This is a genomic window from Pedobacter africanus (genome assembly GCF_040548825.1).
GTDB lineage: Bacteria > Bacteroidota > Bacteroidia > Sphingobacteriales > Sphingobacteriaceae > Pedobacter > Pedobacter africanus_A.
Map to the genome: position 1 here is coordinate 1 of NZ_JBEPSL010000007.1, position 115,343 is coordinate 115,343.

Genomic DNA, 115,343 nt, shown 5'->3' on the forward strand with positions numbered 1-115,343 from the left:
AATGTATAATTGATCTGATCACCAACGTTTACCTTTCCATCGCTATTGCTATCTGCATAAGTACCCGTCTTGGTCAGACGCATTGATGGCGATGAAGGAATATTAGTAAATACGACGTTGGTATTATTTAAAATATTATTACAGGCTACACCTAAACCATTGTTGGCACATTCTACATATGGATCGGTTGGTGGTACAATAGGTGTTATATTACTTGTCGCATCAGGATCTGTTACATCATTAGGTCGCAATATAGTAGCAGTTACCTGTTGATTACCTGCAACGGCGGTATTGGTTACTGATACAGTAACGTTATAGGTAATCTCACAACCATTAGGAAGATCTAAACGAGATGAATATGTTCTGGTCGCAGCATCATAGCTGAGTGCCAATGCTTCAGTGCCACAACCATTTCCCGAAAATGTAAATGATTGCGGATTGAAACCTGTTGGTATTACGAAAGTAAACGGGGCACCTTCTACATTACTTGGCCCATCATTTTTAACTTTTACAGTATAAGTTATATTATCACCGGGAACAATGGCTGTTTTATTAGGAGTGATTTCCGATATCTTCAGATCTGCAATTTTTACAACTAGAGTAGATACGATTTCGGCATTAGCTCCCTTAATAAAAGTCCATGTATCAATTGACCTGTTATCACCAAACAGACCTCCAGTTCCGCTACCACCTACACCCCATATATGCCCATTGCTGTTACTAGAAATCCCCGTGCTGTTACCCGGCGCCAACTGACTGTTATTAATTGGAGTAGGACTGCTTCCGCTGCTTGGAGCAGAAATACCTGTATCGTTCCAATATACGAGATCTGAAACTACATTATTTAGGTTGTTATGGTCCAAAAGTTCAATTATGGTACCTAACCTATTATATTCCATATCAAAAAATGGGAAATGGACTTCAGCGCCTTGCAAAGATATTGTGACTTTAGCCGGAACATTTCCTGCGGGCATTGAAACGCCCAGACCATCTTTCCCATCCCACAAAACATTATTAACACCTGAGATGGCAAACCCCGTAATTGTGCGGGGAGCAAATGCTACAGGGTTGTCGGTACTTTCTATTAAAATTGCAACATTACCTTGTGTTCCTGCTGAGAATCTTATATACCCACCTCTGTTACTCACTTGTCCTACCGTTCCATCAACACCTACCAACTTTACATCAGTTACCTCTGGTAAAACTATTGTATTCTTCAGCCATGTGTTATTGCCGGGTACTGCTCCACTCGCGGTTGTAGGTAAATCATTTGCCGGTAATGCATAAAACAATTTTTGTGTGATCTGTTTTGAATTATCAGCAGTATTAGGATCATGAATTTGTCCACTTAAACCCGTTGTGGTATTCAAACTTTTATAAATAGGTTCTTGTGTACTCGGATTTAAAAAACCATTGTTATTCACCAAAAAAGTGAAATACAGGCCATTGTTACCATTATTGTTTACACGGTAAGTATATCCATCCTTTGTTAGAATATGTAGTATGCCCTCAAAGCCAGTAGAATTTGGAGAAGTAAGTCCATTGGTCAGGTTTAATACATTCACATAAGTTCTTCCGGAAATGAAATCATCATTTGTAGTATTAATTACGGACACATCCCAGGCGCGGATACCAGCATCATTTGCTTCTGTCCAGTTTGCATCAGCATTATAAGAGGTTCCAGGATCAGTAGTTCCTCTTGCCACAAATTCTACCCGATAAATCCCTTCAGTGGTAACCGTATGATATATTGGTAAATATCTATTCCCTCCGGCCCCCTGCCCAACAAATCTGGGGCCAGCCAATTCTGCTGCCCTGTTAGCGATCTGACCATCTGTAGTGTTGTTTATCACCTGAATGCCAGAAGGGGCAAATAATCGAATCCGAGAATTTCCCCCTGTATTTTGTGCACTAGAGGCTAGTGTAATGACTTCACCAACTTTGGCATACACATAATGTATTCCATCGTTGGCAAACGGCCAGTTGCCGCTAAGAGACGTATATGCCCGTAAATAAGCCCGTCTTCCTGTTTTTCCGCCTGGATAAAGGTCCTTTGAACCGTCAGCATAACTGAATTGAGCTGCGAAGAGCAGGCAGATCAATAGGTAACTAACATAATAGAATTTAGTAGAGTGTCTCATATGATGATTTAGTAGAATATTACCATGTTATAATTTTGTCTTGTATGTTATCCTGCAGGCTTTAAAAAAGTGACTTGATATTTTTCATAGATAGATGATTTCAAACTTCAATCAGGATTAGATTTTTTATAAATTCCTTAAACTCCTGCTCCCCTCTTATCTGTTTTAATGAGTTAACCAAAAGAGATCAGATTATAAATACAGCCAGTGGTCAAATATTTTTTCTTTATTTAGCTTAATCGTAAAATTGAAAACCCACGGAGAGGATTTATTTCCATAAGTAAATACAGATTTAAAGACTTTTGAAAGCGCTTAATTTTATCTGCTAAAGGATATAGCTTTTTTAGCTTTGTGTGTGTTGTGCTGAGCGATTTGATCATTCTACGTATTAAATAGTTTGCGCAAAACTACCTAATCTCAACACCTTTGCTTAAAATAAATAATACACACTAAATACACATTAATGTACATCAAGTGTGTATTAATGTGTATTTAGTGTGTATTATTTAAACCGTATAGATTACAACTACATGAAGATGTAGTGATTTATTTTGCAGAAATATTGCATCAACAATTTTGAATCTTCTCTACTCCAGTTTTGTTAGAATTTATAGCAAAGAAACAAACTTCAAGTGGTAACCGAGGCGCTCAATCATCAACCGTATAGACTTATTTCTGCCTATAATAGGAATAAAAAGAATTGAAGTCTATTTAGTTGAGGACTAGTTTTTTTACTTTTTTAGTAGATTTTCTTTGAGCGTGCATCATCCTAATTTTCCCTTCAAGGTATAATTTATAGGGGGGTGAGCCATTTTCGTTCTCCCAGGATGTGGGCTCAAATAAACGTAGCATGTCAATTCTGAAAAACCTCGCTATTTCATAAATTTTCATCAAATCAGGCTGATTAATATTTCTACACCACCTGCTCACTGTATTAGTGCTAACTTGTAGAAATATTGCCAAGTCTTTTTGTGAAAAATTGAATTCATCCAGTATTATGCTAATTCTATTTAACCGCTGCTTTACTATCATATAAGGTTTAACCGTTCTATTTAATTCAGTGAAAGATAAAAAACAAATATCACCTAATTGAGATTTTTTTTAACAGATTATATTTGATGTAAAATATATTTACTCATATCTAATCTCCCATTATTAATTTTTATTAAATCGATAACTTTTACTCTACCAGGGATATAAGATATTTCTAGTTCATCACTAGTAGCGATTAAATTCATCATTTTTAAAGCACTTTGAACATTAAGATGGTTATTAATTTAAGTTGCGATATTCATTTGGGCTGTAACCTACATTTTGCTGAAATGATCTGCTGAAATGTTGAGGGTATTTAAACCCCAGTTCGTATGAGTGATAAGTACCTGAGCAAAAATGGCTCGCGTTTTGATCGTAGCAAAAACAGCGCAGTCGAAGATGAATTCAGGTTCCAGGACAGAAAATCATCAGCTGAAAATGAAAGACTAAAAATGGACAAGAAGGACAAAAATGGGGGTAACAAATTGTGCAACCAATGGATATAAAAAAGAGCAGCCTTATAAATTTCAATAGAATGAAGATCGAGTTTCTGAAAAAAATACCCGCAATTGTTTTACTGTCTACAGTTATCATCTCCTGTGAGCAAAAAGTAAAGACCACAAGCCTAAGTGATCCCAAACCGGTAAAAGAACCTGTTGCAGTTCAGGCAGCTCCCCCTGTTAATTCCATTCCCCATCCTGCCACTATAACAATAGAAAAAATAAACGCAGCTCAATTTAACACTGCCACACAACAAGCAAAAGTTAGCAAGCCGCCAGAGAAAATCACAGATTTTAAAACCGTACAAAAGCGGCTGGCAGGAGTTGTTGAGTTTAAAGAAATGGGCGGTCATTTAAGGGTCAGTAAGATCAATTTCTCCAACGGCACTTCTACCGGAAATGAGGATCAATTAGAAGACTGCAGTTTCGTAGCCTATTTTCCGACCGAAGACATTTTACTGTTGGAAGGAGGCCATACCATTGATGTAAGCTTTGATCTGAAAACCGGACAAAAGACCTATGATACCGGCAATCCGGATCTGGTCAGCAGCTCTCCCAGTGGAAAATACAGATTGAACAAAGTTTTTGAAGGACAGGAATGCTTTTATCATTTCATCCAGGAAAAGAAAAATGGTAAATTCCAGAAAGTATTTGAGCTTGATAAAATTTTTAAAAAGAAAACCGGTAAATGGCTTTGTGTAATTGAAAAAGGATTCTGGACAGAGGATGACACCTTTTACTTTAGAGAAGTCATCCAATACAAAGAAACAGGCAATAGGTATGAATATTACAAAGTCAGGATCATTGACGACCATAATTAACGACAAACATGATTAAAACCATACCACTTTTTATATTTCTGGTAATTGCTATCACCGGATGTAACGGCTGTCAAACAAATGTCCAAAGTTCAAACGAGCATAAAATCATTTACAAAATCCACAACAAAACAGGTTTGAAGGATACCGATACCCTATGGGTTTCACAAAACGATACCACGATTTTTAAAGCAGAAGAAGGACTGCAGCGCAACCCCGGCCAAATGGCCAAACTGGTAACACGCTATGAATTGAAAAATCCCAAAGATGGCGCCTATTATTTCATTTACAATGACAGAGGGCAGCTTATACAGGAAGGAAAATACACCTCACAGTATGTTTACGAGGGTAATACTATTGAAGATGGCAATTTTTACAATTCAAAAAGCTATTACTATAAAGACAACGGCAACCTAAGTTCAATTCATTACCAGGTAGATGGCAGAAATTTTAAAACAGAGCTGTACAACAGAAAAAGGGCATTGACGGAGATCATTTATTTCAATAAAAAAACGGGTGATAAGGAAAAAGTAGAGATTTACAAAAACGGAACACTAAAAGAAACCCGCATCTATACTGCTTTTGACGTGTACCATACCATAGAAGCAGACGAGTAATATACAATGAAGATTTAGACTAACCTAACAGCAGATATGACCATTACATCGCATGATATGATTAGCGAGAACTACCTTCGGCTTAACATTGAGTCGAGCAACAGCCCCTGCGGATCAATTGATTTCATTTCGGAAAAGGTCAATTTCAATATTATTGGTTCATCCTTTTTTAAAGGTATGGTAGCCATAAAAGACATCGAATTGGAATATAAGGATGGAAAATTAATTTTTATATTCAAGAACAAAAAGAATTTAGAGTTCAATTGCAATTCAAAAGAATATGAAAAAGCGAAGACGCATTTTAAGGTTTATGGATATGGAAAAGCACATTAAAAACATTCATACGATATGGAAATAACCATTAACAGATTTTGGAGCATTGACGATGAAGAAGGCCTGTCAAGAGCCTCCATTTTATTGAAACGGCCAAGGGTAAACGGACAAATAGCCAAATTGGTTTTCGATTTTATCTGGACAAATCTGCCGGTGCCAAAGAAGCTGATGCAGAAAGGAAATTTTCGCTTCACATTGTACTTTGATACCATCAGGAGCACACATAAATATTTTTACGACTCTGTTTACAATACCGATACGGTCAAATTTAAGCCAGCCTTTCGAGATCGCAAATACAAAGGATTAACCACAAAAGAAGTGTCTATTTTCTGCGATTCGAATGCTTTCAACGAATCGATAACACCAACTGAATATGCAAATATCGTGTACGATATGTTTGGTTGCTATTTGGTAGAAAGCTCTAAGAAAATAACCAAAGAAGAGCTTGACAGCATCAAACCGCAAATGGACTTTGAAGCCATCAATCAGTTTCCATTCCCCGCATCCTTCGATGCGCAAAAGTATAGTGGCGATAATGGAAGTGTGGAAAAACGAATAGTGAATTTCGTTGTTGATGAAAGTTCAGAAGCCTTTGTGTTCAGAGATAAGTATCTGGAGCATTATGAGGCTTAGTCCAATGAGATGAAAATCAATTCAATGCAGACATTATTAATTAAAAACATGGAGAACAAGTTATTTATAAGTTTTCAAAGAGGTTACTTGAAAATGGAGGGTGTTCCCTTATCGGACGATATTGTTTTGTTTGATTCATTTGATGGATCGAAAAGGGCAAAGTTTTTTTCATTATCAGAATGGAGAGCATTGGACTATAAAGACATTCCATTTCCGCCTGTAGAAGAAAAATATAAATTTCCTGAGCATCTGTTCTTAACATTCAAGAAGAAGCAAAAAAATATAGATTTTCATTATTTAGAATACGGTTCAGATGTAAAAATATTATCAGCAGATTTTTTTAACTTCTTATTAGAAAACGGTCTGAACAAAAACCAATTTGAACTTGCCGATATAAAGATCGTGGACGTAGATGGCAATTCATTGACCGAGAAAAAATATGTTGCACTCCGCTTTGGTCTGTTTGACGATAATCTCTTTGATTTTAATAAACAGACGAGTATACGAACAAAAGTAAACGGCAGTACAAACTATTTATTCCCGGATATAAAGCTCCGGGATGGTGGTGCGAGAAAAGTCTTCGTTTTAAAGGATTTTGCTTATCGTGCATCAATAGTTTTTTCAAAGCAGTCTGTTATCTCTGAAATCCTGAAAACGTTTAATGGAATAGATATCTATTCTATTGAAGATTTCCCGTTTGTGTATTCCAATCAATATGATGAAGAAATCCTGCCCTTGAATAATCATCTAAAAAAAATGAAAGTACAATCAGAATGATCTTACCCAGTGGATCCGACCAAATAAAAGATAAAAAGATAGCGAATGACAATTTATAAAATCGAAGCTGACCATACGTATAAGCATATCTCCGCTAAAGAGGAAACAACTATTCATCAATTCAGGGATTTTAAAGGGCAACCCTTGACTGGAATATGGAAGACACCGAGGTTCCAACTGTTAGAAAATGTTACTCCCGTTAAAAGTGAGAAAAATAGCGAACAAGCTAAAAGTAACGGATTCGATGCCAGAAACTATGGAAACATGCTGTTTATAAAAAAAGAGTTTGATCATCTTTTCTCCCTACCGAATGTAGAGCTACTACCTGTTGCAATAGAGTCGGGTGAGCCAAACTTTTCCTTTTTAAATGTCTTAAATGCTATTGAGGCAATAGATTTTTCAAATTTAGATTATCAGCAATCTATGAAAATGCTGAAAAGCAACAACATCAGATTTATCAGCGAAAATATAGGGGAACTAGAAATATTCAGAGATAAAAAGCTCATCAATTTTTACTATTGTACCGATGCCTTTAAGACCTTATTTGAAATAAATGATATAAAAGGGCTAAAATTTGAAGAGGTGGGTAAAACGCTGTAACTAATTGTGACTAAACAAAAACAAATGCACTATGAATTATTTTTTAGAGGTAAAGAGTAAACCAAATCTACCGCTTAAATACAGCTTAGAAAACCAGATCAATGGCTCATATCTAGCTGTCGGTAATTTTATCCGTGAAGCAGAAGGGATAAAACTCGTTTATGAAGATGCAGAAAACAGTAAAGTCGCTTATGAAAGCCTGATAACGCTCGATGTGCTGACTACCGTGGGCGGAGGCATTTTGATCAGCGAACGCTTTAAAAAACTTATTGAAGCACATTGTAAAACCGATGTGCAGCTGTTTGAAACAGCATTTACCTATCAAGGGCAGAAAAATAACAGCTATTTTGCACTCAACGTATTCAATAAAATAGATTGTTACGACCTTGATCTATCTGTTTATAGCAAACACCCTGTTGACGGTTCCTATAAATTCTCCAAAACTGTTCTAAAAACAGGGCCTTTGGAGGAATACGGTTACCAGTACCATATCGTCCGTTCCGCGGAAAACAATAAAATTATTGTGTCCGGACAGCTCAAAAAAACATTGGAGGATGATAAAATAAACAGCATTGGTTTTAAGAAAGGATAAGAAAAAGTTCACACCAAAACATTATTGATAATGAATTTTTATTTAATAAGGAATAGAAAAGCTCCATGGGGAGATTACGGAAATATTCTTTTGTATGGATTTATTTCCAAAGAAAGTGATCAAATAAATATTGAAAGGATAGGGCCATTTTTACCGGCTGCTTATTCCTACAATAAATATATTGCTGTTGTTGATTCCGTAAAACAAGCATTGGAAAAATATGAGCTTAAAGGCTTGAATTTATCAAAGGGTAAAAAGAAAAAAATAATACCTCTTGACTGGCAGGATTGGGCAATAGCAGAACCAATACCTCATAAGCCAAAATCTGGTGAACCCGAGGACTTTATATTGAAAGGAAAGCATGACGAACTACTTGCCAATGAAATGGATGAAATTTGGATTATTTCTCCAACAGACACGGCAAAAGGAGTCATTGATAAAGCCAAAAAAGTTCCTGATGAATATAACCATATCACTTTAGATCTGACCAGCTGGAATGGGAATGATGTATTCAGAACACCACAATTAGGACATATTTTTTGTACAGAAAATTTTAAAGTTGCTGTTGAGCATACACCTGATTCACATTTGACCTTTGTTCCAATTATTTCAGTTTAGTTGTATAGTAAAAATATTCCTTTCACAGCATATCCAGTACCCGATATCAAACGCATTTGAAATCCAGTTTTGAATCATATGCATTGATAAAAAAGGAGATTTTAAAGAGAAATTTATGTTTAATCATTAAGTAGTTTCGAAAATAGAATAACAATGAGAAATTTAATCATCTTACTTTTGGCAATAGCCTTTCTTTTTCAATCCTGCACAAGTAAGGATAAGCATCCTGATATTTTAACCCTGGAAAAACTAATTGAAAACGGCGAGGTTATTTTCATTGAGAAGAAAGATTCAGTCTCACTATTTCCTTTCATCACTTTTTTAAGCGACTCGGTCTATTTAACGCAAACGCCTCATCATAATTACTCCGAAACTAAAACCCCAGGCAGTAATGAAAAAACGGCGACTGAGGTGAGCATAAAAAACAGCTTTGCGCTTAAAAATGTATTTAACGGCAAAACGTATCATTCAGAAACCTTAGATTCAAAATCATCGGTGTTCATAAACGAAAAAAATGATCTCATCATCAAGGATATCATGTTTTTAGCACCTGATTACAACTCAAAAATAAAAGCTGACACTACTGCAGCCAGGAACATTGCGGATGTAAAAATGGATGAAAAATTAAAGAAACTGAATGAGTTTGATGAAAGCATAATTTACAAATGGACAAATACCGGCAGGCTTGGAACCATGCACGAAATGTTTTACTACCAGTTTGGTGGAAAGAAGTTTAAGTCTACATCGGAATGCTACTTAATTACAGAAAACGGAAATTATTTCTATAATGGGAAGTTGGGAATACTTCAAATAAAATAAATAATACAACCCTTATTTAATTCGATAAGATGAATACACGATCCATATTAATTTTGATAACCGTATTTCTTTTCACGGCTTGCAACAGCCAGAATGAAAAGGAAACTACAAAAACATCACTAACAACGACAGGCACTGCGAAAGACAGTAGTCATACACAAACAGACAAAGAAATTTCCAATGTTGAGACAAACTTACCGGGAAGTCTTGTTGAACGGAATCTTCCAATAACAGACAGTACCAACTTCGACAATTTTGAAAAATTTGGGATGCGTGACAAGGGTTTTCTGAAAAGGATCAAGTTCGACCCCAGACGTAAGGATGCAACAAATTTCAGGTTAAACTACAAAATACCTTTCTCCGAAAACTTTACCTCGGTTGTGATTACTTATAAGGGCGGTGAAAACGAACTGTTCACAATATTGCTTACTGTAGACAAGAACGACAAAATAATTGATAAACTGGAAATTGCCTACGATGAAATTGCGGAATCCGCATTCGGGAAAACGAGCAAAATAGAGAAAGACAAAATAGTGGTAACCAGTTCAAATTGGATGAATGCAGAAAAGCCAATTTTTAAAGACGAAACCTACGTTTTAGACAAAACCGGGAAGTTTGAAAAAATGAAAAACTAATTTTATGACAGAACTCACTAACGACATTGAACTAGAATTATTAAAACATACAGCAAAAGAATTGGCAATATTAAACAGTGTCGAGCTGAACAATAATGTACAAGAACTTAAGAATATCCGATAGTGCGGACTTTTAATAGATAAAGCCACGGAAGGCAAATCTGCGACATCCGGGAATTTTATAAACAACTAAAAGCAAAAAGCCATCATTAATATTATGGAATATATTGAATTCAATAAAACAAGTGAGAGCAACTCACTTTTACCAAGAATTGGAGGCAAATCATTTATTTCTAGTGATTATTGGCCAAAAGACGGTTCAGAGAATCCTATGACATTAATATTGAGTCTACCATCAGAGATTATATCTAAAGTCTTGAAAATTGATTTGGAGAAAAATACTTTTTTTTCCGTTTTTAGTACATACAGTAAAGAAAAAGGAGATTATTTTTTAGATAAGGTTATTTATAATGTTGATGATGCAGATGAATTAGATATTATAAAAGAAAATACAAAAATTATTTTTCATAGAAAGGAAAATGATTCCATAAACCTCTCAAAGTACGAAATACCAGCTTACGAAATTACAGTTGCTGATGGTACAGATAAAGAAACTTTTTTGGGAGGAGAACCCAAGTTTTTACAGGAAGAACTAGCTTTTGAAGAATTTGATTTTTTTATGCAATTCTATGGAGGCAATTTCCCAAGCGGGTATAAAAATATACTTTTTTTGGCAGATGCCATAGGGTATATTTTTATCGAAAAAAATATACAAATTAATAAATCTTGTGGATTATATTTTGGGCAATCCACATAATTTTCATAGTGGTGCGTGTCTTTCGCCGTTGTTGGTGTTATCACCAATTAGCTGTTCGCAATGTTCCGTTAGGCATCCCAAATCCCGATGGCGCAGGTGTGTAGTTCCTACAAAATGCAAATCCGCGACATCGGGGATAAAGTAGTCCGTGTTAATGTTGGAAGATTAGCACACCATCAATTAAATTTAAATATGGGATTTTTAGATAATTTATTTGGACAAAAGATCATCTTGACACCTGAAATAAAAATAATGGCTGAAAAAATGATTGGAAATAATTGGTTTGAAAACTGTGGTGTCAGCTCAGCTTTCGATACACAATATAGAATAGAATTAGTACATACTATAGACGAGGCTGAAAAGAAACTTGCATATAAAAGGGATGTTAGAGGTTTTGTAACTTTAGACAATCTGCTCATAGAAGCAGGGCGTCGCAAAGAACTTTTCCTTTCTTTAAATCATAGGAGCGAACTTGAAAATACCTGGAATAAATTGACCGATACAATTGTTAAAGCCTATATTTCAAATTATAAGTTTGATTTTGATAAAATACAGCAAAACTTTAATTCTAAATTTGGAGTACAGGTGGATTTGTACTTGAGAAGAATTTTTGTTGAGACTTTAAACGAATTGTACTTTAAAAGCCGTATAGAAAATTTTCCAATCTTTTTTTCAGATGTAATTGACATTTATTTAAAAGGAAATGTAGTGGTAGGCTGGTTGGGCAAGTTTGGTTCGCATGAAATCCAGGTAAAAGAAATCTTCCCAATTTCCCCCAATGATGGTATTTTGAATGTTTGGTAACCACAACTTACCTTATATCCTCGAGAACCAGGCAAGTTTTTTGGGGGTAAGTGAAATTAAAAAAAATGAGCTCATAACGCCTATTATATGTCAAGAATTTTAGCACTTTTTATGGTATTGGTATTGCTTTCATGCCAGGGCCCTTCTAATCATCAATCGCAAACATCCGGTACTGCCGACAACACAAAAACAGCTATTACCAGGGATGGCCAAGAAATATCCTGCGACGGGCTCCTGTCAGCAATCGTAAAATCCAGCAATGCTGTTGCACTGAAACATTTTAGCGATACCCTTGTAAAAGTCCGCCTTGAATACCTTACAGCTGAAAAAGCAAAGATTAAATTGTATGTACTCAGTGATATTTCGGAAGATCCGGCCCATAAAAAGCTCACAGAAAATGCTGTAGGCTGGTTAGAATTCCACAGGCAAACCAAGCGCTTGACAGACATTACCAATGACCCCGATAAACCATTGGTTTTAAAATATGATACCACCCTTTTGCAAAAGCATGATCTATATACATTGTGTGGCACTCAAACAGCTATTGCCAAACCCGGATCCGGTTATGAGCAAAGAGATGTGATGCAGGAAGCAGATATAAGATTTAATGGTAAGCTGAAACGTTTTTTTACCATGGCTGAGTTTGAAAAAGTATTTGGCAAGCCCGACAGTATACAATTTCTGAAAGATGAAACACCTTGTGTCACCATTTTTGATACTGAAGCCTCCGACGATAAATACCTGTACAAGGATGGTTCCCGCTTTGAAACCAGTAAAGATAGCGTAGCTGTAGATGAATTTCGGTTCCAGGATGGAAATTTTATCACCTATAAAGGTATCCGTATAGATGCCAATACGACCATGAATGATATCAAACAGCTGTTTCCTACAGCTGTAAGCGGGAGGCTGGGTATGGACAAAGAAGGAAAACTGTGGGTTATTCAGTTAAGAGAGGATAGCGAGGGAATTTCTGACGGGCATATCAAAATATTTTTCAGGGATGGGAAAGTATCTTTTATGCACTGGTGGCTTCCCTGCTAGAAACTATTCGTTATAAATCTTCTAAAAAAACAAAAATGATAGATATTGTAAAGCATATTAAAAAACTCACGGAAAACTTACAAAAAGGTTTTAAAGATCTCTCCGTGGAACAAGTGAAGCAATTAAAGCTAATGGCGCTGGTTTTCTATTTTAAATTACCTCGATGGCAAATGGTGATCGAGCAGTATATAAAATCTCCTATTGACAAAGAAAAGTTGATAGCCGATATTATTAGAGAATCCACAACCAGCTATCAGGAAATTATGGAAAAAAGTACTGCTGAAGTAGACGAATATGCGGATGACTTTGAAGAACTGGAGCAGATACCAATTTTTATATTGGATGCTTTTGATAATGCTGTGGCTGACAACAATAAAAAAGAAAGTGTAGTTGCGCTGTTTCTTGGTATTATAGACACGCTGGACCATTACGAAAATTTCTCAGAGGAACCGGAGTATTGGAATCAATTGTTAGAAAAGGAAGTTGCTTTTCAATCAGAATTGTTGATACAATTACAGTCAAAAGTTCAACTAAATATTTCGATTTATGAAGATCGATACAAAATGGTTGAATTCCCTGATCTGGAAGCATAAACCTATAATATAGGAATATTTAAGGTTCATCACTAATTAAGCATATGTATTGAAATGAAACCTGCATAAGCTTACCGCTTAAAACATAATGAATAGGCTTTGCAAGCTTCATAACCATTAAAAAATCAAATTATATACTGATGAAAAAGCAAAATATTCAAAACTCAGACTATTTAAAAAGAGAGAAGAATTTTCTTAACACCATTACTTCTGAGGACACTTTCCAGGTAATAGTTGGCAATGACGGCAGTAATAACTTGCTATTATGGCAAGATGAGTATTATATGGAAGCTTACTTAAATTCTTGTGAAACGCCAATAAGATTGAATAAGGTCGATACCGTGGTTTTTCTAAAATGGATAAAAGAAAGTCATCCGGGAATGAATTATACTATTCACCCGGTATTTGGACAAGCATCTCTTAAGTTGACTCCAAAAGAACTGAGCAAAAAAATTATAGATCAGATGGAAAGTGATGGCGATTTTGATGACACATTAAGAGCAAACAATTTATTATGAGCACGATGGAAAGTAATAAGATAGCTTCAAATCTCTTTCAAGAGGATATAAGAAACAAAGATTTCAAAAAGGATTTCGAAAAAATATTTGAAATCAAAATTGAAGATTTTTTGTCTGAGTATGAATATGACGAAATTGATGAATTCCCAATTGAAATCGAGCACAGAGGTATTATGATTGGCTTTATTGCCCAGACCATTAAGGTCCCGGCACAAATAGCATACATTGATTTAGATGTTTTTAACTATCCTCAAAATATTGGTTATTTGGCTAAAAAAATTCCTGTTCAATCAGCTATTAAAAATACCGCTGATATACAAGCGCATTTAACTCCTTTTATAAACCTTCGAATTTATTATGCGCTTTATAACCAAGAACAAATAGATAGGATCATTTTTCAGTATGAAGACTTGCGGTATGAATTGTCATTAACCAAAGATTCGGCTATTACCAGAATAAGGGTGTGTATGGCCGAAATTGAATCCAATATAAACATGAGCACATACTATCTTTTTGATAATTGATTATAAACTGCTATTTTAATAGTTTAACTAACCTATTCTACAAAGAACAGATCTGAACAATATTTTGATGATAGCGGCAGCCAGGCTTTGAACGATCTGGTAAATTGGTCGACAGATACCTGCCGGACTAATTCCATTTTTAAAGAGATATTAATTCTAATGATTGAATAATGATTCCCGAAGGAAATGAACCATATAAAAGATTAATGAATACTATCCATAAAACCGATGAAAGGCTAAATGCTGATAGGTGGATTTTGGACGAGAAAATTGACCTCAATGATTCCGACTGGCGGAAGCTTGCCATGCAAAAATATGACGTCTTTTTTCAGCGAAACAAATCGCTTATCATTGATTGCACCCGGCTTTTGGTTCAGGAATTTCCCCTCATCAGCGATGCGTATCGAAAAAATGTTCTCCATCAAATCCGGCAGACAGTAACCCTTAAAGACCATCTCACCTTATTAACCGAATGTGATACTGATACAGATTTCAGGAATAATATTATCCTGCACATCCTATTAGATCTGGGTCCAGATAGCAGGGACTGGATACTATCGCTAAGGGATTGCGTGGAAAAAGGATTTCAGCATAAGATAGCTGTCGCAAAGCACCTGAAAGACCTGCTAATCTTGGCAAACGACGTAGATCATCATGGCATGGGCTCAGCCAGGAAATTAATCGAGGATACACTAAAAAATACGTTTAACATGAATCGGGCAAAAGCATTATAATCAACCACACTAGATAAATATTATGGGAAGTTTTTTAGAAGATCAAATGAACAGTGAAAATGTACATCGGGTTACTGACCATGCAGGGAACCAATATGGTATACGTGTTCTATTCAGAGGTGATAATCTACTATTTATGGAAAACGAAAAGGGACTGATCTGTACCATCGACGCAGCACATGGTGCTATCTTTACAAGATCAATAAAACAGTGGGACAGTACCGGCAAGAAGATGAGTCGGAAAGAACGCATAAGAGTAACTGGTTTGATCGAGAAATATTACAGGGAATTTTACAATCCTACTGTTGTTTTAATAGATGATTATTAGTCACTCCTAACCTATTGCTAAATTATGAACAAAGTAATTGTGAGATTAAAAACCAGCTCCATAAAAGATTCGGAAAGATTTTATTGTAAAGAACTGGGGCTTTTTGAGTTTTACCAGGATTACGGTATGGAAACCATTTCATTAATTGCCAAAGACAATTCCAGCTTTATACTTTTGTTGACAACAGGTACCATTACTGACACAGATGAATACTTATTTGAACTGGAAGTAGCCAACTGTACTGCTACATTCGATAAATTAAAACAAAAAGAATTTGAAACTACAGGACGCTTAATAAGCGCAGCAGTCTTTGAATATCCACTGGGCAAAAGCATTGCATTTAAAGACCCTTCAAATAATAAGTTTTTATTATTTGAAGCATATAACCCTAACCTATCAGACTATGAATAAGCTTGAACAATATTTTGACAGCAACGGAAGCCAGGCTTGGGATACATTGGTAAATTTGGCAACGGAAACTTACTGGACGAATTCAGAAAGTCAAAAAATTTTGGAACAATCATTGAAGAACCATACCGATATAGCCAAAGTGATGTATGCAAGGTTAGGAGAAGCGAGCCTGCAATGGATACACCGCAAAGTGCCAGCTCTTGATGGCCTGAGCCCTTTGGAGTGTCTTGAAACACCCGAACTCATCAAAAGACTGAAAGAAGGACTTTCCAGAATGGATATTTAATAAAATATCGACAATAAAACAGGTTTAATTAATAGAAGTGCAAACATAAAGTGTAACCATGGAATTTACTGATCTAATAAAACTTATATACGAAAACGACATTATGAGTTTGGAAAACTTCAAAGCAAATGGTACTGATTTTTGCAAAACTGACAATTACGATAAAAACAATCTGCTAATTGCGTACGCAGGTTATGGCTACGATAACAAATATCAACCCCAAGAGCTAATTGACTTCCTGTTAAATTGTGGAATAGCAATCAATCACAAAAAAAATAAACGGGGAAATGAGCTTTCTGCACTTCATAAAGCTGTTGCAATGAAAAATTATAAAATAGTTGAACACCTGTTGAAAAAGGGAGCCCAGATTGATATTCAGGAAATAAATGGAAACACACCTTTATGGACGGCAGTAATGAATTATCGCGGTGAAGAAAAACAATTGAAAATCATTAATTTACTATTAGCAAATCATGCTTCATTTGACATTAAAAATCATCACAATATTTCTGCCCGTGATGTAATACATACCATTGGCGGTGGAATAGATGCCGGGCATAACAAAAAAGAATGGGATTTGAGACATTTATTGACAAATTAGCTATATAATAATGAAACAGCTTGTTATAGTTTTGATGGTGCTGGTAGCCAAAGTCGCTATTGCACAAACACGCCCAATCCCGGAAAACATCAGATCAGCCTTTGAAGGAACCTGGCAATACAAGGAAAAATATTTCACCAACACTATCAAAATACATTTTGAACCAGGGAAAACCTATGCCCTGTTTACCGACATTGGTACGGGTGTTGCTCCCTCGAAAACATTTAAAGTACCCCTAAAAGGAAACCTATTGGTTCTGCAAGCAGTCAGAAATCAAAATGACCATTTAGAAATGGAGATCATCAAAGGAAAGCTGTACTTAAGAAGTAAACCGGCCCACTGGGATGAAAAAGGAAATAGGATAAGCTCAAATCATGACCAGCAGGAACAAAGGATTTTTAAACGTGTAAAAGAGTAAAACAACAAATATGACCATCCCGGAATTTAAAGAAAAGCTACAAACCATACACCAGGACACTCTTCCTATTCTTCTTATAATTGGCTAGTATCCTATCCCAATCAAATTTGCAAGTCATTTAATATAAACTGAATGTCACACCGTATTTATTTATACAATATCAATACCCCATCAGTTGCTGAAAACTCCGATAAGATGATGATGGAATGGGGTTACGAAATGCCACTAATGCTGCAGCCATTGTTAATCGAAGGAGGCTTCGTTTCAGGCAACAATTATAACAATCACGTGGAATTTAATGATTCGGGACTATATTATGATTCCGAGCCTGGAATTGAAAACCTGAAACGGTTTTATAAATTTCTGGAAGACCAGCCTGGTCTGATCACAGATATGGAAAAGTTTAAAGAGGCCCGTGACAAGCTGCTCAATTACCTGGATAAGCTTACCGGAAACTACTTTCATCTGGACATCTGGGATGTTTTAAACATGGATGATACCCCCCACGCAGAACAGGCTAGGCTTTGGCTGGCCAACATTGCACATAACAACCTGATCATTACGCAGGCTATGGACACGGGAGATGTTAGTCTGCTGAATTATAAAAATCTTAAAGATGTCAGCCCCGGTTTTACTGCATTCCCTGATTTGTTAAACTATGAAGGCTACGATTATGGCTGGTCCTGTATCTGGGTAAGTGCTGAAGAAGATCTTCCTTATGAAATATTTGAAGAAAATAAGCTCTGGGGACTAAAGGATAAAGATGGCCGGATTTTACTGCAAGCTCAGTTTGATGAATTTTATGGCTTTGGGCCACAAAACCTGGCCGTGGTATCCAAAGATGGTAAGTACGGATATGCGGATACCACTGGAAGAGTAGCCATTCCCCTGGTTTGGGATGACGCTTATGATTTCGAATATTCTGGTGTTGCAATAGCTACATTGCAACAAAAATCAGGGTTGATCAATACAAAGGGCGGGCAGATTATTCCATGTGTTTATGATGAATTAGAAGCCATTGGAAACGGAGATCATTTCAATGCAAAAAAAGATTCCTTGTGGGGTGTTATTGACTTCTCGGGACAGCTTGTTATTGGTTTTGAACATGCAGATGTAATTGAAGCCGGATACGGTTTCTATTATACCAAGGTCAGCGGACAGAAAAACCAGAAGATTTATAATGCATTTTTTAAGTACCTGGGTGAATTCCCGGTTGATTCCATAGAAAACCTGGATAATGGCCTACTACTCATCAAGCCTCATAAAGGTGTTCATTCTGGTTTACTATACAAAAAAGATGGAACCCTGCTGGATAGCGGATTTGAAAAAATAAACAGACAAACAAATTTCAACGACCTGCTGATTATCAGAAAAGATAAGAAACATGGTGCCATCAGCAGAAAAAAGGAGTGTTATGTTTTACCCTGTCAGTACGATACGATTTTGGATATCCGTGCCACAATTAATGATGAAATAAGTGACATTGCACTGATCCAGCAGGCAGACAAAAAAGGAATTTATGATGGTAATCCGGATAAACCATCCTGGCTAATCCCTCTTGATGACTACCAGCAAATTCATTGGCTTCATGATACAGTTTTTGCCCTGCAAAGAAACCAGTTGTGGAGCATCGCGAATGCAACAAACCATAGCTTTAGTGATTTTGAGTTTGATCTGGTGGTACAAAAGCCCAATGAGGACGGTTTTGCTTATGCATTTAAAGCAGACCAGGTTTATTCTGTTAGCAAGGCTGCAATCGCCCCTACCCCTAAATCAGTTGCACTGGAGCATGCCGGCGAGGATTATGCTTATTACTTTGAGTATGAAACCAGGAAGAGGCTTTTAGCCTATGGAAAAGGGATAAACAAGAATGAAGAACAAATAGCAATTGAACTGAACTCTGCCTACGACCTGTGCATCATGGCTACAGAAGCTTACAACGCCAAAGATTATGTAAAATCTATTTACTACGATACCCTTGCATCTGAAAAAGGATATGCCCTTTCCATGAATAACCTTGCTCATATTTACTATAATATAGAAGGACTTCTGGATGATGATAAAGCATTTTATTGGTACTATAAAAGTGCTATGGCTGGCAATGAAAACGGAATGAATGGATTGGGCATGTGCTATAAACATGGAGTAGGCACTCCAGTGGATGTAGAAAAAGCTTTATTCTGGTTAAATAAATCAACTGAATTCTCACTAGCAATAGCCAATAACAATCTTGGCGATCTGTACACCGAAGAGCTGCTACTCCCCTCCGATCACGATAAGGCCCTTCAATACTATCAAACTGCAGCAGACCTGGGTGAACCTAAGCACAACTGGTTAGGCTATCTCTATGACTTGAAAGGTGACTACGAAAAGGCATTGAAGTATTATCAGCTCGGTGCAGACGAAGGTATTGATGTCTCCGCCTACAATCTTGGCATTTTTTATTTAAATGGATTAGGAACCAGCAAAAATGTAATCAAAGCAATAGATAGCTTTAAACTTTCATTAGATCTTGGGTACCAGCAGGCACATATAGAACTTGCCCGGATTTATCAGAATGAGGCAGGCTTTAAGGACAAACAAAAAGTACAGCAGCACCTCGACGCGGCCAAAGCTACAGGTTTAGAAATACCGGAAGATCTTCAGATCAAAAAGAAAGGTTGGTTTGGTTTTTAGATCTCAAAATTTGATCAGCATGGTGGGATACAATTAGGTTTAAATCATCGTTTTTCACTCAGGGGTGGCGTCAAATTGAGTAAAAACGAAAAACCCTCTCTACTTGCTGTAAAGAGGGTTCGTGCACTGGTAGGGATTCGAACCCCAAACCTTCTCATCCGTAGTGAGATGCTCTATCCAGTTGAGCTACAAGTGCATTTTTAACGTTCTTCCGTTTCGTTAACGGACTGCAAAAGTAATGCTTGAAATTGAATTTCACAATTTTTTTTGAAATAATTCTGCCCAGAACATTAAAAAAAGCATACTTATGCTTCTATAGCTTTTTTAATTGCATCAAAATCAGGCATGTTACCTGCATCTTCCAATACTTCTGCATGAATAATTTTTCCTGCCTCGTCTATCACAAAAGCTGCCCTTTTCGAAACTCCCTTTAAATTAAAGACGAAATCTTCATAAAATGCACCATATGCTTTTGATATTTCTTTGTTAAAATCTGAAAGCAGGGGAAACTGGTAAGCCTGCTCTTCTTTAAATTTTGCAAGTGTAAACGGAGAATCCACTGAAATACCCACCACATCAGCATTCATTCCTTCATAATAGCCAAAACTGTCTCTCATGGTACACAACTGCGCTGTACAAACTCCAGTAAATGCCATTGGAAAAAAGTGTACTACTAACTTTCTGCCTTTATAATCTGAAAGCGATACTTCTTTCAGATCAGAACTGAATAACTTAAAATCAGGGGCCTGATTGCCGATTTGTAATGTCATATTGAATTTTCTTTATGTGATTAATGTTGTTTTAATTGTTCGTCTATTATGGCTAAACCCTCTTCAAAGCTACGTGGCCGATAGCCCAGGTCCTTAATGGTTTTATCCAGGATAAAACCGGTCCGCACCGGTCTTTTTGCTACCTGGTTTAAAGTAGCGCTGCCAACCTCGCTGATCAGGCTTTCATCCAGGTTCCAGAAAGCGGCAACCCTTCTAACCAGCTCAACAATACTCATCATATCTTTACCCGATGCACTGTAAACACCACGGGCATCTTTTTCTACGGCAAGCAGGCAACAATCTGCCAGGTCTTCGGCCAAGGTAGGCATGCGCCACTGGTCGTTCACCACGTTTATAGGGCTTCCTTTTTCAAGGGCGCCTTTTGCCCAGAGTACAATATTGCTTCTGCTCATATCGCTTACGATACCATATACAATAATGGTACGCAGAATTGCCCAGCGGCAGGCAGAGCCTTTGATCACTTCCTCGGCCTCCAGCTTTGTAATGCCATAATAACTTAAGGGGTTTGGTGCAGCCAGTTCATCATAAGGCCCATGCGCACCATCAAAAATGAAATCTGTAGACAAATGTACCAATTGTATATTGTGCAGTTCGCACAAAGCTACCAGGGTTTTAACAGCAACTACATTTAACTGGTATGCCAGTTCCTGCGCTGTTTCACAAGTATCTACATTGGTCATTGCAGCGGTATGGATAATGGCATCGGGCTGATATTTTTCCACAACTGCTTTTACATTATCCGGATCAAGTATATCCATTTCGGCATACTGATACCCAGCTTTTGATGGGTACCGGTTAGGGCCTTTGGAGGTTGCTACCAGGTTAAACTGATTTGTAGCCAGCAGTCTTTCTGTAATTTTCTGCCCTAAAAGGCCGTTGCTTCCTGTTACCAGTACTGTTTTCATTAGCGTCTAATTTATTTATAAACAGCTGTTTTGATGAGCTAAAACCAAAGAAATCAAGCTGCTTTACCTTCTGCGAAAATACCATTTTAAAAACTGTTGAAAAACTTTTTATTTATGTGTGTAATTCTTGTATAAAAATTTTAACTTTGCAAACCAAATTGTGAGCTCATAAAAGGGCCTTTAACAAATTGATATTTATAATTTTACCCAAAACAATATATGCCTAACATTGGAAAAATAGCGCAGATTATAGGACCGGTAGTTGACGTGAGTTTTGCCGACGATGCTCATTTACCTCAAATCTTCTCTGCATTAGAGATTGAAAAAGAAAACGGACAGAAGATCGTTTTAGAAGTTCAACAACATCTTGGTGAAGACCGTGTGCGTGCAATTGCAATGGACTCAACCGACGGTTTAGTTCGTGGAATGAAAGCACTGGATACTGGCGCTCCTATCAAAATGCCGGTTGGTGATCAGATTAAAGGTCGCTTGTTCAATGTTGTTGGTGAAGCTATCGACGGTATCAACGCTGTTGATAAAACCGGTGGCCGCCCAATTCACAATGCTCCTCCTAAGTTTGACGACCTGTCAACTGAAACCGAAGTATTGTTTACCGGTATCAAAGTTATCGACTTACTGGAGCCTTATGCTAAAGGTGGTAAAATCGGTTTGTTTGGTGGTGCGGGTGTAGGTAAAACGGTATTGATTATGGAACTGGTAAACAACATTGCGAAAGCATATGCTGGTTTATCTGTATTCGCCGGTGTGGGTGAGCGTACACGTGAAGGTAATGACCTTTTACGTGAGTTCATCGAATCGGGCGTAATCAACTATGGAGATGAGTTCCTTCACTCCATGGAAAAAGGCGGATGGGATTTAAAAACTGTAGATACTGAGAAATTAAAAGATTCTAAAGCAACATTGGTATTCGGTCAGATGAACGAGCCTCCTGGTGCACGTGCCCGTGTAGCACTATCAGGATTAACAGTTGCTGAATATTTCCGTGACGGTGATGGCGAAGGCGCTGGAAAAGATATCCTTTTCTTCGTTGACAACATCTTCCGTTTTACCCAGGCAGGTTCTGAGGTATCGGCACTATTAGGCCGTATGCCTTCTGCGGTAGGTTACCAGCCAACACTGGCAACTGAGATGGGTTTAATGCAGGAGCGTATTACTTCAACAAAACGTGGATCAATCACTTCTGTACAGGCGGTTTATGTGCCTGCGGATGACTTAACTGACCCTGCTCCGGCTACAACATTTGCCCACCTTGATGCTACAACCGTATTGTCTCGTAAAATTGCTGAGTTAGGTATCTATCCTGCGGTGGATCCATTGGATTCTACTTCACGTATTCTTTCTCCTGCCATCTTAGGTGATGACCATTACAATACAGCTCAACGCGTAAAAGAAACTTTGCAACGTTATAAAGAACTTCAGGATATCATCGCCATCCTTGGTATGGACGAGTTATCTGAGGAAGATAAACTGGTTGTATCACGCGCGCGTCGTGTTCAGCGTTTCTTGTCTCAGCCTTTCCACGTAGCTGAGCAGTTCACAGGATTAAAAGGCGTACTGGTTGACATCAAAGACACCATCAAAGGATTTAATATGATCATGGACGGTGAAGTTGACGAGTACCCTGAAGCAGCATTTAACCTTGTAGGCAGCATCGAAGAGGCTATTGAAAAAGGTAAAAAATTATTAGCTGAAGCCAACGCTTAATTTTAAAGCGTATATACTATATATATGACACTAGAAATATTAACACCAGACAAAAAAGTTTTTGAAGGCGAAGTAACAGCAGTTACTGTACCAGGAACAATGGGTTCTTTCCAGATTTTGAAAGACCATGCTCCTATTATTTCTACTTTGGAAGATGGCCCGGTGATTATTAAAAGCAAAACCGGCGAAGATACCTTTATTATTAAAGGTGGTGTCGTTGAGGTCCTGAAAAACAAAATTATTGTTTTGGCCGAAGGGGTTGCTTAATATTTAATCATACAATATTGAAAAGCCCTTTGAGATTTCAAAGGGCTTTTTTTATGAGCAAAAAAAGATCCCTCGCTTTGCTCTGGATGACAGACGCAAACAGGTAAAAAAATTAAACTTTTTGTGTCGCTTACAGGGTTTTAGGAAGAAAATGACAAAAAATACAATGCAGGCATAACAACTATACCGAATACCGAAATCATAATTGGTATAACAACAACCAATTTACATACCAAAAACAGAATAAATAACAAATAAAATAACGAAATAACAAAAAACAAAAGAATTATATTTTTTTTCAATTATTTTTACCCAGCTATTGATAGTTTAAATAGCAAGCACTAAATTGGATTTATAAAGCAACAACAGATAAAAAGTAAAATGAACCATTCAGTTACAACCTTATTTAACGTCATTATTAACGGAATTCTTCTTCTGATTATTCAGAAGGATAAGGCGCTGTAAATGAATATTTAATAAAAAAATATACGCAAGCGCCCCCCAAAAGTGGCGCTTTTTTAATGAAACATCTAAAACAAAACATACCTGGAACCAAATGCAATACTTCAACTCAAATACCGTGCTTTACTTAAACGGAAAGTTTCAGAAAGCCAATAACACGACTGCCGATATATACGGACAGTCATTACATTATGGCTATGCTGTATTTGAAGGAATAAGAGCATACAATACGCATAATGGCACCCGGGTATTTAAAGCCAGACAGCATTTTGAACGCTTAAAACGCTCGGCGGAACTGGTCCATATGCCTTTTTCATGGGATATTAATGACCTGATCAAACAGACCTACAAACTGCTTGAGCTCAACAATTTAAAAAACGCGTATATCAGACCTTTAATTTACTGTGCCCCTAATATGTCGCTCGTTGCCGGTACCAAAACATCCATCATGATCTGTGCCTGGGAATGGGGAGCTTACCTTGGCCACGAACAGTTAAAAGTTTGCATCAGCAGCTATGAACGGCCAAACCCAAAATCTACTCCTATGGAAGCCAAAGTAAGCGGAAACTATGTAAATTCTATACTGGCTACTACAGAAGCAAAGAGCAAAGGTTTTGATGAGGCCTTGTTGCTGGACATGAACCAGAACATTGCCGAAGCGCCGGGAGCAAATATCTTTATTGAAAAGAACGGCCGGTTATACACCCCACCTAAAGGCCATATTTTACCAGGAATTACCCGTGCTACCGTAATAGAACTATGCCATATACTGGATATTGAAATTATAGAAAAACACCTGACAGCAAGGGATTTGAAACATGCCGACAGTGCATTTTTCTGCGGTACTGCTACTGAAATAGCAGGTATCGCTTCGGTAGACGAATACAAGTTCCCGCTCAGGTGGACAGACAGCCTGGGGGCAACAATACAGCGCACCTATAAATCGCTGGTCCTGGAAAAACAGAATTACGAAGTTATTATATAAAGAACCAAAGCATATAAATTTAAACACAACGCCTAATCACCAAAACAGAATATGTCACAAACACCAGAAATTAACCGATACAGCAAGACATTTACCCAAGATCCTACACAACCTGCAGCACAGGCCATGCTTTACGGAATCGGATTAACCAAAGAAGATATGGACAAAGCCCAGGTTGGTATTGCCAGCATGGGATACGACGGAAATACCTGCAATATGCACCTGAACGGACTTGCACAGATCGTTAAAGAAAGTGTCTGGAAAAATGATATGGTGGGCCTTACTTTTGGCACGATTGGCGTGAGCGACGGGATGTCTAACGGAACCGACGGCATGCGTTATTCACTGGTATCCAGGGATGTAATTGCCGATTCCATAGAAACCATTTGCGGTGGTCAGTATTATGACGCCCTGATCACTGTGCCGGGCTGCGATAAAAATATGCCGGGCTCGGTTATGGCAATGGGTCGTTTAAACCGTCCATCCATTATGGTGTATGGCGGAAGTATCCACTCTGGAAAATATAAAGGCAATTCTTTAAATATAGTTTCTGCTTTTGAAGCTTTAGGCCAGAAACTTGCCGGAAATTTAGATGAAGAAGATTTTCAGGGCGTAATTAAAAATGCTTGCCCGGGTGCCGGTGCATGTGGTGGTATGTATACCGCCAACACCATGGCTTCTGCTATAGAAGCTTTAGGAATGAGCTTGCCTTATAGCTCCTCCTACCCTGCCACCAGCGAAGAGAAAAAGAATGAATGTATAGCCGCCGGTAAAGCCATCCGGGTTTTACTGGAGAAAAACATATTGCCTTCAGACATCATGACCGAAAAAGCATTTCACAATGCAATTGTAACGGTAATGGTGTTGGGCGGATCTACAAATGCAGTATTGCACCTGATTGCGGTAGCTAAATCTGTAGGGTTGAACCTGACGCTGGATGATTTCCAGAAAGTAAGCGATAGCACCCCTGTTCTGGGCGATCTGAAACCAAGCGGGACTTACCTGATGGAAGACCTGCATGAAATTGGCGGTGTACCTGCAGTATTGAAATATTTATTAAAAGTAGGTCTGGTACATGGCGACTGTATGACCGTTACCGGAAAAACGCTTGCCGAAAACGTTGCTGATGCAACGGATCTTGATTTTGATAAACAAAAGATCATTTTCCCGGTTGAACAGCCGATCAAAGAAACCGGTCACCTGCAGATGCTGTACGGCAACCTGGCCACCAAAGGTGCAGTAGCCAAGATCAGCGGAAAAGAAGGCGAGAAATTTACTGGTCCGGCCCGTGTGTTTGACGGTGAACAGAACCTGATTGCCGGTATCCAAAGCGGAAAAGTAAAAAGCGGTGACGTAGTGGTCATCAGGCAGGTTGGCCCTAAAGGCGCACCTGGTATGCCTGAAATGCTGAAACCTACTTCTGTAATTATTGGAGCAGGGTTAGGCAAATCGGTTGCATTGATTACAGATGGCCGTTTCTCTGGCGGAACACACGGCTTCGTTGTGGGCCACATTACACCGGAAGCCTGGGATGGCGGAAACATCGCCCTGGTACATGACGATGACGTCATCACCATCGATGCAGTAAACAACAGTATTGATGTTCACCTTACGGAGGAACAGCTGGCTACCCGCAGGGCGGTCTGGAAACAGCTTCCACCGCCCGTCACCAAAGGCGTACTCTATAAATACATTAAACAAGTGAGTAACGCCAGCGAAGGTTGTGTTACAGATGCCTATACCGAATAAATAAAAATTAGAAACCCCAATACCTAAATATATAACAATGGATACAGCACAAGAGGAAGCAAACACCTTAACAGCGCCAAAAAAGACAACAAATGTTTCTGGCTCTGTGGCTTTATTGGAAGGATTAATAGCCGAAGGTACAGACACCGTTTTTGGCTACCCTGGAGGCGCGATCATGCCGATATATGACGCCCTATATGATTACAACGATAAATTAAAACACATACTGGTACGCCATGAGCAGGGTGCAACCCATGCGGCCCAGGGCTATGCCAGAACATCAGGCAAAGTTGGTGTTGCGTTTGCAACCAGCGGTCCGGGTGCCACCAACCTGGTTACCGGCCTGGCAGATGCACAGATAGACAGCACACCTATGGTTTGCATTACCGGACAGGTATTTGCACACCTGCTGGGTACCGATGCATTTCAGGAAACAGATGTGATCAACATCACCACCCCGGTTACCAAATGGAACTACCAAATTACTGATGCTTCGGAAATCCCGTCTGTCCTTGCAAAAGCATTTTACATTGCCCGCAGCGGCAGGCCAGGCCCGGTACTGATAGACATTACCAAAAATGCGCAGCTGCAAATGTTCGATTATGAAGGCTACACGCCATGCGAACACATCCGCAGCTACCGTCCTAAACCGGTAATCAGAAAAGAATACATAGAACAGGCCGCAGCGATGATCAACAGCGCCAAAAAACCTTTTGTACTTTTCGGACAGGGTGTGTTATTGGGCGGAGCTGAGCAGGAGTTTAAGGCGTTTGTAGAGAAAAGTGGTATCCCTTCGGCATGGACTATTATGGGTGCCGGCGCCATTCCTACCGATCATCCTTTAAATGTTGGGATGCTGGGTATGCACGGCAATTATGGCCCTAACGTACAGACCAATGCCTGCGATGTTTTGATAGCCATAGGAATGCGTTTTGACGACCGTGTAACCGGCAGGCTTGATAAATATGCAAAACAGGCCAAAGTAATTCATCTGGATATAGATCCGGCAGAGATTGATAAGAACGTAAAAGCAGATGTTCCGGTTTGGGGAGATTGTAAAGAAACACTACCGTTATTGACCGCATTAATTGAAGAAAAACAGCACACCGAGTGGCTGGCCGAATTCAGAGCTTTTGATAAAATTGAACAGGATACCCTGATCCAGAAGGAACTGAACCCTTCGGAAGGTGAAATGACCATGGGCGAAGTGATCCATCAGTTAAATGTACTGACCAAAGGGGATGCTGTTATTGTAACAGACGTAGGCCAGCACCAGATGGTGGCCTGTCGCTATGCCAGGTTCAACAATACCAGGAGCAACATCACCAGCGGCGGATTAGGCACCATGGGTTTTGGCTTACCGGCGGCAATAGGCGCCAAGTTTGGTACACCAGACAAAACGGTAGTTGCTGTAATAGGCGACGGTGGTTTCCAGATGACCCTGCAGGAGCTGGGTACCATTATGCAGAGCGATGTAAATGTAAAGATCCTGATCCTGAACAACAGGTTCCTGGGTATGGTACGCCAGTGGCAGCAGCTGTTCCACGAAAAACGTTATTCATTCGTAAACATTACCAGTCCTGATTTTGTAAAACTGGCCGACTCTTATTACATCGCCGGTAAACGGATTTCAGAACGCGAACAATTGAGTTCCGCGCTGGAAGAAATGCTGAACCATCCAGGCTCTTTCCTTTTGGAAGTAATGGTAGCAAAAGAACACAACGTATTCCCAATGGTACCACAAGGCATGAGTGTAGCCGAAATCAGACTTAAATAATTAGATCATGAGCAATTCCAACGAAATAGAAAACGGAAAGCAGGAGTTTACGATTACCGCCTATACCGAGAACAGGATAGGTATACTGAACCGTATCGCCATCATCTTTTCCAGAAGAAAAATAAATATAGAAAGCTTAAACACCTCTCCGTCAGAGATTGAGCATATCCACAGGTTCAACATCCTGATCCACGAAACTGAAGAAGTGGTACGTAAGCTTTGCCGCCAGATAGAAAAACAGGTAGAAGTACTTAAAGTATATTACAATACCAACGAGGACATCATCTGGCAGGAACTGGCCCTTTACAAAGTACCCACCGATACCATTGCCGAGAAAGTTTCCGTTGAGCGTTTACTCCGCGAATTTGGTGCCCGTGCCGTAGTGATCCGTAAAGATTATACCGTGTTTGAAACTACCGGGCACAGAGAAGAAACCGATAAGCTGATAGAAGTTTTACAACCATACGGATTGATTGAATTTGTACGCAGTGCAAGGGTGGCTATCATTAAAGACAGCGACGGATTTAACCGCAAGCTGAGAGAATTTGAACGCAGGGAGCCAGGTGAAGATGTAATAGAAAACGAATTCCTGGATAAGGAAAAGAATGTATTCAGCATGTAATTCAGGCATATGGAATATCTTATAAATGTAACCAGAAAAACCAGGGAAAATTTCATCAGGCTTGTTGAAAGTCTGACAGTTGAAGAACTGAATGAAATTCCTGCGGGTTTCAACAACAATATCATCTGGAACTTCGGGCACATTATTGCCAGTCAGCAAGGCTTGTGCTACAGGCTGGCCAACGTTCAGCCGGTGATAGACAAAAGGTACATATTGCCCTATACAAAAGGTACAAAGCCGGAAAGCTTTGTAAGTGCTGAAGAAGTGGGAATTCTGAAAGGGTTCATGCACAGCACAATTAACCAGCTGGAAGAAGACCTGAAGCAAGGTAAGTTTACAGACTACCATGCATTTACCACCGACTATGGTGTAACCGTAAAAAGTGAAGCCGAGGCCGTACAATTTTTTGTTGTACACGATGCCCTGCATTATGGCATGGCCTCATCCATTAAAAAAGTAATAACAAACAAATAAGTATAAAACCAACCTTAATAATCAAAACAAAAAAAGATGTCAAATTATTTCAACACATTACCTCTTAGAGAACAACTAAACCAATTGGGCGTTTGCGATTTCATGGACAATTCAGAATTTCTGGATGGTGTAAATGCACTAAAAGGGAAAAAACTGGTAATTGTGGGTTGCGGTGCCCAGGGCCTTAACCAGGGTTTAAATTTAAGAGATAGCGGCCTGGATGTTTCTTATGCCCTGCGCAAAGAAGCCATTGAAGGTAAAAGGGATTCATGGAAAAATGCTACAGACAACAACTTTAAAGTAGGCACCTATGAAGAGCTGATCCCTTCGGCCGATGTGGTGATTAACTTAACGCCTGACAAACAACATACCTCGGTAGTAGCTGCAGTAATGCCATTGATGAAACAAGGTGCTACCTTATCTTACTCGCACGGTTTTAACATCGTTGAAGAAGGTACCCAGATCCGTAAAGACATTACCGTGATTATGGTTGCGCCTAAGTGCCCTGGAAGTGAAGTTAGGGCTGAATATGTAAGAGGCTTCGGCGTACCTACGCTGATTGCGGTACACCCCGAGAACGATCCTGAAGGAAAAGGTCTGGCACAGGCTAAAGCTTACTGCGTAGGTACAGGTGGCCACAGGGCTGGTGTATTGAAATCATCTTTCGTAGCTGAAGTAAAATCGGATTTAATGGGCGAGCAAACCATCCTTTGTGGTTTATTGCAAACAGGTTCTATCCTTTCATTCGACAAAATGATTGAAAAAGGTATTGATGCAGGTTATGCTTCAAAACTGGTTCAGTATGGTGTGGAAGTAATTACTGAAGCCTTAAAACATGGCGGTGTTACCGGTATGATGGACCGCTTAAGCAATCCGGCAAAAATCAAAGCTTTCGAAATTTCTGAAGAACTGAAAAACATCATGCGCCCATTGTTCCAGAAACACCAGGATGACATCATGAGCGGTGAGTTCAGCCGCGTAATGATGGAAGACTGGGCCAACGGCGACAAAAACTTATTGGCATGGCGTGCAGAAACCGGCGAAACTGCTTTTGAAAAAACACCTGCAGGTGATGTTAAAATTGCTGAGCAGGAATATTTCGATAACTATACCTTAATGGTAGCTTTTGTAAGGGCCGGTGTTGAGCTCGCTTTCGAAACTATGGTTCAGGCAGGTATCAAACCAGAATCTGCTTACTATGAGTCACTGCACGAAACCCCGCTGATTGCAAATACCATTGCACGTAAGAAACTTTTCGAAATGAACCGTGTGATCTCTGATACTGCAGAATATGGCTGTTACCTGTTTGACCAGGCTTGTAAACCTTTACTGGCAGATTTTATGAAAAAAGTAGATACCGATTTAGTAGGTAAAAACTTTAATGAGGGTAAAGATGGTGGTGTTGACAACAGAACACTGAATGCAGTAAACGAAGCTTTACGTACACATGAAGTAGAGATCATCGGTGCAAAGCTTAGAAAAGCTATGACTGCCATGAAATCTATCAAAACAGCTTAATTTATTATGATACAACCCGTCGTCCATATCACAAACCTGAATTTAAAGTACCGGCATAAACCGGTACTGGAGGATTTGTGCTGGACCATAAACCGCGGGGAGAACTGGTTGCTTTGCGGAGCAAGCGGAACAGGAAAAACATCATTAGCTAAGGCCATTGCCGGTCTTACGCACAGCTACGGGAATATAGCCCTCAGCTTTGACCCCGAAAGCAGTTTACCGGCAATGGTTTATTATGTGGCCAACTGGTTCCAGTTCAAGGACCTGGAGGGCCAGTCCAATTTCTACTATCAGCAACGCTACAACAAACAGGCTGTAGAAACTACGGCTACTGTACAGGCGGAGCTGGAAAGCTTTGGCAAAAAACATGATCTTCAGTTTGATGAAGCTGAAGGCATTTTAGCTGCCCTTGGTTTTTCCGGACTTAAAAACGCTACACTGATCCAGTTGTCTAGCGGGGAACATAAAAAACTGCAGCTGGTTAAAGCGCTATGGCTTAAACCCCAGCTGCTGATACTGGACCTCCCCTACAATGGTCTGGATACGCTTTCGCGTCAAAACCTCAATACCCTGCTTGAAGAAATTACCGAATCCGGCACACAGCTGATCCTGATCAGCAATGAGCCCGAACTTCCTGTATGCATAGACCGTGCAGCGGTAATTGAGGCAGGTAAGCTGGTCGAAATTTCTGCTGATCAGCGTGACCATAATGAGCCCGAGCATTTGATGAAACCCGTTCCGGCCTTTCTGAATGATGTTCCCGTTCCTTTTTCATCAGAACAGGTTGTAAAAATGGTAGATGTCAATATCAGTTATGGCGACAAACAGGTATTGAAGAATATCAACTGGGAAGTTAAGGCTGGCGAAAAGTGGGTGTTGCATGGCCATAACGGTTCGGGAAAATCTACTTTGCTGAGTTTAATCTGCGGCGATCACCCACAGGCCTACACCAATGATTTTCATCTGTTTGGAAATAAGAGGGGCAGCGGCGAGAGTATCTGGGAAATTAAAGAACGTATTGGCCTGATATCGCCTGAGCTGCACTGGTATTTTGATCCCTCGGCAACGGTATGGCAAAGCATCGTCTCTGGCTTTTACAACAGTTCTGGTTTGTTCTGCGATCCGGGCTATACCAAGAAAGCACAGGCAGATGAGTTGATCCATTATTTCGGACTTGAAGAATATAAAGACGCCCTGATGAACGAGCTTCCTCTGGGTAAACAGCGACTGGCCTTATTGGCCCGTACGATTGTAAAAAACCCGGAACTGTTGATACTGGATGAACCCTGCCAGGGCTTAGACCAGCAGCAGACCAGGCATTTTAACAGGCTGGTAGATGACCTGTGCAAGAATGGGACGACATTGATCTATGTTGGCCATTTTGAAGCCCAGGTACCAGAATGTATTGAGAAAAGAATATTATTAGAGAACGGCGAGGTAAAATCCGTCAAAACTATTGCACAAAAAACCTATACTAACTAAAATTACAACATTATGTTACACGATCCGAATAGAGTTTATGTGTTTGACACCACCCTTCGTGATGGTGAACAAGTACCAGGTTGCCAGCTGACAACCCCAGAAAAAATTGAGATTGCCAAAGAGCTTGAAGCCCTTGGTGTGGATATCATTGAAGCCGGCTTCCCTATTTCGAGCCCGGGCGACTTCCAAAGTGTGGTAGAGCTTTCAAAAGCGGTATCTGAGCCGATCATTTGTGCACTTACCCGTGCCAACAAGGGCGATATTGATGCTGCCGTTGCTGCATTGAAATATGCCAAACGCCCAAGGATCCATACAGGTATTGGTTCGTCTGACATGCACATCAAACACAAGTTCAACAGCACCCGAGAAGAGATCCTTGCCCGCGCAGTTGAAGCTGTGAAATATGCAAAACAGTTTGTAGAAGACATTGAGTTTTATGCCGAAGATGCCGGCCGTGCCGATGTAAACTTCCTGGCGCAAATGGTTGAAGCCGTTATTGGTGCAGGTGCTACCGTGGTAAACATTCCAGATACCAATGGCTACTGCCTTCCGGACCAATATGGCAGCAAAATCAAATTCCTGAAAGAAAACGTAAAAAATATCGATCAGGCCATTATTTCTGTGCATTGTCATAATGACCTGGGATTGGCCACTGCAAACTCTATTGCCGGTCTGCAAAACGGTGCCCGCCAGATAGAAGGTACCATTAACGGTATTGGTGAGCGTGCAGGAAATACATCCATCGAGGAAGTCGTCATGATCCTGAAAACACACCAGACCTTAGGCCTGCATACCAATATCAACACTAAGAACTTTTATGAATTGAGCCGCATGGTAAGCTCACAGATGCGGATGCCGGTACAGCCCAACAAAGCTATTGTAGGCAGCAATGCGTTTGCCCACAGTTCTGGTATCCACCAGGATGGTTTCCTTAAAAACCGGGAAAACTATGAAATCATACGTCCGGAAGATGTAGGTTTCCCTGATGCCAGCATTGTACTTACCGCACGTAGCGGCAGACACGCTTTAAAGTTTCACCTGGAGCGCCTGGGCTTTAGCCTGAGCAAAGAGGAACTGGCAGATGCTTATCACCGCTTTCTTACTGTGGCAGACAGTAAATTAGATATTAACGACCAGGACTTATTGCTGATGATGAACAAGCAGCAATTGGCGTAAGGGTCATCTTTTATAAACGAATTGATAATAAATAAAGAAATGAGCAAGACATTATTTGATAAGGTGTGGGACACACACGTAGTACGTAAGATAGAAGGTGGCCCCGATGTGCTTTTTATAGACCGTCACCTTATTCACGAAGTTACCAGTCCTGTTGCCTTTTTAGGTTTAAAGAACAGGGGCATAAAAGTGTTGTACCCGGAGCGTACTTTTGCTACTGCCGATCACAATACCCCAACCATTAACCAGCACCTGCCGGTTGCAGATCCGCTTTCTGCCAACCAGTTAAAAGCACTGGAATCGAACTCCAAAGAATACGGCATCAGCCACTGGGGTCTGGGCCATCAGAAAAACGGTATTGTACACGTTGTAGGTCCGGAGTACGGCATTACACAACCAGGTGCTACCATTGTTTGCGGTGACTCGCATACTTCTACACACGGGGCTTTTGGTGCCATTGCTTTTGGTATCGGTACTTCGGAAGTAGAGATGGTGCTTTCTACGCAGTGCATCATGCAGCCTAAGCCTAAAAAAATGCGCATCAATGTAAATGGTAAACTAAGCGTTGGTGTTACCCCTAAGGATGTGGCTTTGTTTATCATTTCCCAGCTTACCACCTCGGGTGCAACAGGCTATTTTGTTGAATATGCAGGTGAGGTTTTTGAGAACATGAGCATGGAAGGCCGGATGACCGTTTGTAATTTAAGTATTGAAATGGGTGCCCGAGGCGGTATGATTGCTCCTGACGAAACCACCATCAACTATGTAAAAGGCCGTGAGTTTAGCCCTAAAGGCGAAGCATGGGACAAAGCCCTGGCGTATTACAAAACTTTAAAAACCGATCCGGATGCTGTATTTGATAAGGAGCTGACTTTTGATGGCGCTAAAATAGAGCCTATGATCACCTACGGTACCAACCCCGGCATGGGAATGGGCATTTCTCAGGAAATCCCAGACGCTGCCCAGGTAGAAGGAGGCGTAGAGACCTATAACAAATCATTGAACTACATGGGCTTCCATGAAGGCGATGCTATGATTGGCAAAAAAGTGGATTTTGTTTTTGTGGGCAGTTGTACCAATGGTCGTATTGAAGACTTCAGGGCCTTTACCTCTATTGTAAAAGGCAGGCACAAGGCCGATGATGTAACCGTTTGGCTGGTACCTGGTTCGCACATTGTGGAATCGCAGATCAAAGAAGAAGGACTGCTGGACATTTTAACCGAAGCTGGTTTTACCTTACGTCAGCCCGGCTGCTCGGCTTGCTTAGCCATGAACGACGATAAGATCCCTGCAGGCAAATATGCAGTAAGTACTTCCAACAGGAATTTTGAAGGCCGCCAGGGCCCTGGTTCAAGAACCATGCTGGCCAGTCCGCTTGTTGCTGCTGCTGCTGCCGTTACCGGTGTGGTAACTGATCCGAGAACCTTGATTGAGAACGTTGAAGAAACAGCACAGGCTGTATAACACAAAAAAATATTAAAATGGCTTACGATAAATTTAATGTATTGAGAAGTACGGCAGTGCCGCTTCCGATTGAAAATATAGACACCGACCAGCTGATCCCTGCACGTTTCCTGAAAGCAACAGAACGTGTTGGATTTGGCGATAATCTGTTCCGCGACTGGAGGTACAATGTAGACAACACCCCTAAACAGGATTTTGTACTGAACAACCCTGTTTATAGTGGCAAAATATTGGTTGGCGGTAAAAACTTTGGCTCAGGCTCATCAAGAGAGCATGCGGCCTGGGCAGTTTACGATTACGGTTTCCGTTGTGTGATTTCCAGTTTTTTTGCAGATATCTTTAAAAACAACTGCCTGAATATTGGCGTATTGCCGGTACAGGTTAGTCCGGAGTTTGCTGACAAGATTTTTACGGCCATTCATGCCGATCCAAAAACAGAACTGGAAGTGAACCTGCCGGAACAAACCGTTACCCTTTTGGCCACTGGTGAAAAAGAACGTTTCGACATCAGCCCCTATAAAAAAGATAACATGATGAACGGCTTTGACGATATCGACTATCTGCAAAGCATCAAACCTGAAATAGAAGAATTTGCCAAGCATCTTCCACTTTAAAAAAACCTGCTCCTATACATGGAAAAAAGGAAAATAGAGATTATGGACACTACACTCCGCGATGGCGAACAAACGTCGGGAGTGTCGTTTTCCATATCAGAAAAATTAACCATCACCCAGCTGCTCCTGGAAGAACTCCTGGTAGACCGGGTTGAAATTGCCTCTGCGCGGGTGTCTGATGGCGAGTTCCAGGCTGTAAAGGCCGTAATGAACTGGGCAGAGGCACATGGCTATGCCGATCGTATAGAGGTTTTGTCTTTTGTAGACAATGGCGTTTCTATAGACTGGATGATCAATGCAGGGGTTAAAGTTCAAAACCTGCTGACCAAAGGTTCGTTAAACCATTTAACCCATCAGTTGAAAAAAACACCTGAGCAGCATTTTGCCGAAATCAAACAGGTGATTGAACTGGCAGGTAAAAATGGCATTGAAACCAACGTTTACCTGGAAGACTGGAGCAATGGTATGCGCAATTCTCCGGATTATGTGTATCAGTATCTCGACTTCCTGACTACCCAGCCTGTAAAAAGGATCTTACTGCCCGACACCCTGGGTATCCTTACCCCTGCTGAAACCACAAGGTTTATCACTGCGTTGCTGGCTAAATATCCGGGCATCCATTTTGATTTCCATGCCCATAACGATTACGATCTGGGCACGGCAAATGTACTGGAAGCGGTAAAGGCAGGCATCAACGGTTTGCACCTTACGGTAAATGGCATGGGCGAAAGGGCAGGAAATGCAGCAATGGCCAGCGCTGTTGCGGTCATTAAAGACTTTGTGCCCGAAGTAGACGTACAGATCAAAGAATCGTCTATTTACAAGGTAAGCAAGCTGGTTGAAACTTTTTCAGGTGTAAGGATACCAGCCAATAAGCCGATTGTGGGCGATAGTGTGTTTACTCAAACTGCCGGCATTCATGCAGATGGTGACAATAAAAACAACCTGTATTTTAACGACCTGCTGCCGGAACGGTTTGGCAGAAAACGGAAATACGCCCTGGGAAAAACCTCAGGAAAGGCCAACATTGAGAAAAACCTGCAGGAACTGGGCTTAAAATTAAACGATGCCGACCTTAAAAAAGTTACCCAGCGCGTAATTGAACTTGGCGATAAAAAGGAAACTGTAACCAAGGAAGACCTGCCCTACATCATTTCTGATGTGCTGGACAGCAGCCTGTACGAAGAAAAGGTTACTGTACAATCTTACGCGCTAACCAATGCCATGGGCTTACGGCCTTCAGCTACCATTTCGGTGCTGATTGAAGGTGAGAAATTTGAAGAGCATGCACAGGGTGACGGACAGTTTGATGCGTTTATGAATGCACTGACCAAGGTATACGCCAAGAAAAGGAGAGACTTGCCAAAGCTGATTGATTATACCGTGCGTATTGCACCGGGAAGTAACTCGGATGCCTTATGCGAAACCGTGATTACCTGGGAAACAGAACAGAAGATATTCATCACCAGGGGACTGGATTCTGACCAGACCGTTTGTGCCATAAAGGCCACACAAAAAATGCTGAACATTATTTAAAAATAAAACAAAATCTAAGACAAATGAAGCTAAATATTGCCTTGCTGGCAGGAGATGGAATCGGTCCGGAGGTTATAGACCAGGCCGTTAAAGTATCGAACGCAGTAGCAAAGAAATTTAACCACGAAATTGTATGGACATCAGGCATTACCGGTGCTGCAGCAATTGACGCCGTAGGCGAGCCTTATCCTGATGCCACGCACGAGATTTGTATGGCAGCTGATGCGGTACTTTTTGGTGCCATTGGACACCCACGCTTCGACAATGACCCTAAAGCTACCGTTCGTCCGGAGCAGGGCCTGCTGAAAATGCGCCAGAAACTTGGTCTGTTTGCCAATGTGCGTCCAACCTTTACCTTCCCTTCACTGATCGACAATTCGCCATTAAAAAGAGAGCGTATTGAAGGTACCGACCTGATCATTCTGCGTGAATTGACAGGTGGTATTTACTTTGGTGAAAGAGGTAGAAAAGACGATGGCAATACGGCTTTCGATACCTGTACCTATACCAGGGCAGAAATTCAGCGTCTGGCTAAACTGGGTTTTGAAATGGCCATGGGCCGCAGCAAAAAATTATGCTGTGTAGATAAAGCAAATGTGCTGGAGTCATCCCGCCTGTGGAGGGAAACGGTACAGGATATGGAAAAAGATTATCCTGAGGTTGAAGTTAGCTATGAGTTTGTAGATGCAGTGGCCATGCGCCTGGTGCAATGGCCAAGTGCATACGATGTACTGATCACCGAGAACCTGTTTGGCGATATTTTAACCGATGAGGCTTCCGTAATTTCGGGTTCTATGGGCCTGATGCCATCTGCTTCAATAGGTGTACATACTTCCCTGTTCGAACCAATCCACGGCTCTTACCCACAAGCAGCAGGAAAAGACATCGCCAATCCATTGGCTACTGTATTGTCGGCCGCTATGATGTTTGAAGATGCTTTCGGATTAAAGGAAGAAGCAGAGCTGATCAGGTCTGTAGTAAACAAATCACTTGCCGAGGGGATTGTAACTGAAGACCTGGCTGGAAAAAACAAGGCTTACAAAACCAGCGAAGTTGGCGACTGGCTGGCAGCCAATATTTAATGCATTGCCGTCCATAACGGCAAACTAACCAGACCGTCATCTGTTTAACAGGTGACGGTTCTATTTTCATAAAAATGACTGACTTAATTCAACTGGATTCCGAAGCTGCCTCAAGGCGGCTTACCGGTATTGTAAAGCGTACCCCGCTCATCTACAATGCCAAATTATCCGAAAAATACCAGGCCGAAATTTACCTGAAACGTGAAGACCTGCAGGTGGTACGTTCCTATAAACTGCGCGGCGCCTATAACATGATCAGTCAGTTGAGTGCTGATGAACTGAGCAGGGGCATTGTATGTGCCAGTGCAGGCAACCATGCCCAGGGCGTAGCTTTTTCCTGCGATAAGCTGAATATAAAAGGCGTAATCTTTATGCCTGAAATTACACCCCGGCAAAAGGTAAAACAAACGGAAATGTTTGGTAATGGCAATGTGGAGCTTATATTGGTGGGCGATACTTTTGACGACTGCCTTGCCGAAGCTTTGGCTTATACCGAAAAGCACAGCATGACCTTCATCCCTCCTTTCGACAATTACAGCATCATTGAAGGCCAGGGAACCGTTGGTGTAGAAATCCTGGAAGACCTGCCGGGTACCGACGTCGTAATTATGCCGGTTGGCGGTGGCGGTCTTGCTGCTGGCGCTGGCACGTACCTGAAAGATAAAAAACCAGAGGTCCAGCTGATTGGTGTGGAGCCAGAAGGCGCCCCATCTATGCTGCAGGCACTTGAGCAGGGTAAGCCGGTAACCTTAGCAGAGATCAATCGGTTTGTAGACGGAGCCGCGGTTAAGCGTGTAGGCGAGCTGACTTATGCGCTATGTGCAAAGGCGCTTGACCAGATGCTGTCTGTAGCCGAAGGACAGGTGTGCACTACCATTTTAAAGCTCTACAATGAAGATGCCATTGTGGTTGAGCCTGCAGGCGCCTTATCGGTTACCGCACTGGAAGCCTGTGCAGATATCATAAAAGGCAAAACCGTGGTCTGTGTCATCAGCGGGGGCAACAATGACATTGAACGCATGCAGGAAATCAAGGAAAAATCCTTACTGTATGAAGGCTTGAAACATTACTTCATTGTCCGTTTCCCGCAAAGGCCAGGCGCGCTAAAGCTATTTGTAAACAGTGTACTGGGGCCGCATGACGACATCACCCGCTTTGAGTTCATCAAAAAAACCAATAAAGAAAATGGCCCGGCACTGGTTGGAATAGAGCTGGCCAACAAGGCCGATTACGAGGCATTGGTACAGCGGATGAAAGAATTTAAGTTCGACATCATTGAGCTGAACAACGCCCAGACCCTATTCGAATACCTGGTTTAATACACCTCATTTAAAAAAGGAGAAAAGACCTTTGGGTTTCCACTCCTTTTTTCTTGCCAAAGCATCCTGGTTACGCGGGTATGCCTCCAGAATGGTATTCAGGGTTGCAATGGCTACCTTGGTTTCTCCGGTGGCATGGCAGCCATCGGCATAATAGAGCGTCATTTGCACCCGTGCATCATCCCAGCTCCATCCATTTTTGTTGTAACAATCAATGGCATCCCAGGCAAAGGCCATACACTCCTGCCATAGCCCCTGCTTAGCACAGCACTGGGCCAACCGCAGGTTGGCATCACTGATGATGCTGTCTTCCGCTTCAGTGCCCAGTTTGCAGGACTGCAGCAGGATGGTCAGATTTTCTTTTGCCTTATCATAATTTTCAAGGTACAGGTAAGACATACCCCGCATAAAATGTACCTTTTGTATAGAATCCAGCTGCATGGCCTTGCCCTTTATTGACTGGTAGTTGTCTGCACAGGCAATGCACTGCCGGTAATCTTTCATCTGGTAAAAGTTCTGCATCAGCATAAACCAGGACGAATTGTCGTCGGGGTGTTTATCCAGCTGCTCCTGCCAGGCCTTATTGGCTTCTTCCAGGCTTCCTTCCTTTAGCAGGTCAAGCCTGATGTTCTGAACGGTGATGTACCTTTCATTCAGGATAAAAAGTTCTTCTTCAGAAAGCTCATTTCTGTTTTCTTTGATAAAAGTATGGTACTCCTGATCGGTAGTGCTCAACAGCGCTTTGGTTTCTTCTACTCTGTCCAGTTTAAAGAGCACCTCCAGAATCTCTCCTTTCAGCTCAATGTAACTGCTGAAACTAAGGTAGTCTCCACCGTAAGCTACCGCGGTATTCAAGACATCCAGGGCTTCTTCGTACCTTCCCAGCCTTTTGAGTGCGGTTCCCCAGCTACTCAGCTGTTCCCAAAAGGGCGATAAGGAGTAGCCCAGTCTATGCACCTCTACCGCCTGTTCCAACTGCCCCTGTGCGCTCAGCGCAATTCCGTAATTGTTGCAGCACATGGCAAAAATATGCGGATCGGTATCGTAAGGGCCTTTTCTTTCTTTATTGTTGTAAAACAAATCGTAGAAGCCATCATAGGCTTTTTTGTAGAATTCCATTCTGATTTTTAACAGTTCACCGCCAATTTCAGGGGTATAAACTTCCGCTTCAAATTCAGCAAAATTTACGCCGGCATTGTAATAATCAGCGGCCGCATCGTCAGGCCATTTTTCCGGTTCCGGCAGGTTGCCTTTTACCCGGTATACGGATTCAAAATAACGCTGCAGGCCAAATGCCCGGCCGCCAAGCTGCAGGCTTTTCTCCAGGTAAGGTAAAGCTTCGGCATAACTTTCAGCATCGTATAGTGCGGCGCCAGCATAATGGTAAGGAATGTACCAATCGGGATACAGTTTTATATATTGCTGCGCAAAATTCAGCATTTCCACCGTATCAAAATCCAGCTCCGGGGCAAATATCCGGAACGCCACAAACCTGGCCTCGGCCAGCGGCCTGTTTTCAATACCTTTGCTGCTCAGTTCTTCCAATCTTTTCTGCAAAGCCATCAGTGCGCTATCGGAATCGGCATTGTTTTCCAGTAAAGCCATTGTGGCAGCCTTTCCGCCCAGTTCGTATTCCTGATGGTCAAAAGCCAGCCTGGCTATGGTATTGTAAGTAAGAGGATCGGGGTGCAGGTAGTTCAGAGCCTCTGTAAAAGCCGTCATTGCCTTTTTTCCGTCTTGCTGATGTTCCAGATACAGGTCGGCCTTTTTCATATAGATCTGGCCCAGCTCGTATTCAAGGGCAGTCCGGTTGTCTTTATAAAAATCGCGGGTAAGGCCAATCAGGCTATCTGCATCTTCCAGGGCCTGGGCAATTGCGCCTGTTATGCTGCAGGCTTCCATACGGTAGCTAATGGCCTTAATTCTGGTAGAGAGATCGGCAGATTTCGAAAGCACATCGCAATAGGCGATAGATTCAGCCAGGTTTGCCCGGGTAAGGAAGGTATTGATATAGGCCAGGTACAACATGGCCTCTTCATTTGAGGGCTCCAGTTCAAGCACTGTTTTAAAGCTGTTGTAAGCCGGTTCCAGCATATTGTCCTGCTCCTCACCTTCTTCATCCAGGCCTTCATTAAAGGCCACCTGATATTCACATTTGGCTTTGAGCAGCAATGCTTCTATATTTTTATCATTTATCAGCAGGAACAGGTTTACTGCTTCCAGGCAGGCGTCATGATCGTGATTGTTGTAAAGGGAGTGTAAGTATTCCAGATCTACCATGTAGCGTTAACTTGATTTTTGTTTTTTCGTTCTGGCTTACAGCAAATTTTCTGCCAGATATTGTACTCCATTGTTTAGCGTTTTACAACAATATTCTGGATAACATTTTCAATACAGAACAAACAAAAACAACAGGTGGTATTTTGTGGCAATAAAATTGCTCTGTAAAACAAAAACACACAAACACATGAAAAAGCTAATATTTTTACTCTTATGTACGGCCACGCTGGGGCTGGTATCGTGCAAGAAGGACACTATTGTTCAGAATATCCTTCCCAGAACAATCATATACGATATTCCAGCTAGTGGTTGGAAAACATCAGATGGTGGTTACACTTATTCCACAACCATTAAGGTTCCTGAAAACAATGAGGATTTTAATCAAGCTGGGGGAGTAATTGTGTCGCTATCTTTTGACTCACAGAAACGGGTATATGATGGCTTACCCAATGTAGTCGCCGGATTGTCTTATAATTTTGCATATGAACCAGGATATGTGACTATTTTTATCGAAGACGTTGCTGGATTGAAAATAGGAACTCCTCCCACGGGAACAATCAGGAGTAAAATTGTATTGGTAGATTCGGAAATTATCGATTAAAACAAATTAATAGTTAAAAGCCGGTGCTCAATAGAACACCGGCTTTTTAATTTTCATCAAAGAATACCTTATGGGCTTTCATGGCCTTCTGCCATCCATACGGAAAAATCGCATTGCCATCATCCATCATTTTCTTCATGATCAGTTTCACATGTTCCTGAATTTTCACAGGAAGCGTGTAAAATGCTTTATCAACTCTTGTGTTCCGCTCAAAGTCAAGCGTTCCGTTTTGATGACGGATAGCAAATTTCTTTCCCTTATAATAAATTAAAATCTTAATTCGCCCGTCATCGGTATGGTTCATTCCGCTTGTTCCATAAATGACAACCGGATCAATCAGGCCATCATTGTCAATATCCTTAAAGTCTGTATATTTCGTCCAAAACCAAATGGAGTTTTCCATTTCATTGCTACCAGGTTGTTTGGTAATGGTATCATATATTTCCCAATTCTTTAAAAGCTCGCTTTTATCCATCTGAAAGTTATACGCCTTTATGTGGTGATGAAGTGTGTCTTTACGGCCAGCTTTCAGATCGTTGCTTTCCGTAAGTACAATAAAAAATTGTCCTGATTTGTCTGTATACCTGTAAACCCTGCGAGTGGGGTAATTAATGCCAAAATGTTTATGTACCTGATCGGTAATGATTTTCCTTGTCTCCTGTGGTGATAATATTTCAGTGCTCAAAACTTTGGTCTGTCCAAAAGTCAAGGCTGCTGAGAATAAAAAAAGTAAGGTTAACGTTTTTCTTTTCATAGTTTCAGATGGTTATTTCTGATTTATCAGTAAATATAGGAAGCTTCCTCCAAATCCAGTCATTTCGAAATTGACTTACTCGTCTATTTTGCCTATCTTGTGGTGATGCATCTTTCAGGCCGAAACATATTATTGAACCTTACGCAGCAACTGCTTGTCACAGCACGGATGTTCCGTCGTGTCTTGAGCCTTCAATTTAGCCTGGGCGATTCATTCCTCAAAAGCAGTAAAGACTTTATACATTAAGCCCTGCCTTTTCAAGGCAGGGAGTTCCATTCATTTTTATACACACTAAATTTTTCGTTATGCGCTGGATTAAGGCTGGTTTTGTGCTGCTTATCGCACTAGACCTAATCATCATATTCCTCGCAATATTCCTGTTAACACCTTTGTGGGCTTCAGTTGCCATACTGGTTACAGCAGGACTAAAAGGAATACATAACAATGTAAGGATTAAATAAATAATTATGACTAATTCAATTCAAATACTTGATACACCGGTTATATTAACCACGGGAATATACGATCTGCTGAAAGACCACATCAGACGTAAAAAACTGAGTAAAACAAATGAGGCCGCTCTGGAGGCACAGTTAAAGAAGGCCAGGCAGGTTTTAAGAAAAGACCTTCCGGCAGATGTAGTAACTGTAGATACCCTTGTAACTGTAAAAGACCTGGAAACGGGGGAAACACAGGAATACAAATTTGTTGGCCCAGACTCGGCGAAGAAAAAAAACGGCACAGTTTCTATCCTGTCGCCTATGGGAATTGCTATGATAGGCTACCCGGCAGGTGCGGTAGTTGAGTGGGAGTTTAATGAAGAGATTAAAAAGAACCAGATCATTAGGGTTACGCCCATTTAGCTGGCTTTTTGATTTTATAAACGGATGCCGGGGGCATCCGTTTATTAGAGAAGTTTAGCTGCGAGTTTGTTTACTTCCCGATGTCTTATACCAGCGCTTTATAAGCCTCAACAAAATTTACCAGATCCTGCAGCGTCTGAGCGTCTGTTATTTCTCCCTTGTCATTAATTTTTCCCTTCACCCCTTGTATCAATAATGTTGTTTTTTCAGTAAACCTGGTCATCAGGGTTTTCATGATCAACTGCAATTCTTCATGACCCTTTTCGCCGCTCGCAGAGGCTGTAATTTGTCCTATGGGCTTATCAGAAAAAACAGTGGTGGCAACACACCATTCAATGGCATTTTTTAGCCCGCTTGGGATGCTGAAAACATACTCTGGAGTACATATTAAAATCCCATCCGCCTTTTCAATATTTTCCCTGAAATCTAAAATAGCCTGGGGTACCTTGTCTATAGTATGTTCCGGATCAAAATGAGGAAGGGTTTTCAAGCCATTAAAAATTGAAAGGCAAAAAACGTCTTTAGTTAACCGCGCAAAGTTGTCAATCAGTTTTTCATTTGAGGAGTTATGACTGGCACTCCCATTAATTACAAATACGGTTTTAGGGTTTTTCATTACGTAAAGATCAATAGAATAATCTAAAGCACATACTCGTCATTTATTGGCTTCACCGGCTCAGGAATATCCTTTTCGCCAAGCATTTGCAGCAGATTAATTTCAATGGTACGGGTAATCTGGTTCAACGGTACCCCGGCCGAATTATTTTCAAATGGATTAACCATACTCATCCCATTAATCTGGGTAGAAACAAATACAAATCCGATTAACCAGCCCAGGAAAATGGAGTACACCCCGGTAGTATGACTGATGACCAGGGTAAACGTAACCACAAAAAGCCATATAAATACCTTTGTCAGGTAGCTGTAGGTAGTAGGGAATACCGTATTTTTAATGCGCTCGCTCATGCCCATAGAATCAGAGAACCTGACCAGCATCTCATTGATCTCTATAAACCGGAAGCCATCAACGTGATTTAATTTTGATAAAAGCTGTAAATCCCGGGCTTGTATGTTTAAAATGGCATTATGGGTATTGCTGTGTATTTTGATCTCCTTCAAATCTTCCTCACTCAGGTACTTGATATAGATCTCATCCACTGTACCCCTCAGGTTTGCCTTTAAAGCATATAAAAAAGCAATGTGCCTGAGTACCATCCTTTTTGGTATGATCTGATCGCCATCTACATAGTTGACCAGCGCCCGGGTATAGGAGCGTGAATCATTTACCAGGGCACCCCATATTTTTCTGGCCTCCCACCACCTGTCGTAAGCCTGGTTATTGTTAAATCCAATAAAAAAGGCAATTGCTGTCCCTAGAAGTGTAGGAATAATGGAGGGAATCTCGATATGCTGCACCACCAGATACTCCCTGGCCAGATAAGCAACAGTGCAGGAAGCAATCATAATCAGATCGACCTGCCAGGTATTAATTAGAATTCTGCTTAAGCGAATATTCTGAACCAGGAGCATATTGTTTTTTAATCAATATACAAAAAAGCCATTATATTGGAAAAACTAAAAGAGGGTGCCTTAAACACCCTCTTTGATTATTTTTTATCCCACCAGAGTTTTGTTCCACCATTATCAGGTCCACCCAGGGTTGCCACGGCCCGGGCATACCCATTAGGATTGCTGTTGATAAATTTGGTACAGAAAGGTAACCTGCGGATAAATGCAGTAGTAGAGATGGTGCCACCACTGGCGTTGTTAATTACCGGGAACAGTTTAGGGTAACCTGTACGCCTGAATTCAGACCAGGCCTCCATTCCATCAGGATAAGTGGCAATCCATTTCTGGGTAATGATCCGTTCCAGCTTTTGCTCTGCTGTTGCCGCCCCATCCCATTTGACGGTAATGCTGCTCAGGTAAGGGCTGCCGGCCAGCACATCATTCTGACCGGCAACTGCGGCTTTAGGATCGATATAGGGTTTAGCTTTGCTCGTATTGTCTGCCAGATAGGTTGTTGCACCAGCTACGCCCCATTCATCAAATGAAACTTTAACACCGTTTTCGTAATTTACCTGCACATCCCCGGCATTGGCCCAGTTTTGTGTGGCGGCTTCTGCTTTCAGAAACCAGGTTTCTGCAGCGCAGAGCAATTTTGCTTTTCCTGCAGTTTTACTAAAATAATCACCCGATGCAGAAGCCGCGATTGGCATTGAGTAACTGCGGTAGCGGTCGTTATCTACCAGGGTAATGCCATTGCGGATGCCTATATACTGCCCGCTTACCGCTGCATCCGCAGCCGGCCTCATGTATTTCGACAACCTCGGATCGCTGTATCCACCGAGAATAGCACCCAACGGCGCACCTGATCTGCAATCGCCCCATTCATTAATTACATTATAAATGGGATGCGCCGAGCCATAATTGATAAAAGCATTGTCCTCATTGGCTTCTATCAATCCGCCATTTGCCGGGTTCAGTGCCTTCTCGCCTTCAATTTTAGCTTTCGCTGCATCAGCATAACGGATCCTGATGGCAAAACGCAGCCTCAAACTATTGGCCAGCTTGATCCATTTGGCTGCATTACCACCGTAAACCAGGTCACCGCCCTTCATAGTGGCTTCATCCCCTCCATTTTCTGCTGCCTTTAATTTGTTTATGGCATCGTCCAGATCAGCAAAAAAAGCAGTATAAGCCGCTTGTTGCGCATCATAATCTATGGAAAGGTCGGCATTGGGTTTCCCGAATTTGGTATAGATAACAGGTCCATGCTGATCTGAAACTTTATGGGCCTCTATTACACCAAGAATAGTAAGCACAGCCCTGCTATGGTTAAACTGAGTACTTGGATACACCTTAATGTTATCGTCAAAATTCCGGATCTTCTGCATCACATCGTCCAGCTGATTGATCATGATCCTGTCATTCCAGCCATCTTTCATAAAATAATTGGTATTGTTATCGCCTCCGTACGAAGAGGGCGACATGAAATACCCGCTATATACATCTGCGTTCAGATTTTGCTGCAGCTGATAAATCCAGTCGGTTTGATTGATCAGGTTTTTCTGCACCTCTTTCATGGGGCCTATGGCCTTGGTATAATCGGCATTAAGCTGGGCATCTGTTAAGCCCGACAAACCGGTATTGAAATCCTCAAAATTCTTTTTGCAGCTTCCCAGCAATGCCATAGCAGCAAAGGAAAGGCCGAGGAGTTTTATGTTCTTTTTCATTTTTCTCTGTTTAATTGCTGTACATTAAAAACCACATTTTAAGCTAAAGCCAAAGCTTCTATACGCTGGCAAGCCGAAAACGTCGACACCAACACCGCCAGGATAAACACCTGAAACCTGCTCCGGATCAAAAGGTGCATCCTTTTTGAGGAAGAACAAGTTGTTTCCAATAGCGCTCAGGGTAACATTGCTCACCATCTTTGATTTTACCGGGATACGATAAGACAAAGACAACTCCCTTAAACGAATGGCCGTAGCACTATATATATAAGCTTCATCAATTTCATTTCTTCCGCCTGTTTTGGTATAATAAGCTTGTGGATCGGCTTTACCGGTAAACGGAGTACCACCTGCAATTGCAGCATTGGCAATACTTACCCCACCTGCATCACGGGCAGTAGCCGAACGTTTACTTACCCCAAAATAGTCGTAAAAAGGCTCAGACAAACTCAGCACTTTTCCTCCGAACTTACCGTCTACCAATACACCCAGCGTAAATTGTTTATAGCTGAAATTATTGCTCCAGCCCACAATGGCCTTAGGATTTGGATTGCCCAGATAAGTTTTCTTTTCATTTCTAGAAGGCAGGCCTTTATTGTCTACAACAATACGGCCCTGGTCATCCCGAAGGAAAGTAGTGCCATAGATATCTCCGAAAGAGCCGCCCTTTTTCAGGTAATTGAACTGTCCGCCTTCCAGGGTAAAGAAAGCTTCAGGATCGGTTACAAAATAAGACGGAAACAGTTCTATCACTTTATTTTTATTGGCATTAAAATTTACGCTGGTTGTCCATTTAAAATTAGGCTGATCGACCGCTTTGTAACTTAAAACGGCCTCAATACCCGTATTCTGGATATTACCTCCGCTAAGATCGGCCTTGGTACCAGCTCCAATTCCACCGGTAATGGAGACATCTTTAAAGAACTGGTTTTTGATATTGGATTTATACCAGGTCAGGTCCAGGCTCAGCCGGTTGTTTATAAACTTCCATTCCGTACCAATTTCTATGGTTTGGTTTTCTTCTGGTTTCAGGTAATAACCTTCTACCCTTATCGGAGAGCCATCAGGCCCGATGTAAGTACCCGCATCAATATTAGGCTGAGGATTAGTCCTGTTGTCCTCTATTCCGTTACCCACCGTTGCGTAAGAGCCCCTGATTTTGGCAAAGCTGATGGCTTCAGGCATTTTAAATAGTTCTGTTAAAATGGCATTGGCACCTATGGAATAATAATTATAGGTTTGTTTAGGGGTAAAGGTAAGCGTAGACGACCATTCCTGCCTGTCTGCCAGATCCAGGAACAGCTTATCTTTATATCCCAATTGCACACTGGCAAAAACAGACTGGGTCTGGATGTGATGGTTTTCTATTTTGTAGTGGCGTCCATTGTCATTGGTTCCCGAAAAGATTAGGTTCGATAGAATGAAAAGGTTCGGGTAAGACAGCGTTGCATTTTCAATGGTGGTATTCTTTTTCTTGATATCGGAAACCGAAGCACCAACGGTATAATCTACGCTCAGGTCTGGGTTGATCTTATTTTTACCCAGGAAAATCAAGTCGCTATAATAGGTCTTGGATTCCAGGTCGTTGAAATACAGTTTGCCATTGGTTCCACTGATTACCCCCTGTGTAGTGGCATATACATTGCGCTGGGCATCCATTTTGTAGTAATTGTAATTGCCTCTGGCCTGAACATTGAGCCAGTCGGTCAGTTTATAATTTAAGGATGCTGATGAATAAATGTTCTTGTTGTTGGTTGTTACCTGGTTACGGTTCAGTACCCAATAAGGATTTTGCTGCGTGTCATCACCTTTATAATTTTTATCGAGGTTGATATTCCACCAGTTCTGTGCATTCAGGTAACGTGAGGGCGAAAAGTATTCGTAATTGTTTGCGTAACTATTAAAATCCAGTCCCCTTGGAAACAGGTATAATCCCAGGAATGGGCTAAAATACATACCCGGATTGGTCCTGTTGATTACCTTCTGCACTGAGGCCATTACGTTGGCATCAAGGGTAAGCCTGTCGTCCAGAAACTTACTTGTATTGCGGTAATTGATGTTGTTCTGATCAAACTTGCTCGTAGGAACAATTCCTTTGTTTGTGGTGTTGGAATAAGAAAAGAAACTGGTGCTTTTCTCATTACCCGACGAAAAGTTCATACTGTTTACCCAGGTTGTCCCTGTCCGGAAAAAATCTTTCACCGGATCGGCCGCACTGCCTTTTGCACCCCAGCTTTCGCTACTGCCTGGCGATGAGGCAGAAGGCGCAGTAGTTTGCATATAGCTGTATTGCAGCTGAGGCAATACCGAAGCCTGGTCAAAAGTTACACTGCTCGAAAAATCAATTTTAGCTTTCCCCTGCTGCCCTTTTTTGGTGCTGATCAGAATTACCCCGTTACTTCCGGCACTACCATACAAGGCTGTCGCCGCAGCTCCCTTTAAAAAGTTTACACTTTCAATATCCTCCGGATTAATCGTGCTCAGGATATCTCCGTTATCGGGCAGGGAACTATAGATATCGGTTTTTGCCCCTCCCGTGGGGTTGGTAAGCGGCATACCATCAATCACATAAAGCGGCTGACTGTTCCGTGTAGATTTATCACCACGGATAGTGATACGTGCCGATCCTCCGGCCCCACCGGAAGTACGGTTAATCTGTACCCCCGCAACCTTGCCGTTCAGGCTATTGATCAGGTTGGGCGTCTTCACATTGTTCAGTTCATCACCTTTGATGGTCTGGGTAGAATAGGTTAATGTTTTGGCTTGTCGGGAAATACCCAAAGCAGTAACTACTACTGTTTCGAGTGCTGTTGAAGCCGAAGTAAGGGTAACATTTAAAGTAGCAGACTCCCCTACCGTCAGCTCTTTGCCCTCGTAGCCGATATAGGAGAATAGGAGTATGTCGCCACTTTTTGCAGCAACACTATAGTGCCCTGTGGCATTGGTTTGCGTGCTTACGCCCGATCCTTTGACTTTAACGGAAACTCCGGGAAGGGTTGTTCCGTTTTCGTCTTTGACCGTGCCTTTGATCACGTCCTGATAAAATGTACCCGATGCCGTTGCAATCCGGTACTTGTTTGGCTCCGCACTGGCAAAAAGATTTGCCGAGGCGTAAAGCAGCAAACATGTTAATTGTAATGATTTTCTCATTTCATACAGTTTAGTTGTAATACCTGGTTAATTAAAAACCTTACTGCTGGCACAGCTGGTTTTGGGGATAGGATCCTTTTTTCAGGGAGATTGCCTACAGGGAATTTCTTTTTTTTGAAATTATTTTTAATCCTTACATTGCGGGGAGTAAAACGCAATCAACAGGAGATAAAAATGTCAAAACCAGACCTTAATGAGTTATGGGACAAAATGTGCAGCGAGGATGACGTGAAGTCTTTTGAGGCCATATACTATGCCTTGTTTCCTAAACTGATTCGTTTTTGCCAGTATTATGTCACTCAGCAGGAGATTGCAGAAGAGATCGTTTCTGACATTTTCGTGAAGGTATGGCAAAACCGCAAACATAACGGACAGGTACAGAAACCTGACACTTATCTTTTTATTGCAGTAAAGAACCAGTCTTTAAAGCACCTGAAAAAGGCGGGGACAATGAAGCTGGTAGAGTTGGGAGATGCAGAAGAACAACATTTTACCGCGGGGGTCAGTCCTGAGAAAGAACTGGAAAGGAAGGAGCTCCACCTGGAACTGGAACGTGCAGTAGACCAGCTGCCGGCCCAGGCGAAAATGGTATTCCGGCTGATTAAAGAAAATGACCTGAAATATAAGGAAGTTGCTGAATTGCTGGATATCTCGCCCAGGACAGTTCAAACCCAATTGTTCAGGGCCATTGCCAAGCTGAGGGTAACCTTGCAAACGCATGCCCCTGGGGCTGTTGGCAGCAATCTACTTATTTTGACAACATTAACTTTTATATTAGAATATTTTTTGAAGCTGTAGGCATTTTCGACAAAAGAAGGATCCTGCTATAAGAACAACACAATGAAAGAGGACAGATTTACGGAACTTTTGGCTAAAAAGATGACTGGGGAGCTTTCTGCGGATGAATCAGCAGAGTTCAACAAACTTATTTCCGTTAATAAATCTTACCGGGCCGAGTATGAACAATTAAAGGATTACTGGGCCCAGGAAGCCAGGACTTATCCCAATATGCAAGGTATTCTGGCAGAGATTAAAGAACAGGCAGGAATAACTCAGCAACAAACACGCAGTTATGCATGGATAGGCAGGACGGCAGCAATCTTATTTTTGACTATATCTGCGGTATTTGCTTATCGCTTCTTCCTTTCAAAAGAGAAATTTAACGAAACAACTGTTTCCTGGAAAGAAGTTAAAGCCTCCAGTGGGCAGGTTTTAAAGCTAACCCTGGCTGATGGCAGCCGAATTACCCTCAACTCAGAGTCCGGCATCAGGTACCCTGAGGTATTTTCAGGCCAGAGCCGTGAGGTTCATTTGGACGGTGAAGCGTATTTTGATGTGGCCGAAGATCATGACCATCCTTTTATCCTCCATACCCAAGAAATGGACATCCGTGTATTGGGGACTGCTTTCAACGTAAAATCGTATAAAAACGACCCGGTTAAGGAAGCAACCTTATTTAGGGGAAGCATAGAGGTAAATTTACCCGGGCTGCAGGATAAAAAGCTGAAATTAAAACCCGCCGATAAGATAAAAATCAATGGTTCAGCGTACGAGCTGGGAAAGATGGCCTATTACAATGCAGGCGACCAAAACAGTATGGAGATTCTTTGGATGGACAATCAACTGGCTTTTAAAAATGAAAGCCTGGAAAGCATTGCCCACAGTATGGCCAGGAGATACGGTTTGAAGATGATTTTTAACAACCCGGCCACCAAAAAACTAAAATTTAGTGGTTCTTTCGAAAAGGAAACCATCAGTGAGGCCTTAAACTCCCTGCAAACGGTTACACCTTTTACATACAAAATCCAGAGAGATAGCGTTTATTTCTATTAAAAAACCTTAAACCCTTTAACATGAGGTGGCTCAATATACTGATGCTGTTCATCGCTTTTTCGGGTCAGACTGCTGTATGGGGGCAAACTAAGGTCACCGTCGATATCCATCAGGGCAATTTTGAGCAACTGATGGACGAGATCAAAAAACAAACCATTTACCGCTTTATATACAACCAGGATAAATTGCCTAAGGGTAGCATTAATGACCTTAAAGTTAAAAAAGCGGAAGTAATTCCATTACTGGACCGCTTACTGGAAAACACTGGCTTTGGCTATACCTTATTGCCCAATGCCATGATAGCCATTAGTGCCAACAGGAAAAACATGGCTCTGACAAACAAAGACGCTACCCAGGACCCCAAACAGCTGGAGGAAGTTGTGGTGACTGCATTAAATATCCCAAAAGAAGAGCGGCAATTGGGCTACTCCGTTTCCATTATAAAGGGAGAAGAACTCACCAGGGCAAGAGAGGCCAACTTTATCAATGCCCTGGAAGGGAAAATTGCCGGTCTGAACATCAGTACCGTTAGTGGTGGTCCTTCCTCCTCTTCCAGGATATTGCTGCGGGGAGCAGCAAGTATGAATGCCGCAGCACCGTTGTTTGTACTGAACGGAATGCCGATCGACAATTCGCAACGCGGCAGTGCCAATGAATATGGGGGCGCCGATTATGGGGATGGAATCAGCAATATCAATCCGGATGATATACAATCGCTAACCATACTGAAAGGTTCAGCAGCATCGGCCCTGTACGGTGCCCGTGCGGCCAATGGTGTGATCCTGGTAACCACCAAAAGCGGCAGCCGGCAATCGCAGCCTGCTATTGATTACAATATGAATTTTTCGGTAGACAAAGCCCTGAACGCAACCGACTATCAGTATTATTATGGTCAGGGTAACCAGAATAAAAGGCCTGGAGACATAGAAACCGCAATTCTCTCGGGCATGCTGAGCTGGGGCGAGCGCATGGACGGCCAGCCAGTACTGCAGCTGAATGGCAAAAGCTATCCCTACAGTCCGGTTAAAAATAACATCAACCGGTTTTACAGACTGGCGCCGGCGTGGACAAATACCATTTCCGTATCGGCAGGAACAGCAAAAGCTGCAATGCGGCTTTCGGCCTCCAATATGGATTACGCCTCGGTATTGCCCAATAGCAAACTGAACCGCAAAACATTTAACCTGAATACCTCGTATGATATTGTTCCGGGGCTTAGCCTGAATTTTAATGGCAATTATATTTATGAGTTGAACAAAACCCGTTCTTATTTGAGCGATGGCCCTATGAATGCCAACTACGGCATCCAATTCCTGGCCAGCAGTTTACCAGAATCGGTACTGGCACCAGGTTACAATGCACAAACAGGAACGGAAACCCAATGGAACAATGACGAATATAAGACTAATCCCTATTTCGCCGTGAACCGCCAGGTTGACGATGACAAACGAAACCGTTTTATCTCTTCTTTATCTGCAAAATATACCTTTTCCCCTCGTCTGAGTATCCTGGGTAGTTTTGGGTACGACATCAGTAATGACAATCGTCTGGATGTACTGCCCACCGGAACAGCTTTTACCATAAACCAGCAGGGGTCGCTGAATGGTCTGAACCAAACCCAGATCGCAGAAATGAATACAGAGCTGCTGCTTTCTTCCAAAAACAAGTTGTCTGCCGCTCTTGCGCTTAATGTATCTGCCGGGCTTAGCCTCAGAAAAAGAGACACCGAAAGCCTGACCTATATGGGCGCTCAGTTTATCAGCCCTTTTTTATACCTGCCATCAAACCTGCAAAGTACCAACTCCAGGTATTTCGTTTATAAACTGCTTACCCAGTCTGCATTTTATACAGCCGACTTAAGCTGGAAACAATACCTGAACATAAGTTCAACTGGTCGGTACGATACTTACTCGACCCTTTCTGCCGGCAACCGCGGAATTTTTGTTCCCGGTATATCGGCCAGTTTTCTGTTTTCTGACCTCCTGAAAATCCCGGCACTAAACTATGCAAAGCTAAGGCTCAGCTATGCCGCAACGAGCGGCGAACCCACACTACCTTATGCTACACAAACCTATTATACTTCAAACATTTCAGTTCATGGAGTCCCTCTCGGTAATTTCTCAAGGGTTCTGGCGAACCTCAACCTGAGGCCTTTTTCTATGACTGAATATGAAGCCGGATTGAATGCCATTTTTTTAAACAGCCGCCTGGGACTGGACATTACCTGGTTCCGCAGGATAACCCGTAACGAGATTACTGCTATAGAACAATCGGTAACTACCGGTTTCACTTCCTCCTATCTAAACCTCGGACAAACCCTTAACCGGGGTATGGAATTGCAGTTAAATGGTGTTCCACTGAAATTGAGAGAGCTGAAATGGACCATGGCCTTTAATTTTACACACATCCGCAACCGCCTCATTTCTATTGATGGCAGCAGCCGTTACATCCTTACGGGAAAATACAGGCCCCTGAATGCCAATACCGCCATGGCTACCGGTTACCCGGTTACACAGATCATGGCCTACGATTACAAAAGGGATCCGCAAGGCAATGTGATGATAGACAATACAGGGATTCCAATACGGGGCGATTTTAAGCCCATGGGCAGTACCCTCCCCGAATATTACGGCGGACTGACCAATACCATTCAGTTAAAGAATTTCAACCTTTCTTTCCTGCTCGACTTCAAGTTCGGCAACAAAGTCCTTTCGGCAAGCGAAAATTATTCTTATGTATACGGATTGAACAAGGCAACACTGGAAGGCCGGGAAACAGGGGTAGTGGCTAAAGGAGTGCTGGAAAATGGTCTTCAGAATACCATAAATGTACCTGCCTATCAATATTATCCGCAGCTGATCAGTAATATCTCGGCACTTTCTGTTTTGAACGGTAGTTTTATCAAATTCAGGCAGCTGAGTATTGGCTACACTTTCATACCGCGTTTTACAGATCTGTTCCGGTCAGTTTCTATCGACCTGGTAAGCCGCAATCTGTTTACCCTTCTAAAATATACCCATAATATAGATCCTGAATCCCAGTTCTCCCCAAGTCTTAACTATGCGGGGATTGAAGGTTCGGCTATACCATCGGCCAGGACATACGGCATCAACCTCAATTTTAAGATCTGAAGCTTATGAAAAAGTATCTTTATCTGGCTTTTGCCTTCCTGTTGTATCTGAGCTCTTGCTCCAGAATAGATCTGGACAAAATCAATACAGACCCATCAAGGGCAACAGCCGAAAATTTTGATCCCAACAACCTCTTATCTACCGCACAGTTCAATTATGCCAATATTGGCTACTATCAATTGCTTTACCAGAGTACCATGATGCAGGTACTGGCCTCAACTTATTACTACTATAATAATGGCGACAAATACCTGAATGTAGCCAACTTTACCGATTACCAGGGAAAACTGTTTGACCAGGGGTATACCCAATCGTCAACCATACGGGAAATGCAGCGGATTGCCCGGTTAAAAGATGCCGAAGGTTATACCAACCTGATTGCCATTGGCGACATCATGTATGTACTTATTTTACAGCGGGTAACAGATATGTATGGGGATGTGCCCTATAGCGAGGCCAACAGGGCTCATGAAGGTTTGAAATATCCGGTATACGACGCACAAAAAGATATCTACAAAGCCATGTTAACGGATCTTCAGGCCGCTATTCTGCAGCTCGACTTTCAAAAACCAAAACCTACAGCCGACCTGATTTACCGGGGCGACATTGGCAAATGGAAGCGGTTTGGATATGCTTTGATGCTGCGCCTGGCCATGCGTTTAACCAAAGTAGAACCAGCCATGGCAAAAGAATGGGCTGAAAAAGCATATGCAGGCGGGACAATTGCCGATGTGACGGACAATGCATTGGTACCTACAGATGCCTCAAATTTCAATAGCCAGAACGGGACTTCTATCGCTTTGCGTACCCTTTCAGATTACCGGGAAGTTCGCTGGAGCAAAACCTTTATCGATTACCTTAAAAGCAGTCAGGACCCCAGGCTAGCGGCGATCAGCGAAGTTCCGCAGGACGGGATGATCAATAACCTGGACGAAGAATTACCCGGCAAACGCGAACCTCAAATTCAGATTGGGCTTCCAAATGGCTATGACTTGATGGGCAGCACAACAGATATCAGGAATAGCCCAGGTTACCCGGGACCTACCGGTTCGGGTACAGATCTTGCTCCGCTTGGCAAATACTCGCGGCCAGTAACTTCGGTATATCTTAAACTTGGCGGCCCCAATTTTATCATGACCTATGCAGAAACAGAATTTTTACTTGCTGAAGCCGGAATAAGAGGTTGGCAGGTAGGTACAGATGCGGCCACACATTACGCCAGAGGCATCAGGGGAGCCTTTGAATCTTTAGCACAACTGGACATCCAGGCCACCATAGAACCCTCAAAAGCCAATGCCTGGCTCGCCGCAAATCCTCTCCCGGTACAGAGTAACGAAAAAGCGCTTGAAATGATCAATAACCAATATTGGGTAACTACAGGCAGTACGTTTAACTTCATTGAAAACTGGTTTAACTGGCGCAGATCTGGTTACCCGGTATTAAAACCGGTAAACTACCCTGGCAATGTAACCCGGGGGAGTATTCCCAGAAGAATGATCTACCTCTCTACTGAAGTTCTGAACAATACAGAGAATTACCATAAAGCTGTCAGCGGGTTATCCGACGGAGATGCACTTACCTCCAGGGTATGGTGGGATAAATAAGTTAAAATGGTTTTGCACTATCGTCCAGGATGCGCTCCCACTCCGGATGCCTTTTCAGGTAGGCTGCAACCAGGGGACACAGGGGAATTAATTTGTAGCCACTCTCTTCCAGGTAAGCCAGTGTTTTTTCTATCAGTGCAGTAGCCGCCCCTTTACCTTGCAATTCAGCGGGAGATTCGGTGTGGATCAGCCAGATCTTCCGATCGTGCTCCTTATAATCAATGAATGCGGTATAATCGCCAACCTTTAATTCAAAACGTCTATCGTCCGCATTTTTTACCAGCGGCAGGTTTACATATTCTTCATTCATAACAAATTATTTAATGATTTCTTTTTCCATAACGGCATCTTCCATTAAAAAGCCATTGCCAATATCTATGTCCTCCTGTCCTACTTTGCTGAAGCCTATGGCCTCATAAAACTGAATCGCCTTATTGTCTCTGTTCACATTTAAGGCCAGTTTATTGTTGTTGTGCTGCAACGCAATATCTTTGATGGTGCCCATCAGCTGCCTGCCCACTCCTTTTCCCTGTCCTTCCGGGACTACATAAATTTTATGGATTTTTGTTTTGTGCTCACCTTTATAATTTAACTCGTAAGAGGCATAACCCAGGTATTCGTTCCCTTCCCTAAACAGTAAAAAGTGGTGGTTCTTTTGGTTGACCTGTTCTGTTAAAGCAGGAATGCTGTACATCATTTCCAGCATATAGTCAATCTGCGCTGCGGATAATATACTTCCAAAAGTTACCGGCCAAGTTTTGAAAGCGATGGAACGGATAATAGGGAATTCTGCCTCAGTAGCCTTAATAATCTGTGTCATGAAACCAAATTTAGGATTTAAAAATCAAATTTCACCCTTGCACGGATTCCCCAGGAAGAAACATTTGGATGATCGAGGTAACTAAAGCGCTTTACTGCGTCTACCCGTAATACTTTAAAAATATTGCCTATGCCCACACTTCCTTCCATATAAGGCCCATTATCCAGTGCATTGGTAATATGTACGCCATTCTGGTTGCGTACAAATTGCAGGGCTTCCGGGTTTTTCGCAGGGTTATTTTCATCGCGTAAACCGCCGTACAATGCCTTGAACGACATGACCTCTCTTAATTTCAGTTCCCTTAACAAAGGGATCTTATTGAAAAAGAAACCGTTGAAATTCTGGTCTATATTGATGCTGGCGTAATGATCGCTCACAAATTCCAGGAAATTCATCAGGTTATAGGACTGCAACTGGTAAGCATAAGTCTGATTGGCCCTGTGGATAGACAGCAACGGAAAAGGAAGCTTACCCGCATTGTAACCACCTTCAACAGTTACATCTGCATAGCCAAGCTGCGACAAATAAAAACGTTTGTCTATACTGCCCAGAAAATTGTGATAGCCGTACTCCCCGCCCAAAACACCTTTCAGACCAGCCGTATACCGCAGGTTAAAAATCGGATACTTATCTACGAGCGGAGTCCGGTACACCTTACCCTGGTAAAACTTTTCATGTGGGGCATACCTTAGCTGCAGGGTAACTTCAGAGGTATTGATCTCGTTGATCCTTGAAAAAACGTTGTCTGCAGAATTGTTAAAATACAAAGAACCGGCCGGACTTTGTTTCCACTTACGCAAGCCTAAACTGTAGGAGAAATGATTTTCAAACTCGTGTACATAATCCAGCCTGTAAAAATCATTGTACAGCATCATGTTGTTCTCCCCCCTTTTGAAAGACAACAGGAAATTATCTTCCTGTACAAACTGAAGTTCCTGCCCCGGAATTTTGGTGTCGCGCTGGAAACTGGCTCGCACATAGTTTTGCGGGAAGGCATAGATAGACTTGTTATTGAGGGAATAAGTCCCGCTCAGGAAATATTTCCATTTCAGGTCCTCAAAACCATAGGCCGCATAAGTCTCAAAATAATAGCGTTTGCTGAGGTCAGTTGTTGTCCGTCCGCCTAAACGCAAACGAAAACCCTCTACATTGTTGAAACTATAAAATGTACTTACGGGCCCCATCTCAAAAGGCCCAAAACTTTTATAACCGGCAACAAAAGTGGTTACGATGTCCATGGTCCTTTTAAAACCGGGCATGCGCTGCAGGGTATCCAGGTTCCGGTATACTTTGGCATTCGCAGCACTCAAGGCTTCCGGCCGGTTTTCTGCCCAGAACTGCTCAGACTTCTTTTTGGCATCAGGAACCACCACCAATGTACCCCCTTTAAGGTATAAACTGTCTGCTGGTGGCTGGTTAATCTTATAGTCGGTAAAAGTGACGGTCCGCTCGCCGGTAAATCCGGCACCATTTTTTTTGCTGATGCCGAAATCGACAATCAGGTTGCTCTTGCTCAAATGATAGCGGCTATCCGGATTCTGCTCAAATTCCAGCTTCGCTTCCAGTGCCCTTACAAAGTTGAGGTTGATGTTCTTGTTCACACTCAGATACGCATTTTGAACCGCATAGTTTCCATCCATGGTAACATACAGTTTCCCTTCAAACAACAGGTCCATTTTGTTTCGGGGCGTAAATGAAAGCTCGATCAGTTGCGGCTGGTGCGTTTTTATGGTATCGGTAATAAAGAACTTATAAAAGCCTGGCGCGCCGTCTGCAATAGGACTGAGCAGCAGATTACTCACTACGGATATGTTATTGTCATAAATGTCAATATCCTGGTACATCCGGTCAAAGTAAGAGCTCAGCCCCTCATTGTCCACAAAACGCTCATCAAAGTTTACCTGCTTATCCGCAACCACTACCGTTTTCATCTTTTCGGGATTTTTACGGAAATAGCTATTGGAAAGTTTTTCCTGCTGGTAAACAGGCAGCATATTTTTACCACCAATTTTTGTGGAATCCTGTTCCTGGAAAAGGAACTGGTAATTGCGGAATATTCTTTTGTTTTTGAACTTCTCTGAAAGATTGCTCATAGAAAACAGCATCCTTTCATATTTCTGGTAAGCTACATAATCATAGTTCTCCATTCTGTTCTTTGGTTTATTGGCGATCACCTTACGGATCAGTTCCACTGCCGGGTTCTCTTTATTCCTGTAAGGCGGCTTTTTGCCCCCTTTGATCACCACCTCGTTCATTTGCATCGCCTCGCTCTGCAGCTGCACATTAACTACCTGTGCTACACCTGGCTTAATGGTTTTAACCTGGGTTTTGTAACCTACATAGCTAAAGGTAAGCTGGCTGTAGTTTCCGCTGATGGTAATGTTATATTTTCCATCTGCATCCGTCCTGCCACCTTTGGTACTGCCGGTAATCATAAAAGACGCGTAGGGGATCGTTTCTTTTGTGGTAGCGTCTGTAACCGTTCCGCTAACAACTGTTTGCTGGGCGTAGGCGCCAATGCTGAGCAAAACCATCGCCAGCAAGGCGATAGTATTTAATATAATTGAACGGCCGAATGTGTAACGCACCACTTCTATTGTCTTTTTAATCCTTTAGCTTAAAAATGATTAAGCGCCACAAAGTTAATACTCAACTTCTGAATATTCTTGTAAAAAAGTCAGGATAAAGCTTAGAAATAAATGTTATGACACGAAAGTGATGAAACGGCTGATATTTGCCTGGATATGATCGTGCTTTTTATGCTCGCCTCTGTTCAGTTGAATGGCCCTTATTTTCACCCCGTTTCTTTCCAGCAGCAGTTCTTCGTAGAAACCTTTGTAATAAATATCCTTTACCTCAAAGCGCCGGCTGTTCCATGAACTTTTCAGTTCTACCCATTCGGGATAGAATACGGCATGCCCATTTTTAATTTCCAGGCCTAATTTTTCAGCCTCTTCATGACCAAGTACAACTGCATTCCCCAGGAGCTGGGCGGTATAAATATGATCGGGATGCTGGTAAACATTTGCTGGTTTCCCGTGTTGCAATAATTTACCATCTTTTAAAATGAGCAGTTCATCAGCAAGGAACAATCCATCTGCAGGATCGTGCGATACCATTACTACAGTAACACCGGTTTCGGCAGCTATTCTTTTGATATCAGCCCGGAGCTGGTTTTTGAGCAAAGCATCTACCTGGCTAAAGGGTTCATCCAGCAGCAACACTGCTGTATCGCTAACCATGGCTTGGGCTATGGCCACCCGCTGCTGCTCGCCACCGCTCAGCTGGGTAATCTTCTTATCTTTCAGCTGCGCTATGTGCAGGTGCTGCATCATTTCGGTTGTTTTCTCCTGCTTTGCCTTCACATTGGTATTGGAAAGCATCGAAGCGATATTGTCGTAAACCTTGGCGTAAATGTTCAGGGAAAAATCCTGGGTCACCATTTTCATTTCCTTATGGCCGGGAATAAGTTGCTCATCAGGACCTAAAATACGCTTTCCGTTAAACAGTACCTCCCCGGCGTCTGCCTTTAGCAGGCCATATATACATTTCAGCAAGGTCGATTTTCCGCTTCCACTCTCGCCCAGAATAGCGATCACATTTCCTTTTTTGATATTGAAACTGATGTCACTTATCCCTCCCTGCTGTTCGGCCTGGTACTGTTTGCTAAGGTTTTTAACGCTGATGATTGGTTCTTCCACCTGGTAAAGATATCGAATTCTATAAAAAAATCCTGTAATGATGCATTACAGGATTTATAATATTCAGGTATTTGTGTTTTAATTTAAGCCGAAGGTAAGGCCGAACGACATATTCCTTAAGCCTTTCTGAGGTGCACTGTCAAACATGTCGCTGAAGTAATATTTGGTAAAAATTCCAAGACCTCCATAACCGATCCTCAGCGTACCGCCGTAGCGGAAAGGCTGGAAGTTATAATCGTCATTAAATTTTTCTTTGCCCTTTTCCTTGCTGATCTGCTTCACCTTGGCATTGGTCAGGAAAGCGACCTCGGGACCAAAGACAAAGTAAAAACGTTTGCCATTGTCGTTTTCCTTAGTGCGCAGTTCAAAATTGAGCGGCACATGCACATAAAAGCTAGAAAACCTGTTTTTCGAAAACTGTATATCTTCAGTATCGTAGTCCAGCACCGGATTGTTCTTTTTCATGGTGATGTTCTTTTTTAAACGGATATGTGTCCAGTCGAAACCACCTGCAACATAGATCTTAAAATGCTGGTTAAAACGGTAGCCCATCTGCAATACATCCAGCGAAACCGTACTGGTTTTACCGGCTTTATAATCCAGGAAATCATTTTCAGGAGATAAAGAAAAACTTCCGTTGTCAATCAGTTTTGAAAACCCGATATCCAGCCTGGTTAAAGTGATACCGCCAATAAAACGTCCCTTAGAGGCGTCCGTTTTTCCTGTGGAGTCCTTTTTACCGATGATGACGCCCACGCCATGGTTCATATCGAACTTCTTCATCTTACTTTCTTTATGGGCTCTGGCGACTGTGGTATCTGCTTTTGCAGTTGTATTCTGGGCCTGGGCACTTGCTAAGCTGCTGATCAGAAGTGCCGTTAAAAATAGATATTTCATGCTGTATTGATTTGTGTGTTTAAATGCTATTTATCTGATTTCCTGTTAAATTTTATAAATCCAATATTGAGTGCAACGATAGAAGAATTGTCATCATCCGTCTCAAATTGTATCACTTTTTTCTCGCGCCGGTCTACCTTATTAACTACAAAGTTGATCAGATCGCCTACATTTCTTATGCCTTTACCAGCCGTTTCATCTGTTTTTGTTACAGTGAGATCCGGTTGGTTGTCCTCCTGCATGTTTGCACTGGCAATCATGGTCTCATTTACTGGCTTTGGCGATTGAACCGGTTCCTCAACGACTTCTTCCTGTTTATTTACCAGACGGTCAGCAGCCCGTTCAGGTTGCATCTTCGGCCTGTCAGATTTATTTTCTATATCTGCTTTTAAGCGGGGGGCAATAACCAATGGCGTACTTTTATAGCTTGTTGCCGCAGTTGCCCCTGCACCTGTTAAATCAAGGGCCGGCGGTGCAACTGCTACAGCTACATCCTCACGAACAGCCAGCTGAGCCGGTGCCTGCAACCTCACTTTTTCTGTCTCCGGCATTAATAAGCCAAGCCCAACAACGATCAGGGCCAAAGCAGCCGCCATCCAGTATACCGGGAACCTGCGTTTGGCTGCAGGTTGCAGCCCTGCTACAATATTACCCCATAAGTTGGCAGACGGCTGTATTTCCGCATCTCCCAGCTTTTCTTTGAACAACTCATCAAATGCCTTATCCTGTATATTTTGCATAATTTATGCCCTCCATTTTTATAATTTCTTCCCTTAATATGGCCCTTGCCCTCGAAAGCTGCGATTTACTTGCACCTTCGGAAATCCCCAGCGTTTCTGAGATCTCTTTATGTGAATAGCCCTCGATGGCGTACATGTTAAATACCAGCCGGTAACCATCCGCCAGCTTTTGGATGATTTTCATCAGGTCCTGCATCCCCAGGCGACTAAAATCAAAGCCCGTTGACACCTGGTCAGCGGCATCTTCAATCGGTGCCACATGCATATTGCGCAGATTTTTCCGATAGTTTTCTATAGCTGTATTTACCATGATCCTTCGGATCCAGCCTTCAAAAGAACCCTCACCACGATATTCCTTTACCTTCTGAAAAACTTTGATATACCCGGTCTGCAATACATCTTCTGCCTCTGCCATATCCTTTACATAACGCAGGCAAACTGCCAGCATCCGGGCCGAGGTTTGCCTGTACAGCGCTTCCTGCATTTTCCGGTTGCCTGACCTGCATCCTTCCAGTAGTTCTTCAATTCTATATTGCGTCAACTTCATTTATGTGTTTGGTATATAGAAGATGCTACAACTAATGTAAAGGTTGCAGGGGTATTAAAAAAAAATTTAGGGGGTTATTTAGCAGTTGTGCTTTTTCCTGTAGTGCTTGTACCACTTTACTGCGGCCATAATGACTACAGCAAAAACAATCAGGCCGATAAGGCCGTAAACCCAGTCGACCGCGTTCTTGAGCACAACGGTAAATACGATAGCCACCAGCAGAATGGTTGCCACCTCGTTCCATAAACGAAGTTTGAAGGAACTGGTGTTACTCAGGCCCTGCTTCAGCCGCTTCATGATGCGCTGGCAAATGAAATGGTAAATGAGCAGTAAAACCACAAAGCCCAACTTTACATGCATCCAGGGCATTTGTAGCAGCACGGGCCTGATGCAAAGCATAGAGATGCCCGCAAGCACAGTGAGTACCATTGCAGGAGTAGTGATGATGTACCATAATTTATGTTCCATCTTTTCATACTCCTTTTGAAGAATGGTTTTTTCCGGTTCGGGCCGGTCGGCCGCCTCGGTATGGTAAATGAACAAACGTACACTATAAAACAGCCCCGCCATCCAGCTCACCATAAAGATGATGTGGACAGAGAGGACGTAGTAATAGTATTTATCCATATTAATATTTGAATGCTTTGATGACTTCTATGGCGTATTTCACATTATCAAAAGGGATATCTGGCATAATGCCATGACCTAAGTTAAAGATAAATCCGTTTTCTCCGCGCATTCGCTCAAATAACCTGAGGATCTCCCTCTTAATTACCGGCTGCTCTGCATAAAGGATATGCGGGTCAAGATTTCCCTGTACGGCAATACCCGCCGGCAGGCTCTTCTTGATATTTAAAAGGTCAGCATTCCAGTCTACCGAAATGACATCCGGCTTTGCTTCGGCCATAATCGGTGCAAATACGGAGCTGCCTTTGCAGAAAGAAATTACAGGAATGTCTTTCCTGTTCAGATTTGCAATAATTTCGTTGATGTAGCGGTGCGAGAACTCCTGGTAATCATTCCAGGAAAGGGCCAGGGCCCAGCTGTCAAATATCTGGATGGCATTAACGCCTGCGGTAATCTGAAGGTTCAGGTAATCTGCCGTTACTTTGGCAATTTTAGCCAGCAGCTTGTGGGCTACTTCGGGCTGATTGTGCATCAGCAGTTTTGTCAGTTTAAAATCTTTTGAAGAGCCGCCTTCCACCAGGTAACTCATTACCGTAAATGGCGCACCTGCAAACCCTATTAAAGGAATGCTGCCGTTTAAACGCTGCTGAATAACTTTAATGGCATCAGCTACATACTGCAGACGGTCCAGTACATCAACCTCCAGGGCATCTACATCTTTAAGCGTACGTACAGGATTGGCAAACTTAGGGCCTACGCCTTGTGTAAAGCTCAGGTCGCCCCCCATAGCTTCACCGGTAACCAGGATATCTGAGAACAGAATGGCCGCATCAATACCCAGCAAATCAACCGGCAGCATCGTTACATCCGCTGCAATTTCAGGTGTTTTACACATTTCCAGAAACGAGTATTTGTTTTTGATTTCCCAATACTCTGGCATAAAACGACCTGCCTGGCGCATCATCCATACCGGCGGACGTTCTGTTTGTTTTGAAAATGCTGCATCTAAAAATAACGTGTTCATTTGTTGTTGTTCTTTGTGTTATAAGCTGTTCGCTTCTTTCTCTATTTTTGTAATGATATCCTGGGCTTTGCTGCTCACAGCAAGCTCTTTTGCTTTAATTAAATAGGCTGTACAACGCTCTTTGTCTTTTTTCCTTAAGGCCAGGTTGGCCAGGTGGATCATCACAAAGGCTTTATCGTTTTTACCACCTAAGGGGAAACGGCTGGCAATCTGAAAATGATATTCGGCCTGATCGTAATCTTCTTTCTTCAGGGCGATATTGGCTTTCATAAATTCGTAATAGCCACGCCTGTTCTTTGCCAATCTGTCAGGGTTGCCTACTTCCGTCAGAATCTGCGCTGCACGTTCATGGTTCCCGTTTTTGAAATGTTTGGATGCCAGCAATACAGAGCTGTGTTTAAAATGGCTCCATATGACAAAGGCAAACAAAAAGCCGGCAAGTGCTGCCAGCTGGTATTGATCATAAAAAAGGCATGCCAGTGCGGCGATGGCAAAAAGGGCCATCAGGGCATACCTGCCTTTTGCATTGTACATTAATGTGTATCCGTGAATTTATAACCTACACCCCTGATGGAATGAAAATAAACCGGGTTTTTCTGATCTGGTTCAAAATACTTGCGGAAGGTCAAAATAAAGTTATCAATAGTCCTTGTTGAAGGATAAACGTCATAGTTCCATACCGTCTCCAGGATTTGCTCACGCGATACCGCTTCGTTCTTGCGCTCAATCAGCAATTTCAGCAGCATCGTTTCTTTTTTGGTAAGCGGTACAATCACACCATCATCCTGTTTCAGTTCAAATGAATTGAAATAGATCGTTTTATCACCGATTTTATAGGAATTGATCTCTTTAAGGTCATCCGCTTTCATGCTGCGTTTTACCAGGATACCTACCCTTAAGATCAGTTCTTCAAGGTTAAATGGTTTCACCAGGTAATCATCGGCACCTTTCTTAAGTCCCATTACCCTGTCTTCGCTGGTATTTTTTGCGGTTAAGAAAAGGATAGGCACTTCTGTATTTTCCAGTCTGATGGTTTCACAAACCTGGAAACCGTCCATCTCCGGAAGCATTACATCAAGAATGATCAGGTTAAATCTTTCTTCTTTAAAAACTTTCAATGCTGTTTTACCATCTTTTACCGCATGCACTTTATAGCCTTCAAGTTCCAGGTTTAATTTAATGGCATCCAATAAGTGGTCTTCATCTTCAACCAGCAGTATTCTTAGTTTCTGTTGCATAATCAACTAAATGTTATTTCAAAAATAGCACCATGTGGTACGTTATCTCTAACGCTGATGTCAGCGTCGTGGCTTTGTAATACTTCCTTAACAATAAACAGGCCTAAACCTGTGCCTTTTGATTTTCTGACATTCTCATCACCAACGCGATAAAATTTGTCGAAAATAAGCATCTTTTCAGCGTCAGGTATACCTGGCCCTTTGTCAGATACCCTAAGAAACGGATGTCCGTCTTTTTCTGTCAGTTCAACTGACACATCTGCACAGGGTCCCGAATACTTAACAGCATTTTCGACCAGGTTGGTTACTACTGACGATAAGGCGAACTGGTCGCCCATCACTTTTATACCAGGCTTTATCACAGGTGTAATCAGCTGTTCACAGCCACAGGAATGCACCTGCAGTCTGTCTGTAATTTTAGTGACCAGTTCAGAAAAGTCAAATTGTTCCTTAGGGAACGAATAAGAACGGTTCTCAATCTTGGTGGCTAGCAACATATTCTCGACCAAATCATCCAAACGCTCAATATCTTTTAATGAGTTACCCAGTAAAGCCGTTTGTCTTGCCTTATCCAGATCACGTTTGATAATGGTTTGTATTGATAGTTTTATGGCAGCCAGTGGCGATTTCAACTCATGCGTTACAGAAAGCAGGAAGTTCTGCTGCTGCTCACGTAAGCGTTCCTCCTTTTTTATAGACTGGTGTAAAAAATAAGCGCCAATACACAGTAAAAATAAAAAGACAGACCCCTCTCCCATAACCATTGCCATTCTGGCAGGTTCCAGCTTCACCACCAGTGTTCCCCAGGATATCAACTGCACCAGGGCATATAACAGCATGAAGTAAAATATGACGATCGATTTTTTCAAGATTACCTGTATTTTGCTTTATAAATATACCATTAATTACTTGCTCCTGAAAACAACGTCAAGGCTTTCAAATATCGCCCTTTTTGCTTTTTCAAGCTCAATTTTTGTATGGGCTGCCGAAACAAAGCCTACCTCGTAACCTGATGGTCCCAGGTAAATGCCCCGGTTCAGCAATTCCCTGTGCATTACTTTAAATTTCTCCATACTGCCATGGTCAATATCAGCAGCACTCTGGATCTTATCTTTATCCGTAAAAGCGATCCAGAATATAGATCCGATATGGAATACCTTTACTTTGTAATTCCTGGCTGCTGCAAAACGTTTGATACTTTCTGCAAACTCCGTAGCCTTGGTATTCAGCTCTTTGTAAAAACCTGAACGCAGCAACTCTGTCAGCTGTGCAATTCCTGCAGCCATAGCTACCGGGTTACCCGACAAGGTACCAGCCTGGTAAACTCCCCCGTCAGGAGAAATATGCGCCATAATTTCTGCAGAAGCACCGTACATCCCTACCGGCAGACCGCCACCTATAATTTTACCATAGGTAACGATATCAGGTTTAATGCCGTAATGGGCAGCAGCCCCTTCAAAACCTAACCTGAATCCAGTGATCACTTCATCAAATATCAGTAGTGATTTATTTTCCTTACAAATGTTTTGCAGGAATTCCAGGTAGGCTTCGTCCTGCATCAGCAAGCCATTATTTGCCGGTATCCCTTCAATAATAACTGCTGCTACTTCATCCTTAAACTGCTCAAAAGCCTGTTTCAAAGCCTCAGTATCGTTTAAAGGCAAAACGATGGTTTCCTGGGCAAAGGCTTTAGGCACCCCGGCCGACGAGGTTTCACCAAAGGTAACCAGTCCCGATCCTGCCTTTACCAGTAAGGAATCGCTATGGCCATGGTAACAGCCTTCAAATTTAATGATCTTATCCCTACCGGTATAGCCACGTGCCAGTCTGATAGCCGACATCACCGCTTCTGTACCCGAACTGGTAAAACGTATTTTTTCTACAAACTTATTGTTCTTAATGATCAGCTCGGCCAGTTCATTTTCCAGTGCGGTCGGAGCCCCGAAGCTCATGCCGTTCTGCATCACCTCAGTTACTTTTTCCCTTACTTTCGGATGGTTATGACCTAAAATGAGTGGGCCCCAGCTGCCGCAGAAATCTATAAATTGATTGCCATCAGCGTCCCATACAAAACAGCCATCCCCTTTTTGAATAAAAAGGGGGGTGCCGTATACCGACTTAAAAGCCCGTACCGGTGAGTTTACTCCTCCGGGGAAGTAATTTTTTGCCTTTTCGTACAATTCCGCTGACTTTTCCCTGGAGATATCAGGTTTACTCCCTGTATTTACAGGTACCTCACCTTCATTTCCCGAAAACATTTTCTTTAAAGATTCTAACATAATTTTTATTTCAAGTCCCCGGCCGTTCCGTTCATAAACAGGAACAGCCGCCCATTATATCCAGTTCTTTTCAACCATATCCCTGATGTGATAGGTTGTGATGATGCTTGCCCCAGCGCGGGCAAAGCCGTGCATGGTTTCCATTACTACTTTCTGTTCGTCTATCCAGCCCCTTTGTGCAGCTGCTTTCACCATTGAATATTCTCCGGATACGTTATAGCAGGCAATAGGCAGATCGGTATGTTGTTTAAGCTTACTGATCACATCCATATAAGCCAACGCGGGCTTTACCATCAGCACATCGGCACCTTCACCTTTATCCAGCAGGGCCTCTCTTAAAGCTTCCTCACCGTTTCTGAAATCCATCTGGTAAGCTTTCCTGTCGCCCTTACCCGGGGCACAGTCTGCGGCTTCCCTGAATGGTCCGTAATAGGCCGATGCAAACTTGGTAGCATGCGACATGATCGCGGTATTGACATAACCTGCCCCGTCCAGCACACTCCTTATGGCGCCTATACGGCCATCCATCATATCAGAGGGGGCCAGCATATCGGCTCCGGCCTGCGCATGGGTAAGCCCCATTTTGGCAATAACCGCTACCGTTTCATCATTCTGCACATAATCGTCCTTTAATATTCCGCAATGGCCATGGGTAGTGTAAGAACACACACATACATCGGTTACCACATAGATGTCCTCGCCAAAGTTCTTTTTTAAAGCGCGGACTGCAGAAGGTACCAGGGAATGGTCATGGTAGGCAGAAGCTGCATCTTCAGTTTTCTCATCTCCTACACCAAACAGCATGATTTTATTTACACCCAGCTTCAAACCTTTTTCCACATCTTTCAGCAACATATCTTCCGAGAAGTGACTGATTCCGGGCATAGCATCCAATGGGTGAACTACATTCTTTCCCGGTACCACAAAGTACGGGTAAATGAACATGTCTTTGGATAACCGGGTTTCGGCTACCATTTCTCTCACAATCGGGTTTTTCCTTAATCTGCGTGGGCGGTGTAACATCATCTCTCTATTTTATGTCTATCCCAAATACAGCCTCGGCCAGGCCGATCTCGTCAGGAGAGTAAGGTAAAATACATTTTACGCCCATCTCTTCAAATTTCTTAGCGGTAGAGTTACCAATGGCAATTACCTGCTGTCCGGGTTCTAATAAATTATCTACAAAATAAGCGTCAACATTAGATGGACTGGTAAATATCAGTACATCAGCATAGGTCTGGTCTATATTTTCTTCAATAACGGTCTCATATATCGGCAGGTCTACCACCTTGGTATCCGGCTTTAAAGCCTTTTGGATACTCAACAGGGAGTCTTGCGCCCTTGGAAACAATACGGTCTTGCCCGTCACCGCTTCGGCAAACAGTTCTGCTACCTCTTCAATATCTCCGCCTTCGCCAACATAATCAGCCAGATGGCCTGCCCTTCTGAGCGAATCTTCAGAACCACGGCCCGCCACGCCAAACTTTACATGTTTAGCCAACATAGGCTTCAGATTAAAGAAATAGTCTACGCTATTTCTGCTGCTGAAAAAGATCCAGTCGATGTGCTTCAGATAAAAAGGATCCAGTACGGTTACGATAGGAAAAGTACGGATCAATGAGCGGGCATCAATTTCTATGTTATGTTTTTCAAGTGCTTTTCTGAAATAATTGTGCTCCCCTACTTCACGCGAAATAAATACCTTGGCCGGGAGCTTTCTATCGGCACTGAATTTGGCTACTATCTTTTCGGCCAGACCGTCCAGTTTATCTACCCTGTAAAACAGGCGGTCAGGAAAGTCTTCATCCGTTTCCGCTTTTGAGGTCCAGACTTCATATTGTCCGTCTTCCTTTTTACAATAGCAGCCCAAAGGCATGTGACAGCCCCCTTCAAACAGGTTTAAGACCTTGCGTTCAATTGCAATTTCTTCGGCTGTTTCAGGATGGTTGATCTGCTGGAGTACTTCAAACAATTCAGCGTCATTTTCCCTGATCTGGATGGCCAGCGCACCCTGTGCAGGTGCAGGAACGAGTTCGGTAGTATCTACCACTTCAACGTGAAATTCCGACAGGTCAATATTCAAGCGGTTTACACCAGCCTTTGCCAGCAATATGGCATCGTAATCCTCATCCCTTAATTTCTGGATGCGGGTAGGTACGTTACCTCTTAAATCTTCTATGTTCAGATCCGGGCGGAGCGCCAGCAACTGTGCTTTACGTCTGTTGGAAGAGGTACCCACCATCGCTCCTTTTTTTAAGGAAAGCTTATGACTGATGCTGACACAATCTTTCAGGATCAGCAAAAGTTCAGATGGATCTTCGCGCTCAGTTACCGCAGCAATGGTTAAACCGGCAGGGTGTACAGTTGGCAGGTCCTTATGGGAATGTACAGCAATATCAATTGTGCCGCCCAAAAGCTCTTCTTCCAGTTCTTTGGTAAAAAATCCCTTGCCTTCCAGCTTGTCCAACCTGAGGTTTAAAATCTTGTCGCCCTGTGTTTTGATGATTTTCAATTCAGCCTCAACACCGATAGCTGCTAGTTTATCTTTAATGAAATTGGCTTGCCATAAAGCCAGGTCGCTACCTCTTGTACCTATAATAAGTCTTTTCACGTTGATGCTAATTTTTTCGCAAATTTAGCTATTCTTTACCAATATCTCCTTTGCCATGACCATTGGTACGCTGATGTATTTTTTTTCCATGTAATTCATCACCTTTTCCAATAATAACCTTGAATTTTCATCAAGCTTATCGATCTCATCAGCAAAGATACCATTGATGGCAGTATGCTTAATTTCCTTAATTTTCTGCGGAACGCAGCTCATGGCAATTTCAATTTTGCGCTGGCGCAGTACCAGTTCAAAATCCTTGATATTTTCTTCGATGATGTGCTCGGCATTTACCAGCTCATCATAACGTTCCTGAATATTTTTACGGGCAACCTCTTTTAAAGACTCAACTTCGATGTAGTGTACCGGGAAGTTCTTTACCACTTCGGCAGCGGTATCATTGGGTATGGCCAGGTCAACGATTACTTTTTTTGAAGTATCGCCATTCAACAGTTTTTTATAGATCGCTTCAGTGATGATCGCTTCTGTAGATCCTGTGCAGGTAATGATCACATCAAAACCCTTATCGTAATTTTCAAGTGCAGTAAGCGGGTAGGCTGTGCCGTTCAGTTCCTTAGCCAGGTTTTCGGCATTTTCCAGCGTTCTGTTAAATACAGAGAAATTGGTGTATTTGTGCTTTTTAAGGTATTGGGCCAGATTCCGGTTGGTTTCACCAGCACCGATAATGAGTAATCTTGCTTCGCTGGAGCACATTTTCAGGTCGCGCAGCTTGCGGTAGGCCAGGGAAACTATAGATACCGGGTTTTTGGAGATATTAGTATGTGTATAAACTTCTTTAGCTGTTTTTACCACCCGGTTCATGATCATCCGCATATAGTCACCGGTAAAGCCGGCCACACGGCAGGCTTCATATGCTTTACGGATCTGCGCCAGGATTTCCTTTTCCCCGACAACCAGACTCTCCAGCGAGCAGGATGTACGCAGCAGATGGTTAAAAGCATCCAGCTGTTCATATGCCGATACGTTTTCAACAAACTGTTCCATGTACTGCGCAGGCAGCCCCATGTCCAGTACAGTTAAAAAACGGGTAATAAAATCCTTGTCCAGGCTACTTGGTGAAGTAAATACAAACTCAACCCTGTTGCAGGTACCTACGTAGAATATTTCTTTAACACCTAACTCAGATTGAATGTTCCTCAACCTGTCGTCCAATGTCTGCTCACATATTACCAATTTACCTAAAGATTTTAAGTCAATCTGTTTATGCGTAAAAGCAATGATCTTTAAATATTCCAAAATAGTATTATCCTGTTTTTTTAGCGAAACAAAAGTAATAAGACCAGACTGTTCCACTGTCATTATGCTGTAATTAACAGCTATTTAGAAAGATTTTAAATAAATACACACCCCTAAACAAGCAGATTTTATTTTTGTTATATTGGCTAAACACCATAGCTGTAGACACATATGATCATAAAAGAATCTTTTACACTGAATGGATCAGCCGGAAAACCCATATTCGGCGATTATACTTATGACGATAAAAACACAAAATCCGGTACCATAATTTTCATTCATGGCTTCAAAGGCTTTAAAGACTGGGGTGCACATCACCTGATCGCATCCTTTTTTGCTGCTCAGGGATACAGATATGTAAAATTCAACCTGTCGCACAGCGGGGTTACCGCAGCAAACCTAACCGACGTGACCGATATGGAGACCTTTGCCGCCAATACCATCAGCAAGGAGCTTGCTGATGCAGAAACGGTGATTGACCATGTACTGACCATATGGCCTGAAAGCCCGGTTTATCTTATCGGCCATAGCAGGGGCGGTGGACTGGCCATTATCCTGGCAGCTAAAGACCAGCGCATCAGTAAGCTGGTAACCTGGTCGGCCATTTCCGATTTTTCCAGCCTCTGGAAAAAAGAACAGGAAAAAGAATGGACCGAAAAGGGTCAGATCTTTGTAGAAAATGTCCGTACCAAAGAAAAAATGCCTTTAAACAGCACTTTACTGACCGATTTCAACCAGCACAAAACAAAATTCAATATCATAGAAGCAGCCAAAAAAGTAAACATACCCTGGCTAATTCTGCATGGCGATGAGGATGTAAACGTAAACTTCAGTGTAGCCCAGAAGCTCGCCCAGCAGCAACTCAAGGCCAAAATACAGAAGATACCTGGTTCAAACCATGTTTACGGTGCATCCCATCCGTACGCAGCTGAAGTCCTTCCGGAACACCTCCAGGAGGTGGCCCAAAAGACCCTGGCTTTCATTCGTTAAGCTGCTTTCTTTTTTACCATTACACTTACGCGGTAAACCAAAAATATGCACAAAAGTATGAGCACAGATACCACAATACCTAAAATATCGTAATGTTCCAAGGGGCTGCTCTTTGTTTTCTGCGTAACGATCAGGCCTGCGCACAAAGCTGCTATACCTCCTGCAACCTGCTGCAGGGAGGCATTTACGCTCATAAACGCACCCCGGTCTTTCAGGTCGGGTACACTCATGGTCAAAGTGGTTGCCGGAATGATACGGCTCATTACCCCCATAAACAGCACCACGTTGATGACGATAACTTGCCACAGGGGTACAGGTGTCAGATTGGTATATACCAGGATCAGGGCAATTGCCAGCAGCGAACCGCCTGTGAACACCCAGAATTTATCGGTCTTATCGCTCAGTTTCCCGATCAGTGGCATAACCACAATAGAGGCCAGTCCGGTAAACATAAAAACCAGGGGTAGCTGCTCCTCGGTAATATTGATGTTATTGATCAGGTAAGCGCTACCAAAAGGCATCAGCATAAAACCGCCCACACTCATAAATGCGGTAGCAATAAACCCGGTCTGATAAGAACGGTTGGAAACGGCATGCCATAAATGTAAAAAGGGGTTCTTGTCCGACTGGATGGCCAGGTGCTTATCAATGGGTTTTACTTTAATCAGTATGGCGATGGCAATCAGGATAGCCAATACCACAATCATTAAAAATGAAGAGTGCCAGCCCCAGATATTGGCAAAATATAAACCAATAGGGATGCCCAATACCTGACTTGCGGCAAAGCCCATTTGTACAATGCCCATTACCCTTCCGCGTTGGTGCACTTCAAAAACATCGGTAACGATGGTCATGGAAATGGCACCTATTACACCTCCAAATAAACCGGTGACGATCCTTGCACCGAGCAGCATCTCATAATTGGTAGCCAGGGCGCAGCATAAAGTACCGATGATAAAGCCGGTATAGAAAAATAAAAGTAATTTTTTACGGTCAAATTTATCCGCAAAACCTGCAGCGAGTATGCCAGAGGCACCTGCACTGAAAGCATAGGAAGAAACCACCAGGCCAAAGCCTTTTGGGGTCATAGAGAGCGATTTCATCAGATAATCGCCCAGGGGTGCCAGCACCATAAAGTCCAGCACTATAGTAAATTGCAGCAGGGCCAGCAAGGCAATTACCAGTAGCTGGTAAGCACTGAAAGGCTCAGCTATATTTTTTTGGGGTTGTTGCATTTTGCTTTTATTTTTTAAGTTAATTCTTCGCAGTGATAGCCGTTTTCTTTTACCAGGCTAATGACCTCCTGCAGCTTTAGTGTGGGCGATACGATTCTCAATACGCAGTCTATATCCTGCAGGTCTACGGTCCACTGTTCGATCTGGTTTTCGGCCATAACCTTACCGATATAGCGTTTATCTCCTTCTGTGCGTATATCGGTTTTGAAGAGCAGGATATGTTCAATATTAATGTCCATAATTTTTTAGAGGTTAAGGTTTATTTTTTCAGGGCTTTAAGTACCACATCAAAGGCGCTCCACAGCACTTCATCAGTTAATACAAAAGGCTTTCCACTCAGACTTTTTCCTTCATTATGAAAACGGAGCAGGTTGTACAGCGGCCCAAAAGCTACACACCAGTAAGCTTCCAGCGGCATCGCGACGATCTCCCCTCTTTCAATAGCATTGTGCATAAATTTTCCGAGGGGTTCCCTGAAAACCTCTCCGAAAGCTTCAAAAATCTGATCCTGGTAAGTGGAACTCCGTAATTGTTCTATCATTTGTGCTGTTAATGGATTTTCCAGTACACATTTTGCCCGGTTTTTCCATTGCTGCCGCAACCCTTCAGCAAAAGAACAATCGGGGTCAAAATTTTCAAGCATGATCCTGCTCATCCGCTCTACTTCTTCCAGGCCTATTTTAAGGATCAGATCGTCCTTGTCCTGGTAATAGATATAAAGTGTAGCGACTGATATTTTACAGGCCTTGGCCAGCTTGTTCATGGTAAAACCTTCAAAACCCATCTCGACCAGCAACGCTATGGCCTTTTGTTTAACCAGTTCTACCTTATTGACATCTCTTGCACGCATGACATTTTAATTGTGCAGCAAATATAAATGAATATTCATTCACTTACTAATTAAAAAAAAGATTGTCTTATGGATATAGGCTATATCCACATAAGACAATCTTTAGCTAAACTAAAGCCGCTTCGGTGTCCGGTCGCAGTTGACAGGGTGTTTCCTCGGCAAACGACGACCAGACTACAAGCCAAGTGCTGCCAGACTCCGGCCTGGCAGCGACTCAGTTAAGGTACTGCTATAGTCTTAGTTTAATGCACGTGCCCTTTTTCTACATGGACTTCAAACTTCAACTTCAACACATCCTGTCCTGCAAACCGGCTTGCGTAATCGGTATGGTTCCAGTCGCTCCTGGTAATTTTGGCCTTCAGGCCCTGCTCCAGTTTCCGCATCACATAACTCACTTCTTTTGTCGGCCCTACGTTGTCCTGGCCTATAGTCAGGTAGGTCAGCACCCCGGTGGTTTCGTACTGACCAGTCACAACTGTTCCATCGGCATAGGCCGCCTCCCTTGGCTGAAAAATTGCCCCGCTCTCGGTTTTGGAATCTTTGTTCAGGATAAAGTTTCCGCCTGTCAGGAAAGCCTTAAACTGATCTGCAGCAGATTTATTTTGGATGAATTGGTTCTGTACCTCTTTCCCGGTATGGTCCCAGGCCTTCAGTTCCAGCTTATAAACTGCATCCGCTTCCAGGTGCAGATGCCCGTTTGCTGTTGCTTTCCCATTTTCGTCAAATTTGATCACTACAGGTGTTCCTGCAGTCAGATCCGTCAGACCATGGAAATGATCGCCATGCGCTTCAATGGCTGCGCCGCTCATTTCTGTAAGGATGATTTCTGAACGTTGAATCCCTTCCTTTATGGCTTCATTATTGTCTTTTTTACATGAACTTGCAAAAAGTATTACTACGCCTGTTAAGACGATTGCTGTTGATTTAAACTGATTTGTCATTATTTTAGATTTGAAGTTAATTTCGGAGCGTATTTTAAAATTGCTTAAGAAATTAACCTCGGCGGCCCCCTGCTGGTAAAGCCTGGCAAGGTAAATGAATAATTGCCATGGGATACCCAGATACCAGGCGCAATCGCTTCAGGATGTATTACAGGTAGAGATAGGGTATCCGGCAAAAGGACAGGCTGCGCCTGGACATGGTGAAAGTAATCGCAGATTGCGCATTTATCTGTAAGCTGGATCTTTTGGGTATCATCGCAGCTTAAGTGTCTGCAAACCGAATTGTGCCCATGATGATGAAAACCCGGAACAATAGCGATAAACAGGAAAAGCAATGCAAACAATACCAGAAAGGTTTTTCTGGGTTTTGGGCACAAGATGTTTGCATCAGCTTTCATATGAAACAAAGTTGCATATTATAAAATACAAATGCAACTTTGTTTCATATTGTTTATTTCATATTTCTAACTTTGGTATTTCCGCCCCCCTGCAAGGTTAAATTATGGGGTTTGTTACCAGTCCAGCCTCCCCTTGTAAAATCGGGAATGTCTACACTTGAAGATCGCTTTGAAACAGATTTTTTGCTCAGTGGTACAACACAGCTCCAGGCAGCTGCATCATAAACATCCTGATCCAAAGGCAGTCCGTTCCGCAGGCAATCGATCAGGCGCCAATCCATCATAAAGTCCATTCCTCCATGCCCCCCTACTTTCTTCGCGATCTCTCCAACATGCCTGATCAGTTCCGGAGTATAGGTATCATACAATTTCTTCATCTCTTCGGGTTTTAACCACTCTTCGCCAAAGGCGATGCGTTCCGGCTCTGGCCATTTGCTGGCAAAGCCTTTTGTTCCGCTTAACAAATGAATCCTGGAATAAGGTCGCGGCGAGGTTACGTCGTGCTGCAGCATCAGTGTTTTTCCTTTACTGGTCCGGATGGTTGTGGTATTCATATTACCCCTGTAATTTCTTCCCACAAATTCATTGTAAAAAGGATCAGCTTTCGCTTTTTCTTTAGCCTCGTTTCCCATCATAAAATCATTGGACGACATAGAAACGAGATAATCCATTTTATCGCCCCTGTTGATGTTCATACATTGGGCAATAGGACCTAAGCCATGGGTAGGGTACAGATTCCCATTGAAATCAATATTTTCTTTCAGCCTCCACATGTTTTCATAGCCCTTTTTATTGAAATTCAGGCCAAGCAAATCGTGGATATATGCACCCTCGGCATGGACCAGTTCTCCGAACATGCCCTGACGTACCATATTCAGGGTCAGCATTTCAAAGAAATCATAGCAGCAGTTTTCCAGCATCATGCAATGCTTACGGGTCTTTTCAGAAGTTTCTACCAGCTTCCAGCACTCTTCTATGGTCAATGCAGCGGGAACTTCAGTTGCTGCATGCTTCCCATTTTCCATTGCAAAAACCGCCATTGGTGTATGCAGGTGCCATGGCGTACAGATGTACACCAGGTCCAGCTCTTCTTTGAGGATCATATCTTTCCACCCGTTTTCGCCAGAGTACTCTGTAGCTTTGGGCAGTCCCTTTTGTACCAGATGTTTTTGTGCCGCAGCGGCGCGTTCCGGGAGTTTATCGCACAAGGCTTTGATCTCGACCCCCTCAATAAAAGACATACGGCTTACCGCACCTGGCCCGCGCATTCCCAGGCCGATGATGCCAATACGAACCTTGTCAATCTTAGGCGCCGCGTAGCCACACATGTTGAATCTTGGGGCGCCCTCACCTGGGACATATAAATCTTCATTTTCCAGAGCAGTTTCTTTAGCAAAGCCAGGCAGCCCGATGGCCATAGCTCCGGAGCCTATAGCCAGTGTTTGTAAAAATTTTCTACGGTTAGGTTTCATTTGGTTGTTCTGTTTAGTTCACTGAATATAAGCAATCATTTTTCTGATCAGCGATTCACAGACTGCGCAAACGTTTGACTTGAGGTATCGGCAAGCTGCAAGTGTAAGCTAAACGGAACAGACCGTTCTTTAAAACGTGGGTGGCGTGGCCTTAAGATCGGAATCCAGAAAATCGTTGACCATGGGGATCAGCCAGTCGGTTCGCAGCATCATACCGATATGGGTTGTGCCTGGTATAATGGCCAGTCTGGATTTAGGTAATCCGTGAATATCGCCCATCTTTCCGCCACCTTTGGCACGGAACAGTTCCAATGCGTGTTCATATCTTACCCCATCGGCATCGCCAATGGCCATAAAAACCGGAGCCTTAATATTTTTCACTTCCTTAGACCAGTCGTATGCCTTCAGGTCTATACTCATTACTTTCTTTACAAATTCCGGAAAACGCTTAGGATCATTGCCCAGGCTATCATATTGTTTTTCTATGGGTGATCCTTTAAAAATATCTGCATTCATATGCGCAAAACTCTCTTCTACATCAGGCCACCAGCCATCGTGCTTATATGTACCCGACCATATGACAAGCCTGCGTACCTGCTCAGGATGGCGCACGGCCATCTGAAATGCCACACCACCGCCCATGCTATATCCTAAAATATCGGCACTATCTATCTTCAGATGTTTCAGCAGGCCAGATACATCGTCAGCCATACCTTCATAACTAAATTCCCGGTCGGTATCCCTGGTACGGCCATGGCCCTGCATTTCTGCTACAATTACTTTCCGGTTCTTGGCAAATAGGGGGATGATCTGACCCCAGTTCATCGGTATATTCATAAAGGAACCATGTAACAAAACAACAGGTTTTCCCTTACCGTATACTTCATAATACATTTTCAGTCCGTTTACAGCTGCGTAGCCACTTTCAGTTGGCTTTACAGGGAGATTGGCGCTCGTACCATTTGTTTCTGCAGAGGCCTTTTTACTATCCTCCGGACGTTGTTGACAGGCCGTAGTCATTACCGCAATCAGGGCAAAGAAAAAAACCGGCAGCATATACTTTTTCATATCGTATGGTTTTGTTGTACCGCAAATTTCGGAAACAATACCATTCAGCCCGCAGTGTAAATGCGACAATTATAGGGCTAAAAACGACAAAGGATTTATTCCCCTCTTTGTACCCAGTTACCGTCTTCCCTGATCAGCTCAATCAGATCGTCCAAAGCATTGGCAGCATTTACATTTTTCTTTACCACTTCCCTGCCACGGTACAAGGTTATTTTATCCGGTCCTGTACCTACATAGCCGTAGTCGGCATCTGCCATTTCACCAGGCCCGTTTACAATACAGCCCATGATGCCGATCTTGATCCCTTTGAGGTGATCGGTGCGCGACCGGATGAGCTGGGTAGTTTCCTGAAGATCAAAAAGTGTTCTTCCGCAGCTCGGACAGGAGATATATTCTGTTTTTGATATTCTGGTACGTGTAGCCTGCAATATCCCAAAGCTTGTTGCATTAACTACAGGTAAAGCTACAGCTGCATCGGCTTTTATCCATATACCGTCACCCAATCCGTCTGTTAACAATGCACCCATATCGGTAGCAGCATACAACATCAGGTCACTGGCATTTATCCCTTCGTAACTTCTGCTGATGATGACCGGCAGCTGCAGGTTTTTAGTCATTAATGCAACAAAGAAATTCCGCTGGGCGGCTACCCCGTGCAATGCAGAAGTTTCCAGCAACAATACCACATTATCTTTCAGAACAGAAAGGTCTTTACCGGCTGCTTCTTCGGCCTGGATCCTGACCAGGTTTAAATGTTCGTCTTTCTGCCCAGCTTTCAGGTACTCTTCGTAAGAAAACAAAGGGTGACAATTGTTTTTGTCGCGCAATGTCAGCCAGGTATTGTAATTGTATAACTGTTTCAGGTTGCCTGGAAAAGAGAACGATGGCAACTGATCGCCCAGGTACACCATATCGCAGGCCTGATCTGCCATATTGTATTTATCCAGCACAGCACTGTAACTGTAGCCTGCTGCGCCCAGAAAATAAGGGTCTTTCAGGTTCTCCCTGCTTACATCCAGCAGTACAACAGGATGGTGATGCCCCCCGATATGCTGTACCGGAACGGTAAGCCTGCGCTGGTATTCAAAAGGATTATAGGAAAGCTTTTCTGCATCAATGGTTTTGGATTCGGTGAACAGGGTTTTCCCGTACAGATCGACAGCACGTTTTTCATATCTCGCGGCCAGGGCTTTGGCTACAGGCGCTTCAAATTCAGGATCTTCCGTTAAGGATACCCTGATGGTATCGCCCAGACCATCTTCCAGCAGCGTACCAATACCTACTGCTGATTTGATGCGCCCATCTTCCCCATCGCCGGCCTCTGTTACCCCAAGGTGCAAAGGATAATTCATCCCTTCCTTAACCATGGTTTCAACCAGCAAACGATAAGCCTGCACCATTACCTGTGTATTGCTGGCCTTCATAGAAATCACCAGGTTATAATAGTTCAGGTCTTCGCACATGCGGATAAACTCCATGGCCGACTCTACCATTCCGCGAGGGGTATCGCCATAATGGCTCATGATCCTGTCTGAAAGCGAACCATGGTTAGTGCCGATGCGCATAGCCGTACCATATTCCTTGCAGATTTTTACCAGGGGGCTAAACTTCTTGTATATACGTTCCAGTTCGGCCTGGTAAGCCTGCTGGGTATATTCTATGTTTTCAAATCGTTTTTTATCAGCATAATTGCCCGGGTTTACCCTTACTTTTTCCACGATACGCGCAGCAGCCTCGGCCGCATTGGGTGTAAAGTGAATATCGGCTACAAGTGGCACGTTGTACCCCCTTACCCGCAGTTCCTTTTTGATATTGGCCAGGTTTTCTGCTTCCTTCATGCTGGGCGCAGTGATGCGCACGTACTCGCAGCCAGAATTTACCATTCTGATGGTCTGTTCCACGGTACCGAGGGTATCCATGGTATCTGTAGTGGTCATGGACTGAATACGTATGGGATTTAAACCACCCATAGGTACATCGCCGATATTTACTTCCCTTGTTAAAAACCTCGAATACAATTGTGCTGCTTCCATGAATACAAAAATCTGTCGCAAAGATAAAGATTATGTTGATAACAATCAGATCAGGCGCTCTTTTGTGACCAGCGTTTTGGCCATTACATCATGAAAACATTGCTGTTTTTTATTGAGGAAGCTGTACAGGTAGCCAAAAAAGAACGGCGCTGCAGATATGACTTTGCCTATGTTCCGGCCAAAAGCATTGGCCAGGGTAATCCGGTCTCCGTTTAAACTGCATACCTTAATGTTCATCAGGCGTTTTCCGATTCCAGCCTGCCTTACAGAAGCTTCTGTTACACTACCATAGATCAGCTTGGCAAGAGGGATCAGTGGGATACCCGCAAAGGCGACAGAAATACGTGCTGCCTGACCTTCAACAAAAATAAAACCGATCAATACGAGTAGCACATAGGCCAGTAGGATAAAGAAAAGGTCGATTGCCATGGCCAGCAGGCGCTGATCGAACGAAGCAAAATACTGGGGTGCAGTTTGCTGATAGCTAAACCCAAGAAGCTCACGCAGTTCAGGGAACTCGTGAGCTTCTTTATAATCGTCCATCCCCGGTTTCCTGAGAAAAGTACCAGCCTGGATATCCAATTCTTTTAATTCATGCAATTGGTATGGCCCTTCTGGTTTTCCGTTGATGACAACTGTATACTCCGTATGGTTATGCATTAATAACGATTTACCTCAAAGCTACTCAATCCTCCGTCAAGAAAAATAAATATTTTATTGGCAGATGTGCTGTAGTTCGGGGTCTCATACGTTCCATCCGCTTTTTTGATGAAGCCGCTGAATTCTTTGGAAGACAAGCCTGTCTTGGCTTTAATCCTGCAGCCAGATGCGGTAGGAATGTTCAGTTTTACATCGGCAATCCCTGTTTTTACCCGTACATCGGTAACTGGCAGTAAGCTCCCCAGTTTAACATCCAGTGCAGCAGCACCACCGTCAAAACTAAATTCCCTTACTTTGTAGGCCGACAGGTCAAAATTAGCTTCCCCGGCTCCCATATTCATATGGATTTCCCATTTAGGGTTGGTATTCAGCATTAAATCTACATCATTACCACCATCGCCTACATTCCAGCTATTTTTACCTTTCATTTTGAAGGATAAAGTCCGCACACTATCCGAGATCTCATTTTTTAAAGAAAATGCCCCTCCCCGTCGCTGAACTGTTGCACTGATCAGGCTATCGGTCGGCCCTTTAAGGTCAAACGTGGTACCACCCGCAGACAAGCTCAGGATGGTCCGGGTAGGAACAGAATCGGTATAAGGCTGGGTAAAAGTGCTTTCCTCAAATCCCTCCATATCGTTATCGCTCCTGCCATCTATGCGTTGTTCTGTAGTAATCCTTTTTTTATGTGCGGGTACTTCCTGCCCTTTAATAAAAAGCAATCCTAGGGTGACGATTAAAATCCCTATGGACACAATGCTGCCCACCTGCGATTTGCTCTTGTTAAACAGAATATTTACACCGGCAATGATCAGGAATATAGGCCAGAAACGCCATACACTCCACCAGTAAAAATCAATAACATTAAAATTTTCCAAAAGGAGTACCCCACCTATAAAAAGCAGAACGATGCCCCACATTATTCTATCCAGCTTCATAACTATATGTCTTTTTTGGTAAACTGATCTTCTGTGTCATTACCTGCATTTTTATCGGCATCAGGTCCATCTGCCGGGCTTTCCGTTACCGGGTTTATTGTAGCCGGGTTAACCGGCTCCGCGGAAGCAGCAGGTGTTACCGGTTCTGCCGGACCGCTAGCCGTATTTAACGGATCCTGAAAGTTCTGCTGGTTTTTCCAGTTTTCCCAGGCACTCTTGTTTTTTGATTTTATGATAAAACTTGCCCCTATGGCAACAAAAACAAGTGGCCAAAGCTTAGTCAGCTGAAATCCGAACGGAATGAGGTTAAACTCATCCATTAAAAAATACATACCGATAACCAGCAAAAATAAACCGGCAACCGTACGCCCTGTTTCACTGCCATTCTTTTTGTACGGCTTAAAATCACTCGTTTTTTTCCAGCTGTCAAACCCGCCTTCATTTACTGTCGATGAAGTCCAGTTCTGGAAAGGTGCAGTATTTTCATTTGTCTTTTTTGGTTCAGCAAACGGGTTTGAAGCTTGGAAAGGGTTGTTTTGCCCTTTAAAAAAATCATTGAATTTTGAAAACCTTGCTGCCGGATCATTATTGACAGGTACTACAATCCACATGATGATGTATACCAGTATCCCTGTGCCCACCAAAAATATAGTTGAAAGCACAAACAGCAGTCTGATGATGGTTACATCCACCTCCATGTACTCGGCAACGCCAGATGACACACCTGCAATTACCTTATCATGCTCATTTCTGAATAATCTCTTTTCCATTATAATTCCCTCCTGTTATTTTTAAAATTGTACCGGCTTTAAAACTATCTCATCAACATTTACACCTTTGCTCAAATTTAGAATTGTGTAAATCGTTCTGGCTATATCTTCGGGTTGTACAAAACGTTCAGCGGGGATTTGTGTTCCCTCCCATGATGAAGTTAATGTAGAGCCTGGCAATATTGCGGTTACTTTAACGTTGTATTTCGATAGTTCCTGCCTCAATACATCATTAAGACTAAGCAATGCCGATTTAGTTACAGAATAACTGCCTGCATTTTCTACAACGGCCTTGGAGGCTACGGAACAAATGTTAAAAATATGCCCTGATTGCTGTTCACGCATGATTTTACCAAAATATTTAGCGCAATAATAAGCAGCCTTGAGGTTTAAATCCAACTGTAAATCAAACACATCGTCGGCTTCGTCAAGCAACCCCCCGGGAATAAAAGTCCCGGCATTATTTACTAAAACATCGGCAGCGCCCATTTGTTCGGTTGCGGCCTGGCAAAAAGCGTATACTTCTTGTTTAATGCTGCAATCGGCTTTAAAGGTAAATACCCGGGCGCTGGTATACCTCAGTTCCTGTGCAAAGCTTTCCAGTTCCTGTTCGTTCCTTGCACAAATGGCCAGGTTATAGCCATGCTGGGCCAGGTTAAGGGCAATGGCCTTTCCAATCCCCCTGGTGGCCCCGGTTACAATTGCATTCATGTTATAACATTTAATAGGCCGCAATATTACAAAAAAGGGCCATACTCAAAAACTTAGCGGCCAAAGTTTTGTTAGAAAGCTGAATCGGGTGAATTCACCCCCCTATATAAAGGTTTCAACTTTTTATTGTTTCTTTGTAGTAATATTGCGTAAATACTATAGCTAATTTATCATTGAATGAATTTTACCAATTTTGGCAGATACCTCCTCTTGTTAAAGGCCGTATTTAGAAGACCTGAGAAGTTTAAGATTTACCTGAAGGCCATTTTCAAGCAAATGGATTTTATCGGCGTAGGCTCTTTAGGCCTGATCGCCATTATATCTACCTTTATTGGTGCGGTAATGACCTTGCAGATCGCTTTCCAGCTGGTTAGTGATTTTATACCAAAAACCATTATTGGTTCTGTAAATCGGGACTCAAGTATATTGGAACTTAGCCCTACCATCAGTGCCATTGTACTGGCTGGTAAAATTGGTTCAGCCATCTCATCTGAAATTGGTACCATGCGGGTAAGCGAACAAATTGATGCACTTGAAATTATGGGCATTAATTCTCCCGGATACCTGATCCTGCCTAAAATAATTGCAGGCATTACGATGGTCCCCCTGCTTGTGATCATGTCTATGTTTTTAAGCATCACAGGTGGTTATATAGGCGGCACTTTATCCGGTGCAGTTTCCCCTGCTGAATACATCCAGGGTATCACTACAGATTTTAACCCTTATACCATTACTGTTGCCTTGGTTAAAGCTTTTGTTTTCGGGTTTATCATTACTTCGGTACCTGCGTATGAAGGTTTTTATGTAAAAGGGGGCGCATTGGAAGTTGCACAGGCCAGTACCAGGGCGGTAGTTGTAAGTTGTATATCCATTCTGGCATGTGATTACATTGTAACCCAGTTATTGCTATGATCGAAATCAAAGACATCCATAAATCATTTGGCGACAACGAAGTACTTAAAGGCATATCCGGTAAATTTGAGGCTGGTGTGACCAATTTAATTATCGGAGGCTCTGGTTCCGGTAAAACAACCCTGCTGAAATGTATGATCGGGCTACACCAACCTGAAGAAGGCAGTGTTGAATACGATGACCGGGAATTCACCACCATGAACTTTGAAGAAAAGATTGAGATCAGGAAAGAGATCGGCATGCTTTTCCAGGGTTCAGCCCTCTTTGATTCCATGACCGTAGAAGAGAACATCATGTTCCCTTTAAATATGTTTACAGAGCAAAGCCGAAAGGAAAAACTGGAAAGGGTAAACTTTTGCCTGGAAAGGGTAAATCTGGAAGGGAAAAACAAGCTTTATCCCGCCGAACTTTCCGGAGGTATGAAAAAACGTGTGGGCATTGCCCGGGCCATTGCCATGAACCCGAAGTATTTGTTTGTAGACGAACCCAACTCAGGTCTGGATCCTAAAACCTCCATCGTAATTGATGAACTGATCAAGGAGCTGACCGAAGAATACAATACCACCACTATTGTAGTCACACATGATATGAACTCAGTAATGGGTATAGGCGATTATATCCTGTTCCTCCATGAAGGAAAAAAATTCTGGGAGGGCTCCAACAAAGAAATTGCCCATACCGATGTTCAAGAACTAAACGACTTTGTTTTTGCCAGCCGTTTTATGAAGGCTGCAAAAGGAAAATTTTAATATATCCATTTTATGATAAGCCTGTTAACACCCACGCACTGGAAAGATTATGAGTTAATTGATTGTGGTGACTTTGAGAAATTAGAACGTTTTGGTAATCTGGTCCTGTCGCGGCCAGAGCCCCAGGCTGTCTGGAAAAAGACCTTATCGGATCAGGAATGGAAAAAACAAACCCATATCCGGTTCAAAGGCCGTTCGGCAACATCAGGTGAATGGATAAAAAGTTCCCCTAAGCTGCCAGATCGCTGGAATGTGGAATACAGCAACGACGAGGTAAGCATAAACCTGCGTTTGGGACTTACTTCTTTTAAACACCTTGGCGTATTTCCTGAACAGGCAGTGAACTGGGATTACATTTCTTCCTGTGTTAAAAAATTTAAATCGCCAAGTCCGAAAGTTCTAAACCTGTTTGCTTACACAGGAGCGGCCTCATTAATTGCAAAAGCCGCCGGTGCAGATACCACACACGTAGATTCCATTAAACAAGTGGTAAACTGGGCCAATGAAAACCAGGAACTATCTAAGCTTAAAGATGTGAGATGGGTAGTTGAGGATGCCCTTAAGTTTGTAAAGCGGGAACTTAAACGCGGCAAAAAATACAACGGTATTATTCTGGACCCACCAGCCTACGGCCACGGCCCCAATGGAGAAAAATGGAAGCTGGAAGACCATATCCAGGAAATGATGCTGGACGTAGTGCAGCTGCTGGATCCGCAGGAGCATTTTTTAATCCTGAACACTTACTCCCTGGGTTTTTCATCCGTAATTGTAGAAAATCTGATCAAAACCTCTTTTCCAAAGGTTAAAAACCTGGAAACCGGGGAACTTTATTTACAGGCTACTTCTGGTGTTAAATTACCATTAGGGGTATTTGGCAAGTTCAATAGCTTTTAACCGGCCCTAAACTGTTACGAAAAAAATAAGGCGCCGGATACTCAAACCGGCGCCTTTTCTTTAAACACACTTAAACCCAGTAACACCTTACTGACCAAGTTTCTTTATGACTTTGTTTAAAAAGAGGAACTTCCGGAGGGCTCCGGAAGCTTATCCTCATCAACTAAACTAAACCAAATAGTTTCTTTATATCTTTTGTTTAGAATCATTTTAAATAACACTACAAGTATAGCAACTTATTTAGAATAATTCCAAACAATATTAAAATAAATTTATAGCCAGCTTTTCTTATACTTGTACAAAAAACAAATTCTATACTTATGAAAATACCTCATCTGGCAGGCATTATTCTAATCAGTTCATTAACAATGGGTTTATTTACCAGTTGTGCTACTGATGGAAAGAAAGCGAAAGGACATACTAAAGTAACAGCCAACGGCGATACAGTAGTTGTTGAAGAAGAAAAAGAAGATACCACCCGCCAGCCGATAGACACCGCCAAGTACAATGCATTGATGAAGAAGCTGGCGAATGGAGATACCACAGGCAAGTGGCCGGTTAAAAAACAGCCCTACCCACTGGATGGCGCAATTCTTCCTTTTAAACGCATTGTAGTTTATTACGGAAACCTGTATTCTAAAAAAATGGGTGCATTGGGCGAATATGCCCCTAAAGAAATGCTGGCTAAACTGGATGCTGAAGTTAAACGCTGGGAAAAGGCAGACCCTTCTACCCCGGTACAACCAGGATTACATTATATTGCTGTAGTAGCAGCCGGAGATCCTGGCAAAGCAGGAAAATACCGTACCAGGATGCCTTTTAAACAAATCGACTCTGTAATGACCATATCCAGAATGCGTAAAAACATGATTGTATTTCTTGATATACAGGTTGCTTTAGGCACCATACGTGACGAACTGCCTCAGCTGGAACAATACCTTAAACTGCCAAACGTGCACCTGGGTATTGACCCGGAGTTCTCTATGAAGGACGGTTCCAAACCTGGCAAAAAGATTGGCACTTACGATGCCGCAGATATCAACTATTGCTCAGATTACCTGGCCAGCCTGGTAAAAAAATACAACCTGCCGCCAAAGGTATTTGTGGTTCACCGCTTCACCAAGAAGATGGTAACCAATTCGCAAAACATCAAATTGCGTCCGGAAGTTCAGGTGGTGATGCACATGGATGGATGGGGCGAACCGGAGCTAAAAAAGGGGACTTACCGTCACTTTATTTACTCTGAACCGGTTCAGTTCACCGGCTTCAAATTGTTTTATAAAAACGACCTTAAAAAGGCACCGAACAGGTTGATGACACCAGAGGAATTGCTGAAATTAAAACCGGCACCAATCTATATTCAATACCAGTAAATTAAAATAGCCTTTATAAAAAAGCGGCTTCTGACCAAAAATCAGAAGCCGCTTTTCTTATGATTATGTTTACTTCAAATTTAAGGCTATGCCCTCTCCTTTTAATAGCTTATTCAACAAAGCCACCAGGTTGCCAAGGTTGTGTTTCAACAGGGTATAAATGTTCAGCCTGAAAATGTCCAGATCATTCATTTCGTCCTTCAAATGATTGTTGAGTTTAATCTTATTTTTTAATCGTTTAGCCTCGGCCAGGTGAAATTCCAAAAAATAAGCCAGTCCTATTGGTTTATCGGCCCATACATTGGTAATAGTTTCCGATATCCTTTTGAATTCAGCTTCCAAAAACTCAAGCTGCTCATGATCTATCTCAAAATCCAGATTTCTGTCCATATCAATTAACAGCACCCCTATCCTGATCAACTGGTTGTTTACAACCGGACTGCTGCCCCTTTCCATCATAATTTTGACTATAAATTTATATTTCGGGATTAATATGTGAAATTTTGATGGATAAAACAGCAGTTTCCCTATTTTTTGTTCTGGCATGAAAGTAGTGCGATCCTTAGTACAAATCAAAAGCACATGAACTTACCATCGTTAAAGCGGGTTAATTTTAAAAAAATGAGAGCAGATCTAAGCAAAGGCTTCAAAAACCTTGCTGAAGGTGGCTTTAAACAGATCTTTAACCAGATCGACCAGTTGGGCATCAAAAAAGGTGTTGATACCATGGGTATAGATAAATTTGTAAACCAATGCGCACTCTTTGCTGCAGGTTCCGGAGTGGTAACGGGTATAGGCGGCATGGGTACCATGCTGGTGGGCACACCGCTGGATGTGATTAACCTTATTACACAGCAGTTCAGGGTAACTTTAGCCATTTCCTACCACCATACCGGTCAGTACAAAATTAGTTTTGAAGAGTTTTTTAAAATTGTAGCTTCCTCCGTAAAGGCAGACACCAAACTGGCCATCAGTAAAAATGTAATGGAAGAAGTGGCCGAGAAGATCCTGATGAACCTGGGTTCCAAAGCAACCCGCCGGCTGGTCCCAGTTATCGGTGGGGTAATTGGCGGAACCGTAAACTATCTGTTTATAAAAGGTGTTGCAAATGAACTGAAGTCCAAATCCGGTAAACTCTAATTTTCTGATTGTCGCAATCACCCCGTTTAAATGTCTTTTTTCACCGTTGCCGGTCTGGTGTCTTTGCAGTTATATTTGTACAATTACCATCTAAATAAATACACTATGTCATTTCAAGCTTATTTAAAAACGATAAAGGAAAAAACAGGCTTAGGTCCACAGGAATTCAGGGCAAAAGCAGAAGAGAAAAAGTTTACAGAAAACGGTCAGCTCAAAGCAAATGTAAAAGCTGCTGAGATTGTAAGCTGGATAAAAGAAGAATATGAGCTGGGTCAGGGACATGCAATGGCTATTTATGCACTGCTGAAGGGAATCAAGGACGAGAATAGCCAGTAATCGTAAAAATAACCCTTCTCTTTTGCGGCTGCATGAATTCAATTTTTTCTTAACAGAAAAAAATGAAATAACGCTCATGCCGCATCAGAAAAGGTTATTTTTATAAGCCTTAGCTGTATTCAGTATACCTTAACCCTGCGTTAACCCTGCGCTTTGGTTTTTGGCCGGGTACAGCAGGCGTTAAGCAACCGTTGAAAAAGCCAAAGGCTAAAACAAGGCCTTATCAACCCCTATCCAACGCCGGCGCAACGCCCCTGAAAAACAAAACGCACAGTTAACGCAGCCTGAGCGGAACCTAAAGGCACCTACTCCCCCCCTGCTATCCCTGACGTTCCGTCTCTAACAATTGCAGTAATAATTTATACCACCAATTTGCAGAAGCAAACTGGTTGGGTATTCCATTGAATTTCGCCGCTGATTCTGCATTTAAGCTGTGCGGGTCCTGAAACAAGTTCAGGATGAAGCAGTGTGTTAGCAAGATGACGTGTGGTATAATAAAGCAAACGGAAAATTACCTTCTCTGAGCAGACCTGGGAATAATTTATGTTTCTTCAACGCAACTTGTTCCAGACTGCGAGGATAATGATTGTTTTTCCCTGTTATATTTCTCCTGCGGCCTCTTCCCCACTATTGATGGCCCCTTCCATAAACCCTTGCCAGTCGGCCAGGTGTTCGCCGGCAAAATGGGTATGCAGAAAATGCTTTTTAAGTACCGGCATTACATTAAACCATTGCCCCGGGCGGTAAAGCGCATAAGCCCCTTTGGAATAGCCATTCTCACCCCAATGGTAGTTTTCCTGTTTTTCGAGGTACTGTTTTACATCCCCAAAGTGGGGTGCTAAAGTTTTTTGAACCTCATCTGCGATCCATTCCTTACTTTGATTGGCAATTACATCGGCCTTATCGCCTATGCTATAAGAAATGAGCACGCCCTTTGCCGACTGCTGTCCCTTTGTGGCATGGTAAAAATAATGTGGAAGCTGGTCGGTAACCATATCAAAAGCCTCGTCTTTCCAAAACCTGTTGCTAAAAACTATCGCATGCTTATTAATTCTGGCATATTGAAGCTCATTCAAAGCCTGTACCTTTTCATCCGGTAAGCCCGGTTGCCAGTCTATCATTTTAACGGCAAATGTGGGTAATGTACAAATGATCTTGTCTGCTTCAAACACTTTTCCCTGATCGCAATAAACCTTTACGCCACCGGGCTCCTGTATAATCCTGGTTACCCGGTGCCCCGTCAGAATAGCTGATCTGCCAATGTTATCAGCAAGGCTTTCGGCGAGCATGCCATTGCCGCCGGCAATTTTCATGTCCATTTCATTTTTATCGCTGCTCTCTGCATATTCCGCCAATGCGGCAAAAGCTGAAACATGCCTGATACTTTCTCCGAAATCCGTGCTGTCTAAAAGCGAATGAATGTCCAGATCTCGTCCCTGGCAGCCATTGTTTACCAGATAATGCCACCAATCGTAACGGTCCAGCGCCTGTTTATCTGCTTCTGTAAAAGATTTAAAATCAGCTTTTAATTTTTTAAACCGCTGTGCCCAGTTTTCGCTGACACTCCACTTCCCCTTAGGGGAATATGCTCCTTTGTAGATCAGGTGTGTATCCATGCGGTTATCCCTAAGGTCCAGTTTCAGTTCTCCGCAGAGTTCGCGCATACGGGTGTGGTTTTCTCCAACCCACTCTCCGCCAAGTTCTACCACCAGGTCTTTATCCATTTGTCTTGAAAAAACCCTCCCGCCAATACGGTTCTGGCTTTCAAGAATGGTAAAGGCGATGCCCTTTTCTTTGAGTTTTTTAGCTGCCGCAAGTCCCGAAAAACCTGCGCCGATGACAATCACTTTTGTTTTCTCCGAAATGGCCTGTGCAAAACCAAAAGGAGATATAAGGACGCCGGCTGCTACCAGAGCACCTTGCTGAAGGAAAGCTCTTCTGGAACTCATGATCACCAGATATTTAAAGTGTCATTCATAACTAAATATATTATTTTTAAAGCACAAACAGAATAATGAAATTTTATACGATGCCTGAAGTTAATTTTAATTCCATACTTGAAAATGTAAACAGGCACATAAAGCTTGAAAAAGAGGAATCAGATTTTTTCATTTCCCTGCTGCAGCACAGGTTACTTAACCGCAAGGAATTTCTGCTCAGGCAAGGGGAAATATGCAGGAAAGAGACTTTTATTGTAAAAGGTTGTCTGCGTGTTTATACCACAGATGAAAACGGCGCTGAGCATGTGGTTATTTTTGGGGTAGAAAACTGGTGGGTGGGAGACTTTGCCAGTTTTATCACACAAACACCTGCCACCTATTACATTGATGCACTGGAAGATACAGAGGTCTTACAAATCACGAAAGAAGACCTGGAAAGGCTTTATGAAAAAGTCCATAAGTTTGAACGTTTTTTTCGCCTTCTTCTTCAAAATGCCTATGCCGCACAACAAAACCGCATCAACCAGAACCTCGCTTTTACTGCCGAGCAAAGGTATCTGGACTTTATAAAGAAATACCCGCAGCTGGAACAGCGTATTTCCCAGAAGCAGGTATCTTCTTATCTGGGTATAACTCCCGTGTTTTTGAGCATGATCCGCAGAAAGCTGATGGGCAAGTGATTTATTAAACTACTTTAACGTTTTTGACTTTTTCAGGCTGTTGTTTTGTAGTATAAAAACAACAGAAAATGAAAACCAGTATTACACACACCAAAACAGGCACCATTGTATGGGCCACTATAATTTCAGGAGTTTTAGATGCGCTTGCCGCCATTGTTGCCTACAAACTATTTTACAATTACAATCCTGTTCAGATTTACCAGTTCGTAGCCAGCGGCGTATTGGGACCAGACGCCTATACCGGTGGTTTACCGGCAGCCTTACTTGGTCTTGCATTTCACTTTTTGATCGCATTTTTTGCCAGCTGTGTGTTCTATTTGCTCTTCCCCAGATTTCCGTTTTTAAAGGACAATAAAATTATTAGCGGTATGCTCTATGGTTTCGGCATTTGGGCAGTTATGAATTTAGTGGTTATCCCGATGAGCAAAATCCCTGCTGCACATTTTGATGTCCTTGCTGTAATCGCCATCATCTGGCACATGGTTTTAGTGGGTTTACCCATTTCGATGATCGTAAGCAACCATTATAAATACTCCAGAGATATCAAGCGCTAGTGATAGTTTCTCCCATTTTACCCTGCAGGGGTTTGTCAACCCACAAAAACAAGAAACTTTGCAGCCAGCTTTGCCTATAAGTTTTAATAGGTAAAAGCAACCTCACTTTTCGGGTTATCCAGCTTGGTGCTTTTACGCTGACCGTTTACAATGGCATGGACCAGGTTACTCTGTGATTCATGCTGCTCAAAGAGGATGTCGTTCTTAATACTCAGGTGTTTTATTGATGGGACATCCACCATCTCGAAATAACACCAGGCGGCATCCTCTTCTATCTCATAGCCCAGGTACTTCAAATCGAGGGCCTTACCATTGGCACTGATCTTCAGGTGTGCTTTAATATACCTGGTAATCAAAGCATCTACCTGCTTCCTGTCGGCAGGCTTTAAAATATTCACCTTGGTTTTATACTGCTTTTCCAGTGCCCGTTCCAGATCATCAAAAAAAATCCTGCTGCTCACCTGCACTGCTCCATTATTTTTTTGTTGTACAACCTCTGTTACACTTACGTAAAACGGGTGAAATATATTTAACCAAAAAAATAATAAACACTGCAACATTTTGTTTTTCTTAATTTAAATGAGGATATTGCTATTCCAATAGCTAAGGTACAAATTAATTCAATGCAGGAATTCCCCCTTTATTTTCAACTAGGCTGGCAACATATTTTAGACTGGCAGGGATACGATCACATTTTATTTGTCATGGCCCTATGTGGCACTTATATGCTGGCCGACTGGAAAAAGGTCCTGATCCTGGTCACTGCATTTACCGTTGGGCACAGCATTACCCTTGCTTTAAGTGTATTTAAGGTCATTAGTGTAAATACCGCGCTGATTGAGTTCCTGATCCCGGTTACTATCCTGATCACCGCGGCAGCCAATATTTTCAGTAAGCGAAAAAAACCAAAAGGGCAGACTTTTAAATACCTCATGGCACTTTTTTTTGGTCTGATCCATGGCCTGGGTTTTTCCAATTACCTGAAAAGCCTGCTGGGCAAAAGCAGCAGCATCACCGCTGAACTGTTTGCCTTTAACATCGGACTGGAATTTGGCCAGATATTGATCGTGGCTGGAGTGCTGATCCTTTCCTTCATCCTGATCTGGATTGTAAAAATAAAGCGATGGGATTGGAATTTCTTTCTTTCATCGGCTATATTTGGGATATCCTTTGTGATGGCCGCCGAACGTTTTCCGGCATTACTTGGATAAGCATACTCAAACAACGAAACACCAATGAATAAAAACCTGCTGTTTTTTACTGCGCTAATATTCAGCACCAATGCGTTCAGTCAGCATGTAGTGCACAATCCGGGTTCCAATCACGGAAATAAATTCGAACAGCTGGGCACCATCATCAGCAGTCCGAATATGTACCGTTCTGCTTCCGGCGCACCGGGTCCGGCTTACTGGCAGCAACGTGCCGATTACGAGATCAATGCCGAACTGGACGAAAAGAACCTCCGGCTGAATGGCGCTGAAACCATTACCTATTACAACAATTCGCCCGATCCGCTAAGTTATTTGTGGGTACAGCTGGATGAAAACCAGCACAAGGCCAGCAGCGACAATAAGCTAACCGAAAGGTCTAAAATAACAGATCAGATGAACAATAAGGCTTTAGCCGACATCATCAATGCCGAAAACAACCTGGGTGTTAAAATCTTAAAAGTTACGGATGACAAAGGGGCTGCCTTACCTTATACCATCAACAACACGATGATGCGCATAGACCTGCCCCTGGTTTTACAGCCTAAACAACAATACAAGCTTAAAATTACCTGGAACTATAACATTGCCAACCGCATAGCTGATGGTGGAAGGGGTGGTTATGAATATTTTCCTGAGGATGACAATTACCTGTTCACCATGACCCAATGGTTCCCCAGAATGGCGGTTTATTCCGATTTCCAGGGATGGCAAAACAAACAGTTTGAAGGAAGGGGCGAGTTTGCCCTGGTATTTGGCAATTATAAAGTAAACATGACTGTTCCGGCCGACCACGTGGTAGGCGGAACGGGCGAATGCCAGAACTATGCACAGGTGTTAAATGCGGCCAGCTTACAGCGCTGGAATGCGGCCCAGACCGCAGAAACACCCATTGAAATCGTAAACCTTACCGAGATCAAATCCGGGCTTTCAAAAAAATCCAATGCAAAAAAGACCTGGACCTATAAAGCCGAGAATGTAAGGGACTTTGCCTGGGTATCGTCCAGGCGCCTGGTATGGGATGCCATGGCCACGCACATTAACGGCAAAAAGATCATGTCCATGTCGTACTACGGCCCCGAGGCATACCCGCTATACAACAAGTATTCAACAAAAATAGTGGACCATACTTTAAAGGAATACTCTAAACACACCATTCCCTATCCATACCCTGTGGCCATTTCTGTGGAAGCTGCAAACGGAATGGAATACCCGATGATCTGCTTTAACTATGGCCGTGCCCAAAAAGACGGCACTTACACGGATGCAATCAAATACGGTATGATGAGTGTAATCATTCACGAAGTGGGACATAACTTCTTCCCGATGATCGTTAACTCTGATGAACGGCAGTGGTCATGGATGGATGAAGGTTTAAATACCTTTTGCCAGTACCTTACCGAACAGACCTGGGAAAAGAACTATCCTTCGCAACGCGGGCCCGCGCATAAGATTGTAGATTACATGAAGATGCCTAAGGATCAGCTGGAGCCGATCATGACCAATTCCGAGAACATCATCAATTTTGGGCCTAACGCCTATGCCAAACCGGCTACAGCCTTAAATATTTTAAGGGAAACCGTTATGGGCAGGGAACTTTTTGATTATGCATTTAAAGAATATGCAAAGCGGTGGGCATTTAAGCACCCTACCCCTGCCGATCTGTTCAGAACGATGGAAGATGCCTCAGCTGTCGACCTCGACTGGTTCTGGAGGGGCTGGTTCTTTGAAACCGATCCGGTAGATATTGCCCTGAACGATGTTCGCTTCCGCCAGACAAGTAACAAAAAGAATTTCTATGAGCTGGATTTCACTAATGTAGGTGGCCTGGTGATGCCAATCATTATTGAATGGACATTTAAGGATGGCAGTAAAGAAGTAGACCGGATTCCGGCTTATATCTGGCGCAAGGATGAAAACAAAGTAACCAAGGCATTTGCCAAGGATAAAGAGGTCGTATCTGTGCAGCTGGATCCTTACAGGGAAACCGCTGATATCGATGAAAGCAACAATTCATGGCCAAGAAAGGTACAGCAATCCCGGGTTGATCAGTTTAAACAGCAATCCGGGCAGCGGTAGGGAATTTAAAAGAAGCCCAGCTGGCCTTTATCATCAATCTTAATGTCGTCAGGATTGGTGATCTCAAAGTCCACCTGCTTAGCCGGCTTTGGTTCCTCTGCTTTTTCCTCCTTTTCAGGTTTGGCACTTTCAGCTGGCTTGGCCGGTTTGCTGCCCCATGCTTTTTTAGCCTTTTCTGCCACAGGTTTCGGCTCCTCTTCCTGGGCAGGGCTTTGATCCTGTGGTACCTCATCCGTTTCCGGTAAAGGGACTTCCTCTTCATCCGCGTCTTTACTCATTGCCGGATCAATCAGTTCTTCTTCCCCCTCCTGCGCTATTGCGGTATTGTTTTCCTCATCAACAGGCTCATCACCTTCTGTTTCTGCAGCAGCAGGCGCGGGCACAGTTTTTACCTCCTCTGCAGGTTCTATCTCTTTATTGTTACTGATCGTGATATTTTTAACATCATGGGCAGTCATCCTGTTTCCATTGGCCTTAATCCCTTTTACATCAATGAACTCCGTCAGTACAATTTCAAGGGTTTCGGGAACCTTTGTCTTACCCTTCAGCACATCAACAGTCAATACCGCAGCGGGGTTGCTGGTAATGTAAAGGAATTTTGAGCCGCTTTCTTCACTGATCAGGCTGAACTTCTTGCCCACGGCAATAGGCTCAAACAGGAACCTTTTGATGAAATAGTTTTTAGCCTTACCTTCGTACTGCACCACAGCAAAAGCCTTCTCGGGATCAAATTTCTGGATCAGGACCAGGTCATCATCAAAGTGGTTGCTCAGCTCAAAAGTACTCAGCTCATACCAGCCATCTTTATGTACCTGTAATATCTTATCGTCGCCATCAAATTCACCAAGGTATTTACCACGGCCATCTACATTCAGTCTCCTCAGCAGGTCGTCATACCAGATTTTCAATCCGGCCAGTGTAGACACCCCCTTGCTTTTCAGCAGCACTTTCTTAACCGGGTATTTAGAAACGATATTCCCCTGGGATCCACGGCCTTTTATGGCAATTTCAGCAAAGTCCAGGTCGAACTGCAGTTTCTTTAATTTGGCATGCGGCTTAAGCTGTACGGTCACAACTTCGGCCTCTCCATTAGGATTTGCAGTAAAGTAGAGTACTTTAGAGCCTTTGCTTCCCTTGGTCAGGTCGTACTCCTTATCGCGGGTAACCCCAACCACGGCAAAGCGCTTGATGTAGGAGGTACCGCTTGCACCATCTTTATAGATCATGTTGTAAATGGTCCGCTCATCGCCCTTTTTAAATACCTGGGCGTGCAGAATTCCTTTACCTACAAAAGTTTTATCCGCTACCTTGGTAATGATGCATTTTCCATCTTCCCTGAAAACAATGAGCTCATCAATATCCGAACAATCGGCCACAAATTCATCCTTACGCAGACCTGTTCCGATAAAACCATCTTCACGGTTCATGTATAATTTTACGTTGGCCAGGGCAACTTTAGACGCTTCTACCCTGTCGAACAAACGAATCTCCGTTTTACGCTCCCTGCCCTTACCATACTTGTCTTTCAGTTTTTGAAACCAGGCAATGGCATATTCTGTAAGGTGACGCAGGTGATTTTTAACGACTTTGATCTCATCAGATAGCGCTTTCATCTGCTCGTCAGCTTTCTTCACGTCGAAACGTGTAATGCTGCTCATCGGCTTATCGATCAGCTTCTTAAAATCTTCCGGAAGGATCTCTCTGTACAGGTCAGGTTTGAAAGGATCAAACAAGCGGTTCAATACTTCTACCACCGCTTCAAAAGTACCGGAGTTCTCATAGTCGGCATTTTTGTACATCCCTTCCTGGATGAAGATCTTCAACAGAGAGCTAAAGAATATCTTTTCCTGCAGTTCATGCAGTTTAATTTCAAGTTCCTTTTTCAGCAATGCTTTCGTGTGCATGGCATTCTGTACCAGAATGTCGTTTACACTCAAAAACTGCGGTTTCTCGTCTTTAATGATACAGGTATTCGGAGAAATGGAAACCTCGCAGGAGGTGAAAGCATACAGGGCATCAATGGTCACATCCGGAGAAATACCAGGCGCAAGCTGTATCACGATCTCTACATTGGCTGCTGTATTGTCTTCGATCTTCTTGATCTTGATCTTGCCTTTATCGTTGGCCGATAAAATGCTGTCTATAACTGATCCTGTAGTCGTGCTGTAAGGAATTTCAGTGATCACCAGTGTTTTTTTATCCTTTTCGGTGATCTTTGCCCGTACCCTGATCCTTCCGCCACGCATCCCTTCGTTATAAGCCGAAAAGTCGGCCATACCACCGGTAAAGAAATCGGGTAAAATATTAGGTCTTTGTCCCTGCAACGCCTCAATAGAAGCATCCAGCAGCTCCACAAAGTTGTGTGGCATTACCTTGGTGGCCAAACCAACGGCAATACCTTCCGCTCCCTGTGCCAGCAACAAAGGAAATTTTACCGGCAAAGTAACCGGCTCATTGTTCCTGCCGTCGTAGCTCAACTGCCATACGGTAGTATCACCATTAAATACAACCTCATTTGCAAATTTTGAAAGGCGGGCCTCAATGTAACGTGGGGCGGCTGCATTATCACCCGTAACCGGGTCTCCCCAGTTACCCTGACAATCAATCAGCAGGTCCTTTTGCCCGATCTGCACCATGGCATCACCAATGGAAGCGTCACCATGGGGGTGGTACTTCATGGTATTCCCGATCACATTGGCGGCCTTATTGAAACGCCCGTCATCCATTTCCTTAAGGGAGTGCATGATACGGCGCTGCACAGGCTTCAGGCCATCATTGATGTGTGGAACAGCACGGTCAAGAATTACATAGGAAGCATAGTCGAGAAACCAGTTTTCATAAAGTCCGTTAATAGGGATTACCGTATGTTTATTTTCTTCGTTTATGTTGTTTTCTAATTCTTCGCTCATCAAAAAAGGATTGTATGCTGTAAATATAAGGCATGAAAACGAAATTTAAGAACTGAGTTTTTAACAGTTCCTGCCCGCATGCTCATTTATAAGGGATTTTTAACATTGTTTTAAACAATTTAATTATTTAGATTGTAGATGTAAGGTGCAGCCTGAATTATGGCCTGGATGGCATGATTTTGGTTGTTACTGAGTTAAAGAAATCTCAATTTTTATTGGTTTGAATAAATATATACGCAAGAGTCTTAAAGTTGTACTCTGGATCATCGCAAGTGTCATCTTGCTGGTGGTCCTGATTGCCCTTTCCTTAAACATTCCATTTGTTCAAAACTTTGTAAAAGACCAGGTCATAGGCTACCTGAAAAACAAGACTCAGACTGAAATCAGCCTGGAAAGCATTAAAATCGGCCTCCCAAAAGATATTATTCTGAACAAATTTTATATTGAAGACAAAAAGGGAGATACCCTGCTTTATGCCCAAAAGCTGGCAGTCGACATCAGCCTTTTTGAACTGCTGAACAATAAGGTTGAGGTAAATAACATCACCCTGCAGAAAATAAGAGCGAATGTAACGCGTATAAGTCCAGACACCACCTTTAACTTTTCCTTCCTTGCGGATGCCTTTATGTCTGAACAGGAAAAACCCGAAGAAGAAGTAAAAAAAGACAGCACTTCAACCCTCAAATTTTCGGTGAGCAAGATCAATCTGGAAGACATCGGTATTGTATACCGCGACGATGTGGCGGGGAACGATATGCGCTTACACCTTGGGGAATTCAAAGCCAATATCAAAGATTTTGACCTGGACAACCAGCGCTACGTGATCAAAACCCTGTCCCTAAAAAACACCGCGGTAAAGTACCTGCAGCAAAAACCTTTAACACAACTTAAAGCACACCTGGAAAACAGTATAGACACCGCCAAAACCGAATCCGGAAAACTCCCCCAGGTGGAAATACAGGACTTTACTTTCAACAACATTAAAATAGGATTCGACGATCAGCTATCCAGAACCCGTGCCGATGTAGATTTAAACAGCCTTGCGGTAACCAAACTTTTTGTAGATCTGACCCATAACCAATACAAGTTAGATGAAGCCAGGCTCAACAACAGTAAAGTAAATTTCAGTTCCGGTGAATCGGACATGAAAGCAAATGTTGACCTGAAGGAACTTTCTTTGGCCAGGCTGATTGCCGATGTAGAGCACAGCAGGTACCAGCTGGGGAGTGCAGCATTGAACAGATCGGACATTGCTTTTTCATTTAAACCAGCTCCGGCAACTAAAGCAGCTGCTAAATCAGGCACTGTAGCAAAAACACCTGGAATCGCATTCCAGGTAAAACAGCTTAACCTGGCAGAGAACAGGGTAAAATTTGACAACTTCGCCGAAAAACCGGCCAGGGGCATGGACTTTAATCACCTGCTGATCAACAACCTGGGCTTACAGGCAGAAAACCTGGCCTACAGCGATGCCGGAATAAAGGTAAATGTGAAGTCGGGTTCGATGAAAGAAAAAAGCGGCTTTGAGCTTCAAAAACTACAGGGCAATGTGGCCTATTCAGAAAAGCAGACCAAAGTAAATAACCTTCGGGTAAAAACACCTGACACCTATATAGAAGGCAATACCCAGCTGGATTATACAGCAATGGAAGACCTCACCAAACACCCGGAAAAGGTAAAAATATACCTGCAGGTAAAGAACACTACCATTGGCTTAAAGGATGCGGCTTATTTTAGTGATGCAGTACCGGCCAGCTATCGGAGCGAAAAAATAAAGCTCAATGCACTGGCGCATGGTTACATGAATAACCTCGTCATTCCAAAACTACAGGTAGATGGACTGAAAAGCACCCATATTGACATCAGCGGTACAGCCAAAGGCTTGCCGGATGTAAACAAAACGGTACTTGACCTCAACATCAAAAGGTTTGCGCTCAGCAAAAACGACCTGCTGGTGGTTATCCCTAAAAAATCGCTGCCGGCCGGCATCACCCTGCCCAACACCATTCATGCAAACGGCAGGTTTAAAGGGTCTATGACCAGTTTCAATACCGGCTTTAACATCAACACCGATATGGGCTCGGCAAAACTATTGGCCAGTATGAAAGGGGCAAAGGGTAGAGAAAGTTATACTGCAGACATCAGCCTGAACAATTTTAATGTTGGCCGCCTGTTAAAAATGGAATCCCAGCTGGGCAGAATAACTGCAAAAGCAAATGTAAAGGGAACGGGGCTCGATGCTAAAAAGGCCAGTGCAACGGTAAACGGACAAATCATCAGCGCTTATTACAATAAATATACTTATCGTAATTTAACCCTCAGCGGCACCTACAAACGTCAGCAGCTGGATTTAAAAAGCAGCATGGCTGATACGAATGCCAACTTTGCACTTACAGCCCATGTTGATATATCAGGTAAATATCCTGCTGTAAAGGCAGATGCAGACCTGAAGCAGATCGACCTCCAGAAGCTGAATTTCAGCGCTACAGAGTTTAAACTGGCAGGCCTTGTTAAAGCAGACATTCAGACCGCAGATCCGGATTACCTGAACGGCGACATCACCATCAACGGGATGCAAATGGTTAAAGAAGGGCAGCGTTTCAATGTAGATACCATTATTGTCCATTCAGAGGCTTCAGCCGACCACAACCTGCTGACTTTAAAATCAGAATTCCTGAGGGCAAGAATAGATGGCAAATACCAGCTCACCAACCTGGGCAGTGCCATGATCAACCAGATCAATAAGTATTACCAGTTTGGAACGGTTACCAAAATACCCGACCAGCGGTTCCGGTTTTATGTTAGCTTTTACAACCCCAAGATTCTGAAGAACTTTGTACCGGAGCTGACTACCTTTGCACCTTCACGCATGTGGGGGTTACTAGACACCCAAAAGGACAGCCTGGTGATGAATGCGGTATTCCCTCAGCTGGTGTATGGCAGTTACCGCGTAGACAGCACCCGCCTGAACATCAACAATACCGATCAGAAACTAAACTATAAGTTTACCATTAAAAGCCTGCAAAGCCCTGCCCTCTCCTTTTACAACAACGAGATCAGCGGTGCGGCCCTAAACAACAATCTCGATCTGAATGTATTTTTAAGGGACAGCAAACGCAAGGATAAATATGTACTGGGCGGTCAGTTCAAATCTATAGATAAAGATTACCGCTTTAGCTTTGACCCGCAAAAGGTACTGCTCAACTATGACAAATGGACGGTTGCCCCTGAAAATTACCTGCAGTTCGGGGCCTCGGGAATCCTTGCCCATCAGTTTAACCTGAGCAACGGCGGGCAGCTGCTGAGTATCAACAGTGAAAGCAATACCCCTAACGCGCCACTTAAGGTAACGTTTAAAGATTTCAGGATAGAAACATTGACCAGGTTTGCCGAGGCAGATAGTGCAATGGCAGGAGGGTCTATCAATGGAACGGTAGACGTGAATGACCTTGCAGGCACACCTAAATTTGAGGCCAACCTTACCGTAGATGAGCTGCGCTACCAGAAAGACATGCTGGGCACCCTGCGCATTGCGGTAAATAACAATACCGAAAATGCCTTTGAAACCAATATCGCCTTATCGGGTACACACGAACTGCGTGCAAACGGCTTTTATTATACTGCCCCGCAAAGCGCATTGGATCTGACGCTGAATATTGATAAGATTGATTTGAAAGCTGTAGAAAGCCTGTCTATGGGCCAGATCAGGAAAGGAACGGGAACGGTGAGCGGACAACTATCGGTAAAAGGTAATCTGGATGCCCCAAAAGTATTGGGCGATCTGAAATTTAACCAGGCAGGTTTCAATGTGGCTTATGTAAACTCTTTCTTCAGAATGCCAAACGAGACCATCAGTTTTACCGAAACCGGCATCAACTTCAACAGGTTCAACATACTGGATTCGCTAAATCAGAAGGCGGTGATCACAGGCGGCGTCCTGACTACAAACTACAGGGACTTTAAATTCAACATGGACATCCGCACTACCAATTTCAGGGCCTTGAATTCGACCGCTGAAGACAATGAGATGATCTACGGAACGGTATACCTGACGAGTACCATTAAGGTACGCGGTGACATGAACCAGCCTAGTGTAGACATGAACGTAAGGGTGGAAGACAAAACCAAATTCTTCTTTGCCATGCCAGCCGATGATCCTACGGTAATAGACCAGGAAGGTATTGTGCAGTATGTTGACTTTGACGCCCCTCCTTTCAATGGAAAAAAAGCACTTTCGGTGGCCGATTCCATCAGCAAAGCCCCGATAAAAGGCTTTAACCTGAGCGCCACCATCAATATTGATGAAAATGCCGAACTAAACGTAGTTGTAGATCCAACCAATGGCGATAACCTGCGGGTAAAAGGTCAGGCTACCCTGGCGGCTACCATGGACCCGAGTGGGAAGACCAGCTTAACCGGGCGTTACGAGATTTCTGAAGGCAGTTACAATTTAACCGTAGGACCGGTAAAAAGGGATTTCAAACTGCAGCAGGGAAGTAATATTGTGTGGACAGGCGAACCTACCGAAGCCAACGTTGACCTTACCGCACTGTACGAGGTAAATGCAGCACCAATAGACCTGCTCAATGAGCCGGACAATGTACAGGCAAAAACCAAGCTGCCCTTCCAGGTATACCTGATGATGACCGGACAGCTAATGAAACCTGTCATTAAATTTAAAGTAGACCTGCCGGAAAATGAGCGCGGTGCGTTGGGCGGACAGGTATATACCAAGGTTCAGCGGATCAATACCGATGAAGGTGAACTGAACAAGCAGGTATTTGCCCTGTTGGTGCTGGAGCGTTTTATTGCAGATAACCCTTTCCAAAGCCTTGCCGGCGGAGGGCTGAATGCATCGAGTATCGCGCGGTCGAGTGTAAGCAAACTGCTCACCCAGCAGCTGAACAACCTGGCATCCGACCTCGTCAAAGGGGTCGACATTAACTTCGGTGTCAATTCATCCGAAGATTATTCGACAGGCAAAATGGAGCAGAAAACCGACCTGGAAATCGGGCTTTCCAAAAAACTGCTGAGTGACAGGCTGATTGTTACCGTAGGCAGTTCATTCGGATTGGAAGGTCCGCAGCAGCAGGGGCAGAAATCAACCAATATTGCAGGCAACGTAAACATAGAGTACCTGCTTTCCAGGGATGGCAGGTACAGACTTAGGGCCTACCGACGTAACCAGAATGAAGGGGTAATAGAAGGACAGATCATTGAAACCGGCCTGGGCTTTGCACTGGTGGTCGACTACAATAAATTCAGAGAAGTATTCCAGAAATTCTCTAAAAAGAAAAGATTAAGACAAGAACAGCGAGCTAACGATGAGACAACGAATTAAATACGGGTTATTTATACTTACATGCTTTATCTGGGCGGGCTGCAGCACTACCAAAAGTCTTAAGCCCGGACAGATCCTGTATACAGGCGCCGAGATCAACATCAATCCCGATTCATCTGCAAAGATAGACAACCAGAAAGATGTGAAAGCCGCGCTGGAGGAGAAGACCAGACCAAGGCCAAACAAATCCTTTCTGGGCATTAAATTTAAGCTCGGGCTGTACAACCTGGCTGGCGAGCCAAAAAAACCTAAGGGCGGCTTAAAGAACTGGCTCCGTAAAATAGGGGAACCGCCCGTATTGCTGAGCGAGGTTAAGATCCCTTATAACAACGCAGTGTTAAAAAGTTATTTAATCAGCCAGGGATACCTGCAGGCGGAGGTTACCGGCGATACAGTGATCAAAGGCAAAAAAGGCAAAGCCGTTTACACCGCAAACACTGGCAACAGGTATAAGCTCAATAATGTTACTTTTCCAAAAGACAGTACAGGTGTAACGGCTGTAATCAACGAAACGAAAGAAAACACCCTCCTCAAAACGGGAGAGAACTACGATCTGGAGGTTTTTAAAAATGAGCGTATCCGGATAGACAACGACTTGAAGGAGAGAGGCTATTTTTATTTCAGTCCGGATTACCTCATCCTGCAGGTAGACAGTACAATTGGAAAAAACCGTGCCGACATCAGGTTGAAAGTGAAAGACATTGCGCCCGATGCAGGACTGAAACCCTATACCATTAATGACATCAACATCTATCCAAACTATAGCCTGCGGCGCGACAGTGCTTTAAGGGCATCGACCCCGGAACTGTACAAGGATTTTAAAATTTATGACCCCAGAAAAACCTTTAAAACAGGGCTGTTTGACCGCCTTGTATTCTTTCAAAAGGGCAAATATTACAGCCGGGGGGACCATAACAAGTCGCTGAACCGCATGGTTAACATTGGTGTTTTCCAGGCAGTAAAAGCAGAGTTTTTGCCGGTAGACAGCTTTAAGAACAACCAGCTGAACCTGAATGTATACCTGACCCCATTAAAGAAAAACTCGCTTAGTTTTTCGGTAACCGGAACCAGCAAGTCCAACAACTTTGTGGGTTCGGAAGTTAAGATCACCCAAACTACGCGGAACTTGTTCAGAGGAGCAGAACAGCTGGACATTAGTGCCAGCGGTGGTTTTGAAACACAGGTAAGTGGCGTAGCCAAGGGGCTCAATTCCTATTCTTTTACCACCGAGGCCAAGCTAACCTTCCCGAGGTTCATTACGCCTTTCAAGGGCTTAAACAGTACCAATAATTTTATTCCCAAAACCATTGCCTCGGCTTCTTATCAGCTCCTGAGCAGGGGTTCTTCCTATAACCTCAATTCCATTAAAGGCGAATTTGGTTACAACTGGAAAGAGAGCCAGTACAAAGAACACACCTTTAACCCAATCTCGGTAAACTATGTGACCTCCAAAATAACTGCACCAGATACGGCTAAACTGTTCCGCGAAAACCCTGGCCTGCAGAAAAACCTGGAAAAGCAATTCATCATCGGCAGCAATTACAATTTCACTTACAGCGATCAGATGAACGAATCGCAGCGAAACAACATCTATTTCAACGGTAGCCTGGAAACCGGGGGAAATGTATGGGGCATGTTCGCTTCCAAAAATAACGAAGGTAAAAAAACCATTCTCGGTGTTCCCATTAACCAGTTTGTGCGCGTTGAACTCGACTTGCGCGACTACTATAAGATCACCAGGAATATTGTATGGGCCAACCGCTTAAACCTGGGCTATGGTTATGCTTATGGAAATGGCAGCTCACTGCCATTCGTACGGCAGTTTTTTGCTGGAGGTACAAACGACATCAGGGCCTTTCCTGCCCGCTCATTAGGCCCCGGCACCTACAATTACCGTGACCATCTGCCAGAGGGAGATACAGGAAGTTATACCGACCAGAGTGGCGACATCAAGGCCATGCTGAACACGGAACTGCGTTTTAAACTGGTCAGTATATTACATGGGGCACTTTTTGCGGATGCCGGTAATGTGTGGTTAAGAAAAGAAGACCTGGGCAGCCCAGCTACGCCTACCAGCGAGGCCATTCCCGGCAGGCCCGGCTCCGGCTTTAAATTTAAAAATGCCTTGAGCGAGATGGCTGTGGGTACCGGTGCAGGCCTTAGGATAGATGCCACCATTTTCGTGATCAGGCTGGATGTGGCCTTCCCTGTCCGCAAACCTTACCTCCCTGCAGGACAGCGCTGGGTAATTGACCAGATCGATTTTGGCAGCAAAACCTGGCGTAAAGAAAATTTAATTTATAATATTGGTATAGGATATCCTTTTTAACCCTAGTCATGACCATTTTCAAGAAAGCCAAACACTTTATTAAAGCAACCGTTCACTTGTTTATAGCAGCAGGAAAAGGTTTTATGGAAGACCGTGTGATGAAACTCAGCGCGGCACTGGCCTATTACACTATTTTTTCGCTTACCCCACTCATCATTATTGTACTTTCGGCCGCCAGTTTATTTTTAGGCAACCCCGATCCCGGCAGTCTGGAACTCAATCCACGCGAAGAGCTTTTTTCAGAAATTCGTGACCTGGTAGGCACTGATGCCGCAGCACAACTGCAAACTTTTGTAACCAACGCCAATACCACCGGTAAAAGCACCATAGGGCTGATCATCGGAATTGTAACCCTGGTAATTGGGGCAACGGCCATTTTTATAGAGATCCAGGACAGCATCAACCTGATCTGGAAGGTAAAGGCGGTACCCAAAAAAGGCTGGAAAAAGCTGATCACCAACAGGCTGCTTTCCTTCTCACTGATCGTATCACTGGGCTTTTTACTGCTCGTATCACTGGTCATCAACAGTGTGGTAGTGGCCATCGGCGATAAGCTGGGTTATTTTATATCTTCCAGCAAGATCAGCGAGTATGTACCCCTCGCCACTGATACCACCACCTTGCTCATCAACATCTTAAACAATGCCATTACACTGGCCGCTGTAACAGCGGTATTTACCATTATATTTAAGGTTTTACCTGATGTTACGCTGAAATGGAAGCCTGCAATTGTAGGCGCCCTGTTTACCGCCTTACTTTTTAGTCTGGGTAAATACCTTATCGGCATCTATATAGAAAAAGGCAATCCGGGTTCAGCATTCGGCGCGGCAAGTTCACTCATAGTAATTTTGCTATGGGTATACTATACGGCTATTATCCTCTATTTCGGGGCTGAGTTTACCCAGGCTTATGCCGAAAGGTATGCCAAAGGAATTATGCCAAGCAAGTATGCCGTACACACCAAAATTGTGGTCATCGAAAAAAAGGTCGATGTACTGCCCCCCCAACACCCGGAAGATACAAAGATCGATTAAATGTACTGGGTGATTTTGTCGATCAGTTCCTGTTCCAGAAAGGGCTTCAGCACCAGATCGTTCATCCCCGCCTTTAAATAAACGTCGCGGTCTTCCTGCATCACATGGGCGGTTATGCCTAAAATAGGGATGGTAGATTTGGTGAAATCTCCATTGTACCTGATTTCGTGTGTAAGCTCTACCCCACCCATTACCGGCATCTGGATATCAGTAAGGATCAGGTCATACTCATTCTTTTTGTACAGGTCGAGCGCCTCTTTACCATCATAAGCACAATCGTATTGCATCTCCCATTTTTTCAGCACGGTCTGGGCAAGCAATACGTTCATCTTATTGTCGTCTACCAGTAAGATACGTTTTCCGCTAAGCTTATGGGAAGATTGCGGCTCTTCCGGTACAACAGTCTGATGTTCTTTAATTTTCGAAATTTCATAGGGTATTTCAAAGCTGAATACGGAACCTTTTCCCAGGGTACTGCTCACATTTATTTTCCCGCCCTGCAGCTCCACAATTTTTTTGCAGATGGCCAGCCCCAAGCCCGTACCCTGCTGCCTGGATTTTGCAGAAGAATAAACCTGTGCAAACTCATCAAATATAAAGCCCAGGTCCTCGGGTGCTATACCTATACCGGTATCCTCAACCTGCACTTTCAGTTGTCCGTGTTTTTTTCCGTGAAGCACAAGGTGAACTTTTAAGGTAACCTTTCCGCTGCTGGTAAACTTAATGGCATTGGTCAGTAAATTCATGAGCAGCTGCTTCAGGCGCAGGCGATCGCCCAGCAAACAAACACCTTTTTCCAGTGCTACCTTATTTTCCAGTATAAGATTTTTATTTACGGCAAGCACATTCATGCTGTTGAACACCTCCATAATCTCATCCTCTGGCATAAAGGGCGCATTCTCCAGGTTTATTTTACCCACTTCATACTTAGAAAAGTCAAGGATCTCGTTAACCAGTGCCAGCAGCATTTCAGAAGAATTGCGGATGGCTTCTACCTGATCTGCCTGCTCATCTGTCAATTCGCTTTTGCTCAGCTGCTCAGAAAAGCCCACAACCGAATTTAAGGGAGTACGGATTTCATGGCTCATATTGGCCAGGAAACGGCTTTTGGAATGTGAGTCCTGCGAAGCCCGCTTACCCAGGTTGATCAATACCTTCTCATTCTTGTACAGCTTGATGATGTTATAGAGGATAATGATAACAAGCACAGTCAGCAACAAGACATTCACAAGTGTAATACCATCCAGGGCTTCAATATCTGCGGCCAGTTCGGCCCCCAGCAATGCCCGCCCATCCACAACATAGGCGATCTCGTTTTTCTTAAAAGTCTGCAGAATGGTGATGATCTCCGTTACCAGTTTGCTGTTCAGTAATAAAATTGCCTTTTCATCACTTTTTAATTTGCTTGCATTTGCATAAAGTCGTTTATAATACTCCTGGATTCTTTTGATCTGCTGCTTATTAAAACTCCTTACATCCTGCTTAACAACAATATTCTTTTCTGTTTTAATAATGGTTAGGGAAGTATCCTTTTGTTTGCCTTTTCCGGAAAATGCATCGGCCAGTCTGCCAAAAAACTTTTTGCCAGGCAGCGGATCGTGCTTAATGGTATCAAAGCTGGTGATTGTTTTTACCTGCTGCTTTGCTTTCGGTAATGTAAGTGCAGTTTCGGCCTCGCGCTCCACCAGGCCCAGCTGTGAAAACCCCAGCACCAGACTATCGGTAAGTTTGCGGAGCTTCAGATAGCTTTCAGTTTTCAGTTTTTTTTGCTTTACCAGCCGGTCTATATCCGGCATCAGCACATCATCATCTACATTAATGTTGAGTTCACTCAAAAAAGCAGAGACTTTCTGTATCTGTGTAGAGAACTTTTTAATGTATTCCCTGTCGGCCGTAACGGCGTATAGACGCGAATTGTTCTCGGCCTGATATAAGATATAAATGCAACTGTCTACCTTTGAATAATCTTCCCTCAACTTTACCAGCTGTGTAACATTATCCTTCAGTGCATTCATCTTATTGTACCTCAGGTATAGGAAAAATGCAAAGAGAAACAGCACCAGTATTAAAAATACCAGCAGGTAGTATCGAATTGGCGATCTTTTAGTGGCGTTAAGCGGCATAAAATTTTTTAATTTAACTGCTGTTTTAACTACAGAGCATTAAGCTATTCTATCAAGAGGGATTCGATCAGAATACAAGTATAAATCAAAAATTTTATATATCCGCGTTTATGGCCTAAATATTAAGCAACATCCAGATTGTCGCCCGCCGGCTCTTCAGCGGCCCCGGCAGTACTTTCTTCGGCCTTCAGCTCTTCAGGGTTAACCTCGTCTTTCTCTATCCTCAGGTTTTTAATGATGTGCTGCTGCCTGTCGGGCGTATTTTTACCCATATAATATTCCAGCAGGTGCTTGATGGTCTGGTCTTTAAGAATCACAGGATCAAGCCGGATGTCTTTACCAATAAAAAGCCCGAATTCATCCGGAGAAATCTCTCCCAGCCCTTTAAAGCGGGTGATTTCAGGTTTACTGCCCAGTTTTTCAATCGCCTTTTTACGTTCCTCATCACTATAGCAGTAAATGGTCTCTTTTTTATTACGCACCCTGAACAAAGGTGTCTGCAGGATGTAAACATGCCCTGCCCGTACAAGGTCGGGAAAGAACTGCAGGAAAAAGGTCATCATCAGCAAACGGATGTGCATACCATCAACATCGGCATCCGTAGCAATTACAATGTTGTTGTAGTGCAACCCATCCAGTCCATCTTCTATATTCAGCGCATGCTGTAAAAGGTTAAACTCTTCATTTTCATATACCACCTTTTTGGTGAGCTCATAACAGTTTAGGGGCTTGCCTTTTAAACTGAAAACGGCCTGACAATCCACATCACGTGATTTGGTGATGGAGCCGGAGGCCGAGTCCCCCTCGGTGATGAACAGGGTAGTCTCATACCTTTTATCGTGGGTGCTGTTGAAATGGACTTTACAGTCCCTCAGCTTTTTGTTGTGCAGTGAAGCTTTTTTCGCACGATCGTTGGCCAGTTTTTTAATACCCGCAATATCTTTACGTTCACGTTCCGACTGAAGTATCCTTTTCAACAGGGCATCGGCAACATCCGGGTGCTTGTGCAGGTAATCGTCAAGTTCCTTTTTCACAAAATCGTTGATAAATGTCCTTACCGATGGCCCGTCTGGTCCCATATTCTGAGAACCCAGCTTTGTTTTGGTCTGCGATTCAAACACGGGTTCCTGCACACGTACCGAAATGGCCGCAATGATAGAAGACCTGATGTCTGCAGCATCGTATTCTTTCTTATAAAACTCGCGTATGGTTTTTACCACGGCCTCTCTGAATGCGGCCTGGTGCGTACCACCCTGCGTGGTGTGCTGTCCGTTCACAAAAGAGTGGTAATCTTCGCCATACTGCTGTCCATGTGTCATGGCTATCTCGATGTCATTCCCCTTCAGGTGGATGATCGGATAGCGCACGCTCTCTACATCTGCATGTTTGTGCAGCAGATCATATAAGCCCCTTTCAGAAAAATATTTCTGGTTGTTAAAATTAATGGTGAGGCCGGCATTCAGGAACACATAGTTCCAGATCATGCTCTCTACAAAATCAGGGATGTAATGATAATTCCTGAAAATGGTTTCATCCGGATAAAAGGTAATGGCGGTACCATTGCGCTGGGTAGTATCAATTACCGGGTGATCAGTTACGATTTCACCTTTGGAAAATTCTACTTTCTTTGTTTTGGCATCGCGGTAAGACTGTACCATAAAATTGGTAGAAAGGGCATTTACTGCCTTTGTACCCACGCCATTCAAACCTACAGATTTCTGGAAGGCCTTGCTGTCGTACTTACCCCCGGTATTGATTTTGGAAACGCAGTCTATGACCTTACCCAATGGAATGCCCCGTCCATAATCCCGTACATTTACCTTCTGGTCGGAAACTGTAATTTCAATGGTACGGCCAGAGCCCATTACAAACTCATCAATAGAGTTGTCTACAATCTCTTTCAGCAATACATAAATCCCATCATCCTGTGCTGAACCGTCGCCCAGTTTTCCGATATACATACCGGGACGTAACCTGATGTGTTCTTTCCAGTCAAGAGAGCGTATACTGTCTTCGTTATAATTCGGTTCTGCCATGGTGTAATATGAGTAGAGTGGATATACAAATTTATACATTTTGATGTATATTCAGCATCAAAATGAATCATATTCGTTTCAAGACTACCAGATGCCCATAAAACAATTGCCCCTGAAAAAAGAATTTGCCTATGCAGCCGGCATGATGGGCTGGAGCATCATGACCAATATTATTATTGGCATGCTCCCCTATTTTTACCTGCCGCCAAACAATTCGGGGCTGCCGCCGCTTGTGCCCCAGTTACTCGTGTTCGGTGCATTCAATATCCTTTCCATTATTGCAGCCTCGGGGCGTTTGTTTGATGCACTTTACGACCCTTTTATCGCTTCTGTAAGCGACAGCAGCAAGAACCCGAAAGGCAGGCGTATCCCCATCATGAAGTACGCAATTTTACCGGCAGTGATCGCCTGCTGCCTGGTCTTTTATCCCGTTACCAAAACCGAGAGCATGGCCAATGCATGGTGGCTTGCCCTGGCACTGGTGTTTTTCTTTATTTCTGTGACTACATACATCATCCCGTACAATGCGCTACTGGCCGAACTTACACATAGTGCAGACCAGAAAGTAAAGCTTTCCACCTTTCAGCAGGCAGGATTTGTTCTGGGTATGGTACTGGCCGCACTCTGCAACAATTATGCAGACCTCATACAGACAGTTTTTCTGGTTTCCGACCGTAGCCTGGCCCTGCAATATGCCATCTGGGGGCTGAGCCTTTTTGCAGGAATGGTGATGGTACTGCCGGTTATTTTTATTGATGAAAAAGAATATATAGACGTTAAGCCGACGCATATCCCTTTGCTTCCTGCTATAAAAAATACCTTCAGGAATTCGAACTTCAAGTATTACCTCATCTCCGACTTTTCCTTTTATATAGCATTGAGTATCATTTCCAGTGGCCTGCTTTTCTTTGTTACCGTGCTGCTCGGGCTACCAGGTTCAGATGGTGGAAAATTCATGAGCACCATGGTCATCTTCTCCCTGGTATTTTACCCATTCATCAATTATGCTGCAAAAAGATTTGGCAAAAAGCCACTGGTACTCATCGCCTTTGGCATTTTAAGCTTAATATTTGTTACCATTTATTTTCTGGGAAGGCTGCCTTTTAGCCCCGCCGTACAAATGTATATCCTGGTGATCTGTGCATCTTTCCCCCTCGCATCATTGGGCATTTTACCCAATGCCATTCTGGCCGATATTGCAGAGAAAGATACTATTGAAACCGGGGAGAACCATGAAGGGATGTTTTTTGCTGTAAAATACCTGTTTGTAAAGCTGGGCCAGACTTTGGGCATCGCCATATTTGCCATGTTTACCGTTTATGGAAAAGATCCGGGCAGCGATTACGGCTTGCGCCTGAACGGTGTTGCAGGCTTCATTCTATGCATAGTGGCGCTGTTCTTTTTCTGCCGTTTTAAAGAAAATAAACACACTAATACAGAGCCAATTACACATCCGACAACAGATTAAGCAAAAGCCCGATTTTATATGTACCTTTGTGCCCGGAACAATATTCTTTTGCTCCTTATATATTACACATTAAAATACAGATACATTGTTATTCAAAGAATTAAACCTGATTGAGCCCATCTTAAATGCGCTGCAAACAGAAGGCTATACACAGCCTACCCCAATCCAAGAACAATCTATACCATCCATATTACAGAACAGGGATTTATTAGGCTGCGCCCAAACAGGCACAGGAAAAACTGCGGCATTTGCTATTCCTATGCTGCAGCTGCTCAGTAAACCGCATACCAATACCAAGGTCCATAAAGTAATTAAGGCCCTGGTATTGACGCCAACACGCGAGCTGGCCATACAGATTGAAGAAAGCTTTAAAGCCTACGGCAAAAACCTGCCTTTAAAACACCTGGTTATATTTGGCGGTGTGGGCCAAAAAGCACAAACAGATGCCCTGCACAGAGGCGTTGATATCCTGGTAGCTACACCAGGCAGGTTATTGGACCTGATGAACCAGGGCTTCATCAACCTGCGCGACATCGAGATCTTTGTGCTGGATGAGGCAGACAGGATGCTGGACATGGGCTTTATCCATGACGTAAAAAAAGTAATTGCAAAATTGCCAGCCAAAAGGCAAACGCTGTTTTTCTCTGCAACCATGCCCAAAGAGATCCAGGCATTGGCCGATACCATCCTGACCAACCCGGTTAAAGTTGAAGTTACGCCTGTATCCTCTACCGCCGAGAAGATCCAGCAGCAGATTTTCTACGTAGAAAAAAGCGATAAAAAAGGATTGCTGATGCACATCTTAAAAGACAAAAGCATCGAAACCGCACTGGTATTTGCCCGTACCAAACACGGCTCCGACCGTATTGTGAAAGATCTGGTAAAAGCAGGCATTAAAGCAGAGGCCATCCATGGCAACAAATCGCAAAATGCAAGACAAAGGGCTTTAACCAATTTCAAGGCAAAAACCACACGTATCCTGGTTGCTACAGATATTGCGGCCCGTGGTATTGATGTGGATGAATTGACACACGTGATCAATTACGAATTGCCTAACATCCCGGAAACCTATGTACACCGGATTGGCCGTACCGGCAGGGCAGGCTTAAGCGGAACAGCACTTTCATTTTGCGATGCAGAAGAAAAGGAATATTTAGATGATATTGAA

Annotated in this window: 105 protein-coding genes, 1 tRNA gene and 1 pseudogene (1 of these 107 running past the window's edge); 61 read left to right on the forward strand and 46 right to left on the reverse strand. The window is 42.9% G+C overall.

The annotated features are described in order from the left end of the window. The 3 genes and pseudogenes from ABIE26_RS25450 to ABIE26_RS25460 form a co-directional block, all read right to left on the reverse strand. A pseudogene (locus ABIE26_RS25450) lies at positions 1 to 2,141 on the reverse strand (hypothetical protein); the annotation flags it as partial. A gap of 711 nt (positions 2,142 to 2,852) precedes the next feature. Beyond that, positions 2,853 to 3,173, reverse strand: a complete 321-nt coding sequence (locus tag ABIE26_RS25455; RefSeq protein WP_354376263.1) for a helix-turn-helix transcriptional regulator — start codon at positions 3,171 to 3,173, stop codon at positions 2,853 to 2,855. 240 nt (positions 3,174 to 3,413) lie between these two features. Beyond that, positions 3,414 to 3,578: an AraC family transcriptional regulator gene (locus ABIE26_RS25460; protein ID WP_354376270.1), complete on the reverse strand. Its 165-nt coding sequence runs from the start codon at positions 3,576 to 3,578 to the stop codon at positions 3,414 to 3,416. On the opposite strand from ABIE26_RS25460, the gene ABIE26_RS25465 reads away from it, so the two are divergent. From ABIE26_RS25465 to ABIE26_RS25580, 24 genes are all read left to right on the forward strand, one after another. Beyond that, on the forward strand, positions 3,506 to 3,679 hold the full coding sequence (locus ABIE26_RS25465) for a hypothetical protein (RefSeq protein WP_310147086.1): 174 nt from the start codon (positions 3,506 to 3,508) through the stop codon (positions 3,677 to 3,679). The two genes, ABIE26_RS25460 and ABIE26_RS25465, sit on opposite strands and share 73 nt — an antisense overlap. Before the next feature lie 29 nt (positions 3,680 to 3,708). Beyond that, complete coding sequence (locus ABIE26_RS25470; RefSeq protein WP_310147085.1) at positions 3,709 to 4,494, forward strand: hypothetical protein; 786 nt, start codon at positions 3,709 to 3,711, stop codon at positions 4,492 to 4,494. An 8-nt stretch (positions 4,495 to 4,502) separates the two neighbouring features. Further along, entirely contained in the window at positions 4,503 to 5,108 is a 606-nt protein-coding gene (locus ABIE26_RS25475; RefSeq protein WP_310147083.1) for a hypothetical protein, read from the forward strand. Positions 5,109 to 5,144: 36 nt separating this feature from the next. Next, positions 5,145 to 5,441, forward strand: a complete 297-nt coding sequence (locus tag ABIE26_RS25480) for a hypothetical protein (RefSeq protein WP_310147081.1) — start codon at positions 5,145 to 5,147, stop codon at positions 5,439 to 5,441. A 15-nt stretch (positions 5,442 to 5,456) separates the two neighbouring features. Further along, positions 5,457 to 6,074 (forward strand): hypothetical protein, encoded by a 618-nt coding sequence (locus ABIE26_RS25485; protein WP_310147079.1) that lies wholly within the window; start codon positions 5,457 to 5,459, stop codon positions 6,072 to 6,074. 24 nt (positions 6,075 to 6,098) lie between these two features. Then, a complete protein-coding gene (locus ABIE26_RS25490) occupies positions 6,099 to 6,851 on the forward strand; it encodes an Imm43 family immunity protein (RefSeq protein ID WP_310147077.1) in 753 nt (250 codons plus the stop codon). A gap of 45 nt (positions 6,852 to 6,896) precedes the next feature. Further along, positions 6,897 to 7,451 carry an imm11 family protein gene (locus tag ABIE26_RS25495; protein WP_310147075.1) on the forward strand — a complete coding sequence of 185 codons (555 nt, stop codon included), beginning with the start codon at positions 6,897 to 6,899 and terminating at the stop codon, positions 7,449 to 7,451. A gap of 31 nt (positions 7,452 to 7,482) precedes the next feature. Beyond that, the gene (locus ABIE26_RS25500) at positions 7,483 to 8,043 is read left to right on the forward strand and encodes an imm11 family protein (protein WP_310147074.1); all 561 of its coding nucleotides are present in this window, start codon (positions 7,483 to 7,485) and stop codon (positions 8,041 to 8,043) included. Positions 8,044 to 8,073: 30 nt separating this feature from the next. After that, positions 8,074 to 8,661 carry a hypothetical protein gene (locus ABIE26_RS25505; RefSeq protein ID WP_310147072.1) on the forward strand — a complete coding sequence of 196 codons (588 nt, stop codon included), beginning with the start codon at positions 8,074 to 8,076 and terminating at the stop codon, positions 8,659 to 8,661. 153 nt (positions 8,662 to 8,814) lie between these two features. After that, complete coding sequence (locus ABIE26_RS25510; RefSeq protein ID WP_310147070.1) at positions 8,815 to 9,480, forward strand: hypothetical protein; 666 nt, start codon at positions 8,815 to 8,817, stop codon at positions 9,478 to 9,480. Positions 9,481 to 9,509: 29 nt separating this feature from the next. After that, complete coding sequence (locus tag ABIE26_RS25515; RefSeq protein ID WP_310147068.1) at positions 9,510 to 10,115, forward strand: hypothetical protein; 606 nt, start codon at positions 9,510 to 9,512, stop codon at positions 10,113 to 10,115. A gap of 217 nt (positions 10,116 to 10,332) precedes the next feature. Beyond that, positions 10,333 to 10,932 (forward strand): hypothetical protein, encoded by a 600-nt coding sequence (locus tag ABIE26_RS25520; protein WP_310147066.1) that lies wholly within the window; start codon positions 10,333 to 10,335, stop codon positions 10,930 to 10,932. Between the two features lie 114 nt (positions 10,933 to 11,046). Further along, a complete protein-coding gene (locus tag ABIE26_RS25525; RefSeq protein WP_310147064.1) occupies positions 11,047 to 11,736 on the forward strand; it encodes a hypothetical protein in 690 nt (229 codons plus the stop codon). Positions 11,737 to 11,823: 87 nt separating this feature from the next. Continuing rightward, complete coding sequence (locus ABIE26_RS25530) at positions 11,824 to 12,777, forward strand: hypothetical protein (RefSeq protein ID WP_310147062.1); 954 nt, start codon at positions 11,824 to 11,826, stop codon at positions 12,775 to 12,777. Positions 12,778 to 12,812: 35 nt separating this feature from the next. Continuing rightward, on the forward strand, positions 12,813 to 13,370 hold the full coding sequence (locus ABIE26_RS25535; protein WP_310147060.1) for a hypothetical protein: 558 nt from the start codon (positions 12,813 to 12,815) through the stop codon (positions 13,368 to 13,370). A gap of 140 nt (positions 13,371 to 13,510) precedes the next feature. After that, a complete protein-coding gene (locus ABIE26_RS25540) occupies positions 13,511 to 13,888 on the forward strand; it encodes a hypothetical protein (RefSeq protein WP_310147058.1) in 378 nt (125 codons plus the stop codon). Continuing rightward, positions 13,885 to 14,412, forward strand: coding sequence for a hypothetical protein (locus ABIE26_RS25545; protein WP_310147056.1), 528 nt, complete (start codon positions 13,885 to 13,887; stop codon positions 14,410 to 14,412). The genes ABIE26_RS25540 and ABIE26_RS25545 overlap by 4 nt, the downstream gene beginning before the upstream one ends. Before the next feature lie 206 nt (positions 14,413 to 14,618). Further along, positions 14,619 to 15,146 carry a hypothetical protein gene (locus ABIE26_RS25550; RefSeq protein ID WP_310147054.1) on the forward strand — a complete coding sequence of 176 codons (528 nt, stop codon included), beginning with the start codon at positions 14,619 to 14,621 and terminating at the stop codon, positions 15,144 to 15,146. A 136-nt stretch (positions 15,147 to 15,282) separates the two neighbouring features. Then, positions 15,283 to 15,474 (forward strand): hypothetical protein, encoded by a 192-nt coding sequence (locus tag ABIE26_RS25555; RefSeq protein ID WP_310147053.1) that lies wholly within the window; start codon positions 15,283 to 15,285, stop codon positions 15,472 to 15,474. Positions 15,475 to 15,498: 24 nt separating this feature from the next. Further along, a complete protein-coding gene (locus tag ABIE26_RS25560; RefSeq protein ID WP_310147050.1) occupies positions 15,499 to 15,885 on the forward strand; it encodes a VOC family protein in 387 nt (128 codons plus the stop codon). Next, positions 15,878 to 16,171, forward strand: coding sequence for an antitoxin Xre/MbcA/ParS toxin-binding domain-containing protein (locus ABIE26_RS25565; RefSeq protein ID WP_310147047.1), 294 nt, complete (start codon positions 15,878 to 15,880; stop codon positions 16,169 to 16,171). Before ABIE26_RS25560 ends, ABIE26_RS25565 begins: the two co-directional genes overlap by 8 nt. 58 nt (positions 16,172 to 16,229) lie before the next feature. Next, positions 16,230 to 16,772, forward strand: coding sequence for an ankyrin repeat domain-containing protein (locus ABIE26_RS25570; RefSeq protein WP_310147046.1), 543 nt, complete (start codon positions 16,230 to 16,232; stop codon positions 16,770 to 16,772). Positions 16,773 to 16,782: 10 nt separating this feature from the next. Then, a complete protein-coding gene (locus ABIE26_RS25575) occupies positions 16,783 to 17,190 on the forward strand; it encodes a hypothetical protein (protein ID WP_310147044.1) in 408 nt (135 codons plus the stop codon). 132 nt (positions 17,191 to 17,322) lie between these two features. Further along, complete coding sequence (locus tag ABIE26_RS25580; protein WP_310147042.1) at positions 17,323 to 19,866, forward strand: SEL1-like repeat protein; 2,544 nt, start codon at positions 17,323 to 17,325, stop codon at positions 19,864 to 19,866. A gap of 122 nt (positions 19,867 to 19,988) precedes the next feature. Here the strand turns inward: ABIE26_RS25580 and ABIE26_RS25585 are convergent. The 3 genes from ABIE26_RS25585 to ABIE26_RS25595 all read right to left on the reverse strand — a co-directional run bounded on the left by ABIE26_RS25585 (position 19,989) and on the right by ABIE26_RS25595 (position 21,562). Beyond that, positions 19,989 to 20,062: transfer RNA gene (locus tag ABIE26_RS25585), tRNA-Arg, on the reverse strand. A gap of 109 nt (positions 20,063 to 20,171) precedes the next feature. Continuing rightward, a complete protein-coding gene (locus tag ABIE26_RS25590; protein ID WP_310147040.1) occupies positions 20,172 to 20,636 on the reverse strand; it encodes a redoxin domain-containing protein in 465 nt (154 codons plus the stop codon). Positions 20,637 to 20,656: 20 nt separating this feature from the next. Beyond that, positions 20,657 to 21,562, reverse strand: coding sequence for an SDR family oxidoreductase (locus tag ABIE26_RS25595; RefSeq protein WP_310147038.1), 906 nt, complete (start codon positions 21,560 to 21,562; stop codon positions 20,657 to 20,659). A gap of 219 nt (positions 21,563 to 21,781) precedes the next feature. On the opposite strand from ABIE26_RS25595, the gene atpD reads away from it, so the two are divergent. From atpD to ilvA, 15 genes are all read left to right on the forward strand, one after another. Further along, a complete protein-coding gene (gene atpD, locus ABIE26_RS25600) occupies positions 21,782 to 23,287 on the forward strand; it encodes a F0F1 ATP synthase subunit beta (RefSeq protein WP_084237316.1) in 1,506 nt (501 codons plus the stop codon). A 24-nt stretch (positions 23,288 to 23,311) separates the two neighbouring features. Beyond that, positions 23,312 to 23,554 carry an ATP synthase F1 subunit epsilon gene (atpC, locus tag ABIE26_RS25605; RefSeq protein ID WP_015809219.1) on the forward strand — a complete coding sequence of 81 codons (243 nt, stop codon included), beginning with the start codon at positions 23,312 to 23,314 and terminating at the stop codon, positions 23,552 to 23,554. Positions 23,555 to 24,110: 556 nt separating this feature from the next. Then, positions 24,111 to 25,001, forward strand: a complete 891-nt coding sequence (locus tag ABIE26_RS25610; RefSeq protein WP_310147035.1) for a branched-chain amino acid transaminase — start codon at positions 24,111 to 24,113, stop codon at positions 24,999 to 25,001. Positions 25,002 to 25,052: 51 nt separating this feature from the next. After that, entirely contained in the window at positions 25,053 to 26,750 is a 1,698-nt protein-coding gene (gene ilvD, locus ABIE26_RS25615) for a dihydroxy-acid dehydratase (RefSeq protein WP_310147034.1), read from the forward strand. A 37-nt stretch (positions 26,751 to 26,787) separates the two neighbouring features. Further along, a complete protein-coding gene (ilvB, locus tag ABIE26_RS25620; protein WP_310147032.1) occupies positions 26,788 to 28,527 on the forward strand; it encodes a biosynthetic-type acetolactate synthase large subunit in 1,740 nt (579 codons plus the stop codon). Positions 28,528 to 28,534: 7 nt separating this feature from the next. Next, positions 28,535 to 29,149, forward strand: a complete 615-nt coding sequence (gene ilvN / locus ABIE26_RS25625; RefSeq protein ID WP_310147030.1) for an acetolactate synthase small subunit — start codon at positions 28,535 to 28,537, stop codon at positions 29,147 to 29,149. A 9-nt stretch (positions 29,150 to 29,158) separates the two neighbouring features. After that, the gene (locus tag ABIE26_RS25630; RefSeq protein WP_310147028.1) at positions 29,159 to 29,623 is read left to right on the forward strand and encodes a DinB family protein; all 465 of its coding nucleotides are present in this window, start codon (positions 29,159 to 29,161) and stop codon (positions 29,621 to 29,623) included. Positions 29,624 to 29,659: 36 nt separating this feature from the next. Beyond that, positions 29,660 to 31,141: a ketol-acid reductoisomerase gene (gene ilvC / locus ABIE26_RS25635; RefSeq protein WP_310147026.1), complete on the forward strand. Its 1,482-nt coding sequence runs from the start codon at positions 29,660 to 29,662 to the stop codon at positions 31,139 to 31,141. Between the two features lie 6 nt (positions 31,142 to 31,147). After that, the gene (locus ABIE26_RS25640; protein ID WP_310147024.1) at positions 31,148 to 32,623 is read left to right on the forward strand and encodes an ATP-binding cassette domain-containing protein; all 1,476 of its coding nucleotides are present in this window, start codon (positions 31,148 to 31,150) and stop codon (positions 32,621 to 32,623) included. A gap of 12 nt (positions 32,624 to 32,635) precedes the next feature. Then, positions 32,636 to 33,799: a 2-isopropylmalate synthase gene (locus ABIE26_RS25645; protein ID WP_310147022.1), complete on the forward strand. Its 1,164-nt coding sequence runs from the start codon at positions 32,636 to 32,638 to the stop codon at positions 33,797 to 33,799. A 39-nt stretch (positions 33,800 to 33,838) separates the two neighbouring features. Further along, a complete protein-coding gene (gene leuC, locus ABIE26_RS25650; RefSeq protein ID WP_310147020.1) occupies positions 33,839 to 35,263 on the forward strand; it encodes a 3-isopropylmalate dehydratase large subunit in 1,425 nt (474 codons plus the stop codon). A 17-nt stretch (positions 35,264 to 35,280) separates the two neighbouring features. Next, on the forward strand, positions 35,281 to 35,877 hold the full coding sequence (gene leuD / locus ABIE26_RS25655; RefSeq protein WP_310147018.1) for a 3-isopropylmalate dehydratase small subunit: 597 nt from the start codon (positions 35,281 to 35,283) through the stop codon (positions 35,875 to 35,877). An 18-nt stretch (positions 35,878 to 35,895) separates the two neighbouring features. Further along, positions 35,896 to 37,413, forward strand: a complete 1,518-nt coding sequence (locus ABIE26_RS25660; RefSeq protein WP_310147016.1) for an alpha-isopropylmalate synthase regulatory domain-containing protein — start codon at positions 35,896 to 35,898, stop codon at positions 37,411 to 37,413. 23 nt (positions 37,414 to 37,436) lie between these two features. After that, the gene (gene leuB / locus ABIE26_RS25665; protein WP_310147014.1) at positions 37,437 to 38,495 is read left to right on the forward strand and encodes a 3-isopropylmalate dehydrogenase; all 1,059 of its coding nucleotides are present in this window, start codon (positions 37,437 to 37,439) and stop codon (positions 38,493 to 38,495) included. A gap of 74 nt (positions 38,496 to 38,569) precedes the next feature. Next, positions 38,570 to 39,814 (forward strand): threonine ammonia-lyase IlvA, encoded by a 1,245-nt coding sequence (ilvA, locus tag ABIE26_RS25670; protein ID WP_310147012.1) that lies wholly within the window; start codon positions 38,570 to 38,572, stop codon positions 39,812 to 39,814. A 6-nt stretch (positions 39,815 to 39,820) separates the two neighbouring features. Here the strand turns inward: ilvA and ABIE26_RS25675 are convergent, their stop codons facing one another. Continuing rightward, positions 39,821 to 42,094, reverse strand: coding sequence for a tetratricopeptide repeat protein (locus ABIE26_RS25675; RefSeq protein WP_310147011.1), 2,274 nt, complete (start codon positions 42,092 to 42,094; stop codon positions 39,821 to 39,823). Between the two features lie 187 nt (positions 42,095 to 42,281). On the opposite strand from ABIE26_RS25675, the gene ABIE26_RS25680 reads away from it, so the two are divergent. Beyond that, positions 42,282 to 42,695 carry a hypothetical protein gene (locus tag ABIE26_RS25680; RefSeq protein WP_310147009.1) on the forward strand — a complete coding sequence of 138 codons (414 nt, stop codon included), beginning with the start codon at positions 42,282 to 42,284 and terminating at the stop codon, positions 42,693 to 42,695. Positions 42,696 to 42,741: 46 nt separating this feature from the next. Here the strand turns inward: ABIE26_RS25680 and ABIE26_RS25685 are convergent, their stop codons facing one another. Then, positions 42,742 to 43,449, reverse strand: coding sequence for a M949_RS01915 family surface polysaccharide biosynthesis protein (locus ABIE26_RS25685; RefSeq protein WP_310147007.1), 708 nt, complete (start codon positions 43,447 to 43,449; stop codon positions 42,742 to 42,744). Between the two features lie 467 nt (positions 43,450 to 43,916). Here ABIE26_RS25685 and ABIE26_RS25690 point away from each other — a divergent pair, with 467 nt between their 5' ends. Further along, the gene (locus ABIE26_RS25690) at positions 43,917 to 44,312 is read left to right on the forward strand and encodes a GreA/GreB family elongation factor (protein WP_310147005.1); all 396 of its coding nucleotides are present in this window, start codon (positions 43,917 to 43,919) and stop codon (positions 44,310 to 44,312) included. An 85-nt stretch (positions 44,313 to 44,397) separates the two neighbouring features. On the opposite strand, the gene ABIE26_RS25695 is transcribed toward ABIE26_RS25690, so the two are convergent. From ABIE26_RS25695 to ABIE26_RS25710, 4 genes are all read right to left on the reverse strand, one after another. Next, positions 44,398 to 44,928: an NADPH-dependent FMN reductase gene (locus tag ABIE26_RS25695; protein ID WP_310147003.1), complete on the reverse strand. Its 531-nt coding sequence runs from the start codon at positions 44,926 to 44,928 to the stop codon at positions 44,398 to 44,400. A gap of 23 nt (positions 44,929 to 44,951) precedes the next feature. Continuing rightward, positions 44,952 to 45,842: a bestrophin family protein gene (locus ABIE26_RS25700; protein ID WP_310147001.1), complete on the reverse strand. Its 891-nt coding sequence runs from the start codon at positions 45,840 to 45,842 to the stop codon at positions 44,952 to 44,954. 77 nt (positions 45,843 to 45,919) lie between these two features. Then, on the reverse strand, positions 45,920 to 47,548 hold the full coding sequence (locus ABIE26_RS25705; RefSeq protein WP_310147000.1) for a SusD/RagB family nutrient-binding outer membrane lipoprotein: 1,629 nt from the start codon (positions 47,546 to 47,548) through the stop codon (positions 45,920 to 45,922). A gap of 24 nt (positions 47,549 to 47,572) precedes the next feature. Continuing rightward, entirely contained in the window at positions 47,573 to 50,698 is a 3,126-nt protein-coding gene (locus ABIE26_RS25710) for a SusC/RagA family TonB-linked outer membrane protein (protein ID WP_310146997.1), read from the reverse strand. Positions 50,699 to 50,872: 174 nt separating this feature from the next. Between ABIE26_RS25710 and ABIE26_RS25715 the strand changes: the two genes are divergently transcribed. From ABIE26_RS25715 to ABIE26_RS25730, 4 genes are read left to right on the forward strand one after another with little or no spacing between them, the layout of a single operon-like run. Then, positions 50,873 to 51,496: an RNA polymerase sigma-70 factor gene (locus ABIE26_RS25715; RefSeq protein WP_310146996.1), complete on the forward strand. Its 624-nt coding sequence runs from the start codon at positions 50,873 to 50,875 to the stop codon at positions 51,494 to 51,496. A 42-nt stretch (positions 51,497 to 51,538) separates the two neighbouring features. Continuing rightward, complete coding sequence (locus ABIE26_RS25720; RefSeq protein WP_310146994.1) at positions 51,539 to 52,531, forward strand: FecR family protein; 993 nt, start codon at positions 51,539 to 51,541, stop codon at positions 52,529 to 52,531. 20 nt (positions 52,532 to 52,551) lie between these two features. Then, entirely contained in the window at positions 52,552 to 55,662 is a 3,111-nt protein-coding gene (locus ABIE26_RS25725) for a SusC/RagA family TonB-linked outer membrane protein (RefSeq protein ID WP_310146993.1), read from the forward strand. 5 nt (positions 55,663 to 55,667) lie between these two features. Next, positions 55,668 to 57,266, forward strand: coding sequence for a SusD/RagB family nutrient-binding outer membrane lipoprotein (locus ABIE26_RS25730; RefSeq protein WP_310146991.1), 1,599 nt, complete (start codon positions 55,668 to 55,670; stop codon positions 57,264 to 57,266). 1 nt (position 57,267) lies between these two features. On the opposite strand, the gene ABIE26_RS25735 is transcribed toward ABIE26_RS25730, so the two are convergent. From ABIE26_RS25735 to hemA, 16 genes are all read right to left on the reverse strand, one after another. Further along, entirely contained in the window at positions 57,268 to 57,576 is a 309-nt protein-coding gene (locus tag ABIE26_RS25735; RefSeq protein ID WP_310146989.1) for a GNAT family N-acetyltransferase, read from the reverse strand. Between the two features lie 6 nt (positions 57,577 to 57,582). Further along, entirely contained in the window at positions 57,583 to 58,086 is a 504-nt protein-coding gene (locus ABIE26_RS25740; protein WP_310146987.1) for a GNAT family N-acetyltransferase, read from the reverse strand. 17 nt (positions 58,087 to 58,103) lie between these two features. Beyond that, positions 58,104 to 60,620: a DUF5686 and carboxypeptidase-like regulatory domain-containing protein gene (locus ABIE26_RS25745; protein ID WP_310147098.1), complete on the reverse strand. Its 2,517-nt coding sequence runs from the start codon at positions 60,618 to 60,620 to the stop codon at positions 58,104 to 58,106. 168 nt (positions 60,621 to 60,788) lie between these two features. Continuing rightward, positions 60,789 to 61,787: an ABC transporter ATP-binding protein gene (locus ABIE26_RS25750; protein ID WP_310146985.1), complete on the reverse strand. Its 999-nt coding sequence runs from the start codon at positions 61,785 to 61,787 to the stop codon at positions 60,789 to 60,791. A 78-nt stretch (positions 61,788 to 61,865) separates the two neighbouring features. Next, on the reverse strand, positions 61,866 to 62,684 hold the full coding sequence (locus ABIE26_RS25755; protein ID WP_310146983.1) for an outer membrane beta-barrel protein: 819 nt from the start codon (positions 62,682 to 62,684) through the stop codon (positions 61,866 to 61,868). 26 nt (positions 62,685 to 62,710) lie between these two features. Next, positions 62,711 to 63,424, reverse strand: a complete 714-nt coding sequence (locus ABIE26_RS25760; protein ID WP_310146981.1) for a hypothetical protein — start codon at positions 63,422 to 63,424, stop codon at positions 62,711 to 62,713. Then, positions 63,405 to 63,971: an RNA polymerase sigma factor gene (locus ABIE26_RS25765; RefSeq protein ID WP_310146978.1), complete on the reverse strand. Its 567-nt coding sequence runs from the start codon at positions 63,969 to 63,971 to the stop codon at positions 63,405 to 63,407. Before ABIE26_RS25765 ends, ABIE26_RS25760 begins: the two co-directional genes overlap by 20 nt. A 78-nt stretch (positions 63,972 to 64,049) precedes the next feature. Beyond that, entirely contained in the window at positions 64,050 to 64,598 is a 549-nt protein-coding gene (gene hemJ, locus ABIE26_RS25770; protein WP_310146976.1) for a protoporphyrinogen oxidase HemJ, read from the reverse strand. A 1-nt stretch (position 64,599) separates the two neighbouring features. Continuing rightward, a complete protein-coding gene (gene hemE / locus ABIE26_RS25775; protein ID WP_310146974.1) occupies positions 64,600 to 65,622 on the reverse strand; it encodes a uroporphyrinogen decarboxylase in 1,023 nt (340 codons plus the stop codon). Positions 65,623 to 65,640: 18 nt separating this feature from the next. Then, on the reverse strand, positions 65,641 to 66,156 hold the full coding sequence (locus tag ABIE26_RS25780) for a hypothetical protein (RefSeq protein WP_310146972.1): 516 nt from the start codon (positions 66,154 to 66,156) through the stop codon (positions 65,641 to 65,643). Then, a complete protein-coding gene (locus tag ABIE26_RS25785) occupies positions 66,156 to 66,860 on the reverse strand; it encodes a response regulator transcription factor (RefSeq protein WP_084237348.1) in 705 nt (234 codons plus the stop codon). The genes ABIE26_RS25780 and ABIE26_RS25785 overlap by 1 nt, the downstream gene beginning before the upstream one ends. A gap of 2 nt (positions 66,861 to 66,862) precedes the next feature. Continuing rightward, the gene (locus ABIE26_RS25790; RefSeq protein ID WP_310146970.1) at positions 66,863 to 67,729 is read right to left on the reverse strand and encodes a sensor histidine kinase; all 867 of its coding nucleotides are present in this window, start codon (positions 67,727 to 67,729) and stop codon (positions 66,863 to 66,865) included. Between the two features lie 36 nt (positions 67,730 to 67,765). Next, on the reverse strand, positions 67,766 to 69,139 hold the full coding sequence (gene hemL, locus ABIE26_RS25795) for a glutamate-1-semialdehyde 2,1-aminomutase (protein WP_310146968.1): 1,374 nt from the start codon (positions 69,137 to 69,139) through the stop codon (positions 67,766 to 67,768). 54 nt (positions 69,140 to 69,193) lie between these two features. Further along, the gene (gene hemB, locus ABIE26_RS25800) at positions 69,194 to 70,162 is read right to left on the reverse strand and encodes a porphobilinogen synthase (protein ID WP_310147096.1); all 969 of its coding nucleotides are present in this window, start codon (positions 70,160 to 70,162) and stop codon (positions 69,194 to 69,196) included. A gap of 7 nt (positions 70,163 to 70,169) precedes the next feature. Then, positions 70,170 to 71,750, reverse strand: a complete 1,581-nt coding sequence (hemC, locus tag ABIE26_RS25805) for a hydroxymethylbilane synthase (protein ID WP_310146966.1) — start codon at positions 71,748 to 71,750, stop codon at positions 70,170 to 70,172. A 24-nt stretch (positions 71,751 to 71,774) separates the two neighbouring features. Next, the gene (gene hemA / locus ABIE26_RS25810; RefSeq protein WP_310147094.1) at positions 71,775 to 73,004 is read right to left on the reverse strand and encodes a glutamyl-tRNA reductase; all 1,230 of its coding nucleotides are present in this window, start codon (positions 73,002 to 73,004) and stop codon (positions 71,775 to 71,777) included. 171 nt (positions 73,005 to 73,175) lie between these two features. Between hemA and ABIE26_RS25815 the strand changes: the two genes are divergently transcribed. After that, the gene (locus ABIE26_RS25815) at positions 73,176 to 73,994 is read left to right on the forward strand and encodes an alpha/beta hydrolase family protein (RefSeq protein WP_310146964.1); all 819 of its coding nucleotides are present in this window, start codon (positions 73,176 to 73,178) and stop codon (positions 73,992 to 73,994) included. Here ABIE26_RS25815 and ABIE26_RS25820 read toward each other — a convergent pair. From ABIE26_RS25820 to ABIE26_RS25875, 12 genes are all read right to left on the reverse strand, one after another. Further along, positions 73,991 to 75,229: an MFS transporter gene (locus ABIE26_RS25820; RefSeq protein ID WP_310146962.1), complete on the reverse strand. Its 1,239-nt coding sequence runs from the start codon at positions 75,227 to 75,229 to the stop codon at positions 73,991 to 73,993. The genes ABIE26_RS25815 and ABIE26_RS25820 overlap by 4 nt on opposite strands. Positions 75,230 to 75,243: 14 nt before the next feature. Next, complete coding sequence (locus ABIE26_RS25825; RefSeq protein ID WP_310146960.1) at positions 75,244 to 75,468, reverse strand: hypothetical protein; 225 nt, start codon at positions 75,466 to 75,468, stop codon at positions 75,244 to 75,246. Positions 75,469 to 75,488: 20 nt separating this feature from the next. Next, positions 75,489 to 76,079 carry a TetR/AcrR family transcriptional regulator gene (locus ABIE26_RS25830; RefSeq protein WP_310146958.1) on the reverse strand — a complete coding sequence of 197 codons (591 nt, stop codon included), beginning with the start codon at positions 76,077 to 76,079 and terminating at the stop codon, positions 75,489 to 75,491. A 242-nt stretch (positions 76,080 to 76,321) separates the two neighbouring features. Continuing rightward, on the reverse strand, positions 76,322 to 77,020 hold the full coding sequence (locus tag ABIE26_RS25835) for a hypothetical protein (protein WP_310146957.1): 699 nt from the start codon (positions 77,018 to 77,020) through the stop codon (positions 76,322 to 76,324). 44 nt (positions 77,021 to 77,064) lie between these two features. After that, entirely contained in the window at positions 77,065 to 77,418 is a 354-nt protein-coding gene (locus ABIE26_RS25840; protein WP_310146955.1) for a hypothetical protein, read from the reverse strand. 53 nt (positions 77,419 to 77,471) lie between these two features. Then, a complete protein-coding gene (locus ABIE26_RS25845) occupies positions 77,472 to 78,890 on the reverse strand; it encodes a Gfo/Idh/MocA family protein (protein WP_310146953.1) in 1,419 nt (472 codons plus the stop codon). 129 nt (positions 78,891 to 79,019) lie between these two features. Then, on the reverse strand, positions 79,020 to 79,958 hold the full coding sequence (locus ABIE26_RS25850; protein ID WP_310146951.1) for an alpha/beta fold hydrolase: 939 nt from the start codon (positions 79,956 to 79,958) through the stop codon (positions 79,020 to 79,022). Positions 79,959 to 80,053: 95 nt separating this feature from the next. Further along, on the reverse strand, positions 80,054 to 81,991 hold the full coding sequence (gene ispG / locus ABIE26_RS25855; RefSeq protein WP_310147092.1) for a (E)-4-hydroxy-3-methylbut-2-enyl-diphosphate synthase: 1,938 nt from the start codon (positions 81,989 to 81,991) through the stop codon (positions 80,054 to 80,056). A 45-nt stretch (positions 81,992 to 82,036) separates the two neighbouring features. Next, positions 82,037 to 82,651, reverse strand: coding sequence for an RDD family protein (locus ABIE26_RS25860; RefSeq protein WP_310146949.1), 615 nt, complete (start codon positions 82,649 to 82,651; stop codon positions 82,037 to 82,039). Next, positions 82,651 to 83,589, reverse strand: a complete 939-nt coding sequence (locus ABIE26_RS25865; RefSeq protein WP_310146947.1) for a LiaF transmembrane domain-containing protein — start codon at positions 83,587 to 83,589, stop codon at positions 82,651 to 82,653. Before ABIE26_RS25865 ends, ABIE26_RS25860 begins: the two co-directional genes overlap by 1 nt. Before the next feature lie 2 nt (positions 83,590 to 83,591). Beyond that, a complete protein-coding gene (locus ABIE26_RS25870; RefSeq protein ID WP_310146945.1) occupies positions 83,592 to 84,359 on the reverse strand; it encodes a PspC domain-containing protein in 768 nt (255 codons plus the stop codon). Between the two features lie 21 nt (positions 84,360 to 84,380). Next, positions 84,381 to 85,070: an SDR family oxidoreductase gene (locus ABIE26_RS25875; protein ID WP_310146943.1), complete on the reverse strand. Its 690-nt coding sequence runs from the start codon at positions 85,068 to 85,070 to the stop codon at positions 84,381 to 84,383. A 177-nt stretch (positions 85,071 to 85,247) separates the two neighbouring features. Here ABIE26_RS25875 and ABIE26_RS25880 point away from each other — a divergent pair, with 177 nt between their 5' ends. The 4 genes from ABIE26_RS25880 (at position 85,248) to ABIE26_RS25895 (ending at position 88,998) form a co-directional block, all read left to right on the forward strand. Next, positions 85,248 to 85,982 carry an MlaE family ABC transporter permease gene (locus ABIE26_RS25880; RefSeq protein ID WP_015809263.1) on the forward strand — a complete coding sequence of 245 codons (735 nt, stop codon included), beginning with the start codon at positions 85,248 to 85,250 and terminating at the stop codon, positions 85,980 to 85,982. After that, the gene (locus ABIE26_RS25885; RefSeq protein WP_310146940.1) at positions 85,979 to 86,731 is read left to right on the forward strand and encodes an ABC transporter ATP-binding protein; all 753 of its coding nucleotides are present in this window, start codon (positions 85,979 to 85,981) and stop codon (positions 86,729 to 86,731) included. The genes ABIE26_RS25880 and ABIE26_RS25885 overlap by 4 nt, the downstream gene beginning before the upstream one ends. Positions 86,732 to 86,743: 12 nt before the next feature. Then, the gene (locus ABIE26_RS25890; protein ID WP_310146938.1) at positions 86,744 to 87,625 is read left to right on the forward strand and encodes a class I SAM-dependent methyltransferase; all 882 of its coding nucleotides are present in this window, start codon (positions 86,744 to 86,746) and stop codon (positions 87,623 to 87,625) included. A gap of 320 nt (positions 87,626 to 87,945) precedes the next feature. Next, positions 87,946 to 88,998, forward strand: coding sequence for a hypothetical protein (locus tag ABIE26_RS25895; protein ID WP_310146936.1), 1,053 nt, complete (start codon positions 87,946 to 87,948; stop codon positions 88,996 to 88,998). A 69-nt stretch (positions 88,999 to 89,067) separates the two neighbouring features. Here ABIE26_RS25895 and ABIE26_RS25900 read toward each other — a convergent pair whose 3' ends face one another. Further along, a complete protein-coding gene (locus ABIE26_RS25900; RefSeq protein WP_310146934.1) occupies positions 89,068 to 89,457 on the reverse strand; it encodes a hypothetical protein in 390 nt (129 codons plus the stop codon). Between the two features lie 162 nt (positions 89,458 to 89,619). On the opposite strand from ABIE26_RS25900, the gene ABIE26_RS25905 reads away from it, so the two are divergent. Next, positions 89,620 to 90,138 carry a hypothetical protein gene (locus ABIE26_RS25905; RefSeq protein ID WP_310146931.1) on the forward strand — a complete coding sequence of 173 codons (519 nt, stop codon included), beginning with the start codon at positions 89,620 to 89,622 and terminating at the stop codon, positions 90,136 to 90,138. Between the two features lie 105 nt (positions 90,139 to 90,243). Then, on the forward strand, positions 90,244 to 90,474 hold the full coding sequence (locus ABIE26_RS25910; RefSeq protein WP_310146929.1) for a DUF4287 domain-containing protein: 231 nt from the start codon (positions 90,244 to 90,246) through the stop codon (positions 90,472 to 90,474). A 599-nt stretch (positions 90,475 to 91,073) separates the two neighbouring features. On the opposite strand, the gene ABIE26_RS25915 is transcribed toward ABIE26_RS25910, so the two are convergent. Next, positions 91,074 to 92,423 carry a flavin monoamine oxidase family protein gene (locus tag ABIE26_RS25915; protein WP_310146928.1) on the reverse strand — a complete coding sequence of 450 codons (1,350 nt, stop codon included), beginning with the start codon at positions 92,421 to 92,423 and terminating at the stop codon, positions 91,074 to 91,076. A gap of 65 nt (positions 92,424 to 92,488) precedes the next feature. On the opposite strand from ABIE26_RS25915, the gene ABIE26_RS25920 reads away from it, so the two are divergent. Further along, positions 92,489 to 93,094, forward strand: a complete 606-nt coding sequence (locus ABIE26_RS25920) for a Crp/Fnr family transcriptional regulator (RefSeq protein ID WP_310146926.1) — start codon at positions 92,489 to 92,491, stop codon at positions 93,092 to 93,094. Positions 93,095 to 93,162: 68 nt separating this feature from the next. Next, the gene (locus ABIE26_RS25925; protein WP_310146924.1) at positions 93,163 to 93,648 is read left to right on the forward strand and encodes a hypothetical protein; all 486 of its coding nucleotides are present in this window, start codon (positions 93,163 to 93,165) and stop codon (positions 93,646 to 93,648) included. 83 nt (positions 93,649 to 93,731) lie between these two features. Here ABIE26_RS25925 and ABIE26_RS25930 read toward each other — a convergent pair whose 3' ends face one another. Next, positions 93,732 to 94,208 carry a DUF6702 family protein gene (locus tag ABIE26_RS25930; RefSeq protein ID WP_310146922.1) on the reverse strand — a complete coding sequence of 159 codons (477 nt, stop codon included), beginning with the start codon at positions 94,206 to 94,208 and terminating at the stop codon, positions 93,732 to 93,734. A 63-nt stretch (positions 94,209 to 94,271) separates the two neighbouring features. Here ABIE26_RS25930 and ABIE26_RS25935 point away from each other — a divergent pair, with 63 nt between their 5' ends. Then, complete coding sequence (locus tag ABIE26_RS25935) at positions 94,272 to 94,859, forward strand: HupE/UreJ family protein (protein WP_310146920.1); 588 nt, start codon at positions 94,272 to 94,274, stop codon at positions 94,857 to 94,859. 24 nt (positions 94,860 to 94,883) lie between these two features. Then, on the forward strand, positions 94,884 to 96,935 hold the full coding sequence (locus ABIE26_RS25940; RefSeq protein WP_310146918.1) for a M1 family metallopeptidase: 2,052 nt from the start codon (positions 94,884 to 94,886) through the stop codon (positions 96,933 to 96,935). 5 nt (positions 96,936 to 96,940) lie between these two features. On the opposite strand, the gene ABIE26_RS25945 is transcribed toward ABIE26_RS25940, so the two are convergent. Beyond that, positions 96,941 to 99,844, reverse strand: coding sequence for a DNA gyrase/topoisomerase IV subunit A (locus ABIE26_RS25945; RefSeq protein WP_310146916.1), 2,904 nt, complete (start codon positions 99,842 to 99,844; stop codon positions 96,941 to 96,943). A gap of 220 nt (positions 99,845 to 100,064) precedes the next feature. Between ABIE26_RS25945 and ABIE26_RS25950 the strand changes: the two genes are divergently transcribed. From ABIE26_RS25950 to ABIE26_RS25960, 3 genes are read left to right on the forward strand one after another with little or no spacing between them, the layout of a single operon-like run. Further along, the gene (locus ABIE26_RS25950) at positions 100,065 to 105,185 is read left to right on the forward strand and encodes a translocation/assembly module TamB domain-containing protein (RefSeq protein ID WP_310146914.1); all 5,121 of its coding nucleotides are present in this window, start codon (positions 100,065 to 100,067) and stop codon (positions 105,183 to 105,185) included. Next, the gene (locus tag ABIE26_RS25955; RefSeq protein ID WP_310146912.1) at positions 105,169 to 107,514 is read left to right on the forward strand and encodes a BamA/TamA family outer membrane protein; all 2,346 of its coding nucleotides are present in this window, start codon (positions 105,169 to 105,171) and stop codon (positions 107,512 to 107,514) included. Before ABIE26_RS25950 ends, ABIE26_RS25955 begins: the two co-directional genes overlap by 17 nt. A gap of 8 nt (positions 107,515 to 107,522) precedes the next feature. Further along, a complete protein-coding gene (locus ABIE26_RS25960) occupies positions 107,523 to 108,548 on the forward strand; it encodes a YihY/virulence factor BrkB family protein (RefSeq protein WP_310146910.1) in 1,026 nt (341 codons plus the stop codon). On the opposite strand, the gene ABIE26_RS25965 is transcribed toward ABIE26_RS25960, so the two are convergent. Together ABIE26_RS25965 and ABIE26_RS25970 are read right to left on the reverse strand one after the other, a co-directional pair. Next, positions 108,545 to 110,671, reverse strand: coding sequence for an ATP-binding protein (locus ABIE26_RS25965; RefSeq protein ID WP_310146907.1), 2,127 nt, complete (start codon positions 110,669 to 110,671; stop codon positions 108,545 to 108,547). The two genes, ABIE26_RS25960 and ABIE26_RS25965, sit on opposite strands and share 4 nt — an antisense overlap. A gap of 122 nt (positions 110,672 to 110,793) precedes the next feature. Continuing rightward, positions 110,794 to 112,707, reverse strand: a complete 1,914-nt coding sequence (locus ABIE26_RS25970) for a DNA topoisomerase IV subunit B (RefSeq protein ID WP_310146906.1) — start codon at positions 112,705 to 112,707, stop codon at positions 110,794 to 110,796. Between the two features lie 91 nt (positions 112,708 to 112,798). Here ABIE26_RS25970 and ABIE26_RS25975 point away from each other — a divergent pair, with 91 nt between their 5' ends. Further along, positions 112,799 to 114,175: an MFS transporter gene (locus tag ABIE26_RS25975; protein ID WP_310146905.1), complete on the forward strand. Its 1,377-nt coding sequence runs from the start codon at positions 112,799 to 112,801 to the stop codon at positions 114,173 to 114,175. A gap of 85 nt (positions 114,176 to 114,260) precedes the next feature. Beyond that, positions 114,261 to 115,343 carry the 5' portion of a DEAD/DEAH box helicase gene (locus tag ABIE26_RS25980; protein ID WP_310146904.1) on the forward strand. It continues 231 nt past the right edge of the window, so only the first 1,083 of its 1,314 coding nucleotides appear in the window; the start codon lies at positions 114,261 to 114,263; its stop codon lies off the right edge, out of view.

Coding starts and splice junctions, on each gene's coding strand:
- ABIE26_RS25455 (WP_354376263.1), bottom strand. CDS start 3,173: ATGATAGTAAAGCAGCGGTTAAATAGAATTAGCATAATACTGGATGAA.
- ABIE26_RS25465 (WP_310147086.1), top strand. CDS start 3,506: ATGAGTGATAAGTACCTGAGCAAAAATGGCTCGCGTTTTGATCGTAGC.
- ABIE26_RS25470 (WP_310147085.1), top strand. CDS start 3,709: ATGAAGATCGAGTTTCTGAAAAAAATACCCGCAATTGTTTTACTGTCT.
- ABIE26_RS25475 (WP_310147083.1), top strand. CDS start 4,503: ATGATTAAAACCATACCACTTTTTATATTTCTGGTAATTGCTATCACC.
- ABIE26_RS25480 (WP_310147081.1), top strand. CDS start 5,145: ATGACCATTACATCGCATGATATGATTAGCGAGAACTACCTTCGGCTT.
- ABIE26_RS25485 (WP_310147079.1), top strand. CDS start 5,457: ATGGAAATAACCATTAACAGATTTTGGAGCATTGACGATGAAGAAGGC.
- ABIE26_RS25490 (WP_310147077.1), top strand. CDS start 6,099: ATGCAGACATTATTAATTAAAAACATGGAGAACAAGTTATTTATAAGT.
- ABIE26_RS25495 (WP_310147075.1), top strand. CDS start 6,897: ATGACAATTTATAAAATCGAAGCTGACCATACGTATAAGCATATCTCC.
- ABIE26_RS25500 (WP_310147074.1), top strand. CDS start 7,483: ATGAATTATTTTTTAGAGGTAAAGAGTAAACCAAATCTACCGCTTAAA.
- ABIE26_RS25505 (WP_310147072.1), top strand. CDS start 8,074: ATGAATTTTTATTTAATAAGGAATAGAAAAGCTCCATGGGGAGATTAC.
- ABIE26_RS25510 (WP_310147070.1), top strand. CDS start 8,815: ATGAGAAATTTAATCATCTTACTTTTGGCAATAGCCTTTCTTTTTCAA.
- ABIE26_RS25515 (WP_310147068.1), top strand. CDS start 9,510: ATGAATACACGATCCATATTAATTTTGATAACCGTATTTCTTTTCACG.
- ABIE26_RS25520 (WP_310147066.1), top strand. CDS start 10,333: ATGGAATATATTGAATTCAATAAAACAAGTGAGAGCAACTCACTTTTA.
- ABIE26_RS25525 (WP_310147064.1), top strand. CDS start 11,047: ATGCAAATCCGCGACATCGGGGATAAAGTAGTCCGTGTTAATGTTGGA.
- ABIE26_RS25530 (WP_310147062.1), top strand. CDS start 11,824: ATGTCAAGAATTTTAGCACTTTTTATGGTATTGGTATTGCTTTCATGC.
- ABIE26_RS25535 (WP_310147060.1), top strand. CDS start 12,813: ATGATAGATATTGTAAAGCATATTAAAAAACTCACGGAAAACTTACAA.
- ABIE26_RS25540 (WP_310147058.1), top strand. CDS start 13,511: ATGAAAAAGCAAAATATTCAAAACTCAGACTATTTAAAAAGAGAGAAG.
- ABIE26_RS25545 (WP_310147056.1), top strand. CDS start 13,885: ATGAGCACGATGGAAAGTAATAAGATAGCTTCAAATCTCTTTCAAGAG.
- ABIE26_RS25550 (WP_310147054.1), top strand. CDS start 14,619: ATGAATACTATCCATAAAACCGATGAAAGGCTAAATGCTGATAGGTGG.
- ABIE26_RS25555 (WP_310147053.1), top strand. CDS start 15,283: ATGGAAAACGAAAAGGGACTGATCTGTACCATCGACGCAGCACATGGT.
- ABIE26_RS25560 (WP_310147050.1), top strand. CDS start 15,499: ATGAACAAAGTAATTGTGAGATTAAAAACCAGCTCCATAAAAGATTCG.
- ABIE26_RS25565 (WP_310147047.1), top strand. CDS start 15,878: ATGAATAAGCTTGAACAATATTTTGACAGCAACGGAAGCCAGGCTTGG.
- ABIE26_RS25570 (WP_310147046.1), top strand. CDS start 16,230: ATGGAATTTACTGATCTAATAAAACTTATATACGAAAACGACATTATG.
- ABIE26_RS25575 (WP_310147044.1), top strand. CDS start 16,783: ATGAAACAGCTTGTTATAGTTTTGATGGTGCTGGTAGCCAAAGTCGCT.
- ABIE26_RS25580 (WP_310147042.1), top strand. CDS start 17,323: ATGTCACACCGTATTTATTTATACAATATCAATACCCCATCAGTTGCT.
- ABIE26_RS25590 (WP_310147040.1), bottom strand. CDS start 20,636: ATGACATTACAAATCGGCAATCAGGCCCCTGATTTTAAGTTATTCAGT.
- ABIE26_RS25595 (WP_310147038.1), bottom strand. CDS start 21,562: ATGAAAACAGTACTGGTAACAGGAAGCAACGGCCTTTTAGGGCAGAAA.
- atpD (WP_084237316.1), top strand. CDS start 21,782: ATGCCTAACATTGGAAAAATAGCGCAGATTATAGGACCGGTAGTTGAC.
- atpC (WP_015809219.1), top strand. CDS start 23,312: ATGACACTAGAAATATTAACACCAGACAAAAAAGTTTTTGAAGGCGAA.
- ABIE26_RS25610 (WP_310147035.1), top strand. CDS start 24,111: ATGCAATACTTCAACTCAAATACCGTGCTTTACTTAAACGGAAAGTTT.
- ilvD (WP_310147034.1), top strand. CDS start 25,053: ATGTCACAAACACCAGAAATTAACCGATACAGCAAGACATTTACCCAA.
- ilvB (WP_310147032.1), top strand. CDS start 26,788: ATGGATACAGCACAAGAGGAAGCAAACACCTTAACAGCGCCAAAAAAG.
- ilvN (WP_310147030.1), top strand. CDS start 28,535: ATGAGCAATTCCAACGAAATAGAAAACGGAAAGCAGGAGTTTACGATT.
- ABIE26_RS25630 (WP_310147028.1), top strand. CDS start 29,159: ATGGAATATCTTATAAATGTAACCAGAAAAACCAGGGAAAATTTCATC.
- ilvC (WP_310147026.1), top strand. CDS start 29,660: ATGTCAAATTATTTCAACACATTACCTCTTAGAGAACAACTAAACCAA.
- ABIE26_RS25640 (WP_310147024.1), top strand. CDS start 31,148: ATGATACAACCCGTCGTCCATATCACAAACCTGAATTTAAAGTACCGG.
- ABIE26_RS25645 (WP_310147022.1), top strand. CDS start 32,636: ATGTTACACGATCCGAATAGAGTTTATGTGTTTGACACCACCCTTCGT.
- leuC (WP_310147020.1), top strand. CDS start 33,839: ATGAGCAAGACATTATTTGATAAGGTGTGGGACACACACGTAGTACGT.
- leuD (WP_310147018.1), top strand. CDS start 35,281: ATGGCTTACGATAAATTTAATGTATTGAGAAGTACGGCAGTGCCGCTT.
- ABIE26_RS25660 (WP_310147016.1), top strand. CDS start 35,896: ATGGAAAAAAGGAAAATAGAGATTATGGACACTACACTCCGCGATGGC.
- leuB (WP_310147014.1), top strand. CDS start 37,437: ATGAAGCTAAATATTGCCTTGCTGGCAGGAGATGGAATCGGTCCGGAG.
- ilvA (WP_310147012.1), top strand. CDS start 38,570: ATGACTGACTTAATTCAACTGGATTCCGAAGCTGCCTCAAGGCGGCTT.
- ABIE26_RS25675 (WP_310147011.1), bottom strand. CDS start 42,094: ATGGTAGATCTGGAATACTTACACTCCCTTTACAACAATCACGATCAT.
- ABIE26_RS25680 (WP_310147009.1), top strand. CDS start 42,282: ATGAAAAAGCTAATATTTTTACTCTTATGTACGGCCACGCTGGGGCTG.
- ABIE26_RS25685 (WP_310147007.1), bottom strand. CDS start 43,449: ATGAAAAGAAAAACGTTAACCTTACTTTTTTTATTCTCAGCAGCCTTG.
- ABIE26_RS25690 (WP_310147005.1), top strand. CDS start 43,917: ATGACTAATTCAATTCAAATACTTGATACACCGGTTATATTAACCACG.
- ABIE26_RS25695 (WP_310147003.1), bottom strand. CDS start 44,928: ATGAAAAACCCTAAAACCGTATTTGTAATTAATGGGAGTGCCAGTCAT.
- ABIE26_RS25700 (WP_310147001.1), bottom strand. CDS start 45,842: ATGCTCCTGGTTCAGAATATTCGCTTAAGCAGAATTCTAATTAATACC.
- ABIE26_RS25705 (WP_310147000.1), bottom strand. CDS start 47,548: ATGAAAAAGAACATAAAACTCCTCGGCCTTTCCTTTGCTGCTATGGCA.
- ABIE26_RS25710 (WP_310146997.1), bottom strand. CDS start 50,698: ATGAGAAAATCATTACAATTAACATGTTTGCTGCTTTACGCCTCGGCA.
- ABIE26_RS25715 (WP_310146996.1), top strand. CDS start 50,873: ATGTCAAAACCAGACCTTAATGAGTTATGGGACAAAATGTGCAGCGAG.
- ABIE26_RS25720 (WP_310146994.1), top strand. CDS start 51,539: ATGAAAGAGGACAGATTTACGGAACTTTTGGCTAAAAAGATGACTGGG.
- ABIE26_RS25725 (WP_310146993.1), top strand. CDS start 52,552: ATGAGGTGGCTCAATATACTGATGCTGTTCATCGCTTTTTCGGGTCAG.
- ABIE26_RS25730 (WP_310146991.1), top strand. CDS start 55,668: ATGAAAAAGTATCTTTATCTGGCTTTTGCCTTCCTGTTGTATCTGAGC.
- ABIE26_RS25735 (WP_310146989.1), bottom strand. CDS start 57,576: ATGAATGAAGAATATGTAAACCTGCCGCTGGTAAAAAATGCGGACGAT.
- ABIE26_RS25740 (WP_310146987.1), bottom strand. CDS start 58,086: ATGACACAGATTATTAAGGCTACTGAGGCAGAATTCCCTATTATCCGT.
- ABIE26_RS25745 (WP_310147098.1), bottom strand. CDS start 60,620: ATGGTTTTGCTCAGCATTGGCGCCTACGCCCAGCAAACAGTTGTTAGC.
- ABIE26_RS25755 (WP_310146983.1), bottom strand. CDS start 62,684: ATGAAATATCTATTTTTAACGGCACTTCTGATCAGCAGCTTAGCAAGT.
- ABIE26_RS25760 (WP_310146981.1), bottom strand. CDS start 63,424: ATGCAAAATATACAGGATAAGGCATTTGATGAGTTGTTCAAAGAAAAG.
- ABIE26_RS25765 (WP_310146978.1), bottom strand. CDS start 63,971: ATGAAGTTGACGCAATATAGAATTGAAGAACTACTGGAAGGATGCAGG.
- hemJ (WP_310146976.1), bottom strand. CDS start 64,598: ATGGATAAATACTATTACTACGTCCTCTCTGTCCACATCATCTTTATG.
- hemE (WP_310146974.1), bottom strand. CDS start 65,622: ATGAACACGTTATTTTTAGATGCAGCATTTTCAAAACAAACAGAACGT.
- ABIE26_RS25780 (WP_310146972.1), bottom strand. CDS start 66,156: ATGTACAATGCAAAAGGCAGGTATGCCCTGATGGCCCTTTTTGCCATC.
- ABIE26_RS25785 (WP_084237348.1), bottom strand. CDS start 66,860: ATGCAACAGAAACTAAGAATACTGCTGGTTGAAGATGAAGACCACTTA.
- hemL (WP_310146968.1), bottom strand. CDS start 69,139: ATGTTAGAATCTTTAAAGAAAATGTTTTCGGGAAATGAAGGTGAGGTA.
- hemB (WP_310147096.1), bottom strand. CDS start 70,162: ATGTTACACCGCCCACGCAGATTAAGGAAAAACCCGATTGTGAGAGAA.
- ABIE26_RS25815 (WP_310146964.1), top strand. CDS start 73,176: ATGATCATAAAAGAATCTTTTACACTGAATGGATCAGCCGGAAAACCC.
- ABIE26_RS25820 (WP_310146962.1), bottom strand. CDS start 75,229: ATGCAACAACCCCAAAAAAATATAGCTGAGCCTTTCAGTGCTTACCAG.
- ABIE26_RS25825 (WP_310146960.1), bottom strand. CDS start 75,468: ATGGACATTAATATTGAACATATCCTGCTCTTCAAAACCGATATACGC.
- ABIE26_RS25830 (WP_310146958.1), bottom strand. CDS start 76,079: ATGCGTGCAAGAGATGTCAATAAGGTAGAACTGGTTAAACAAAAGGCC.
- ABIE26_RS25835 (WP_310146957.1), bottom strand. CDS start 77,020: ATGACAAATCAGTTTAAATCAACAGCAATCGTCTTAACAGGCGTAGTA.
- ABIE26_RS25840 (WP_310146955.1), bottom strand. CDS start 77,418: ATGAAAGCTGATGCAAACATCTTGTGCCCAAAACCCAGAAAAACCTTT.
- ABIE26_RS25845 (WP_310146953.1), bottom strand. CDS start 78,890: ATGAAACCTAACCGTAGAAAATTTTTACAAACACTGGCTATAGGCTCC.
- ABIE26_RS25850 (WP_310146951.1), bottom strand. CDS start 79,958: ATGAAAAAGTATATGCTGCCGGTTTTTTTCTTTGCCCTGATTGCGGTA.
- ispG (WP_310147092.1), bottom strand. CDS start 81,991: ATGGAAGCAGCACAATTGTATTCGAGGTTTTTAACAAGGGAAGTAAAT.
- ABIE26_RS25860 (WP_310146949.1), bottom strand. CDS start 82,651: ATGCATAACCATACGGAGTATACAGTTGTCATCAACGGAAAACCAGAA.
- ABIE26_RS25865 (WP_310146947.1), bottom strand. CDS start 83,589: ATGAAGCTGGATAGAATAATGTGGGGCATCGTTCTGCTTTTTATAGGT.
- ABIE26_RS25870 (WP_310146945.1), bottom strand. CDS start 84,359: ATGGAAAAGAGATTATTCAGAAATGAGCATGATAAGGTAATTGCAGGT.
- ABIE26_RS25875 (WP_310146943.1), bottom strand. CDS start 85,070: ATGAATGCAATTGTAACCGGGGCCACCAGGGGGATTGGAAAGGCCATT.
- ABIE26_RS25880 (WP_015809263.1), top strand. CDS start 85,248: ATGAATTTTACCAATTTTGGCAGATACCTCCTCTTGTTAAAGGCCGTA.
- ABIE26_RS25885 (WP_310146940.1), top strand. CDS start 85,979: ATGATCGAAATCAAAGACATCCATAAATCATTTGGCGACAACGAAGTA.
- ABIE26_RS25890 (WP_310146938.1), top strand. CDS start 86,744: ATGATAAGCCTGTTAACACCCACGCACTGGAAAGATTATGAGTTAATT.
- ABIE26_RS25895 (WP_310146936.1), top strand. CDS start 87,946: ATGAAAATACCTCATCTGGCAGGCATTATTCTAATCAGTTCATTAACA.
- ABIE26_RS25900 (WP_310146934.1), bottom strand. CDS start 89,457: ATGATGGAAAGGGGCAGCAGTCCGGTTGTAAACAACCAGTTGATCAGG.
- ABIE26_RS25905 (WP_310146931.1), top strand. CDS start 89,620: ATGAGAGCAGATCTAAGCAAAGGCTTCAAAAACCTTGCTGAAGGTGGC.
- ABIE26_RS25910 (WP_310146929.1), top strand. CDS start 90,244: ATGTCATTTCAAGCTTATTTAAAAACGATAAAGGAAAAAACAGGCTTA.
- ABIE26_RS25915 (WP_310146928.1), bottom strand. CDS start 92,423: ATGAGTTCCAGAAGAGCTTTCCTTCAGCAAGGTGCTCTGGTAGCAGCC.
- ABIE26_RS25920 (WP_310146926.1), top strand. CDS start 92,489: ATGAAATTTTATACGATGCCTGAAGTTAATTTTAATTCCATACTTGAA.
- ABIE26_RS25925 (WP_310146924.1), top strand. CDS start 93,163: ATGAAAACCAGTATTACACACACCAAAACAGGCACCATTGTATGGGCC.
- ABIE26_RS25930 (WP_310146922.1), bottom strand. CDS start 94,208: ATGTTGCAGTGTTTATTATTTTTTTGGTTAAATATATTTCACCCGTTT.
- ABIE26_RS25935 (WP_310146920.1), top strand. CDS start 94,272: ATGCAGGAATTCCCCCTTTATTTTCAACTAGGCTGGCAACATATTTTA.
- ABIE26_RS25940 (WP_310146918.1), top strand. CDS start 94,884: ATGAATAAAAACCTGCTGTTTTTTACTGCGCTAATATTCAGCACCAAT.
- ABIE26_RS25945 (WP_310146916.1), bottom strand. CDS start 99,844: ATGAGCGAAGAATTAGAAAACAACATAAACGAAGAAAATAAACATACG.
- ABIE26_RS25955 (WP_310146912.1), top strand. CDS start 105,169: ATGAGACAACGAATTAAATACGGGTTATTTATACTTACATGCTTTATC.
- ABIE26_RS25960 (WP_310146910.1), top strand. CDS start 107,523: ATGACCATTTTCAAGAAAGCCAAACACTTTATTAAAGCAACCGTTCAC.
- ABIE26_RS25965 (WP_310146907.1), bottom strand. CDS start 110,671: ATGCCGCTTAACGCCACTAAAAGATCGCCAATTCGATACTACCTGCTG.
- ABIE26_RS25970 (WP_310146906.1), bottom strand. CDS start 112,707: ATGGCAGAACCGAATTATAACGAAGACAGTATACGCTCTCTTGACTGG.
- ABIE26_RS25975 (WP_310146905.1), top strand. CDS start 112,799: ATGCCCATAAAACAATTGCCCCTGAAAAAAGAATTTGCCTATGCAGCC.